Here is a 115,343-nt window from a genome sequence, read left to right on the forward strand (position 1 = left end):
ACACAACTTATTCACCAACGGATCAGCATTGAAGCCAAACGTCTTTTGCAAAGCACCGAGCGGTCCATCAAAGAAATTGCCTTTGAATTGGGTTTTGCAGATCAAGCGTATTTTTCAAACTTTTTTAAACAGCAAACGGGGGCAAGTCCAAGTGACTTTAGAGAAAACATTCATGTAGGGAAAACTCCAAGTCCCTTGAAAGCAACTTGAAAAAAAGATAAATCACACAAAGAATGGCAGAAATCTCCCAGCAATAATTGTATACCCGCTATGTAACTTTGTAAAAGACTGGTATGCTTATTATTCCGGTCACAAAATAACATAATAGGAAATCAAATGAAATCAACGGCCCTTTCCCGCAAGGAATTTATCAGGAACTCTGCTCTGGCTCTTGCGGGTGCAACATTTATCCCGGGAATGCTATTTGCAGAAAATCAACATCATGCGGTTCATCAAGGACTTTTGAGCGGCTACCAAGGTAAAAAAAGTTATACGTTGAAAAACGTGTTGTTGGAAACCGGATTTGAGTACGATGGTGATGGAAATGTAACCGCAACAAAGACCGGTCTTTTTTCCATTCAGATAGCAAACGGGAAAATCAAAAATATCAGTGCCAACAGCAACAGTGCTGATGCAATCGATGCAAAAGGGCTTTTGATGCTTCCCTCTTTCCGGGATATGCACATCCATTTAGACAAAACCTACTATGGCGACAAGTGGCAGGCCGTAAGACGTGGCCCCGGAGGTGTAAAGGGTATGATTGCTCTTGAGCAGAAAATTTTGCCCGAACTGCTCAAAAACTCGACCCATAAAGCAGAAAAACTCATTGAACTGTTACAATCCAAGGGAACGGCTTTTGCACGTAGTCATGTCAATATTGAACCGACATCCAAGCTAGACTCTTTACATCATCTGCAAATGGCACTTGAAAACAAGAAAAATGGATTTGGAGCTGAATTGGTTGCTTTTCCACAACACGGAGTCTTCTATACTGACTCAGTTCCCTATCTCAAGGAAGCGGCTAAAACCAATATAGATTTTATCGGTGGGGTCGATCCTTTTTCCATCGATGGTGCTATTGAAAAGACAATGGATTTTACGGTTCAACTGGCATTAGATAACAACAAAGGAATTGACATTCACTTACATGAATCGGGTGAATCCGGTTTGAAAACTGTAGAATATTTAATCAATAAAGTAAACGAGAACCCTGTTCTCAAAGGCAAGACCTACATTAGCCATTGTTTTGTGCTTGGTCGGCTGGAAAAAGCCAAACAACAAGAAATGGCCGAGAAAGTGGGTGCGGCACAAATCGGCATCGTTTCTACGATCCCATTTGGAGGCCTGATTATGCCTATTCCGACGCTCATGGAAAATAATGTTAAAGTCATGACGGGAAATGACAGTATTGTAGATCATTGGAATACTTTCGGAACAGGCAGCGTGCTACAAAAAGCCAATCTTGCAGCTCAGGTATACGGCCAGGCTACTGAATATGCGTTATCCCGTATGCTCAAACTTGCCACCGCAGGCCCTACTCCATTGGATGACAAAGGCAATATGCAATGGCCAAAAGTCGGAGACAGTGCAGATATTGCATTCCTTGACGCAAGTTGCTCAGCAGAGGCTATTTCTAGAATATCTCCGGTAAAATCGCTTATCTATCAAGGAAATCTTGTTTTCTAATAAGTGGACAAAACAATATCCAACTTTGGAATTTAGCTGACTTGCTAAAAACAACCCGGCAAAGCAAAAAACATCTCCTATGAAAAACAGAAAGGTTCGGGGTATAATTACCTTCGGACCTTTTGTTTATGATTTAAACAACTTCATGATCCGCGGTTCAATCCGATCGCTCAGGAGATAAGCCAGGGCGAGCATAAGAATGATAACACCTGAAAGGAGCAGGTATTTATTCAGATACAGATACAGGTGATTAAACATAATAAAGCCGATGTGTTGATGGATTAAATACAGCGGATAGGTTAACATGCCGATTTTAACGAATCCGGACGAATTGATCGCCTGCAGTTTTTTACAGGAAACCAGTAACATGAGCAGGTAAAACACAACGATGGTCGCACCAATAATATAAGCTGAAAAGTCACTGTGGAAGGTTCGTTCCAGCCAATGAATTCGACCTATCGCTCCGTCAATGGAAATGTACAAACACCAAGGTAAGGCCACAAAATGCTGAACTTTTGCTCCATGCAAAAAGATCTGACAAAATATAATTCCAGCAATAAAGTATGCACTCCAATCGAGTAAAAAGAACTCATGGATTGCGTCATAAATTTCCGAAGGCCCAACAAGAAAACGTAGGCTCGACAACAGCAGCCAAAAATAAACCAAGTAATCCAAGCTTATTTTTTTAAATCGATTCAGAATCAAGAACAAGGCTATGATCAGGTAAAACTTCAGCTCCACATAGAGCGACCAATAAGCACCATCGATATCTCCCTGCCCCAATAATTTTTGCACCATCGTCAGATTGGCCAAAAGTTGTGTAAATGTAACGTGGTAACGTGGTGCGCCCCAAAAATAAGAAACCACAAAAGTCAATAGCAAACATATCCAGTACATCGGATACAAACGCTTGAAGCGGGAGTAGCAGAACTTACGCAGTGAAAGATGTTTGATGGAAAATGCGATCACAAAACCACTGATAATAAAAAATAGATCAACGCCTAGATAACCGTACTTAACATATTCACTAATTCCATCAAAACGTAACAAGGACATATTTCCTGCAGCATAGCCCCGATACAAATAATGATATAATACGACGGCAGATGCTGCGATAAAGCGAAACAGATCGATTTGATAGATTCTTTTGGACTCAGACATTTGAGTGCAAATATACTCAATTATCTTCCCTGTTTTTCTAGATTTACTTCACCTTCATTAAGTTCACCTAGTTAACATTTTTTTTTATTTTTACACGCTTATTGAAAACAAAACTACCCATGCATCATTTAACCATATTATTATTTTTTTTTATATTGTTATTCACTCATCCTGCACATGGCCAAAATAGCGGATGGGACAGGTTAGACAAGCAGCTAGCAGAGGCAAGCAGCGATTCTACACGAATATTGGCGTATTATAAAACCGCCTCAGAAATTTACCGCAGTAATCCCCAAGAAGCACAGGAAATCGTTTCCAAAGGCTTGAGTCTCATCAGTGAAAAAAAATTCGAACCCTTACAAATTGATTTATTAAATCTACAAGGGGTCATTTATCTGAAGCTAAATAACTTCGATGAGAGTGTGAAGACTCACTTCAAGGTCCTCAAGAAACGAGAAGATCGGAACGACAAGAAAGGGATGATGCTCTCTTTTCTGAATATCGGAAATGTTTTCAATAAGAGTTACGATCCCGATCAGGCCTTAAAATATTACCAACGTGCACTAGATCTAGCAAAGGAATTGCGCGACACAAGGAATCGAGCAAACATATCGACTAATATTGGCAATATATATGCCCAAAACGCTTTGAATGGAGAGAACAAGAAGGATGTAGCGCATGCCATCGATTATTTGGTAAAAACCGTGGAATTCTGTAAAGCCAATGCCCCCGAAGTCGATCTTTACAATACGTACATTTTATTAAGCTATCTCTATCTCAAGGCAGATAAGCTCGAATGGAGCACGTATTATACGGATCTTGCAATCGATATCACCAGCAAGAAAAAAGATCCTGTTGGGGAAAGTTATGCCCGAATCAACCGGGCGAATATCTACGTCAAAGAAAAGCGGTTTGATCTGGCCGAACAAGAAGTCACCCTCATCAAGAGCATCATTGCCAAAAGTGGTTTCACCAATTTAACTGAAGACCTTCAGGGAGATTTCGATAAAATAGCGAAAGCGATCAAAGAGCAGGATGCACAGTTAATACTGAGCGATCAGGATAGTTCGGACCGCAAGTTTCATGAAGACGCTGAAGTTTTACGCGTACGGGTTCGGGAAGAACTTCGAGAGAAGTATGAAAGTGAAAAGAAGGAGCTTGAGAATAAAAATCTGTTATTAAAAAACGCGAATATAGAACGAGAAGCCCATTGGATAAAACTGATTTGGCTAGCCACCTTTTTTGTCCTTTTAATTATCGCCGTTATGGTGCTGTTACTGATCAAAAAGAATAGATTATTACGTGAAGAAAAACGGAAAGTCGATCTGCAGGCCGCCGAGATCAGGCATCAACATGAAGAGCTCATCCAGGCAGATCGATTTCGATCCAGTATATTTTCCGTTGTGTCACACGATCTTCGCAGTCCTTTGTCAACTTTCCAAGCGCTGCTTGCTGTATCCAAAATTGTCGAACTCCCAGCAGACGAAATTAAAAGTATGCTAATCAATATAGGCAATCAAGTTACAACAGCCTCCAAAATGCTCGACAGCCTTCTCGTATGGTCTTCACAACAAATGGCGAATGAAAAGCTTGAAATACAGGAAATTTCACCTTATGAAATTATTAGAGAATGTCAGGAATTATTTATCGATCGGATTAATCTAAAAAATTTATCGATAGACGTCCGTATTTCCCCTCAATTGACCATCCAGAGCGATGTTAAACGATTTGAATTTATTATTCGCAATATCTTTAATAACGCTATTAAGTTTTCCTTTAGTGGTAAGACTATTATTTTCGATCAGCGGGAAACCGAAAGGGAATTACTTATTTCAATTACAGATCAGGGAATTGGAATGGACGAGCGAAAAATTGCCGCGCTTAAAAATATGCAGAAACAGCAACACAGTCTAGAAGGCACTTTTGAAGAAAAGGGATCAGGTATCGGCTTAATGCTTTGCCATGAATTTGCAAACCGTATGGGTTATTCAATTACGGTTGAAAGTAGTGAAGGTTTTGGAAGTACATTTATCGTTCATATACCAAAATAGCATTCTGCCCAGAAAACAGAATGCTAATAAATGATTAAAAGCTTTTTACAATTCGCTTTAAATACTCTCCATACCCCGACTTACAGAGCGGTAGAGAAAGTTTTAGCAATTGCTGTCCATCAATGTAGCCCATTCTGTAAGCAACTTCTTCAATTGCGCCTATTTTCATTCCTTGTCGTTCCTCGATTACTTGCACAAATTGACCTGCCTGCATGAGCGACTGTATAGTCCCGGTATCCAACCATGCTGTGCCACGATCAAAAATACCGACCTTTAGCTTGCCCCTGCGAAGATACTCTTTATTGATATCGGTGATCTCGAGCTCACCGCGAGGAGAAGGTTTTATATTTTTAGCGATCTTAACCACCTCGTTGTCATAAAAATAAACACCAGGAACAGCATAATTCGACTTTGGAAATTGTGGCTTTTCTTCAATAGAAATAACGTTATTTCCATCATCAAACTCAACCACACCATATCGTTCCGGGTCCTGCACTGGATAGGCAAAGACTACCCCGCCATCAGGATCTGCCGATGACTGCAATAGTTTTGAAAGCCCCGAGCCATAAAAGATATTATCGCCTAAAATCAAGGCTACTTTATCGTCACCGATAAACTCTTCTCCAAGCAAAAATGCTTGCGCCAGTCCATCTGGACTCGGCTGCTCTTTATATTCGAAGCGACAGCCTAATTGCGAACCATCCCCCAATAACTTTTCAAAATTTGGCAAATCTTGCGGTGTCGATATAATCAAAATCTCCCGTATACCAGCCAGCATCAATGTCGACAAGGGGTAGTATATCATAGGTTTATCATATACAGGCATCAATTGCTTGCTTACGGCCAATGTAAGTGGGTGTAATCGAGTCCCTGAGCCCCCAGCTAATATAATTCCTTTCATTTTACTGTTATTTAACGAAAAAGACTTTACAACCATATTGATAAAGTCTCCTTATTTTTTCTAATTATCTTTAAATTCTTCAGCGAGCATATTACCCAAACTTATTTTCCAATCCGGCACTTCCGTGCCAAATACACTCTTAATCTTTGATTTATCAAGTAGCGAATACTTTGGCCTGCGTGCAGGGGTAGGGTAAGCACTCGTGGGAATCGGTTTTACCTGACAGTCGAACGAACGGAAATCACGTATCGCTACAGCAAAGTCATACCAAGAAATTTCACCTTCGTTGCTATAATGGTAAATCCCTGCATCCCATTCGGAAGAATCGATAATTTTCAATAATGCAACTGCCAGATCATGCGCATAGGTAGGACTCCCAATTTGATCGTTGATTACATTGACCTCATCGCGCTCAGTCATTAAACGGCACATGGTTTTTACAAAGTTTTTGCCGTAAGAGGAATATACCCAGGAAGTCCGTATAATGATTGCTTCAGGACACCATTTCTGAATCGCCTGTTCGCCGGCAAGCTTCGTTTGTCCGTATACATTAATAGGTGACGTTGCAGCCTTTTCTGTTAACGCCACAGCGGACGTACCATCGAAAACATAATCTGTTGAAATTGCAATAAGTTTCGTTTCATGAAGACGGCAGTATTGTGCAATTTCTTCACAGGCCAAATGGTTCACCAAATTCGCAGTCACTTGATCCTCCTCCGCTTTATCTACTGCTGTATATGCTCCTGCATGGATAATGAGATCGGGTTGATACATCGCCAAAATTTCCTGTATAATCTGAATTTGATCCAGTGGCAATTGCTTCCGATCTAAGAAATAACACTCTTTTTCTGTATTATCCTGTAAGAGATCCCTTAATTCTGACCCGAGTTGTCCTGAAGCTCCTGTTATAACAATCCGCATATCCTCCTAAATTAATTTCATTCGTAATTCGCCAAAAGACTGCGCCTCTTGATCTTTTTGTGAAAGAATCATCCGTTCGCCAGGAATCTGCCAGTCTATCCCCAGCTCCAGATCCAATGGATTTACGCCATCTTCTGATTCTTTATGATAGTTATTATCACATTTATAGAAAAAAATAGCATGCGCTGACAATACAGAAAAGCCATGTAAAAAGCCTCTTGGTACAAATAGCTGTTTTCTATTTTCAGCCGAAAGTTCTACCGCAACATATTGCCCAAAAGTGGCGGATCCGGGACGAACATCGACGGCAACATCCAGCACTATTCCTTCAACCACACGAACTAATTTTGCCTGTGCATGCTCTCCAACTTGCATATGCAAGCCACGCACCACACCAAACTGCGATTTTGACTGGTTATCTTGTAAAAAGTGGGGTTTATAGCCCAATATGGAAGCCAACTTTGTTTCATTAAATGATTCAAAAAAATAACCTCTTTCATCTTCAAATACGGTGGGCTCAAGTATAAAGCAGCCTTTTAGTTTTGTTTCCGTATACGTCATTCTTATGCCTCTTTGTATTGATTGTCGTAATATTTTTTATAATCTCCAGATGTCACATGGTCCAACCATTCCTGATTAGCCAAAAACCAGTCTATGGTCCGTGACAAACCTTCTTCAAAGGTTACTGAAGGCTTCCACCCCAATTCCTTATTGATCTTTGTTGCATCAATCGCATAACGCAAATCATGCCCTGGTCGGTCCTTAACAAAGGTAATCAACTCTTCCGAAGAGCCTTGGATACGCCCCAATTTCTCATCCATCTGTTTGCATAGCTCTTTGATCAGATCTATATTTTGCCATTCATTGAATCCACCCACGTTATAGGAATCGCCATTTTTCCCTTCATGAAAAACGAGATCGATGGCTTTTGCATGATCGATTACGTATAACCAATCGCGGGTATATTTTCCATTACCATAAACAGGTAGCGATTTATGATTTAAAATATTATGAATGCACAAAGGAATCAATTTCTCCGGAAAATGATTCGGCCCATAGTTGTTTGAACAGTTTGTCAACACAATAGGCAGGCCGTAGGTATCATGGTAAGCCCGTACAAAATGATCTGAACTTGCTTTGGATGCCGAATACGGTGAATGTGGATCATAGTTTGTTTCTTCCGTAAAAAATCCGGTATCACCGAGCGCTCCAAACACCTCATCCGTTGACACATGATGAAATCGCTTTCCTTCAAAATTATCCTTCCAAATTGTCTTGGCCGCATTCAATAAATTGACCGTTCCAATCACGTTAGTCATAACGAAAGCCATTGGATCGACAATTGAACGATCGACATGCGACTCCGCGGCCAAATGGATAATACCGTCTGGTCGGTATTCCTGAAAAATAGCTGATACAGCCTGCTGGTCCGTAATATCCGCCTTAACAAAGGTATAATTAGACAAATGCTCTATATCCTTTAAATTCTCCAGATTACCCGCATAGGTCAAAGCGTCCAGATTAACGATCTGATATTCGGGATACTTTAACACAAACTCACGGACAACGTGTGAGCCTATAAAGCCCGCCCCTCCGGTAATTAAAATTGTTTTATTCATATAATGATTCTCGAATGTTTAGACCATTGGTCTGCGAATGATGAGTTCACCAAATAGTTCGCTAAAAATAGGATGATTTTTGTTAATTGACAAGTTTTAACCCATGAGTAAATGGAATAAACAATAAAAGCCTTCCATACGAAGGCCTTTCATTTCTTTATATTGTTAATGATCTACAAACTTTTCTGATTATAATACATTCTTTACTAAAGAATAAACGGGCACCTCTACAGGTGTCTCATTCGCCAATTTGATCTCTTCCTTCTCTTCAGTTGAATCCAACACTTCGTATTCGGAATTTTGAGATTTAAACTCCGGAACAATCTGCTTCATTCCGGCAACAAGCTCCATAAAATCTGGCAAATGGGTATCCGCATCCAAAATCTGCTGGCAGATCGCATTGATACGTTCTGCTTTAAGCAGCAATTCATCGTGATTCACTTTTGCGATCATGATTTTAGGATGATGAGTCTTCACGGTATTCTCATTATTCGCCAACAATTCTTCATAAATTTTCTCTCCTGGACGTAATCCAACAATTTTTATATCGATATCTTCTGGGTAACGATAACCTTTCAGCTTGATCATCCGTTTTGCTAAATCAATTATTTTAACAGACTTACCCATATCGAACACAAAAATCTCGCCCCCTTTTCCCATCACACCAGCCTCCTGTACCAATTGACATGCTTCAGGGATCGTCATAAAGAAACGGGTGATTTCAGGATGGGTCAACGTCAGCGGCCCTCCCTCTGCCATTTGCTTTTCAAAAAGCGGAATGACAGAACCATTTGAACCCAGTACATTTCCAAAACGTGTAATGATAAAACTGGTATTGGATTTACCGCTGCAGCTGCTCACGTAAATCTCGGCCATACGTTTGGTCGCCCCCATCACATTGGTTGGGTTAACAGCCTTATCCGTAGACACCATAACCATTTTTTTAGTCCCATATTGCATACACAGATCGGCTACATTTTTACTTCCTAAAACATTCGTCTGAATTGACTCGTAGGGGTTTGCCTCCATTAAAGGCACGTGCTTATAGGCCGCTGCATGAAATACCAAATCGGGTTTATAGTGTGCAAATATATTCTGCATGAATGCATAATTACGCACATCACCGACTACACAATGCATATCTTCGGGCAATGTAGCCTTAATAGACTGCTGTATATCATACAATGCTGATTCAGCTTGATCCAGCAAGATTAATTTTTTATAATGACGTCTGGCGATCTGACGGGCTAGTTCCGAACCGATAGATCCAGCGGCACCGGTCACCAAGATGACTTTACCCTGCATCTCTTGTTCAATTTCTGGATGATCCAATTTAATTGGCTTGCGTCCCAATAAATCTTCAATCTTCAATGGCCTGATTTCACGTTTCGCTCCTGAATTAAGTAAGATTCGTGCCGGAGGCATGATCTTGAGTTCAAGACCAATATTTTGGAACCAGTCTGATACATACTCCAAACGCTCGGGGTCGTTATTTTCTACAGCAATGATGACCTGAGTAATTTGGCATTTCTCAACATAGTCCCTTGTGATTTCAGTAATATCTTTAATTTTTATTCCAGCCAATCGCTTTCCTATTCGCGATATTTTATCTTCCACAAAAGCAACTACTTGATACTTCGTTCTCGGATCCTCCTTCAATAAGGAGAATGATACTAACCCTGGTCTTGAAGCTCCAAATATCAGCACATTCTCACCTTTTCTTGCCGGTAAAAAAAGATACTCATAAATAGTACGGTAAACCACGCGCGCACCCACCATAATGACAAGAAGAATACAAGCCTGCATGGTCAACACGCCATAGGATAAACGAAGATAGTCTCCTGCCATCGTACCTTTATCAAAAATAGCTTTGATAATTAAGGTTAACAGCATTAAAATCACATAGGCAGAACCAACTGTCTTAAAGATTTTAATGGTATCCCGAATGCCCGTCTGCCGAACAATACCCCGAAAAGTATCATAACCTAAAAACATTATGAAATATATCGGCAATATGACGACAACTTTCTTCAGCATCAATTCAATATCAAATACACCCTTAAAGTTATTGACCACAAAATTAGAAAAGACGTAGCTTGCAAATACAAACCACATATCGATCATTAAAATGACCCATCGTGGATTGTCCTTTCTCAGGCGTCTTCTTAAATCTCCTAGAGAACCCATCATAAGCTTTTTCTCTTATTTAATTAAAATGTTACTGACCATGTATGCGACAAACGAACACGATCTGATATGGCTTTATTATAATATTTTATAAAGGAGACGCAAGATAGTCAAATTTTCATACCTAAAATACCTCATTGATAAAATATCATTAAAAAAGAACCCTATCTTTTCCATAAATTTATCAACGTGGATCAAGCAACTATTATACCGAAACTGTTACAAAAAAAAAATAATAGCATTTATTCTTCATAATTAACATTTCAGGCACATAAAATAACGATCGTCTTAACATAAGCAAACCAATCCCTTTATCGCCATATGTAGGCATACAGTAATTAACTCAATTATTGGCATATTGTTTGTAATTAATTAGAAATAGTCATGGAAAGGAATTAAATTTTTACTTCTCCGCTTAATATAAACTGAAACGCCGCTCCTTTACCGAACTATTTTTCACAACATAAATAATGTACATCATGGGATTTTTTAGCAACCTGTTTGGGAAAAAGACTTCATCCATTCGCTCTTTGGCGCAGTTGGAATTTCTAGAAGTAGATATGCATAATCATCTGTTACCAGGCATTGATGATGGGAGCGATTCTGTCCAACAATCCTTACATTATATCCAGCAACTTCAACGCCTAGGACTTAAAAAGTTTATCTGTACACCACATATTATGGCTGGCGTTCATCAAAACACCAAGTTCAGTATTGAGCATGCGAAAGATTCCCTTGTTGAGGGGCTTAAAAAGTCCGGCAATGATATCGATATATTCGGGGCTGCCGAACATATGATTGACGAAAACCTCCCTTTATTAATTCGTGAAAATGAATTGTGCGTCATGCCCGGTGGTTATGTGCTGATCGAGATGTCATACCTTTCGGAATCGAAAGCTTTATTCCACACGATTAGAGATATTCAAAAATTAGGGTATAAACCCATTCTTGCACATCCCGAGCGCTATAATTATTACCATAGTAATTTTAATATTTATAAGCAAATTAAAGATGCAGGTTGTCTGCTACAGTTAAATCTTCTTTCATTAAGCCGATATTATGGCGTCGATGTGAAAGCCATTGCTATGACCCTTTTGAAATCAGGCATGTATGATTTTGTGGGAACCGACCTACACCATCAGCGCCATCTGGACGCTTTAAAAAATATTGTCGAGAAATATCCCATCCGTGAGATGTTGAAAACTTCACCGATTTTAAATGAAACGCTTCTTGATCATATCACACAGCATAAAGCACAAGTTATTGCCGGATAAAGCAATAATATAACAGATTGGCATTAATACCTTATAAACATGTTTTAAAATATGCTATTGTCTTCGACAGTCCTTCTTCCAGCTGAACTGTAGGATTCCAGCTCAAGCTTTTCTTCGCAAGTTCAATGTCTGGTTTTCGTTGTTGCGGGTCGTCTTGTGGCAAGGGCAAAAACTTAATCTTTGATTTTGATCCAGTTTGGAGAATCACTTGCTCCGCCAATTGTAGTATCGTGAATTCATTTGGATTACCGATGTTTACCGGGCCGATAAAAGACTTTTCAGTAGCCATCATTCGAATCATTCCTTCCACCAGGTCATCTACATATTGAAAACTGCGGGTCTGATTTCCTTCACCATAAATGGTAATATCCTTATGCTGTAAAGCTTGCATAATAAAGTTGGATACCACCCTTCCATCTTGAGGATGCATACGTGGGCCATAAGTATTAAAAATGCGGACAATCTTTATAGCAATATGATGTTGACGATGATAATCCATAAATAGCGTTTCCGCACATCGCTTTCCCTCATCATAGCAGGATCGAATACCGATAGGATTTACATTTCCCCAATAGCTTTCTTGCTGCGGATGAACCTTCGGGTCACCATATACTTCGCTGGTAGAAGCTTGTAAAACGCGTGCGTTAACCCGCTTTGCAAGCCCAAGCATATTGATTGCTCCCATCACCGAAGTTTTAATGGTTTTAATTGGATTGTACTGATAGTGTACCGGACTTGCAGGACAAGCCAGATTATATATTTCGTCAACCTCAGCCAAAAAAGGCTCCGTCACGTCGTGCCGTACAAGCTCGAAATAGGGATTCTGTAGCAAATGAACAATATTCGATTTATCCCCGGTAAAAAAATTGTCCATACAAACCACTTCATTCCCATCCTTCAATAAACGTTCACAAAGATGGGAACCTATAAATCCAGCTCCACCCGAAACTAGAATTCTTTTTTTTAGGTTATACATAAAATATCAATTTATAATTTTGCGTTTTTACTGATGAGATGCTGTGTCCATTAGCGGAATACGAAAACCGAAACGGGAGCCAACATTTTCTTCCGACTCAAAAAAGAATGCTCCACCATTTTGATGGATAAAATGGTAAACTACCCATAGACCTAAACCTTTACCTTTCTCCCGCATAGGGGTTATCTTTCCCTCTTCCATTATCTGCTGTTGCAGTTGGTGTTGTGCATCCACACTCATTCCTACCCCCGTATCGATAAATTCAACAACAACATCATCTCCATCTCGGTTTAAGTTGAGCTTAATCAAGGAATCTTCATGGCTAAACTTCACCGCATTTATCAAAAGATTTCTTAAGATACTTTTCATGATATCCGCATCAAAAAAGATTTGTAATCCGGATTGTAATGCTAATTGAATTTCAATATTTTTTAATTTAGCTGTAGGCTGAAGTGTCTCCACCACACCTTTGATCATTTCATCGAGTTCAATTTCTTGTGGCATATAACTCAATACACCCAAGCTGTTTTTGGTCCATTTAAGTAGATTGTCCAAAACGCTGAAAAGTTGTTCCGCAATGTCATTGCCCGTATTGATCATATCTCCATAACCAGTATTACTTCCCTCAGGACTCATGGTCAAAATATTTAAGATCATTTTGAGTGAAGAAATCGGACTTCGTAGATCGTGAGCAAGAATAGCATACATTCTATCGCGGTTTAATATCGCTTCCTGAAGCTGTGCTGTCTGCATCGCAATTGTATGGCCCGATTCAATAAGCTTGATTTGATGTTTGATGCGCTGAAGTAATTCCTTTTTATTGAAAGGCTTCGGAATATAATCTACACCGCCACTATCAAATCCACGCACAACATCATCCGGAGATTTTAAGTTTGTAATAAATAAAACTGGAATATGCTTATACAGCTCCATGGATTTCAGCTCCTTTGTTAGATCAAATCCGTTCGTATTCCCCATCATGACATCCATTAAAATAAGATCTATCCTCTGCTGTTGCAAATTTTCAAATGCCCCTTTAGCACCGGAAGCGGAGAATACGTTGAAGTGCTCCCGTTCTAAAATCTCTTTTAGCACAAAAAGATTTAGCTCAGAATCCTCTAAGATCAGAATATTATACATTGAAAAATCGATTTCCATAGATCATTATTAGCTTGTTTAGACACTGTCTAGAAGGATGCTATCCTTTTATAAAATTCATGAATCAATAATACATTAATAATTGCACCCATAATTTGTGTAGCAAAAATGTTATATATATATCAATTTACTTTAAAATCAACCAATACAGGAAGATGATCACTATAGTCAACATCTCCCGTTCTATAATTTACAGCCTGAAATGTAGCTCCAGAAAAAAATACAAAATCAATGCGAAACAGCTTCATTAAATTACTGTAAGTATATCCATATCCATTACCTGCTTCGCGAAATGCATCCTTCAAATTTCCTTTAATTTTATGATAACTATAGGAATTAGGGCTATTATTAAAGTCCCCGCAAATAAGCGTAGGAAAAGAAGATTGATCAATTAAATTTCTTAAATAATCAGCCTGTCCACCTCTCAATCTAAAATTTTCAGACATTGTTTTAATTGCATTCCACCATTTAAAGGTCGTATTTTCAGCAGGCAGTAAATCCCTTTTTACCTGGTTCCAATTTGTTGTCTGCAAATGACAGGTTCCGATCCTGATCTTTTTGTCTTTGAGGGAAAGATCGGCAAAAAGTGCACAGTTGGGCCGCTCTTTAAACGAAACAACCTGTACCGAGTCCAGGGGAAATTTACTTAAGATAGCAAGTTGATTCTGCCCTGATTTACTCCCTGTTATTATGAAATATTGAAACTGGCCAAATGATTGCTTGAGTTCCGATACGGAACAGTCGGCCGGAACTTCCTGTAAACATAAGGTATTTACCCGCTGCGAATCAATATAGGAAGCAATCTGTTGCATCGAAGATAGATTATAAATCATTTTGAATTCACGAACGTTGTAAGATGCGAAACGTATGTCCGATGTTTCAGTTTGCGCTATCCCGTTTATCTGGATTACTTTTATGAAATAATGAAAGTTGGCCAATAGTGCTATTAACGGACAAATACTGTACCAACTACGTTTATATAATCCGATAATAAAAAAAAGAAAATTACCACATATAAGTGCAGGTAACAACACACCAATCCATTGGAAAATAACAGTGGTCTGAGGCGAAATAAGCAAAGCCAAAAACGACAAGGAGGCGAGTATAGCCATCAATAGAATGACAATCCCGACCAGTAACCTGGAAATGCTCACCGGCCTAAATTCAATATCTCTAGTCATGGTATGCTATTTTAATTTTGTTCGCTTAAAGGCAATCTTATGCTAAAAGTAGCGCCTTGTCCAAGCTCCGATTCGACACCCAACTGTCCATTCATCTGCTCAACAATACCTTTACAAATTGCCAGCCCCAATCCCGTCCCCTTATCCATTGAATTAATCTTATAAAATCTATTGAAGATCAACTCCTGATTTTCCTTGGCTATGCCAATACCATTATCTTTAACAAAGAATTCTACATAATCATTACTTAGCCTGTAACCAACGTGTATAGCACCCTCAGGTGGCGTAAATTTCAAACTGTTATTAATTAAATTGACGAGTACCTGAATCACTCTTCCACGATCAAGCCTTGCCACCAATTCCTTTTCAGGAATGTCAAAAATTATGGCTGGCTGTTCCTCATTTGACAAGAAACTCATTGAAAGCTCATTCAATATTCCTTTAAGGGACACGTCCGAATTCTTTAATCTTACTTTGCCTGCATCCATCTGCGACATTTCCAGTACATCCGTTATTAGCCGTAGCAACTGGCTGCTATTTGCATTGAGGAGCTCCCCATACTCCTTTCGCAGCTCAGGATCTGGCGTATCGGCAATAATACTTCCAAAGCCCATAATTGCGCTAAGCGGCGTCCGGATTTCATGATTCATATTGGAGATAAATGCAGATTTTAACCGCTCAGATTCCTCTGCAGCTTTTTTTGAACGCAACAGCTGCTCCTCGTAACGAAGCTGATCCGAGATATCCCGCTTAATGGTCCAGATGATATCTTCACCGTTCCCATTTTTAATCATCAGCGAACTGCATTCTGAGCCAATAATATCCAGTTCTGGATAAACCGTATCACAACGATATTGATAATAACCCGAAGAAGAAATGATTTTTTGCACAGATAAGCCCCAAGCTTCTTCTGTTGTGAACTCCCGCAGGCATTCAAAAACTTTTAAGTCAACAATGACCTCTTCTTCTTTCAGACCATTTTGCTGTCGGCATGCCTTATTCGCAAAAGCCATTGTCCCATTTTTATGACAAGCAAAAATACTGTATGGTGCATTATCAACAACAGCAAGCACCATTTCAAGTTCATTTCGATTTTTAATGAAATCGCTTACATTTTGAGAAAAGCCATCTATAATATGAATATTGTTTTCAAGGCGTTTGGCATATTTTGTCGCCCGTACATACGTAATGGGCGAATCAGGTTGTTTTATGCGGTACTCAAATGTACTATACTCAATAGCGTCGTTATGCAAAAAAGCTTCCATCTTCTTTCTATCATCTGGGTGAACATGTGGGAGCAGATCTTGCAAAGCTATTTTCTCAGGCTCTTCAAGATTTTTCCTCCGAAGGTTCGAATAGCCATTATGCGTAAATTCCTGCTGTTGCAGATCATAAGTCCAATGCCCGATCATAGCGACCTTTCCCACCTCAAGTTGGGCAGTCAGTGCAGATTTAAGACGGTACTTCATGTTACTACGCTGTGTGATATCCCGATATTGGCATATTAGATGTTCGTCATCAAATTTGTGAATTAAAAACTTGAAATAATACATCTGCTCTTCCGTAGGCAGGTCATAATTTAGATTGGAAGTCTCTCCTGTTTGGCGGCAAAAGTTAAACTCCTGTTCGATAAGAGCTGAAGTTGGCTGCGGTAAAATAGACAACAGATTTTTCCCAATTGGATTAATATCGGAATTTAAAACCGGATTATTTGTTTTCATTATCGCATCCACGCAGATATTATCCTTGTTTACCAGCAACAATGTATCACAAGTCATATTCAAGACTTTCTCCAAGAATTTTAAATCATGTAATATTTTTTTTCCCATAACATTCTTTAGATTATTTTCTTTGAGATTTCTCCCATCCGCCAATAAAGCTTCTGCTAAATAAATAATAAATTCCGCGCATTACATTGATATTCATAAACAGAAAGTAATATGGAATATAAAACAACTTTGTACTATTGGGATTATTTCGCATCAAATAGCCAAAAGCCGCACAAAGATAAAAGACACACTGAAACACAAAAATGACAGAAAACACATTGAAAGGTGATGAGCACCGATATCCAAGAATTGCCGCTAAGGGGAAGAGTGCAAAAAGCGCAAAAGGTGTAACAGACCAACGCAACACACGATGTGAAATATATTGGAAGCTCAACTTCCCAAATTTAAAGCCATTTAGTAATGGCAGTAATCTTCCTATAGACTGCCATCCCCCAGCAGCAATACGTCTTTTCCTTTTTCCTTCCTCTTCCATATTCAGCGAACCATATTCAACAGCATAAGCGTCCGCTGTGTATGCAATACGGTAACCTTTTAATGCAATGCGCATTGAAAGCATAAAATCATCCAATAAGGTATCTTCTTCCATCGCAGCAAATAATTCTGTCCTTACAGCAAAAAGTTCTCCAGCGGCTCCGACTGCTGAATAAAATTCGAAGTCTAATCTTTTCAAGAGGGATTCATATTTCCAATAGGCTCCCTCCCCTTTTGAAGAAACAGTATCGTCATTATCAAAAGCCACTCTTTTTTCACCCGAGACACAGCCGATTGTCGGATCTTGAAATTGGCGAGCAATAATCTTCAACGCCCCGGCATTAAGTAAACAATTTGCATCGCTAAAGACGACAATTGGAGTTTTCACATATTCCATACCGTGATTAATGGCAGCTGTCTTACCTTTCCTATGAGCTGAACCGACAATCTTAACCATCGGATACTTTGCTAACAGCTCAAGACTATCATCAGTACTTCCATCTATAACCCAAAGAATGTTTAATTTATCTTTAGGATAATCAAGCTCAAGGCAGTTCAGCATTTTATCTGGAATTATTTCTGACTCATTGTAGGCTGCAATAAATAGTGTCAATGGAGGAAGCTCATATTCTTCGCTATTTTGAGACCTCTCCTTTCTAGGGTATGGAAATAATCTTGCCAATATATAAATTAAGATAGCATACCCGATATAGGTATATAGCACCAACAAGAGGGCACTCCAAAAAACAATATGCAAACTCATCTGTACTAAATAGATAACCTATTTTCTTTTATCACTGTTAATCAAATTCGAATCTTCGTCCCTATAGCTATCCGACTTGGAAAAAACTAACATTAAATTCTTAAACGCTTTTTTACAACGAACTTTAAAACTGTTAAATAAAGATCCGTCTGCTGCAAGTGTTCCATAGCCCGTTATTGCTTTCGCTTTTCTATTATGGACAAAAACAATCCGACCAAATTTTTTTAGTCCCAAGGCTAAGGACCCGTCTTCTCCCCTTATGATATCAGTCCGGATTCCAACCTTTTGAGCTAACGCTGTATGATAAGCAAACACCAAACCCCGAACACTAAGTTCAGGTCTGTTTATCGATTGGATGAACAGAAAAATGTCGCGTACACGCTCATAAATCCATAGTGAAAATCGGCTATGAGTCTTATCTGGAATATAACCCCAGGAAGCGCTTGCTGCCACTACACCTTGTCGTTCTAATGCGCTTACCATTACATCCACATATCCGCTTGGATAAAGTGTGTCGGCATCGATATTAAGATGATACTTCCCTTTGGCATGATTCAATCCACATTGCCTCGCAAACCCACAGCCGCTTTGTTTCTCATTATAATATCGAATTCCTGCTTTCTTAAAAATTTCTTCGGTTTTATCAATTGAATTATTATTTATACCGATAATTTCAATAGGATACCGTGATTTAAGATCACTTAATGACCATAAGCAAGCCCATAAGTTCCTATCTTCATTATAAGCGATAACAGCTACAGTTACTAAAGGCTCATTCGCTTCAAATCTTTTGAGCTGTTCCACAATAGTATTGATTGTAGACTGAGATACTTGATCCGGCCGCACCTGATAAACAGATAAATACTTCCTATACCATTCGTTATTCATAGCTAATCATTCTACTGGTCGTATAGATTCGAAAAGTTGCTGCCACTGTTTTGCTATATTTTCCAAATCAAACTTTCTCACATCATTTCTAGCATTTTTCCCCATTTCTTTTCTCCGTGCTTCGTCTTCAATAAGTAGACAAATTCCGTCTGCTAACTGTTTAATATTACCATTTTCTACCAGTAATCCATTCTGCCCATCAACGATAATATCACGGGGACCACATGGACACATAAAAGACACGGGCGGAACGCCATAAGCCATTGTTTCTCCCAAAACCAGTGGGAATCCCTCATATCTTGATGATAAAACAAAGATTGAACTATCATCATATTTTTCAGCTATTGAAGCAGTTCCATTTTCCAAAAAGCAACTTCCCGACAACCCCAACTCTTTTACCATCGACAAATACATCGCCCTATCCCCCCCCCATAGATTTTTAATATCCATTCCGGGTGCTTTTTCGCCACCATTTCCCAAGCACTAATCAGTAAATCAAATCCCTTTTGATAAGTCATTCTTCCAACTGCAATTACTTGTTTATTATTGAGTAGAGCAGCTTTATCAGGATAGAAAGATAAGGGATTGGAAATAACCGAAATATTATCGAGTTCGCGCCAATAGCCCGCATCCTCATTCGTTAGCACGACAAAAGCCGATAGCTTTCGCAGATTCTTGATGAGTTGACCCTGCCACAATTTTGATATTCCTCTCTGCATAAAGCCAGGAAATCTTTTATCTGTAAACTGACGATAGACTAACCTATTAAAATGTAATTCGCCAACTTTCAAACTGCCGTCTTTTAAATCATTGATAAAATTGACGTCCCGTCTCAATAACGATACAGTAATATCGGGCTTTATAAGACATAATTGTTCTTCAAGTCTAGCTTTAAACAGTCGTTGCTTTTTCCAATAGCTTAAGGTTCGCTTCAATAAGGATAGAGAAAATATACCGTCAAAGTTGATATCGAGGTGATGCAATTTTATTTTCTCATCTAAAGGATAATAGGGCTCTGATCCTTTTCCGTCAGTGACAAAAATATGAATTTCATAATCAAATTTTTTGACGAAATAGTTTACCTTCGCTGTGAGCACCCTTTCCATGCCACTAGGGTAAAACAGACCTGGAATAATGTAAGCAAGCTTAAGTTTCCTTTTCATATTGTTTAATCACCTTTAGTATTTTTCCCAAAAGATTCAAATAGGTCTTTCCATTGCTCTGCGATATTTTCCATATGAAATCGAGCACTATTTAGCTGTGCTCTTTCTCCCATTTCCTTTCTCAACAGATCGTCTTTTATCAAGCTACATATTCTTTTGGCCATCTCCTTAACATTTCCATTTTCCACTAAAAATCCGTCTATGCCATCCCGAATTATTTCACTTGGTCCTGATGGGCAATCAAATGCAATACTAGGTAATCCACATGCCATGGCCTCAACCAATACCATACCAAAGCCCTCATACCGTGAAGATAGCACAAAAATAGAGCTATCACAATATTTCTCTTCAATCATCGTGGTACTGGGCTTTAATTTGCAACTCTCGGTTAAGTTAAGACGATCTATCTGATCTTGTAATTCAACGGGATTACCGTCGCCATAGATTTTTAAGACCCAATCGGGATAACTAGCATTCACTATAGACCAAGCCTCTATTAACAAGTCAAATCCTTTCTGAGGAACATATCTTCCAACCGCAATGACTTGCTTCGCTTGGCAATTAGATACGCCTTTAGGTCTAAAAACTAAAGGGTTAGGTATCACGTGCACGTTTGAAAGCTCTGGCCAAAAACTCTTTTCCTGAGCCGTGAGAAAAACGACAGCATCCATCAACTTTAATTTTTTGAGTCTGACACGGTCTTTTCTTTCCCGTAAAAAGCGGCTCATTCCTTTCGGAAAATTGGGATGATAAAAATCCTTCGTTACATGCAATTCTGCCACCTTAATACTACCATCCTTCAGCAGTGGTAAAAAATTGATTTCCCTTCTAATTGTAGAAATTACGATATCGGGCATCTCCTGTTCAAGGATTTTTAGAAATCGATTTTTAAACTTTCGGTAGAGAGAAGGGAAACGAAATAACTTAAGCAAGGACGACTGATCAAATGGATAGTCAATACAAACATTTAAATCGATATGTTTCACATTTTCCGAAAGCGGAAAAAAGCTGGGCTTATTTAGCTGCTCCGATGTCACCAAAATAACTTGCGCATCCGGCAGATGATTGGCAAAATAATTTGCCTTAAAAACGATAATCCGCTCCAATCCACCAGAAGTATACAATGAAGGTAAATAATACAGAATTTTCATCTTCTCAAAACAGCTTTTTTAAAATCTGACGTTGATAAAGATCTTCGCCATGTACCACAACCTGATCCCCGCCAATCACTTCATTGACATATTTAGACTTTATATTAACTTTATGTTTAGCTCCCATCATTAACCATTCGTATTCAATATCAATATGCCCGACATCTATAGCCTGATAACCCAATTTGCACAAATCATAAGCCAATACAGTCGCTGTGGGGCCCAAAGCGATTAAGATAAGACTATTTTTTGCTAATTTACACGCTTCCTGAAGGATCACATCATACTGATCAAATGCACCCTTGGACCGGCATAAGATTCGCCCAACACTTTCAACATTATCAAAAAGATCATTTCCTATGCCTAAGCGACTCTTTTCTCCCTCTATAAATACGATATCACGCTTGCTCCAAATTTGTTTTAACAGGTTAAACCAGTAGACAGATTTTTTCCGGTCGCTGAAATCAATATAGGGCCTTGTAATAAAAGTATTTCCATACCTCTTTCCTTTCTTAAGATATTTATCCCATAAATCGCCATATAAATAAAAATGTGCCCGCCAAAAACGACGCGCCCGTCTATTGTATCTATCCAGATCAACAAATGCATCCGAGATACACACGATGTGGTTTGTAAGATCACTTGTCAGTACCTCAGCCAATCTTTTAGAAAGCTCATCGTCATCATGCTGAAATCGTATTCCCTCTCCACCAATCAAGAGCATTTCACCATCGCCAAACCGACTAACTGATGACTTTTCGGAAATAATATGCTCAATAGTTTCTTCAATTGTCATAACCGTTGGCTTCACACGCTGTTCTCTTCCTGTTAGAAGTTCCAACATGTTATACCACTCTATAATCACATTATAGCGAAACTTATCTTTAAATTTATGTAGGAATGATAGCATTAGCTTAAATTTAAACGATCAATAACTTTTTTCATTTGATTGCGCCAAGATAATTCATAAACATCATTTCTAATGCTCAATGGCTCCCAATCTACGGTCAAACAATAAGATACAATCTGTTTGATATCAATAGGGGATTCATCTGGTTTGGCCTTCAATATATAAGGCTTATCTTCGAAATCAGAGTCGACTTCTGAATACATAAAAGGTATCCCTCTCGCAGCATACTCCCTTGTCTTTAATGTTCTGATAAATGTTATCCCACTACGATGTCTTGCAAGACTTCCGATAGCGAAATCAGCTTGGTCAAACATTAAATCGAGCTTCTTACCCCATAGCGCACCATGCAGGAAAACATACTCCTGTACTCCTGCCGCTTCGATAGCCGAAAATATTTCATTTTGTTCCCTTGCTCCACTCAGATTTCCAACAATGTTGAAGAAGACCTTGCACGCCGGATTTCCCTTATAATATATCCCTAAACCTTTTATAACCCGATCAAATCCATGCCAGAAATGGATTTCCGCTACCCCTAGCAAATGAATCTCATACTCATCATGAGTTTTTTTAACGCGCAAGGGAAGTTCATCCAAATCAATACCATTAGAAATTTTGATAGTTTTTGCACCGAAAATTTCTTCCTCTTCGGTAAATGTTACAATACCATCTAATACAGAAGCCATAGCTTTTCTAAAAAAACGATCGGGCAGCTGCATTATCTTGTCTATCAAACGAATATATTCTTGATCATAAGGATAGGTCGGAATTTCCATGACGACTTTCGCACCAGTTTGCCTAAATTTTCGCACGGCGTTAATCAAAAAAGGACTCGAGTTATGATAAGAACGTATGTATATCAGATCAAAACGTTCACTTGATACATAAGCAGTTAAGCCCCTAAAATCCCATCTCTTTCTTGATTTAGCCCAAGGTCCTTTCCCCAAATCAGCAATAATTTCGCCATCTACAATCCATGCACGATGCCCACTGTCCAATACTTCGTAGTAACATAGTTTGACCTCAGCCCCACATTCCCGGAGACCTTTAACCTGTCCAAATATCTTTTTACTAATACCATTATGGGCACTAAAGCCATGAAAGACTAGAAATAAAACTTTTAGTTCCATATGCTCAGTATCTCTAATTATTTCTCTTTAAATATAACGCTATATAAGATCTATATCCAGCAAACCAAACAAAAGCGATGAAAAAAATAGAAGATACAACGATCTTGACAAACAGTTTATACCAGACAATTTCAGTCCTCAAAAATATTCCACACATATACAGCAGAAACGTCAAAAATAAACCCGCCATAACTGGCTTTGCCAAAAGATAAAAAAAGCAAAGAAAGTTTCTGTAAAAGACCTTTGTATACATGATTGCATAAGTAAAGACAAATGTGATACAGTTTGATATGACAAGACATACAGCGACTGCGGAAATAGCCTCAAAATAAAAGATCCCCAGCAATATACCACATACATTCAACAAGGCCGAAAGTAATCCGGAGAGAAACATATATTTAGTATCTCCAGTGGTTTGAAAAATCGACCCTGATGAGGACAGAATGAGTTGAATCCCCACGGTCAAGCTCAAGATCTGAAATACGGGAACTGCAGTCCCCCACTGTGCTCCAAAAAATAGGTAAATCAGATCTTCGGCCGCAAAATAAAGAAAGCTTGCAAGTGGAAATCCAATTAAAGCCAATATTGCGATGAGTTGTTCCGTCGCAGCGATTAGCTGCATTTTATCCTCTTTTTTTAGACTCAATATGGGATGTATCACCGGTGTAATAACTTGTGTAATATTTTGCAGTGGTAGCGACATCAATTGATAGGCTTTATCATAATAACCCAAGATATTGATTCCTAGATATCTTCCGATAAGCAATGTGTCCGAATTTTTACTAAAATAATTTACGATGTTGAATAGAAATTGAAACGTAGAATAACGCAAAATTGGCCGAATTGTATTTAAAGATATCCTCAATTTAAAAGGCAATGGAAAATGCACATAGGAAACGATAAAAAGAAGTATACTATACAGAATGGGATTAATTAGGAGCGCATATATACCAGCACCATAAAACGCGGCACTTATTGACACCGCCCCCAAGACAATCTGAATAATAAAGCTTCTGATAGCGATAAATTTGAACATTCTTTCACGATAAAATAAGGCATTGGGTACTACCGAGCTTGCTGTAAAGAATAGGCCAATCGCCAATAGCCTGATTATATTTCGAAGCAAAGGTTGCCCATAATAGCCGGCTATCAACGGAGCAATCAAGACAAGAATTAATGCCAGTATAAATCCTAAATAGCAAGAAATAGAAAACAGATTACCGAGTTCATCTTTAGTCAAATTTTTATATTGGATCACGGCAGGAAAAAGACCGATATCTGCAATCAAATTCAAAAAAGCTATAATAACCATTGCAACAGCAATTACACCAAATTGCTCTGGCGACAAAAGCCGGGCAAGAACCGCAGTCACACCGAGAGAAATGACCAAGTTAGCATATTTTGCTATTGCGGTAAAAAAAAACGCCTGATATAACCTGTTGCTTGGCATTTTCCATTAGTTCCCTGTATATTTTTTAAACAATAATACGAATATTGTTTTTATCCTAATGTATTTGCGCCAGCTTCTTAAGGATAAGATAAGAATATGAATTCGATTTTTCCAGGGCATAGTGTAAGCCTTCCATACAGCAGCATCGATCATTTCCTTGAGATAAAAATCGACAACATCGCGTTGTCTTTTATTTCTTTTTGTGTATGCCAACAATTTAGTTCCCACCACAAAATAGCTATTTATATTTTTCATCGAATAAGGAACTGTCATAATAGATCCTGCCCGTAAACGACGTAAAAAAAACGAGGTGGGTATATAACTGGTTTTTCGAGCTTCCAAAAATAATATTGATGTAAACAGCTCATCCTCATGCACAATATAGTTTTCGAATAGAAGGCCTATTTTATTTAAAAATCCCCTGTTTATAAAGAGAAGGCACACTGACGAAAAAAATTCCCTATGCTTTAACAGGTTAGCAAACGTTTCAATCCCGGAAAAGATCATACTTTCGGTATGTGCTCTTTTATAATCGAACTTTTCCAATAAAACTGAATTTTGAGACCCGTCTTCGATTACCTCGGCATCAAAAAATACAAAATCCAGTCGCTTGCTTTTACAATATCCGTAACAGGTATGTAGGGTATCTTCCTTAATCAGGTCATCACTGTCCATAAAATAAATAAACTCTCCTTTTGCATGTGCGATCCCAGTATTTCTAGCTCCCGATAAGCCCTGATTCGCTTGAGAAAATACATGTACTCTAGCATCTACTTTGGCCCATCTTTCCAAACGTAAAAGGCTTCCATCAGTAGAACCATCATTAATCAATAACAATTCAAAATTTTCAAAATTCTGGCACAAGACACTCTCTACCGCGCGATCAACATATGCTTCCGTGTTGAAAACTGGCATCACTACAGTTATTTCAGGAGGATTTCTCATGGTTTTTGATCCATTTTTGTTGCTGATCGTCCCATTTTTTTACCACTTTAGCCGGATTTCCGACGACAACAGAAAAAGGTGGGATATCTTTGGTCACCACTGATCCAGCACCCACAACACAATGCTCCCCGATAGTAATTCCGGCTAATATTACTGCATTTGCCCCTATCCATACATTATTATTTATCCTTACGGGTGAGACTTCTATCCCCTGTTCTGCGATCGTTATATCAATATTTTCATACTTGTGATTGAGCCCCGAAATTAATACATGTTGTCCTATTTGTACATAATCGCCAATCCATACAGGTCCTATTACTGTATTACCGACACCAATCCTCGAATTACTGCCGATAATAAGATCTCCTACCGCGTTATTAATTAAGGAGTATGATTCCACCACAGTCCGAGCCCCAATTTGACATTTTCTAAATGGTACCAGATCTTTACGCACACTACAATAGATCACAGCCCCATGTCCTTTATGTACATATAAAAATTGAAATAATCTTAAATACCATCTCGGGCGCGTTCTTACAGGATGCATTAACATCCTATGCAGCCATTGCTTTATGCGGGGAGAACGCATTATTTTTTCCTTTAGCCCCATATCAACTCAAAAACATTATCACCATACTGTTTCTTGCTACTCATGCTCATCGGGTATATCACCATGTTTCGTATGTATAAAAGTCGACCGTCCTGAACGAAAATGGATTATACTGCTTACCATCGCAAAAAATATACGAGGCAAGGTAAATATTGCCAGAAACAATTGCTTCGTATACAATTTTTTTGGAATGGCCAAAGCTAAGCTCATCATATACAAAGTAATTAAAAAAAACCATTTTAGGGAAGAAATGTCGACGACAAAAAACGAAATCAGCAAAAAAAGAGGAATAATACCAAGCATAATGATTCGCGGCGGCATAGACCACTGGAAAATTTTATCGATTAAAGCCCAATTCCCTGAAACAAGCGCACTTCGCGTCTGTTTAATCGCAAGACAGAAGATATCGATTTGTGAAGCGATCCAACGCCGACGTTGTTTCGAAAAATCTTCACTATATTGAATTTTTTCGTCTAAAATTACAACATCTTCCAAATATATCGTGTTTATGCGATCTAATAAGAGGAAATATTCCAAAAACTTATCTTCTCCCATCGATTTGATTGCTGCGATCCTTTGCTTAAACCAGTTAAAATCGAATGCCATACCCGAGCCAATCAACGCAGCAGGCAAACCAAGACGAGCATGTCCTAAACGAAAAATTGAATTATTAATTTCTTCGCTTACACCATCCAAAATTGCAGTCGCCGTTGTATTATTTTTAGCCGTACGATGGGTTTGTATAGCTTTTGCCCCAGAAGCAAAAGCATTATTCAGTTTGCTGAGAAAGTCAGGAAAAACAATATTGTCCGCGTCCATAACAACCACTACATCAAACAATTGTGTATCTAACCTAGACATTGCTGCTGTTAATGCTGCAGCTTTCGACCGCTGGCCTTCACCTGGATGAATAAGTGAAATACCCATTGCCCGAAGCTGATCGTTAGTACGATCTTCCATGGCATCCGAAATAACTATGATTTCAAACTTATCGGCAGGATAATTCTGTGCTTTAAAACGTGTAACGCTTTCTCTAATGACATTATCCTCTTTGTAAGCGGGAAATAATATGGCAAATCGCAGTGATGTATTGCTATCTGGGAAAATAATCTTTCTTCTTATTCGGGATGCGAAGGCGAACAATGCTACATAGCATACCCACAACGTTAATACTGAGAAAAACAAAAAGTCAATGTACCAAATCATCGTTATAAGCATAACAGTATATATTTTTTTAGCGGCTTCCTATGATTATCCAGCGGCAGGCAGACCAAATCCCCTTTATCATCGCCACAGACTGCTTGAATTTTAATTTAAATAAAAGTAAACACAGATTCATTGGAAAAGCTATTAAAATCAAATAACTAAGCGCTAGTACTCTTAAGCTACCTTTTCTTTGTCTATAAGCGAAGATCACTCTATTTCGTGTAATATAAAACACTTTCAATGGACTGTCGATTCCAGTAGAAGCACTCTCGAGATGAACGATCTGAGCCAAAGGAAAATAAAACAATTGAAAATGTTTGGTAATGCTATTTGACCAATCCAATTCTTCATAATACAAAAAGTAACATGTAGGCATCCTGCCAATATGATTGATCACGGTTTTGGGAACAAACATGGCCGCACCATGAAAATAAGGAATTTGAACGATTTGATTGTATTGACCAAGATCCATTTCCTTATATCCAATTTGTTTATTCCTCATGGTTATTGCGGTCAATGGAGTACTTCCTGCAAACTGAATCAAATTAGGAGGTATATGATACAATATTTTGGGAGAAAGCCCTCCGACTTCTGGGTTCACTTCACAAAATGAAATCATGGATTGAATTTGCGAGTCAGCATCCTTAGGTAATAAAGTATCATTGTTGATAAAATACATATAGTCACCAGTAGCCATTTCTAATCCCCGATTATTTCCGCCAGCAAATCCTAGATTTTCCTGCAAATATTCGCCCTTTATAAATGGATATCTTTGTTTGATCACCTCAAATTCATTAATGATAGAAGCATTATCAATTACAATGACTTCAAAACAGAAACTTTTGATATGTTCAAAGATCGTTTGCAGCAGATTCATCGAATCACGGGCACCATTAAAATTAACGGTAATAAATGAAACTCTAGGCTGAGATATGTACTCCATTGTGTTCATTTTCTTGTAAATATGGGCACAACATCGCGATTGCCATTAATATATAAATAGTTTCCCCTGTTGGAAATTGATGTAAGACTTCATTTCCATAACCAGCCAACATCATACCTGCAATACCAGCTGCTGCAGCGCTACAAAATCCCCTAATCATGGGATCCTTTAATTTAAACCAAACAAGGTAAAAACAAATCGCCAAACAAGAAATCCAAATCAACAAATAGAGTACCAACCCAATTACGCCCGTCTCTACCCAGATAAAAACAAAAGAAGTATCTGTTGGAAGGTCGTTTAAAAGATCTCCTTCGTTAGCATTTTTTGCCGCGCCTAAACCTAACCCAATCGGAAAATTACGCATAAATTTTTTCATTTTGGTCTGATTTTCCTTTCGCAGGTTAAAGGATGCATCCTCTTTAAATTGAAACGCTGTCCGCATCCTTCGAATGTCGGCGTTACTATTTCCAATAGTTGTTAGCGATAGGAAGCAAAAGACACAAATAAATAGCGTTGATCCTAAAATCATGATTCGCCATTGTTTTAACAGCAGAATATAAAATGCATATCCAGCCATTGGAATTGCCATGGCAGAACGGGTGCCGGATATCAGCATACCGTACATCGCCAAAATAGTGACAGTAACGTACAAAATCCGCACACTTCTATTTTTCTCATAGAAAAACAAAATGGAAAAAACGACCATTCCAAGCCCCATATGGCAGCCAAAATTAGCAGCATCGGTAAAAAATGAAAAATAACGGACTCCACTATAGATGAGATGCGTATGAGCCCCAAGTGTATAAAGCCAAATTCTTTCATCTGCGTCGAACCCGATAAATTTTTGCCCAATTGCCTTTAAAGCCGCTAATAATACTAAAATCGCCCAAAAAATAAAAAAAGATCTGAGCTTGGATCTATCTTTAAAAATATAATAGATTAAAAATTGAAATAAACACAAATAAAGTGCCGTGCTCCGGATAGCAGCAATCCAGTTACCGAAGACACCATCCGGATTAAACACTTCAACCATACAGTAGGCCACCCAAGCTAAAGAGATAAAGAAGTACAATGGTATTTTCAGCTTAGCATTATAATTCCGATAAAGATGATTTAATGCAATTACAATAAAATTAAATAGGATCACAAGATCTACTAAAATACTCGGCGGCATGGGAATACGTACATAGCGTAATATACCCATGACGAAAAAACATACAGCAAATAAGAAAAGAAAACTAACAAAAGGATTCCGAATACAAATAATTAAAAAACAAAGAATAAAAGGTGCAAGTGCTATTCCAAGACTAGGCAAGAGACCTCCGGATACGGCCAAAAAGGTAATCAGCGCACATCCTAGGACAGCTAATAATTTTAAGCCAATTTTATCAAATAAAATTTCCTTCCTCATTTTTCTTTTTGGTATCGGCTAAGCCTTAGAAGCAGTTATTCCTAACTGTGAAAACCTATATTCCAACTTTCTAAAGAAACTATAAGGCGGCAACATCCCAGTGAATGTTTCTGTAGCAAATCGATCTGCATTCATAAGACATATTACTACGGGTACTCTTCCACTTCGCTGAACGATCTCCTTAAACAATTCTTCATCTTCTTCTTTCCATACAGACTCTGCATCCAATAAGAGTAGATTTACTGCTGCCTGCGACAGGTAAAATGGGGGGACAGGGACATTAAAAGCATTTGTATGACCTAAAAGCGTGAAATCATTTTCGTCAAGCTTAATTTGTTCCAAGAGTGTTGATTCTATCAAAAATTCACGGGACTTCGCATTAAAGTCTTTGCCCTCTTCGAGAATACCTACCTTGAGGCCAATCGTTGCCCATTCTTCCTTTATGTATTGCATAAGATTTCCGCTATCAATAGCCGAATCCAGTTTTAATACATTGATAAAATTGAGCGCATTGTCTCTTTGATAATATCCAAACAGCTGATTGGCCAAAGATTTTGATGCCATTCTTCTGATCTCCTGACTATAGCGCCCCATTTTCTGATGCGGAAAAGCACCAACGGCATTCCCTTTTGTAACACGATCTGTTCGCTGCTTATCCCGTAAAGTTCGATCTAGCAATTCCAAGACCAGAATGCAACCCAGTAAAAACGCCAGAGTTGCAAAATAAGATCCTATAACCAACATTTTACGTTTGGTTGGTTTGGAGTTAAGTGGAAAAGTTGCCGGATTGATTACTTTTAATGTGGCAGCACTCATCTCCAAGCTCTTTAGGCGGAGACGCGCAGCATTCAACCCTCCCAAAACGGAAAGATAGCTCTGTTCAGTAAAATTAATACCACGTTCCTGACGTTTGAGTAACGAACCTATTGGGGAGTAATGCGAGTACATTTTATCCAATTCACCTTTAAAATCATCCACTACTTTAATATCTGCTTGCGCCTGATCCAGTTTCAATAATTCGTCAACCCACAACGTCACATAATTTGCATTCGGATACCCATTTTTAGTATATTTCTGACTGGAATAATCCTGAATAAAGTTGCGGAAATCCCGCTCCTGATTTTTTAATTTCGATTTAAGATCTTGAAGTGTCGACGCTGAATTTTTGACTGTGTTTAATGAATCAGCCTGATAGGATTGAATCTGAGAAATTGAATAATTTAAATCCGATATTTCATTCATCTTAGCCAAAAATTGCGCATTGTTTTTGATACTCTTAGTATTTGCATCAATTCCCGACTCTAATTGCGTTATACTCGCTTGCGCTCTGTTACGTGCAGATAAGGCGTCCTGTTTACGGATTTCGTAATCCTTATCCAAAATTGTAACAGCCTCGGTCTGTTTATCGTAATGAATAAGGCGGTTTTGCACATTGAATTTGGTAAGAGAATCCTCTTTCATAAATAAGTCTTTTCCAATGCGGGCCAGTTCTGCTTCGAAATACTTTATTACATTATTGGTATTACTATATTGAAGAGTTTTATATTCGTCCCCAAAAACTTCACTCAGTATATTCAATGTTTGATAAGTGATGCCAGCATCATTATTTTCATAATAGACATGCAAAATATCGCTATTATCGATCTGTTTAATATCTATTTTGCTTAAAGCTCCATAACTAAAATAAGGATGATTCCAATTAAATAAGCCATAGACAAAATTCTTAGCATCCATCTTTTCGTACCTTTTTAAATTTTCTACCGTACGTTCTTCAGATGTTTTATCGATTAATTTTCTGACAGCAGGTGGTGTAATATCCAACAGTTGACGGAAATGAGCACTAGAAATATAAATATTATCCTTCTCCGTATCCCCATTGATCATCGTTCTGGCGAATAGTTTTAAAGACACCACCCGCATCGTTTCTTTTGACCCGATGGTATTGATCACGTTTAACAACGAATTTTTGAGAATATTCCAGTCTTGCTTACCATCTTGGCTAAGATCAGTACCATTAGCAGAGATTATGCCTGTATAAATAGTCATATCTGATTCGTATTGTCTATTCATATTTCTAGTGAAATAAATAACAATGCCCATGACCATCAATGGTAATACAATCAACCACCATTTAAATCTGTACAAAGATTTTATAATGTAAATTACTATACCCATTTTACTTACTGATAATTTTTGTTCTACTCAAAATTTCCAAATGCAAAAGTTCGGCTGTTATTGTACTTTCTGTCAATTTATAGGACTCAAATGCTTCAACTTCCATCTTTTTAGCAGCGTTTAAATCCGAAATCGCTGCATGTCCATTCGCAAAATCAGCTTCTACGGTTTTCAATTGTGCTTCCGTTAATGTTAAATTTTCTGTTTTCTTTTTCAAGATCGACATGGCATTAGTCAATTTAACATAAGAATCGATAATACGGACTTTCTGCTCGTCAAACCATTTCTCCATTTCCAATTCGGTAGAACGACGTTGCATTTTTTGTCGTTTGACACGATTAGATCGATCAAACACATCATCAAATGGTACTGAAACCGTTCCGCTTACAAATAGTGCATTTTGTTTCGCCCCAGAATATTGGTAAAATAACGGTGTGTTTTGATCTGTAAACATTGAATTAACTCCTATATTACCATATTGCCATGATCCACCGACTTTAAAATATTTTAGCCAGCTTCTCTTCTCGGATTTTAATAGATTATCCTGCTCCATCATCTTAGATTCAAACATCTCAACACTCGGACTCCTTTTGGCATTCTCAAAAAGTTCCTCCAGCGAAGGAAGCAAAAGTTTAGAATAATCCAGTCCGTTCACTCCCTGTAGAACACCTTGTCCATAGCTGAGTGAGCCAACAGTGATTAAAAATAAAAATAGGGGGATAATTTTCTTCATCTTTAGAAAACAACATTTTATAGGCATTAGCCAGTTATATTTTTTATATTATTTAATCGATTAAAATCAAAGATAGTCTAGACATCCGCTTTTTGAATAAACGCAGAAAATGTCTTATACAAAATCTTCAAATCCATCCACATCGAATAATGTTTAGCATAATCAATATCAAGTTGAATGCGTTCCTGATCGGACATGCTTCCATTATCTCCTCTCTTTTCTACTTGCCATAATCCTGTTATCCCCGCAGGAGCCATAAAACGTTCGACACTATCGTCTGTCGTTAACATCTCCGCCTCATACAAAGGCAATGGTCGATTTCCAACAATGGACATATCCCCTTTAAGTACATTAAACAACTGCGGAAGCTCATCCAGACTATATTTGCGGAGAATGCGTCCCACGTTGGTTACTCGTGGATCTTTCTCTAACTTAAAGAATGCTGCCTTCTTTTGTTTATTTCCAGTATCGGCACCTTTAACAACCACCTCGTCATCAATAAGCACCTCACGAAGTTCATCTAATGTGAAATACTGCGCTTCACCACTGTTATGTGTACTGAAAACAATTGGAATAACAGCCTGCGTTGTATCAGCATACTGATTGAGCGCCATATATTCCTTCAATCGTTTATCTGCATCCGGATACATAGATCTGAATTTATAAAAATCAAACATAAAATAACCCGAACCAATCCTTTTGGATTTATAAACCGCCGAACCTTTACTTTCCAATTTGATTGCACAATAGACGAATAAAAGGATCGGTGACAGGAATAAAATCAACATCGATGATACAACGATATCAAAAATCCTTTTACCAAAAGGAATACCAATTTTAGGAAAAGAAGGTGTAAGGATTTCAAATTTTTCAGTCTAGGATGTAGCTTCAAAATATAAATGTATATATTTTCTTACCGACTGAAAAACATCCGCATTTGCGCGAGGACTGATTGTGTTTGTAACCCCAGCATCAAAATAAGATTGTTTCTCAAAACGGGAAAAGTCATTTCCAACCAAGATAATTAAGGTATCTTTGCCATGCCTGACCAGTTTACTCAATTGCGCCAGATCTTTGGCAAGGTTTCTGCTTTTTTCGTAGAAGACCACAGAAAAGAATTGGCCTTTTTGCTCCTGAAAATACATATCCATGGCCTCGAAAGAATTAAAAAATTTCAGATCAATACCCAAGGTATCTTGGACTTGTTTATGAAAATAATCAAAAGTTTCGATATTATCACCAAAGTATATATAATCACTATATTGAGGCATTACTTTAATGCTTTTTTTATCCGCAATTTCAGCTCAAGCGGATTAAAAGGTTTCAAAATAAAATCTTCCGCTCCTGCTTCGAGCAAATTGATACGAGTATTTGAATTATCTTCACCAGACAAAAAGATAACAGGAATATCTTTCAGAAACTCGTTTTGCTTAATCATAAGCAGCAAGTCATAGCCATTCATTTCAGGCATAGTATAATCAGAAAGAATCAAATCGACGGCATTACCATCTTTCAACCAATTATATGCATCCATTGCGTTATTAAAGAAGCGAAAGTCATAATCAGCACTTAGGTACAACGTAATCAACTGACCTATTGCTGGCTTATCATCAATTATTACAATCTTTTTTTTCATGAGATTTTACGTTCTTTAACGGTAATTAACCAGACAAATTGTACGCTTTTAATAACAAATTATTGGATCAAAGCACCCCATGGCTGGGGTACTTTGGGATTCCAAAATCTTTATTCCTTTTATATAAATTATCTTCTATTTTATATACCAATTGGTATCCTGAGAACCTCCGCTCAATGCCCAACTTTGAAATTTAGGATAGACTCCGGTTATTTTTTTATATTCATTTGGATAAACAAAAGAAACAGGTATAGATAATCCCCACGGCTCGCCTTTTGATGATTTAAATGGATCGTTAGCCGAAAGCTGACCTTTTGCAGTTTGATTCTCTACTAACGCTTTATTCATTTTATCGGTTGCTTTATATCCAACCAAATGGATTTCAGTACGCGAACTAACCTTATATCCGTTTGTAATGATAAAAGAGTTCAAATCAGCAAATGTGAAATTATCCAAAGGAGTATTAAACTCTATTGTAATCTCCGATTCAACAGGCTGAAAACTACCATTTTGTGTAGAAATGAATTGTGTATCTGAAATCCCAAATGCCTTATGCGCATCATCACATAATGTTACTACAGCATACTTTTGATTGGATTCGACACCGTTGGAGCCCAATGGCAAATTTTGTCCAACCAAATTCATATTTGTATATTTTACAGATTTCACATTGGTCGCCAATATGCCATCCAACTGAATAGCTGCAGCAAGTCTATTTTTGGCACCGACAGATCTAATTTTATTTACTAATTTTAGTTTAGTAATTTTATTCGCAGAATTTTGAACTTTTGTGATAGCCACATCCACCACAAAGTCATTCATATCATAGTCCCCGATTGATGGCCAATTATCTTCAAAAGCATACGAGTAAGTACCCAATTTGACTTCTGTAACGGTTTGATCATTTGGATTACCGCCAGCTGCATTATTACCACCAGCATTACACGAAGTACCCGAAATTACAACTGTTGATTTATCATAAGGAACTAATTTGGCCGGACTATTGACCACATAATAAGTATTATATTGCTCATTGGCCGAATGATCTGAACAAGCAATTTCCAGGTTACCAGAATAGGTAATTGCCATATTTTGACCTTTTACATCCACTTTTTTTAAGCGGGCCAGTGCCTGACCAGAAGAAGGTCCTTGCATTGTACTTGCCTGACTATTAAATTTAGCTAATGTATTTACATCCAAAATTGCAGAAGCCGCCAAATTTATACTAGTACCACCGGCACTTAAGTTGTCGATGCTTAGCAATGATCCTGATGCAACTGAAATTTTAGCACCGTTTGTTGTCATCGTCTTGATATAGGTATGACATACAGCCTGTAATGTCGCATTTGTAAAATCGCCTTTATTTACATTCAATGTTCCCTCATTCCTAACCACAGTACCATCTGTGGTGCTAGTTAAAGTTTGGATTGTCGCCACACCATAGTTGTTAAAACTACCGTTAGTTATCACAGCTTCATTAACATCCAATGTCCCATAATTGATATAGAGCGAACTGTTTGTTGTTGTCATTTTAGACAAAGAGGCAGCCCCATAATTTTCAAACCTACCGTTGGTATTTTGGGTAACATGAGCTAACTGAATTGAACCAGACTGCGCCACTATTAATGTATTATTACCCCCCAAATTGAATTCATTGCCTGTATTTTTCCATACCCCCTGAACATATATTTTCACATTACTCGAACCATTATTGGCGTTAATGGTACCTGTAAATGTTACTCCAGATTTGATGACATATGATTTATTTGATTCAACATATATAGAACCATTACCATTTATTTCAACAGCATCGCTAGGAACGACTACGGTTGCAGCTTCTGCAGTAGACGCTGCTGCCTTCAAGCCTCCACTGGCAAGCAAGGCAGACGATGTAGAGCCACGCAAAACACTCGCTTTGCTAGCTGTTGAAACTTGTGCACCATCGACGCTGATTGTATTTTGTTGTCCAACTTCAACCATACTGATTGCAGCAACACCCAGCGGAGAGGTTTCTCTCAAATAGATGTATTTCGCTACGGTTGGAATCATTAGCTTGCCAACGAAATCTTGGCCAGACTTTGCCTGTCCTGCAGCCAAAAGGTTCGCTCCGGCACCAAGTGCTGGATCATTATCAAAAATCTCCACCCGATAGAAGTATTTACCGCTAAATTTATCATCAACGGCAATACGCACATCTACAGCTCTCGCCGAATTCCACATAAAATCAGTTGGAATACTACCCCCATCAGGAAACAAGGACAAAGAATCAGATCCTTTTTCGGTTTCGTTGTACAAATCTTTTACTTTTGAACAACTTGCCCCGAAGAGCGTAATCCCTGCAAGACCCACCAAGAAGAGATTTAAGCTTTTTCTGTTATACATAATTAAATAATAATAGATCAATACCAAACAGCCCCATCATAGATGTCACAGGACTTTAATACTTGGCTTTGTGAATAATATTAAGGCCGAACTGTTTAAAGCAAAGATATAACTAATTCCACTTACAATGGGATAAAATACACAACTACAGTATAAATCACAAATCTTGTAGCGCTTCAACTACAACGGAGCATAGCGAACTACAAATGAGAGTTAATAACTAACAAAAATATATTTAACTATAAGGGTTATTTCTGCCACCTCTTTCGGTACTCGGTCGGCGTCAAGGTGGTTTCTTTCAAGAAAAAAGTACTGAAATTATTGACATCTGCATAACCAAGTTCCCAAGCAATCTGTTTGATGCTCATCGACGATTCAACGATAAGTTTCTTACTAACACGCAGCAATTCTTTAATGATAAGTTCTTTTGGCGTTGCTCCCAAAATTTCTTTCGTTAAGTTGGTTAATTTTTTATTTCCGACATGGAGTTGTTCGGCATAAAAGGCGACCTGCTTTTCTTCTTTTACATGTTTTTTGATCAGTTCCTGAAAGAGTGTTATCAGTTTTGCATCAGCACCATGACACACTAATCCATTTGACGGCCTATCCTCAGCAGAAATTGCAGCAAGGAGCACAATCTGTTTAACGATATTATGCGCTAAATCGCGATAAATTGCCAGATTATAGTTCTGCTTAGAAAGCTTAAGTTGCATGCTTACAAATTCGTAATAGCTTGCGTATTCTTCAGGAACACGCAGCACACGGTAGGTATATTCGTTTTTATTGAATGACTTAAAGTTATGCAGAAAAGCGGTATCTATCTCCGTACGCGCAAAAAAACTTTCTGAAAAATAAATAATAAGAAACGATCGCTGTTCTTTTGGGTTAGCTTCAATTTTGATACCTCTTGGAATTAACACCAAACAGAATTCTTCGATTTCTGTAACCTGATTATTGATCTCCACGCTACAGCCACCCTTTGACACAAAAAGAACAACATAATTTTCTTTTGCTGTTGCATCCGCAATTTCGGAAGGCTCCTGCGCTACACCAATGACCCGATGAACTCCAAATTCCATATTTTTATCTAATGCATATAAAGCCCGACAAGCATTTCATATTACTGAAATACGGGCAATTTAGGAAATAAAAACCAAACACAAAAAATTCATTTCCGAAGAAACCATGCGTTTGCTATATGCTTTTTTAGAGCGCAACAGTAAAATCCGGACAATCTTTACAGAGGACGATCTTCAACTAATTTTGGGCACGATCAAATCTACCAATATTCTATAAGGGACACTAAATGAAATAGATTAAAATAGGTTGGCAAAACAAATATTAGAGAAATATCAATGCATAAACCTCAAAAAATCTTTTATTTTACAACAAAAAAATAATTTAGTTTAAACATCAGACATTTCCACAATCTTCATCCCGAGACTAATAAGCCTGTTTTTTAACACTTCTTAACACAATAACATAAAGCAATAAAAGTTTAGTTGCAACTGCAATTTTCCTAAAATGAAACAAAAGAAAATAATAAAATGAATTTAAATTTTAAAACAAAACAAACATCTTGTCTCTTTAAAATATAACACGACCATTTAAATATTGAAAATCAATAAATAAATAAGACTAAAAAAGAGAAATAGAAGGATACTTAATGACTATAAAGAAATAAAAACGAGAAAAACACATATCACAACAGGAAATATATTTCCAAATAAATCTTAAAATTTTGAATAATTAGACCCTAAAAATAAATTGTTCAAACATATTAATTATAAAACAATAATTACACAATAAAAATATTTTGAAAAAATGATAAACAAAATAAAAGATGACTTGTTAATGAGAAAGATGGCAGGAAGAACGCCAGCTTCAATCGGTTTAAATCCAGTTTTAAGAGCAACAAAAGAGAATAAACCGATACATCTTATAGAATAATAACAATGAAGAAAGTTGTTTTATCACGAAATCAATAATAGTCTAAAAAAAAGTTTACAATTTTTTTTTGCACAAGTTGATATTAAGTCGTAATATTACAATTCGATTCGGGAAAAGTATTACTAGCCGATAGCAAAATAAGTATTAACAATTAAATTAGGAATCAACAAACAGACAAAAAATTTAGGAGCACCTAAGTGATAACAGCAATATATTGCCTATACGCAAAGGCAAGCCGTTATACGCTTAAGTATTTCTATCAAATAAATGAGGGTTAAATTGTCCATTAAATTTAAACCCCATGCTGGTAACAGCATGGATTATCCAAATAATATTATCATGAATAAGAACGCAAAAAAAATGTACGTCGCTCCGTCCATCAAGGAGCACGTAGTAGAGCTGGAGCAAGGCATTGCTGCTGGCTCGGGAACAGCAGGATCTTCTAGTCCTTCAGTGACAGACGTTGAAAGTGCCGACGGTGGCCAAGGTTGGGACAATAGTAGCTTTTAACATTATGAAAAAGATCAACAATAATTTAGCAAATAAATTTGCTTTAGCTGCATTTTTAGCTTTAGGAACATTGGCTGTTACAACGAGCTGTAGCAAAAATAACAATCCCACCGAGGAAATTGCTCCAGATGGCAAAAATCAAGTAATTGTGCGCATTGCAGGACTCAACGAAAATACAGAGAACATTTCAACTAAAGCGAGCAATACAAACAGTACCAAGGCCAGTGAAAATTTACTTAAATTGGTAGAAGGAGACGAATTTGACGCTATCGTTGGGGTTACAAATAGCTCCTCTGCTTCATCCGGCTTGAAAGCTTCATCTGGATCACGCGCAGCAACTACTGCTTTAGCTGCAACAACAACGTATAGTCTCTATTTTTATAAGAAAAATCCTGACAACAGCTATTCTTTTGTCAAATCAGTGCCATTGACTGCTGGAGCAGTGGGTACTATTGATTTACAGAATGGTTCGTATAAATGGTTAGCAGTCTCGTACAACAATACTGATGTATTACCAATTGGTGCAACAGCAACTACGGTACCTACTACCACGACATTAGACTTAACTAAGGATGTGCTAATAGCATCTAGCACATCGGATTTAGTGATAAACAGTAATTCAGTTCCCTTAAACATCACTTTTAACCGCGTATTTTCAACTGTTACTGTCGAAGTAAATACTTTGGGTATGTTTGCACCGATGACCGCAAATCCAACAATAGCAGTAAGTTGCCCTAACGGTATTAAAACTAAAACAATCGATTTTAGCACCGGGAATCTATCGTTGTCAAACGTATCAAATCTTAACCTGACTCAAGCAGATTTCACCGATGTTTCTCCAGTAGGAACTGATGCGTATCAAAAAGTTGCGACCTTTAAAACTGCAGAACAATCTGAATTAACGGTCAATGCGCAAATATCTCAACTTAAAATCAAAGTTGACGACGGCTCTACCCGCAATTTTGGTGCATCCCTGTCAAATCAGAATATCAAAATTACGCCTTTAGGTGGTAAAAATCAACGCCTTTTAGTAGGCCTAGCAGAATCAGCACTTAATTACGGAACAGTAGGAGGCAGCACTGTACAATGGGGAAGATCAAATCTGTACTACCGAACAGGGGGAGCTCTGAATGCGACACCATATCGTTTCTACCATACTAACCCGAATCAACCTGACGCAAATGAAAGTTTCTTCTCATTCAAAGGTCATCTTCCACGCACTTTTGCAAGTACGGTTGCTGCAAATCAGAAAGATCCTTGTGCCCTGGTTTATCCTGCAGGTTTATGGAAAACCCCAACGTCCAACGAGGTTGGCGTACTAACTTCAAATAGCGGAGTTGTTGACGGATTATTGGGTGATATAATAGGGCTACTTCTTAAACCTGGAACACCTGGCGCAACAGCTGGTTCAAACTATATGGATTACACAGGAGGTACCGGTGTACAAGGCTCAGTTTATCCAACAGCGACAAATAGGTTACGCTTTTACAACAACGGAGTAGCCACTCCTATCAGTATTGTAAGTGGCTTAGTTTCACTCAATTTCGGAAGCGGGGGCGTAGGTCAAACTGCAGCGTTTTGGTCAAGCGACCAACTTCTAACCGGTGATCCGCTTCTTAGCCTACTACAAGCAGCAAGCGGAGCTGCATCTGTCGGCGCAACAAGTTATATCGGCGCAACCCGAACTAGCCTTGTCCTAGGAGATAAGGCAGTAGGAACAAAATCTGCAGGATTATTAAATATCAATGCTTTAGGCTTAGGTGTAATCGCATCAGATTTTATGAACGTACGTTGTACACGTAATGCCAGCTGGAACGGAAGTGCTCCGGGATATAATCCAATGCCAGCTTTGTAAAAAGAAGCTTAGAGACCGGCGCAAGTTAATGCTTATTTAATATATGCAAGTTTGACATTTGAAAACCGTAATAACCAGCTTTGGATTAGCATAATTTAGCACTCTGAAATATCACTTAAAGAGGTTCACTACGCGAGAACAAACTAAAAATAGTAATAATTGAAGCTTAGGCAACCAAACGAAGACGGCTAGAAATTCTAGCCGTCTTTTTTTATGAATGTTGTAGCCCATCAACTACCGCGTCAATTTTTACACGATAATCGTAAATTTTTACCGGAGAATTTCAATAATATTTTTTTACATTTGGGCCATCAAGTCATTTTTTTTGCGTTCGACTTGATAATATTAATGGATATAATGGGGCGAAGGCGTTCGCCCCATTTATTTTTATCCCCTTATAAACCTCATTAAAGCACCAATTTCCTGATTTGATCTGATCTCAAATTCCAACCTTAAATTATTATGCGCGAAGCGGACTGACCTACCCGATTTAGCTAATCTGCTTGATCAGCATGAATTTCATCAATGGCAAAAAGCGGTCTGCGATGCCGCGAACCTTCAAACCAATGTGGAAATTCTTGGGAAAAGGAAATTTTCACTTTTAAAAAACGTCCTTTTTGTCGTTTTAAGCCAAATGAAACTGGGTGACATATTGGACCTTCGGCAATAAGACCAGTATCAATCTTATATTTCCCGATGTTCACGTACGAAATATTATCTTCTGAGGATTCTACCGCTATTCCATCCGGAAGGAAAAGATAATGCGCCGGATCAAGTAGAAAATTAAGCTGAATTTGCGAAGCCATTCTTTCATTCGGAAAAGGAAAAGTAATCTCGACATCCTTACTATCAAATAATAGCCAATTGTAACTGTAATCTGTCGTTCCCGACAAGCCATCATTCAGTGTTGTTTTTCCATTGGCGGGAAAATCTTCCAAGAAAGAAGGTTTAAACTGAGGATTTATTCCTTGGAGCAATGAAGGTAAATAGGGTTTATTTAATAGTGTTAGCCATTGCTGCCGGTAGTGCTCAAGACTACCACCAGTTTCAGCCAATTCGATAGCTCCGCCTCGAAGTGCATGGTGCAAAAACTCATCAATGCGCTTCATCCAATTAGGATTGACCACCCACTGACCATCAGCTTTCCTGCTTAAAAAGCCGAATGGATGATCACCATAAGCCTTTGACTGCTCCAAAGCTGCATACTCGAGACCTAAAGCAATCAATTTCACGCGACTTAAAAATTTCTGATCTCCAGCTACAGCTTTTTGCGCGTTATTCACAAGTTCCTTAAAAAGTCTCATCTTTTCTAAACTTAGATATCCATGTCGCGAAAGGATGGGATTACCATATATATCAAGCGTCGAGCGGCTTGTTTTGCGAGCATCAATAAGTTGTTTTAGATACTTTTTAATATCCTTTGATGCGGCACCATAATAACCGTCCAAAAAATTCTCTTCCACCTCAGCTTGATCTAGCTCAGGATTCCATAGGATTTTGGCCTGCAAATAACTGGCATAGGCGGACATATCAGCCAGCGTATGGCCAGATCCATGTTCAAAGATACCTTTTACACCATTTTGATACATATAGGCGATATTGCTCTGGTAATGATCATACATCGGAAAAGGATTTATATAAGCTGTAAATTGCGTGGTATAATCCCACACAAAAATATGCGATGAGATCTTCGACCAGTCATTGAGCTGGCGTCGAAAAGGAGCAGCTGTTGGATTAACCGCCAGGCCCTGCTCCCGCGTTGCATCTATCGTACTTAGCAACACATATACATTGTCCAATGGCCGAGTTATTTTGGGAGCTTCTGCGGTGTAACCATAGGCTAAGGTCGTAAAATTCTGTTCTGGAAATTGAGCCGCAATACGATTCACAAATCGGATTAGCGTACCCTGAGGCCCTCCCTCCTCCTGATCAACCTTTGTACAACGATCACAGGTACAGTAACCTTTTCCATCCATTGGCGCTATAGACCAATAGACCGCATCAGGATTATCGGCAATGGCCCGTCGAAAATAATTGATTGCAATTTTCTGGACGTCAGGATTTGTCAGACAGAGCTGTGTTGCACTGCGCTTTCCGTTTGTTAAAGCGAAATATTCAGGATGCTGCTGAAAATAGTCTTCCGGTGGTATAATTTTAAAAAATGAATGCCCCCATAAGCCCCACAGATCCTCAAATCGATGCAAATGATGCCAATCCAGGTATTCAGCATCCGCAGAAGCAGGGTAGTAAGACTCTCTATAACGTAATGCTGGTTCAAAACGCAAATTGAAATCCTGAGGAAGCGTCAGACTCGAACGCCTGGGAACCCATGCAGGCCCTTGATCATATTTCCGAGCGCCAAATTGCTTCTCGATAAGTTCATATACTCCATACAGTAGTCCTTTTCCTGAACCTCCAGTTAGATATACTTGCCCGTCCCGAACACTAATTTCAAAACCTTCGTTTCCAAGCCCAACCTTCTTTCCAATCCGCTGTTGATAAAAATTATTCCCGATATATACTACGTGTCTTTTCGTCCCAGAAGGGCTCGACAATATCGCTAATGGTACGCCAGTAATACGTTTAATATACTCCTGTAATACCAGAGCCGCCTTTCGTTCCAAATTTGATGGACGCGAGGAAATAACGATTTCAGTTTCGGCTTTCTTATCCCGAACGATGTCCACTTGCTGTGCCATACAGCTGCTAATGAACAGTAATCCAACAAGAACGAACAGGTTCAGTTTATAATTTGCATTCATCATCATCCCGCATTAAACTATACCGCCAACTCCACTTCTTGCTTATCCATGATGGCACAATCCACAAAAGAAGCTATCGTATCAAGTACGATGCGCAAGCGGCCCATATTTTCATAATAAGGTAAACCAAAACGCAGTACATGTCCAACCTTCGCTTCTATTCTACAGTGCTTAATGCATTTAATATGGATGTCTTTCTTTCTCAAAAACTCATACAGCGGATAAGGATCATAATCTGACACCAGCAGACTTACGACCGGAGATACATCATCTCCCATAAAACAGTGCGTAATGCCTGCATGGCCAAAGATCCCATTAAGCTCTCTTTTCAGATAAGCTGCCAGATAGGTACTGCGATCCAGGATCTCTTTCGGCCCAATTTCTCGATAACGTTTTAGGCTTTGCCTCAACCTTTCATACAATAAGAAATCCTGCCCCCCCGGAATACTGAACCCATGGGTTTGCGGATCTTCAAAAAGATGCTGCTTATTCCAATACAAGGCCCCGATCCAATTTGCAAAATCTTCTTTGAACCAAGCTAAACCACCACCCAATGGTCCATGCAACCATTTATGTGTACTCCCGATCAGTACATCGGCATCCCCAAAAGGAAGTTGCTGAATCCCTAATGACTGTGCTACGTCAAGAATCAGAATTGCATTCGGAACAGCCTTTTTTATATTGCTCAGGCGCCACTCGTCTTGCATCAGTTTTCCTGTGGGATAATAGACATGGGATAAGAACACGATGTCTGGTCGCATTTCGCGCAAGCATCTGTTAAATTCCTCCGTGTCATTAAGGACAACATCAGGGAGATAAGTGAGCTTATATTCTGGCAAATGTTCAAAGGGGCCAATACCGCCCGGATGTTCATGCTCACTTGTCAGGACCTGAAAACACCTCTTCCCATCCTCCTGCAACCTCCGTAAAATCACCAATGCCAATAAATTCATGGCCTGAGATGTGCTGGAAGTCACATTACAGCGATAACCGATAGCTGGCCACACTTTAGCACATTCCTCCTGTATGGCAGTAAAAGCTTCCCTCCCTAAAGCATATAAAGAAAGTGGATTGCCGTTTACCTGATTTTTGATGGTTTCGAGCCGATCCTGTGGCAACGTAGCCAGGCAGCCCGGATTCAGATTCACCCGGGTCGAAGGAAATGTATTATTTCTGATCTGATCCCAATACGCTTCATTTTCTATTTTTCGGACGGCATCTACTCTTTTAGGATCAAGATTTATCCCATCAGAACATTCGTTCCAGGCGCTATGGGGTGAAAAATGATGCGATAGAAGTGTACTATATTGTTTCTGTAAAAGACTAATGGATTCTCTTATCACGGTATGGAAATCGGTATGATACAAATAACTTCCCTGCAAACTTGTCTCAATGCTGTATATAGGTTTCTTGGCAGCACTTTCCCCTCTAAGATCGGAGGTAAAAGAAATCTTGGGATCCAACCCCATACCTCTGGCAATGTCAGCAATATCCGCCGCTAATTCATTGATGGAATAGTGTGTTTCTGTCACATGGTTCACCACACGATGTTCACCCATCGGTGGTATATCTACAGCAAATCGGGCCAGCGAATTGACCGCATCGTTCAACGCCATGAGTCCAGTACGCTGATTTCCGCTACCATAAACTGTCATCGGAGAACCAGCAACTACCTGCGCTATAAAACGGTTGGCTACCGTTCCAAATATCGGATCGTAATCAAAACGGGTAAAAAGATCGGGCGAGGCATCCATTTCGGATGTTAGCAGACCAAAGACCGTTGCTTGCATCACTTCCGTGATGCGAAGCCCCCAGGTACGCGCCGCCATCGCTACGTAATTCGAGTCATTTATTTTGGAAACATGATAAATATCGTTTGCCGCCCTAGGGTAAGGTAAAGGTGTCGACGCCAACTGTCCTTGATAACCCGGCTTAAAATAGCCTTCTGCGATCGGCAATCCGCCCTTGGCATATTCACCAAAAGATCCAAGCTTAATAATATGGGCTTGCGGAACATACTCGCGTACTGCCCAGAGCAGACGCATATTTCCTTCTTCATTGTTACGGATGGTGTAAAGAGCCTGTTGTAATCCCAACATCGAATAACTCGCCGAACACTGCTGTGCGAGATGATAAATCGTATGCGGCCGTTCCCGGCGAATCAGTTCTGCCAATTCGTCCGAACAAACCTCAGCGTGCACAGCGCACATATTAGCTAAACCATATTTTTGGCCAAATACTTCGATACGACTTGAGAGATGCGGGATCTGTAACCAAGGGCCAAATCCGAGATTGGCAACCGTGCTTTTGCGCCAGCCATTATCCAGCAATATAATTTTTTGGTCTGGATGGTGCAGCGCTAACTTCATGGCTAGCGGCCAGCCCAAATACCCTTCGGCGCCTAAAATTAAAATTGTACCATTCATTGTTCAGTTATTGGCTAGAGTTAAAATTTCACCTGTAAAGCAAGCAGTAGATCGTATTGATTACGAAATGTTGCCATACCAATTTTTTGACTCGTGTACGTACCATTTATACCTATCGATGTACGATAATTTATTGTACGTCTGTATCCCGCGCCCACACTTCGACTCATAACACCACCCAATTCAGGCAATAGAATAAGCCTGCTTCTGTCGTCTGGTGAAGTTCCAAGTCCAAAATTTGCCTGCAATAAATCGGCTTCAGTAAGCTCATATTTTGCGCCTGCCTGAAAAGCAAAGTAGAAATCCTTTTCCTCCTTGATGGCAAAGATTCGTGCATTCAGCAGAAAAGGGTCAAAACTTTTGCTCGCACCAGCAACCACTGATACCGCTTTGATCGCGACAACTTCCAGAAAACGCGCCCCAATCTCTCCTTCGAAACCTTTTCCGAGCTGCCGATAAAGCGAATAGGCCATTCTATATTTGGGGAGCAACACATTATTGGATATACCTATCGAAGCATTCCAGTAAAGTAATTTATTCGCCGTATACGTCAGGTCGCCTTCTCCCATAATGCCCGTACCAGATTGCCTTCCTGTGAATAACAGCTGTGCACCATAGCTTATTTTTGGCGACAATCGACGGGTGTAATACAGTGTCGCAATACGGTATGCAGGTGGTGCTAGATTATCATCAACACCTGAAAAGGAGCTATTCAGCAAAGAAATTCCAAAAGCGTTCTGCATGGTTTTACTTCGCAAAAGAGCTGCATATTCCCTGTGCTTCCGTAGATCGAAGCGCTTGGAGAGCGTATCGGCAAAATGTGCCGCTTCAACAAACCGACCCAAACTGTCGAGTACGATTACTTTCTTTAGGAGAAAAGGTTCTGCATACTCAAAATGCTGTAATGCCGTATCCACACTCTGCAGGGCATATACAAAGTCTCCTTTTGCCATCAGAAGGTTTATTTTATTACTATAGGCTAGCGAATCTGTTCGATTGTCCTTGAGCACGCGATCAAAACAAAAGATTGCGCTATCGGCTAATCCTTTTTTTTGAAAAGCCAATCCCGCCGACATCCATGCATCCTGTACCATTGTACGGTACTTTTGATTGTACGGATATTCTGTCCGCAGCATAGTGGCGACCTGAGCAGCTGCCATATACTGCGTACTATTATGAAGGATTGAAGCTTTCTTCTGAAGAAATTCGCGGTCACCCGGATAACTTTGCAGGGCCTGCTGAACAACGAGCAAAGCTTCCGGATAGCGTCTTCTGAGGTCAAGAATATTAGAAAGGTAGTGTAGGGCTTCTTTATTATCGTTGTCTTCAATGAGTAATTGACGAAGATGCGTTTCCGCTTCTCCGTACTCTTCCACCAGTATACAGGCATTGGCTGCGGCCAGCTTTTGCTCCAAATAAAGCGATTTAATTTTCGGATTTCCCGGATAACTGGCGTAAAGTTTTTCGCTTAAGGCTACAGCCTGCTGTATTTTGCCCGATTGTGCCAGGAAACCCGCTTTTTTTAACTGTAAATCGATATCATTTGGATAATAACTGATCGCCTGCTCCAATTCTCGAAGGGCCGAGGATAAATTATTTTGCAGGATAAGAGCGGAAATACGCCCTTGCAGAGCTGGCAAATTGCTCGGATCTAAGTGAAGCGTACGATCGTAGTAAACGATGGCGCTGTCGGCTTGTTGCTGTTGCAAATAATAACTCCCACAGGCATTGATCATTTGCAATGCTTCTGATCGGAAAGCTTTATCACCATTGCTCCCATAGAGCTTAACAGCAATATCTGCCGCTGTCTGATAGCGATGTAGCTGATATTCGAAATCCATTTTTCTGCGCAGTAGTACACGATCGGCTGCATTTCGCTGTAAGGCACGGTCTACCCAATACAGTGCCTGTGTCGTCTCCCCCCGAGAAGCGGCTATGCCCACCACCTTTTCCAAGGCTTCCCGATCGCCTGGATTCTGATCCAAAATCGACTGATAAAGAGCATAAGTATCTGTGTTCTGATAATATCCGGCGGCTTCTTTCCGTAAACTATTGTTTAGGTCAAGGGCTTTTTTATCTTTCGGATAATAGCGTAAGATCAGGCGTAACACTTCTAGTGCCTCTGCATAACGATGTGATTCCTGTAGCAGACTGAGCTTTTGGAATAACGCTTTGTAAGATTTACTATCGCTGTTCAATATCGCATTTGCCTTGGCAATTCGGGCATCATAATCACCGCCTTGGGACACAATATTGTTCATTTTTTCGATGAGATCTGTATTTTTCGGCGCGAGTTCGAGCGCCTTTTCATAATATGAATTGGCGAGATTATCCATTTTATTTCCTTTATACCAATCCGCTTTTGCCTCATAATGACCGGCCATAGCAAATCTTACGCTCCCATCGGTCGGAAAACGCCGTATAAGAACCTGTGCCCAGGAATCTCCATCCTGATAGCGTTTGAGCATATCCAATATATTAAGCTTTTTGATCCCGAAATCTTTATTGGTAGCAAAACGCGCCAATCCCATTTCGACGTACCTCAAAGCTTCAGCAGGTCGATTTTTTGATAAATAAGAACCTATAATATAATAATAAACATCTTCATATTGGGGCGAAGCACGCAGGACCAGTTGTGCAGTACGGATCGACTGATCATATTGTTTCTGCGCCATATAGATTCGGGCGAGTTGCACCTGCGCATCGATATGGGCTGGATTGAGCTTTATGGTCTCCTCCAATGACTTTAAAGCTTTCTGCTGTTGAGCAGATTTAATGTCTACCAAAGCCTGCTGGTACAATTTTTCGGCACGCACGGAATTCCAGGTCTGCGCTTGCAGGACAGGTGTAGACAACAGGAAGAGAATAAAAATAGTATAACGGAAATTCATAATAGCTTAAGCTTGATTTTTGTCGGAAGATTTTTGGCTTGCAAAACCTTTACGCTGCATATTTCCCCACACCAGCTTTTGCCTGAACATGGACTGTATGTAGCCTTTAATACTAAAAAAAACAATGAGCGGATGATAAATAAACGGCTCAGCAAAGGCCGTTAGGCAAAGGCCTATCACCTCACTCGTTTTGCGGTAATGCCTTTCAATCAATTGATCCCACAGTACGGCAATGGAGCTTACCAAGACGGAAAACATATAAAGAAAAGCGAGTAATGTAAATGTATTTTCCCAATTGATGGCGCCTATTACAATAAGATAAATGTAAAACAGCAGCCCCAATACCTCGAAAATAGGCGCCAAAAACTCAAACAAGAAATTATAAGGAAAGACTATCAGCCCGAGCCTTTTAAACTTAAAATTAAATAAAACATGACGGTGGAGCAGCATGATCTGGATCAATCCCCTAGCCCAGCGTACACGTTGTCTACTGAATACCGGCAAGGTTTGTGGTCCTTCCGTCCAGCACAATGAAACAGGAATATACCGAATCGCATATTTGTGATTATTCTGGATCATGTAAACACTCATGCGCGTCACCATATCAATATCTTCGGCAAATGAGCGCGGATCATAGCCCCCTACTTTCACCGCAATATGTTTATCAAAAAGGCCAAGTCCTCCAGATACATTTGGAACACAATTAATTGAGCTCCAAGCCATTTTTGAAAGCAGGTATGCACGAATATACTCCAGCTCCTGAAAACGTGGGAGTACTTTATGTGGCGGTTTAAAGCGTGTTATTACGCCGTTATCCACTTCAGACGAATTGATCATCCGCAGGGGCGCCCCCACCGCTATGACCCGCCGTTGATTGTTCTCCACGTGGATGTATCCGGTATCGGGTATCACCTGAATGTCTTTTAGGCGGCTCCGGCTCTTTTCGTCTAAAATGGGACGCATTAATCTGGAAAGTGTGTCTTCATGCAGGATGCAATCTACATCGGTACAGAGAAAATAATCAAATTTTGAGGCATTGATACCGGCATTCGAAGCGTCTGCTTTGCCTTTTCCGTTCTCTTTATCAATGACTAGCAACTTTTCGTAGGCACGATTAGTAGATCGAAAAAAGCGTTTTACAGTCTTCGTTTTGATCTTTTCATTGTAAGGGAGATCTACTTCCTTAAGTTCGAAATGCTGCACCAATTTTTCCAATGTATCATCCGTACTACCGTCATTGACAATAATAACTTCGTATAATGGATAATTCAGATGCATTAATGCATACACATTATCAATGATGGTCAGGCCCTCGTTGTAAGCCGGAGCAATGACCGAGATGCCCGGTGAAAGTGGGCTCGAAATTACATTTTGGGTATAGTGCTCTCTATTTTTCCGTCTATATAACATAATTCCCTTATACGATAGCACCGCCATGATGACATAGATCACCATGGTCAGGCTACTGTAGGAAAATATAAAAAGTTGGAAAACGTCAATTATATCTTGGATCATATTGGATGCGTTATTGTTCGTGCAGATAATAGTTTAAAATGCGCTCTTTTCGTGAAGGCAGATGTAAAGGATTCCAGGCCAATTGTTTGTTGCGTACTAAACGGGCGAGTATCGCGGCAACATGATTTTCAATTTCAAAATCAAAGGCCGATTGAAATTGTTCCGTCAGAAATTCCATGGCTCTCGGCGTTCGAAACATGCCGAGCGAAAACAGGATTTCGCACTGGCAGTCTACCGGCTGGTTCGGATACATTTTAATCAGCGTTTCCTGTGTATGTACAGCCCTCAAATGCCCCAGCGCATTGATGGCATGCGAACGCAGGCTATGGTCGTTCACATTGAGCAATCCTTCAATACTGTCGATAGCCTCCAGACTCTGCTCGTGCGCGGCAAGCTTCATGCAGCAAATAACAACTGTTTTGTTGCGCGAATAACGGATCCAGTTGGCAAAATTGGATTTTACGGTATCGCGGGATTGTTCGAGAATCCGAAAAAAACCGATCAATTCCCAAATACTCAAGGGATCGCGCACTTCATCAAAAAAGCGGAAAGGCTCATTCTTGCTGAAACGCATGAAAGCGCTTCGTGCGGCAGAGCGCAGTTCAGATTCTTCACTGAGATTGAATCGGAGAATATCAATATCGGAGATCGCGTAGTCCATTAGCGTCAGCTCGTGCAATCCCTGAACATTGCGATACCATTTGCGCGATTTCATCTTTTGCAATGAATCCAGATTTAGCCCAAGAAGCACATAGATACGATGAAGAATCAGCGCATTTGTTCCGGCCACATGCCATCGGAGACGGATCAAAGTATCAATTAGGGTCTGGCGGTTTCTTTTGTCCATCAGCGCCAACTCATCCAGCACCGCCTGATCAATGGATACATGCGCACTTTCATTACCCATTTCCTGAATAAACTGCGGCAGTATACGATCTTCGATCAGTTGGTCAAGCTTATTTTGCCGACGCTGTGCTTTTGCCGTTCGGAAACGGAGTACCATGATCACAGCATAAGCGACAAAAGTTCCAATAAAGGATGTTGCCACAATCCCCTGAATCACCGCAATAAAAGTTTGATCTACCGTCATACCTTAATTTTCAGCAAGGGCAACACGCGTTTGTATATTCCCAATATCGATCCCGACCGGCAATTTGGACTGATCCTGAATGTAACGCATGGAATTGAGTAAATACCCTTTTACAGCGAGGGATTCAGGCTGGTCGACAATTTTAACACCGGCAATATCCCCAAACTCTTCGAGAATACAGTCGATGAGATCGCCGTAATGCGCCCCACCACCACATAGAAAGATTCGATTTGATTTAGCTAGATTTCTATCATTGACCACATCACCCAAAGCTGGTGACACAATTTCGGCATAATAGGTCTGTATCGCCTTTTTGCGCAGTCCCTGAAGGTCAATTTTTTTACGGTTAATATAGAGGTAGCCGTTTCGAAAAGCCTCATCGAGCTGCTGAATGCTCTGAAAAGAGAGGTCATACGTCTGCTGCAGCTGTTCGCGGAGGATATTGACAGCATAATGCATACCCGGAGCACTCCCCATCGCATTTTCTACTACGCCTTCATCGGTACTTAGCCCAGTTTCCAATGTACCAAACCCAAAACTAAAAACGAAGAAAGCCCCCCTTTCACAACTTTCTCCTCTGCGCAACGCCACCATACAACTCACCACCTCCGGCAAAACGTCAATATGCGCGACCTCAATTGGTAATATACCGGATCCGTCCTCACCATAAACAGCGGGATCCGACTGGATAATATGTTTACCACGAAGCGTTTGTTCGGCTGCTTCTCGATACAAGCGATAGGTGCTATTGGGCAAGCCGATGGTTACCATAAGCGGAGTGTCGGCGTTGACACCACTGCTTAAAATTGCTGCCTTAAACAACAATTGGCATTCCAATGATTCCGGAGATGCATTCAGCGGTCTTCTAGGGCTATTCCCTTCATTTAGTGCTAATTTACCACAGATATACCACTGCTGCCCCATTTGTATTTTCAAGCCGGTCAATAGTGAATTGGCGGTGTTTACCAAGGGGGAATTTGTCGCCTGCATTAGGCTTGAGAATGACTGTATTGTATACATAAAATTTTTCGTGTACTAATTATTTACCACCATCGTTTACCTGACATGACTGGCAACTTCTGTGTGGCCGCTAGTAAAACAGGTTGTTCAGGTACGATATCTATTGCCAAGATTTCTTCCCTTGCCACATATTCAGCGACAAAAAGCTCATTCATCGCATCTTCTTGCGCACGTACCACCGCCTGCATATCTATCTTTTCCTGTACCTCTTCTATCTCATGCATATCTACCAACTCCTCCACAGCTATTAGATCCTGTACAGAAACTATTCCCTGCGGTTGTTCGGAATGAGCTATTTTAGCATTTTGCAGGAAAGAATCTAACTGCATTTGATGCGGCTCGGCTTCGTTGTTCTGGCTCTCGGAGATATTTACGACCTTAGACGAAACTTCTGGAAGTATTTGTCCAGCACCGTCCTTATCACCTTCCATGATTAGCTTCAGTCTTTCCAATAGTTTTCCCACGACCAGCGGTTTTTTAAAACAATCTTCACGCACAATTTCCAGTCCCTCACGGATATGGAGATAACTCATGTTGGATGTGATAAGTGTCCTGGTGCGCGGCGATTCCTTCATCACCTTATTGATAATTTCATATCCATTTGCATATTGCATATGCATTTCGGTAATGACGATATCATACTGATAGTCCTTCGCTTCCAGAAGGGCAAAGGCTTCTTTTCCATTGGCCGCGGAATCCAGCTGAAATGCTTCATTGGAGAAAACATTTGAAATTATTTTTCGCATGAGCAGATCGCTGTCTGCATGCAATACCGAAAACACCCTACATTGCTTAGGTGGGAGATCATAATTTTGCATACTTTTAATTAAATAGATTAAGTTGCTTTAAAATGGCATCACAAATTTAAAAATACAAGCAAAGTGATTACCTACCCATAAGGGTGGTTTTTACAAAAAAATTTAGCTTAAAATAGGTGTTTGTCGGTAAGATATAATTTTCTTAAGATGCTCTTAAGAAGATCTCAAAAACAGATAGTGTACACACCGCATAGTTAATCCATCGATTGAAACGAGCAGCATATTTTCTTTAGGTATTGTTTTTCACGAAAAGAAGTTCTGTCAAATCGGTTTATTATATTTCAGCATAAGCTCCGAACGGCTGTTAACCTGTAATTTTCCATAGATATTCCTAATATGGAATTTCACGGTATCTACACTAATAAATGCAGTTTCAGCAACTTTTTTATAGGTATACCCCTGTTGCAAAAGGGAAACAATTTCGATCTCGCGAGGGGTAAGCTGTTCGCGATGCCGGTAATCGACTTTATGCTCGAGTGCTGGGTTAAAGTGAGATATGACCATACGAGCCACCTGCGGACTCATCACCGAACCTCCCTTCATGACTTCCACAAGCAACTGCTCCATCTCCGGTAACGGCGTACTTTTAAGCAGGTAGCCGGCGGCACCCGCACAAAGTGCCTGAAATATATGTTCTTTATCATCAAACACCGTAAACATAACGACTTGTATATGCGGAAATTTGCGCTTTATATACCAAGTTATTTCAATGCCATTTTTATTCGGTAGTCCGATATCGCAGAGCAGCAAATCTAAACATTCAGGACTCCAGTTCGCTTCCAGCAGCTCATCAAGTTCACGTGCAGCAACCACCAGATCAAACTGAGTGTTATCCTCGAAGTAAGATTTTAATGATTCGAGAACAGGCGTACGGTCTTCTATGATTGCAAGTCTAAATTTAGTGTTTGGCATAAAAAATAAAGATAAGTGTATTTTATTTTAAGTAGTATAATTTTGATTTTTTATTTCCATCCAGCATAAACCACAGGCTAAACAAAAGAAAGCAAAAACTTACCCAGACCAGCTTATCCAGACTTTTAAGAATATAGGCCTCCTGACTGCTGTTAAGGATAATGGCTAACACGATACTACATTGCAGCAGAAGATAAATGCTGTAAACGCTGTTAAAAATCAACACTTCTCTTTTTGTGGCTTTCGCATCTACATCTGCATTATAATATAACCGCCATTGTCCAATAATATAAGCAATAGCGAGTCCAAATCGCAGCATATAATGTAGTTGTTGATCCACAAAACCATAATGGTGCTTAAATCCTAGGGGGATGTCTTCCACCAGCATCCTAAGCAGTTTTTTCTGTTCTTCTAGCGGGGCTATTGCATACGGAATGACATCAATCAATCCAAAGCAAAAGGGCAATAAATGTAGTAGCCAATATTTAGGCAGTGTCGCATTGGGATTAAATTTGAGCCAAACATAAAAATAAAAGCAGGGGCCCACCAGATAATAAAAGGGTATTCCTTTGTTATAAATACGCGGATAATATTGAATTTCCCCCGTATAGATCATGCAATAGATCATGACATGCCAAATTAAGGCCATCACCCCCACACTGATCAGTAGCTGTCCTATATCTCTGTATTTAAAAAAACGATAAAAGCGGAATAAAAGACCTGATATGCAAAAAGCTCCCCCCAATATAGCGAAGCTCAAACTTATCCAAAATTGGGGGTTATGCTGCATCATATCAATTAAAAAAGTCAAGAAAAAGTTTATTCACGTTGAGTTTCGCAACTAATTGAATACGATAATGTGTTGTGGACTTTTCGGCTTCGAATTTAGCCCCTATCGCCTCTGCCCGACGTTTCATGTTTGCCGTACCCTGACCATGTCTCAGATACTTCGTTGGCGAGATGGTTCCTTCCTTCAATTGTATGGTATTACACAACCTTAAAATCAGCTGATGACGGTCTATTTTTAAAAATATATCAACTTTCGCATTAGGGCTGTGCTTGCAGATATTATGCAAGGCTTCTTTAAAGATGAGATATACATTCTGACGTACATATTGAGGCAGCTGGTCAGCACTTTGCAGATTTATATCAAATTTGACATCGACATCCTGCATCGGCAGGATCTGCGAAACCAAAAACCTCATCCGGTCTTCTAAGCTTCCCTGACTATTATTGCGCGAGTCTATTGCCCAGATGACATCATCCATCGTTTGTACCGCCTCCCGGCTATAGGCTGCAATTTTTTCTAGCGACTGATGCCGTCCTGCGGACTGCTGACCTATAGCCATAAGATCAGTCTGCATCGCAATTCCTGTGAGCAGGCCGCCAACCTCGTCATGCAGATCGCGCGCGAGTTCCAGCCGGAGCTTTTTATCCCGCTTGAGCTGCGAAGATCGCATAATAGCAATGACATAAAGAACAACGCCCAGCCCTAGGGTTACCAGCACATAAAAAAGCTGTGTCTCATAAAATTTCGGCTTTTTATAAAACAGCCACCGCTTGGTTTTCACACTTAGACCATTGTCGCTTATCGTCTTCAATTCAAGTTCGTACTCGCCTGTTTTCAGATCGGAGAGGTTAATTTCTCCCGATGCCGGCACTTCCTGAAAGGATTTAATGAGAGGCCGGAGGCGAAAGTAGATTTTGTAATTTTGCTTATAAGCATCTATTTTTGCTATCCTAAGATTTGCAAATTCAATTTTTTTGTCGAAAATCAGCGTGTCCTGACCATCCTTTGGTGTAAAAGAAGTTACGATATTCCCGGAGCTGGTACCCATAGAAATTGTTGACAATACCGGCGGAGGCACTGTTTCCTGCTTCAGATTATACAAAAACTGCTGCGGCTGGATGGCAATACAGCCGAGTACACCACCAATAAACAATTTCCCTTGGAGCTTATCATCGAGTATAGAAGCCTGATTAAATTCTTCAAATGGCAGCCCATGCATCGCATAAGCATTATAAAAATTTTTACCGTCCCAGACCGACAGGCCCCGGAATGTCCCCAAAAACAACAGATCATCTACCCACGCCATATTAAAAACCACATTATGCGCTAACCCACCATTCGTATTATAGGTGTCAACATGTCCTGTACTGGCGTCGATGGCTATCAGCCCCTTTCCTTTTGTTGCCAGGAAAACCTTATTATGCCGAAATGAATGGCTATACACCTGGAGTTTCTCACTTTGTTGCGGATAAATTTTCCGTAGCTGGCCCGCCAAGTATTCAAAATATCCATTTTCGGTAGTGAATGAGATGACCTGTTGTCGTACTTGAATGGAATTGACTCGTTCACCCATCCCAACAAGCTTTCCCATCTTATCCCTTAATGGACTTACTGATCCCGTATCGCGATTGTAGATCCATAGCCCACATGAGGTCCCTATTAGATAGGTATTTTCCCGGTAGTGACAGAGACTGTACACCATGGTGGACAAATCTTCTAGAGTTCCCTTTGCCTTTTTATAAGATAAGGATCTAAATTTTCCATTGACCAGTAAACCAAGAAAGTTACCCTCCAACCCGACAAGCGCAGTATCTTTGTCGATTGGCAGAAAAGCATAATAATTATTGAGTGGGGCCGATTCTTTTATGGCAAGGTTATTTGACGTAAAATGTTTTAACGGGGCATAGCCGCCCACGTAGTACTTATCCTGCTGTTTTACGATTGCCCTAGCCGTACCCGTATTCCAGTAATTCAGCTCAAAGGTTCTTCTGGCAAGGCTATACAAGCCATTCTCTGTTGCACAGAGACCTTCGTGCCCATTAAAATCGAGCTGGTTGAGCCTTGATTTGAACAGACTGCTGCGGATATCGTGTTTATCCTGACGTAAGAGCTTCATTTCGAGGTTATTTCTAAATTCAAAATAGCGGCCATCACCGAAAAGGAAAATGATCTTTTCCGTTTCAGCAAAGGACCAATGGGCCCAATCGCGCATATCACCACTATTGAGGCCCTTCAGATGTAATTGGTGAAATTCCCTTCCGTCAAAGGTCATATAGCCTAATCCATAATTTCGCAGCAGCAGACCATTTTCCAATAAAAATAGATCATCCAGCTCCCGATAAACCCTTTTTGGCATCTGAACCTGCTGCGTTTTTCCCGATTTTAAATCTACAAAAAAGAGTAAGCTGTTGTAAGCAAACCAAAGCCTGCTTTCATCCGCAATAAGACTTTTACCTATCGGCCGTCGCAATTCCGATAAAGCGGGCTGAAACTCCATCAGCTTTTTCTTCCGAAAACCGCTGATCTGCCAGAGAATACCCGATCGAGTTGCCACAAAAAGGTTTTTCCCTTGATTAGATAGCGCAATGACATCCTCGCCCACGAGCCCTTTAGAAAACGTATCTTTTTCAATAAATTGCCATAGCTGTGTATCAAAGATGAACAGCCCATTTCTTGTCTCCAACCATAGCCGTCCCAAATCATCGGTGGTCAGTTTATTCACTTCCGTGAAACCTAAAGGTTCTGTATAAAGTTCATTAAATGCTTTTATTGCAACGCCATCATACCGGTAAAGAAGGCTTCCAGCAATAAACCAGATAAACCCTTGTTTATCGCGGGCCGCAGATTCTATATTACGGTGAAAGGGATCTATTCCCGAAAGAATCTCGATTTCAAAATAGCCAGAAGCCATTACCCTGTTAAAAACAGGCATAGCAAAGCAAGTGCTTAATAGCAATAGAATTTTTAGCGCTTTTTCAAACACAATCGACTAAGTTCAATAATATGGACAGATCAAATATAGCTATTTGAAAATAATTATATATTAATAATCGATATAAAATTTTCCTCCAACGAGATTTTAAAACCTGGAGAAATAACTGCTTTAAGTTAAATACCGGTCGCAGCAGGCGACATTTAGCGATCAGAAAACCAGTTCCGCTAAAGCTGATAAATAATGCGCAAAAAGGAACTTAGCCTATTTTCCGCCCCGCCTATCGGTAGGCCAATTGCCACACCAGCGGCTAATTTTTTGCTGAGGCCGAGTTTGATCTGGGGATGCAAAACAGTATGTATGCCTTCGGACGAAATTTCCTGGTTGATCTCAACACCGACAAAATGATCGGTATTCGGCACAGTATAATGAAACGACGTATTGACCTGCCAATTCAAAGCCGTTTTGGATGTGGCGTATTGATAAGCAATCTCCGGCCCGGTGTAAATTAACGAATGCCAATGACGGTGCCAGTTTTTGGCGGCTATAAAAAAAGGATTAAAGGCGGTACCACCGTTGACAAAGTTAAAGATCTGTGTATACCCGACAGCCAAGGTTGCCGCATACTTTTTTGAGACATAGAATGAATATTGCGAGGACAAACGTAGCCTTTTCAATTGATTTGTTGAAGGTACATTGGCATTACGGCTTTTAGCATAAGTAAAATCCGTTTCCACCTCGAGTCCTAAGCGATCAATTGGTGCAAATTCATACTCCATGAGATATCCAAAGTCATCCTTTAGACTTGTTCGTTTGATATCCGCTCCCAGATTAATTTCTTTTTCCCCTTTCCTCGCGCCAAGGTCGCGTACGAGGTCATTATAGAGAGGCTCAGCATGGTGCACCTTGTCCGGTAAGTTTCTATTCTCCTGAGCGAGAATAACACAGGAATAGAACAGACCGCATGACATGAAAAGAAATCGCCAGAGTATCGTTGTTTGCTTATTATATTTCATAACACAAACCTGTAGCTGAAATATGGAAAGAAATGGGAATTTGTACACGATAATACACATTTCTTACACGTCATTATTCATTTTATTAGACTAGCTTTGACGATCAGTTTCTAAAAACAAGCCACATTAGACCCTCGTGTACCTATTGGAACTTATGGATTAAATAGTGTTGTAATATGCTCACATGGTAAAATTGCAGACAAGAAAAGATTAAGTATGGGAAAAATATCAGATCAGCAATTAGCAGAATTAATTTCAAGAAGGACACTGGAAATCATTGATTTAACAGGATTGACAATCGAAAGCCTAGCCAGTTTTGTAGGTGTATCCACATCCACTATTCGGAGCGCTTACCGTAAAACCGGTTCATTATCTGTGGATAGCCTTTCAAAAATCTGTCGGCCATTTGACATTCGACTAGCCGATTTCTTCGATTCGTCCTTATCTTTAAAGATCGACGAAGAACATCTAACCCATTTAAAGGACTTTAAGAAGAGCTACTTCGCGGATCAAGAATTAAAGAGTCCGGTTTCTTCATTTGATGAAAGTAGCAGCCAGAGCGAGTACCATCGCCAGCAGCGCGAACTCATCGCCAATATTATCCACCGATCCGACTATTTCGACAGCCCGAAGACACTCGAAGCGATGGTGACCGATTTTAAGAAGGATTACCAAGCGGCTTTCACATCGGAAAGATTATATGCCTTGCTGTTAAAATACTTAGGCAGTGGAATACTAGACAAAAAATCTTTGCCAAGGACGGCCCGTCGTATGCCGGCCAGTAAGCGTCCTTATTTATACTTTAAAAAAGAATCTAAAAAAGCATAACCGAAGTTTCCAAGATTAAACCTGACGGTAGGAAAGCGGATTATTACCTGTCTGTCTTTTAAAAAAATTGCGAAAATTAGATTCATCCGAGAAGCCCATTTCATAGGAAATCTGGGATATCGAAAGGTCAGTATGCTGAATATAGCGCAAAGCCTGCTGGGCCACAACAGTGGATATCACACATTTAGCCGATTTTCCGGCGACGGCACAACACAACTCGGTCAACTTCCTTGGAGAAAGGTGCAGACGGTCGGCATAATACTGCACACTGGTATGTTCGCGGTAGTGCTTATGCAATAAGACCGAGAATCTGTTAAACAACTGAACGGCAGCGACGTGTGCAGATGCACGGGTTGTTTCTAGCGATAGCATTGTTTGATACCCTTCGAGTAACAAGGATTCAAAGCAGTGGTGGGCAACCATCATATCGATGGTACGGTACTCAGCGCAGCATGTCAAACGCTCTACAAATAGCTTCTTGAACACCAGCTCCGTTCTATAGTCGCGCATAGCAAGAAAGGGCTGACTTCCAAAAAACAATTCTGAATTGAGTATTTCGGTATCGAGTTTAGATCTTTGATAAAAATCTGCTGTAAACCAGCATAAATATCCTTCAGCAACTATAGGTTGGTCGATCTCGACTTCATAATGTGGCCCAATAAATATGAGTTCGCTAGTCTCAAAATCATATAACGTTTGGCCAATTTTTATGCTGACAGGAGAGCCGGTTCGAATGATTGAAAAAACCGATGTATCGTGCAGCCTTTTACCTAGCTGGCTACCATACTCAGCCAGTTTTAGTGCACCAAATTGCATCCTTTCTTTTCCTATAGCTGATTTACAAAATTCCATTTCCTAAATAAATTCTTTTCAAAATCAATGATATCCAGATTTTCACAGAGCCTAGTGTAATGATAGATGGAGATCAGCATTTTTCGTGGAGACTGTTTTGAGAAAACGAGCTTAACACCACTATCAAGAAACCTCTTTTTTTCATCTGCACTTTCGCTGGCCGAATAACCAAATAATCGAATCATGGGATAGCGTCGTCTTATTACGCGGGCAGTCTCCATGCCGTCCATCTCCGGCATATGCAAATCCAGAATGCACACATCTGGCTGCTCCATATTTGTCTCAAGCAGATGCACAAGTTCCTTTCCACTGTGACAGGAATACAGCATCTCATAGTTCCCCATTTCCCTGGCCAAATGCTCAATTACTTTCAGGTGCAATACGTTATCATCTGCAAATGCAAGTTTTAATTTCTTGTCCATTAAGGTAACTGTTAAATTATAAATTTGAAACCTTGGATTTTTCAGTTTGGCTGTATTTGGATTTATTGCAGGAGTACATGTTGATGAAGTTATCAAAGCAACTCTCCAATACAATTAAAAGCATTTCAATTTTCGGCGCGACATATCTCTGTTTACTGTTCATATTTCGGTCTATTATATTTTTTCAACAAGCTTGTACTAGCTATTTTAATTGTAAATTATTAGTCTAATTCAGACTAGAAAAAAAACATTACATTCTGATTACAAATAAGTTAAGTAGAAAAGTTTTTGATTTCCAACTTGTCTTTTGTACAATTAAAAACATTTACTAACCGAATGATTATTTTAAAGGCATATCTTGTAAGTAATTAAAAAAAAATAGTTATATTTGAATAGGTAGGATTGTAGTCTGAATTAGACTAATCTGTATAATCTAGTATCTTTATGCTCAGACAATAGCAAAAAGTTTACCTCATGATTTTTAATTTTACCTTATTGAATCCTACTTCAATATCATTCATCTACCTTGCATTTGTTGACGATCAACAACAGCAGCTCCTTATTAAAACTCCTTTAAAAATTGCTCCGGTTCAATGGGACGTGGAGAAACAGCGTCCCTATAACATTTATCTGAAAAATTTTAAAAAGCTAAACACAAAGCTCGATGCACTGAAGATTGCAATATCGACTTATCTTTCTGACTTAAAGTCGAGTAAAAAGGAGTTTTCACTCCGTACAGTCAACCGCTTAGTCAAAAAATGCTGCTCAGAGGCGACGCCTTCACTTCCAGCAGGTGGACTGCTACAGAGTGTAGACAATTTTATCAAAAGCCGAATTCACCTTATTACTTCCACCACACACAAACGCTACCTCGTCTTCTTCCGTTTATTAAAACGCTTTGAGGGGTATCAGCAAAAACATCTGATGCTAGATCAGGTGAATAGCCTTTTTGTACAGCAATTTATTGCCTATGGTGAAGCCGAGAACTACAGTATAAGCACGATACATCGCACCATACATTTTGTGCGTACAGTACTTAATTTTTTAGAAAAAAGAGGAGTGCGAACTTTTGTTTATGAGTTAGAACTGCCCAAGGTCAGAAAAATAAATCGTGCTATAAGCCTCAATGAAGATGAAATTAGCACAATAAAAAATATAGACGTGCCGGTCCATCTAAAAGCCGCCAAGGATTGGCTGGTGATCAGTTGTTACACGGGTCAGCGTGTGTCTGATTTTATGAATTTTAATCTGGATATGATGGAGATTCTTGATGGCAAACCCTGTCTATCCTTTACCCAACAGAAAACACAGAAAAGCATTTTACTGCCACTTCATCCTACGGCATTAATTATTATGTCGAATAACGGGCATCGCTTCCCAGTTAAAATGACTGCTCAAAAATATAACGAACAAATCAAGGAAGTGGCACGCCTTGCAGGCATTACCACCCTGGTAAAAGTCAGGAAGCGGAACGGATTCCGTTCCTCAGACCAGCTTATTCCAAAATGTGAAGCGATTACCAGCCATATCGGCCGTAGGAGTTTTGCCACAAATTTTTATGGTAAAATTCCTACAGCATTATTGATGGATGCGACCGGACATAGTACAGAACAGATGTTTCAGCGGTATATCAGCAATGTGGATACCGAACGTACCCGATCACTAGGGACTTACCTGGAAAACATGTATCAAAATCGGAGCAGACCTCAACAGCAGCCACTGAGCAGCTAGTTTTACAACTTGTTTTTCAAAGATGGTTCAAGAGCATCTTTGTGAAGCATCAAGGCTGTGCTTTTATAGCGTACATATTCTTTCGTGAGGTAGACAAAGCCCTGGAAGGCATTTCCCCTGCCCCAAGAATTCTTGGCTATATAGTATTCTTTTCCGTTTTGATCTTTTACTATGCCTATAATATGTAACGCATGATCATCTGTTGTTTGCCATGCATCGAATGCACTTTGCCGCTCCATAGCATCAACTCTACGTTCAGGTTGTGGCCTGATAAATTGCGTCTTTTTTTCTTCCTCAGTCATTTCTGATGTTGATTTTTGGGGAACATACGCGATGCCATGAGGCCAGGAAAAACCGGGTTCCGAAATGTCAACTGTACACGCTACCGTAAAGCCATTTTTTAAAGCCTGATCGATAACAAGGGTAAGTTCTTCCATAGGAAGGTTAAAAAACTGACTGAACGACCAATTGTCGGGAATCAAAAAAACAAATGATTTGTAATAGGGAGCAGTGGTAACAGAAGCGATGTGAATATATTGATCCGGATCGATGCCTATCACCTGATCAGCAAAACTACGTGCTGTATACGATTTGCCCTTATAGACAAAATTCACGGGAACTTTGCCCAGATAGTCATCCATGAGCAGCTCCACATCTCGCTCCCAGCTCCTTTTCAGCTCCCTGCTTTTTACCATACTGGATAGTCTACTGTTGAGTGCAGCGCGCAGGCCCTTGAAGTTGTTCGAGCTTTTACCCGCTTTAATTCCCGTGTAGGCAGCTCTAGGCATTGCCCCATGCATACGCAGTATCTGCATAACATCATGAAGCTGTCCACCCTCATTTAATTTTAGGCCACCGTGCAGGCGCAGGTAGTTTCTCGCTCGTTCAAGATAAGCCTTCCTGACGGTATAGAGTGGCGAAATCGCTACAGGATCTCTACCCATTCGGATCATTTCTGATTCAAGAAAGGAATTCCCAGTATAAGACCAACAGGTATTGGAGGCTCCCTGGTTCTTCACTGTCGTACTTTTCAATCGGATCAACTCCGTAAAAACAAACTCCGACTTGAGCAACTTTATATGTTTCGGATAATAAAATCTATAAAGTATGGCTACGGCTGCCAACATAGCAACTATGATTGCTAAAATGATCCAATTCTTTTTTTTCATGATAATCTACCCCCGCAAATAACTGCCGTAAATCTGGGCAACAGTTTCTTAATAGTCCAATAAAACAATAGCCCCAACAGTATAACAATGGCTGGGCAGAGAAAATACAAAAACAGTAGTACTGCATCCGTTTGCGGTCTAATCTGGTTAAATAAGAATTTGATAATAAAAACCAACGGCAAACGGTGGTAAGCAAATATAAAAAAACTGGCGCTGGCTAAAAAGTAATTGGGCCGCCAGCGTCCCTTCTCAATAAAGGAAGCTGTCACTGCAACCACGGCTATCAAGCCTACCAACACATTGGCACAATAGATATAACTCCACCAGCCTTTGCCTAAACTATAAAATGCTCCTACGAGCAGCAGGATATAACATGGAGTTGGCCAGGGCAAGAAAGACTTCATGATGAGCACAAAATTCTTTTTATACAAACTAAAGTAAGCCCCTGCCGAAAAGAAAAAGAAAGAAACCGTACTCCATCCAGGCAGATAAAAATAAGGATTACATAACCAGATCCCCCCTATTATGAACACTGCGAATAGGTGTAACTTTTTAATTAAAATATAAACGATGGGCGACAGGACCACAAGCACCATGAGATCACGGATAAACCAAAAAGGTGAATTGATGGGTAAGTTTTTTGTTGCCTGGACATGGATATGCGAAGTATCCCAAAAAGACCAAAGCCAATCTGATATACTGTACTGTACAATTGGCTTATTAGCACCAGACAAAAGTCCCCCGACGAAAGTCTGTGCCAGAAAGAAAAAAAGCAGTACTGCGAAGTTCCAAAAAATATAAGGAATAAACAGACTGTGCAGCCTGCTGTTTAATTTTTTGAAATAGACCTCAAACGTGAAGGACTCCGTTCGATAAAAAAAAAGAAAGCCTGATATAAAAAAGAAAAGCGGCACACAGACTTCGAAGACGAGCTTTGAAAATAAGAAGAATACGTGTGCAAAAACAGGAAAATGGAGTATATTAACCTGTTTTGAACCTTGAATGATGATATTCGAAAAATCGGTATGAATAAATACCACTCCAACGATTAATGGGAAGCGGAGAAAATCGATGGTTTTCGACAAGAGTGTTGCCGAAGTTAACGAAGAAGAATGGTCTCTTTCCATGGATTGGATTCGGTTTATCTTGCTTAGTGTTGTTAAATTAAGCATTTTAAACAAAATTCCTTCCTTTTTTAATTAAAAATAAAGCCAATCGGAATTTAACTTCCCTATTTCCCTTCTGGAATTCGATTATCACTTTCTTCCTCTTTACCCTCAGCAATCATCTCATTGACATCCGCCATATCACCGGCTTCCAAATGTTCAATATCTTCCGCCTGCTCATCGGAGTAGCGATCGATAAAGAATGTACAGCCCATCGGAAAATGATCGGATCCAACAGAAGGATAGATAAACAACTTGTCGATAAATACGGTCGGACTATGAAACAGCAGATCCAAAGGAACTCTGAAAAACCAATAATTGGCATGAAAGGTGGAAAGAATACCCCGACCAATACGTGCATCAATCAATTTGCTGGTTTTTTTAAACAAGAGCGAAGATTTGGCCCAGGCTACATTGTTAAAATCCCCAGTAACGACCACTGGCATTTTATAATCGCGTACCCGTTTAGCCACACTGAGCAGATCGCCATCCCTTTCTTTGGAAGTTTCCTCTTCGGTCGGACTCGGCGGCGGCGGGTGAACGGCGAAAAAGACAAAACGATGTCCATCGGCAGTTTCCAGTTCAGCTTCAATACTGGGAATATCATCGGCTACAAAATAATGCACCTCACATTTGTTGAGCTTCAGATTGGTATAAAAATGCATGCCGTAGGTATTGTTGAGCGTTACCTTCTCAAAATTGGGATAATCACTTTCCAGCACACGTAAGGCTTCTTCCCATGCCGCATCGCTTTCCATGGTCAAAAAAATATCTGGCTTTTCTTTATTAATCAGGTCAATAAAGCGATCATAAGCCGTATTGAATTGCAGTACATTACAGGAGATCACTCTGATACTGTCCGATGCATCCTTGCCCTTTTCATATTTTTCGCGACGCCAAAATTTGGTGTAACGTATCAATATATAGGCATGGTATACAATCAGCGCCAACTGTACTACCTGCAAGCACCATATCCAGGAATCATCCCCCACGAGATAAAAACCCATCGCCAATGTGGGCACCTGAAATACCAGCAGCTGCAACTTCACAAATTCAGCTACCCGAAAAATCCAATGCTGGCTTTGGGCAAAGGGCAATACACTCAGTAAAATTAATAACCCTGAGAAAACAGTATAGAAAATCAGCATATCGTTCGCGCAAACATTTTAAACAAACTTAAACAAATTACGTATATTTTCAAGAAACCATCATTTACCAAGCGCTCCTCAGCTATTACATACCCTTTTGCTCGCCCTCCATATAATCCACCCGTGTTCTGGCCAATGCATTCGGGAAGTTCGTGTGGATGTATGTAATCATTTGTTCCCGAATATAACAGCGTAGGTCAAAAGCCTGACCCGAATTGCGGCAGCTCATCAGGCAGCGGATCTCCATGGTGCGCTCTTTAAAATCAGTCACCTGAAGCACGTTTACTTGACCATCCCAAAGCGGATGTCCGGTGAGTAATGCCGTCAGTTTCTCACGCAGTAGCTGGACTGGTACGGTAAAATCTGTATAGATAAATACAGTACCCAATATTTCAGAAGTCGTACGTGTCCAATTTTGGAAGGGTTTTTCAATAAAATACGTGATGGGCAATACCAAACGGCGTTTGTCCCAGATATTGACCACGACATAAGTTAGATTAATTTCCTCCACACGCCCCCATTCCCCTTCAACAACCAATACGTCATCCATACGAATGGGTTGTGTAAAAGCAATCTGAAAGCCAGCGAGGAGATTTCCCAAGGACTTCTGTGCAGCAAAACCAATGATAATACCGCCAACCCCCACCCCCGTGAGCAAACCGGCACCGATCTTTTGCATACTATCAAAGCTTAAAAGGATAATTGCCAAAGAAATCACAATGATCAGCGTGACCACCACTTTTCGGATAAAGACGATTTGCGTCCTAATCTTTCGTTCGCGCAGGTTATTCTCCTTATTGATATCAAAACGATGGTAGAGATAATCTTCAAAAACCTTAATCCCCTGTATCAGCACAACTGCAAAGAAACTGACCAATAAAAGTTCATTGATTTTGCTCACCACGCGGAGGGTCCTTTCGTTAAATTGTGTAAAGGGCAGTAGACTATTGAAAACAATTAATGGGATAAACACACTCAGCACACGATTAAAACGGCGGATAAAGGAACGGAAAAGGGAGTAGGATTCCTGTTGGATGGCCTGACGCCGTAGTAGAGGAATAAATATGAGTTTAATCAGGATACCGATCAAAAATGAAAATAGGATTAATGCAATATTCCAGAGCCCGGCGGGCCACTTCTGTGAAAGTTGAATTAATGTTTCGTTCATCATAGTGTTATTTCTTTTTGTTTACGACTTATATCTCATTAAAGTATAACTGCCATGAAGGTCTAACGTTTGTTTTATTTTGAAAAAATCGGTTGAAAGGATAGCGCTAAGAATAATTTTACGCATATTGCTAAACCTAGACGAGCATTTACCGATCCAAAAATGGGATTTAAAACAAAATTTTACACCTCCCACACGATTAAAACCACACAAACTTACCCCTATTCAATAAAGAAGAAGTAAAAAAAATTAAACAAAACACCTATTTACCACAAATAAGCATACAATTGAACAAAAAAAAACAGAACATTAATTAAAAAAAGGAAAAATAATAGACTTATTGAATTAAAATATCAACAAAAACAACCTTTAATTCAAAAAATAAGATAAAAAACAGATTAAAATTGCAAACAAAACAAAAAAAACATATATTTACAACACCTTAATAGGTTTATAATTGGTTATTTAAAGGTTTTCTTTCTCCCCGAATGAAAACCTTTTTTTTATTTTATATTTAAACATCAAAAAAGGTGCTTTTTAAATATCCTTTACAATAAAATCCAATCAATCTCTAGCAGATTACCAGAAATATCCCCAAGACCCTCAATTCCCAACTTAAATTCTCAGTATCTAAATATTTTGGTAGTGATGAATAGCCTTTTGGTATGTTTTTTGAGTCTAAAGAGCCAATTACAAACAGATAGTAGCTTTACATGGCGTGCTTCACTTAAACATACTATAAAAAAGATATTGACCGTTTATAATAAAGTTCAAAGCGTGGGAATTTCAAGCTTTCCAAGAAAAATTAAACCAAAACATAGAGATAACAATGAGCAAGAAAAAAGACAATTCTAGATGGCTGAATGTGGCCATATCCTGGGGAGCGAGTATCGTCATCATCGGGGTACTATTTAAGATTCTACATATCGGCGGCACCACAGCCAATTATATGATCGGAATCGGTTTAGGTGTAGAAGCCTTCCTTTTCTTTTTAATGGGTTTCAATCCGCCCGCACCGGAACCAGACTGGACCCGGGTTTATCCTGAATTGGACGACAATTTTAATGGTGAGCTACCACAAAGAGGAAAAGCTGTTGTTGCCCAACCCGCAAGTCCATCGGCCACAGCCGCTTTGGATAAGATGTTTGCCGATGCCAATATTGAGCCCGCAAGCATTGAAAATCTCGGTCGTGGCCTGCGTGATTTTAGTGAAAAAGTATCCGCCATTAATAAGCTTTCAGATGTTTCACTTGCGACAGAAGAATTCACCAATAAGCTCCGAACAGCAACTTCAAAATTTGACAACCTAAGCAACGCATTTGAAAAAGCGTCTGAAAACTTAGTCGCCATGTCAAATACTTCCGGTGATACATCCAACTACCACGAGCAGGTAAAAAGTCTAACAACCAACCTAAGTCAATTAAATGCAATGTACGAGCGTGAATTACGCGATTCGGCCTCACATTTACAATCGATGAACAAGTTTTATGAGAACCTAAGCTTTACCATGCAGAACTTCAACGAATCGCTGGATGATTCCAAAGCATTTAAAGATGAAGTGGGCAAGCTAGCGAAAAACCTCAATGCCTTAAATGCCATTTATGGCAACATGTTGAGCGCGATGAATCAACCGCGTGTGTAATTAATTCTTGTATCACTTAAATCAAAAAAAATGGCATTAGGAAGAGAAACTCCAAGACAAAGGATGATTGGCATCCTCTATCTGGTCTTGCTCGCCTTATTGGCGCTCAATGTACCGGATTCCATCTTGGATGCATTCAAAAATATCAACAACAGTCTCGAAACATCCAAATCGAATGTCAGCACAGCCGTTCAACAACTGTTCACAGCGTTCGAAAACACCAAACTAAAAGAAGAACCCGCACGTGCCAAACCGATCTACGACAAGGCAAAAAAAGCGCAGGCTATTATTGGAGAACTCAATCAATATATAGGTTCTTTAAAAGAAGAGTTCGTTAAACAAGGTGGTGGATACGATGAAGAAAAAGGCGATCTGGCCCAACGTGAAAACGAGGATATCTCCCCCAACCTCATGATCAATGAGAAAAAAGGAACTATTTTAAAAGATAAAATCAATACAACACGTACTAAACTGTTGGCCCTACTTACACCTGAAGAACAAAAAATGGTTTCGTTCTCTCTGGAGGCGAAAGATCCCGAGAAATCTGTAAACGGTAAAAAATCCTGGGAAGAAATTAATTTCGGCAGTGGCACACCTTTGACCGCAGCGATGACTATTTTAACCAAAATTCAGACAGATGCACAAAATGCAGAATCTGACGTGGTGAAGCTCATCTTAGGCAAAATGGATCAGGCCGTGGTGAACCTCGATAAATTTGCAGCGGTTGCTGTAGCTCCCACATCTTATTTGGTGCAAGGACAGCCCTATAAAGCCGAAGTATTTCTGACGGCATCTGATTCCAAATCTGAACCGGCCATTTCTGTTAATGGATCATCACTGCAGGTGGTGGATGGAAAAGGTGTTTATTCGGTCAACACCAGTCGGGAAGGTATCTATACCTGGACCGGTGTGATCAAAGTAAAACAAACCGACGGATCTTATAAAGAATATCGTACCCCTGTACAGACCTACCAAGTAGCTCGTCCTTCGGCAGTGGTATCACCAGACAAAATGAATGTACTGTATATCGGTGTCAACAATCCTATTTCAGTATCAGCTCCGGGTACATCTACCGATAAAATCCGTGTCAGCATGAGTGGCGGTAGTATTTCAAGTGCTGGTGGCGGTAAATATAATGTGAAGGTAAGTTCACCGGGTACAGCACATATTTCAGTATCCGCAGAGGTAGCACCTGGAAAAACACAGACCCTGAGTTCGACAGAATTCCGTGTGAAACGGATTCCGGATCCTATTGCCAAGTTTGCCGGTAAAACAGGTGGTTCAATGGCTACGGTAGCACTTAAAGCGCAGAATGCTCTTTTTGCAAAACTGGATAACTTTGACTTTGATGCAACCTTCAGGGTCACCAAATTTACCATGATTATTGCTAAACCACGCGCGGATGCCATTGTGTTATCGACTTCTGGAGGCCAGCTGAGTTCGGCCATGTCTTCAGCCCTTAATGGTATTGTACCAGGCACACGCGTTATCTTCGACAATATTGTTGCCGTGGGCCCAGATGGGACTTCCAGACAGCTCAATGCAGTTGCTTTAACAGCAAATTAATATAACTGACCTACATCTGCTACATAAAAAGCCCTGCTCCCAGAAAGAGCAGGGCTTTTTTCAGCTACGACACACCTTAAAAACCTACTTCCTCCGCCGCCACCAGGTCCAATAACCTAAACCAGCTAGCATAACGACCCCTATAGCAAAGATCTCAGTTGATACGACTTTATTTTCCCGCTCCACACGCGAATCCGAAGCGCTTGCCTCCTTTCTATTGGCCTGCTGAAGCTGCAAATTCTCTTCCTTTCGCTTTATGTTCGACTGATCTGCGAAAAGTCTTCCGCCCTTGGCCCATATTCCATTATCCGGGTGAAACCACAATGGACTATCCGTACTAAAATACCAATAAGAAGATAAACTATCCTGCTGTTTCTGATGATAGGCCTGATCCCAATGTTCATATTGACTATAACGCTGCGTAGAATTTTCTTCCAGCTGCTGCTTTCCACGGAAAACGCTACAACTGACGACTACAGCAGTACTGATGATGAAGAGGAAAAACAGGAGGTTTCCAACAACCGAAATTAGATATTTATTCATGACAGTGCCCTCCTCAATCGATCCAATTTGCAATGGCATAAATGGTTTTAAGGGGCGCCGCCGCGATTCTACCCGGTCATGGCTATTGCCTTCTACCGAAATCAACATGGATCCCTGTATAACTTTAACTAGGCCAACATGATGGATCCGTTTTAATTGGCTGCTATAGATCGCAAACAAATCGGCTTGCCGCACAATTCCTTCCAATAGCTGTGCTTTGCTATAGCGACGCGCTTTGGGAAAGAGCGCGGGGCTCCATGCACTGCGCGGTATGGAAAGACCAGCCTGACCATAACACCAGCTGGCAAATGCGGCACACCATTCATAGCCATCACCTAGCCCGACATAAGCAAGGTACTTCGAAATCTCGGGGCCCTTATTTTCACCCCCTGTCTCCCTTACGCCAATTTCATTTGCTGCGATTTCATCAATCTGCCGTCTCAGCAGATCAGTATTACGCACACGAGCATAATCATTGTTACAACTTCCGTCTAAAACAGCATTTCCAGTAGCAGGAGAAATGCAAAGAGCAATAGAAAGAAGACCGAGAAATAAAGAATGGATTGTTGCCATGAGTTTAATTGATTAAAGTGATAATAAATATCCTGTCTATAATATTTGAAGGGTCTCCAGAGGTATTCCAGCAACCAGGTGCAGCAACAGATAAAGACCATTCCGGCCATTAGCCCAAAATACAACAGGGACAGTACCCCCAGATCGAGCGCAGCTGATGCCGGGTCGAAAAACTGCAAGATACTTCCAACAAATAGGAAAATAATGACCAATAATATGCTGACAATACCGAGCAAGTACTTGGGCTCGATTGGCAGTTTTTGTGTTAGACCATACCATGGTCCTTTTATTTCTACACTGTTCATAGTGATATAATTTAATGATAGAAAATTGTTATACGTTTCCCGCATATTGACTGCGCGAATAGCGGTTTCGATTCCGGTCGCGCACCAAGATAAAGACATCAAGTCGGACATTTTGCATGTAATCAGGCAGTTCGAGTCTTAAGCCTGAACTCGAGCGCGTAACCAAACCCTCATTGCGGATAGCAACCCCGGCAATCGGATCATAAGCCACCAACAGCAGCTCGTCATCGTGGTTCATGGCCGTAATCTCACCACCGTCAAAGTCCAGCCACAATCCATTATCATCCAGCGCCATGTTCTCTACACTTATCCCCTGTACGGAACCATCGGAAAGCAGAATGAGAGCAGGATCAATATATTGCTTCGGGTATTTACCTTTGACCGCATATTTGACCGCATGCGCCATCGCCAGATTGCGTGCAGAAAGATGTTTTGCTTTTTCCCGGCGTACATACTGTGCAAATCCCTCTTTAATAATCGAAGCCAGTGGCAAGAGATATTGGCTGGCCAGATAAAACTTTTGCTGCGTCAGCAGCATACCTATTGTTTTACTTTTTTTTCTTTTTTTCATCTGAAATTGTATTAATGAATAATATCCTTTTCTCGATATCAAAATGTACCAAGGGCAGGCCTGCCCTTGGTGATTTTCTACATCTTAGGCAAGCATTATTTCACCGAGATAACTGCTTCTGCTGATTTTGGTCTTTGTCCGGTCGGACATAAAATACCAGATATGTACAGCATCACCCAACAGATGCTCAGGTACTCCAAATGTGACCACCCCATCTTGCCTTTTCGGCAAAGTTGGCGAAGTCATGAATTCATCCTTTGCCGGATGGTAACAGATCACATAAAAGAGATCGTCTCCCTGTGTTTCGTAGACATCGTTATTGCCCGTCGACCAAGCCACGGTGATCTCATCCGCATTAAAACCAGCTTCTACCGTTCCGCCACCACCGTAGAGCCCGTCCGCAATTCTGATCTTGCTATAGTCCAAGCTCAGATCAGGATAGACACCCTGAATAGCCAGATCCTGATTGAGCTGAAAAGCATAGTTGAGCGGGGTAAGACGATCTGCTTTTTTCTGGCCAAAACCGATTTTTAGAAAATTATTGATCGGCAGCAGAAAACGCATCAACGTCTTAAATCGCGTCTGTACGATCAGTTGTGCTTCCGTATACGGCTTATTGCTTTTTTTAGCGAGCCCTCTGATATAGTTGATACTCTTCCAGCTGGCACCGATCACCGAGCCGGCCTTACCACTGAAGCCACCATTTGCTCCATTTACAATTGTTCCCATTTTTAAAAATTTTAAGGATTAAAAAATAAATCGCCAAGATTTTTTATACCGGTATTTTCGCTTGACAGAACAAACATAAAACATTCATTAACAGAAAAATACAACACAAAAAAGATTGTCCGACGCTTGTCCGCTGATGACCTATCAATTGTCCGAAGGCCGCCAATCGATAAGTAGAAAACCCTACAATGATCTGCTACCGGATTGCTTATGGCCTCCAGTGGGGATTGACTTATCAAATACCGATGAATCCCCTAGTTGAGACCTAGTTTGCTAGGTAAACACAAGGTCTCAACTAGGAGTTAACTAGGAATATTGGTGAGCGAAGGGCATGACAGGTACGAAGAAAGCCTACGGCAGAAGGAAACAAGAGCAGAAGCGAATCCCGGCAGGATGGCCAAGAACTTCGCCGCAGTTTAAAAATCAACCATTCAGGTAACGTTTGAGCCGCAACACATCGTCAAGTTTAAAGTACTTCTTCCCCCCTTTATCGCGCTGATGTACCCGAATGAGGCCTAAGTTTTGATACCGCAACAACGTGCGGTCCGATACGCCTACCGTGTCTTTGACAAATGCTGTGTCACGCAGTTCCACATTGGTATCGGCAGTCTGGATGCTATCCAGCACTGCTGTTTTCAATTTTTGTATTTCTATAAAAAGTATATGCAAAGCCTGCAAAAGATGCCCATCTGTCTTTGGGCTTGTGTTGTTGTACGAATTTTTTCTCATATTTTTAATTGTCTATAATGGCAAATGGGATTATCCGCCAAGCGTATTGGAATTAATAAAGTTAAAGAAGTCCGGATACAGTTTTTTATCACCGACGGGAAGTGTATTTTTTGTTCCTTCAGTCATCAGTACACCACCGACTCCATAGCTGTAAAAAAAATTGATATTAAGAACAATGCTCTGATGGCATTGCATAAACCACTTCACCGGCAATCGCCCCAGTACTTCCCGCATAGTACTGCCGCAGGTCAGGATTTTATTGCCGATCATGTGAAATTTAACCTGGCCATTGGCACTTTCGACATACACGAGTTCTTTCATCCGGACCTCGGTACGCTGATAACGCACCGGCCCTTTGATCATAAAATAATAGGTATAATTTTCCAGTGAATCGTGATCCGATACTGGGATCAATCTACCGAGCGCTTCATCCACGCGGCGCAGTGCCGCATAGAAACGACTCTTAGACACCTCTTTGAGCAACACATCAACGACACCGAGATCATATCCCGGATCTTCGTATTGGCGGTGTGCCGTATACAGTATCGTTTTTAGATTTGAGCTTGGCAATGTCCTCAAAAAATCAAAAGCGTTGATTCTTCCGAGCTCCACATCGAGAATCATAAAATCCACTTTGTTGGCACGTAGAAAAATCCGGGCTTCCTGCGGATCACTAAACGTTTTGGCAATCTGTACGTAGCCAATTTCTTCGACCATACCAAGCAGATGATCTATATGCGGTTTCTGGTCATCGATGATGATTCCAATCCATATTCTATTCATATTTTTCCGCCATTTTTATGTTCCTTTTTATATTCCTTTTTATCTATAGCGCTGCACATATAGCGTAAGTTCATAATGATCAGCATCTTGATGTTCTTCCATCGAAAAATCCGCTCCAAAGAGATATTCCATGCGTGTTCGTATATTCCGAAGTCCTACATCATGACTTGGCATGATTTGAGGACCGCTTCGTTTTTTATTTTGAACCGTAATCCGATAACCGGCATGGCCGACAAGAATATCGATTTTCGCCGGGTGGTCTTTATCCCACAAGTCCGCATGCTTAAATAAGTTACCAGCCAATGTCTGCAAAAGTGTAGGCGCAGTACTAAATCGCATCAGGTTACCCGAGTAGGAAAGCTTTATGTAAAAAGGATTCGGTTCGACTTTCTCCTGTATGGACAGGTACTGCTCCAGTGCTGCCACTTCATCCGCTAACAAAATATGGGTTGCACCATCCACCTGATGGGCTTCCATATAAAATTTCATTAAGCGATAAATTTCCGCTAGCTGCATGCCCAATCTACGATCATAGGGATCCACCTTATTTTTTAAATAACTAAATATATTCGCCATCATGTGCGGATGTACCTGTGCAGATAAGGTTGTGTACTGAAAAGATTTCATGCTAGATTCTGCATCGAGACGTGCTTTCACTGCTTCAAGTTTCTCATTAGATTCGCGAAGCTTACTCTTATAGTAGTAATAACCCACCGCCATGTCCGTATAATTACTGTGCATCACGAAAAAGGTCTGGATATACTTTGCCCAACTAAAAGCGTGTTTAGTGATGACATACCTATTGTTTATAATCTCCATTCCAAATCTTCCATACAGCTCGTAGTATACCAGAAATCCGGAGAGTAAATAAAATCCGCCCATCAACAATACGGTTCCAAGTATATGTCCCTTATCGAAAACATACATCAAGATCAGATACACCGTGTAGAAGATGAATGCACAATAAAATACCGTGACCAGAGACGCCTTTAAGCTCAACCTTGAATTTCCAAGTGCGTTTACGACAAAAAAATAAAAACTATAGACTAACCAAAAACAGAAGTGCATCATCCACTTTCCTTTAAAGAACCCGTTCATATATTATTGGTTTATAATTGATAATCTAAAGATAATTATATAAATATGTTTAAACAAGTATTTAGATCAATTTTTCAAAAAATAGTTCAGGGTAAGAGATAGCTCAGGTAAGTAAACTTATCAAACAGCAGCTGTTTCTCTTTGTTCCTAAAAGAAATTATACGATTAGTTGCCGACCAATTTGCTTCATTCGAGCTTGGCAACATGGTCTTGTGCAGGTAGAACCAGGCCTCCCAGGCCTCCGGATATTCTAATAAAGCTTCCTCAAAATCCTCATAAATGATGCGGCTAAAATAGTCCGTAAACTGCATGGCGCTCGGAAACCAGTTTTCAAACCAATGACTCAATTCACAAATAACAATGGGCTCATTTTCTGCCGCTACTTTGGCAATTAAAACTGTTATATTTTTTTGAAGTAAAAAAGCCATATGTAGAATCCCATGCTTTATCTTAATGCTGCCATTTAGAAAAGGGATTTCGCTTAATTTTTGCGTCCGGAAATCTTTTGCAGCACTCACGCCACCGTCCAGGTAACAGAATATGTGATAGCCAAGATCCATCTGCTGCCGTAACTTAAAGAAAAGATAAGGATCCTCGGCTTCCAGCAATATAACCTGTTTTTGCCAGCGGTCACCGAGCAGAGCGGCGTAATGCTGTGACTGCTGCAACATGACCTCTTTAGCCACAGGAATACAAAGTTTATAGCCGCGCTGAACCAAAAAGGCAGGAACAGCCCGATAGTAGCCAAAATGAAAACTTAGAATAAATTGAGCGCGCTCCGGAGAAATCCAATAGGTTTTGCTCTCGAACTGAAATTTAGTGGCGTCCGTTTCTGCCTGCCGCCTTGAGAAATTGATCGCCGCACGGTGTAGATTTTGCTGGATATCGAGCTGATGGATACCCAAAAGATGTTGCACATTGGCCGAGAAAAAAACAAAGTCCCGCCAGTCCTTTTGGGTATATCCGTTCATGGCGGCTTTCCAATTAAATTGCATATAAAAATACGTTAGGGTTAACATTGGGAATATGCCATGCCTAAGGATAAGGCACAGCATACTCAATTATCTTGATATTCTTAAGGGAAAACGATATTGCATTTCCCTCCATCTTCCTCTTCATCAATACCTAACATCAGGTCGGTGATGCTCAGAGGTTGCGGATTGTATAGACCAAATTGGGCCAATAGTGTTGTTATTTCCACGTTGTTTCTCGTAAAAAATAAAACCATAGGCTGTTCTCGCAACAGCTTTACGGCTTCAGGCACTGAAGACTGTGGATCGATCGGGAGTAAAAATTCAACTAATAATTGGAGAGTTAAAGGGCATCGCCCTCATCTACCATTTGGTTCCTAAACTTTCCATTTTGCAGATGATTGAGGGAGCAAATGAGGTTTTACCAGAAGCAAAAGGCTTTATAGGGGGAGTTTCTTCAATGATTTTAAATCATCGTAGTTTTGTTAGCGCAACATATATTATTGACAGTAAGCCAGATAAACCAAAAAAACTTTATTATGTCAATTAAGCATAACCCCAAGGCGGGATTCAAACTATTATTTGATTTTTGGGGAAAATATCACGCAATAGATCATTTCCACTATCAGTGGGTAAAGGACAACCTCAAAGTCAAGATTGTCAAACGAGGCGAACAGCTCAGCTCAGCTGACCGTCATTCGGAGATGACTTTTTTTGTCGCGAAAGGTCTCTTGGCGCGGGTCGAAGAAAATACTGAAACCGGCAAGCGCAGGATTATGAGCCTGGCTATTCCAAACATGGCTTTAATGACGACTAATCACCTCTATACACATCATCTACACAGCGGGCGTATAGTAGCACTCCGTTCGGGAATTATTATTGCGATCCCGCATTCGGTACTTCGGCAGTTTCAGGAACAGGAAAAATCCATCGATACATTGATTGACATATTGGGCAATAAAAAGAAAAGGCAGCTGGTATTGCTTAGACAGGCCACCTTGGGCTATTCTCCTTTTGAGCGCTACCTCAACTTTGCACGGTTGCTGCCCGAAATTAAAGCTGCGACCACTCAAATTGAGCAGGCAGATCTGCTCGGCATCTCCCGCCACACGGTGCAGCAGGCTCAGTATTTTCTGCTCACGGGCAAATATGCTCAAAAATAGCTCCTATGGTACAGGCCTATATCAGATTTATTTTGCATGCAACTTTGTATTAGAGGCAGCGAACGTGCTGGCTTTAATAAACATTTTATAAACTAAACTTTAAGCTTATGCTTACAAAAAGAAACAGCTGGCTACGTGCCGGCACATTAGCAGTATTAGGATTGGGCCTCGCTTATGGAGCCCAAAGTTTCACCGAAAAGGAAGAAGTGAAAATTGAGAAAAAAGTATCAAGATCACTTGAAGATCCGACTTGGTACAATAATGAACTGGTCAATTCAGATCCAACCAATCCAGCGAATTATGCGTTGACACCTAAATATGAGTGTGGTGATGATAACCAGGAGATCTGTTCAATCAAAGCACCAGACAACGGTTCGGGTCAGCCCGATTTGTCGCATCAAGTATCACCCGGCGTGACAGTTGAGGATCAGATTGAAGATGCAGTATCCAGTTCTAACACCAACACTACCGTACAAGCATTTCGCTCCAACCAGTAAACAAAAAAGCAGGCTTCCCCCATCGGAAGCCTGCTTCCGTTTCTTACCTCGGATTTTGTTCAATATCACTTTGACTAATCACTTCGGCTGGAATGGGATATAGATAACGGGCATCGTTAGCCGGTAGCTCGTATCGTTTTGTCTCCCCATTAGTTGTGACCTCCCGTACTAAATTTACGGCATGGTTGGAGTCGAGATTCAATCGCTTCAAATCTGACCACCTTACACCCCGAAATAACATTTCCTTACGGCGCTCATTTAGGATCAAGCGCAATAAATCTTCCGGATTAGATAATTTCAATGCGACAAATGAGCCCTTTCGGATCCGATGTTCCAACAGTTTATTGATATCGACCAAGGCCGCCTCCGTAGCTCCTAAACGGGCATTGCATTCTGCACGGATCAGAAAAAGCTCATCATTGGCAAAACCCGCAAAATAAGTAGCCGAACGTCCAGAGTAATAACCTTTGAAAGCATATTCCGTTGCATTCACCGATTTAAAATAAATGACCTTGCGGAGATCATTAGCATCAAATAGGTTATATACTTCCATAGGTATTCTGGCCCGGCTACTGTTCAGTGCAGCACTCCCCGAAATAGTCGATCCATAGTAGATCATTTCTAAATTTTTTGGCGTAATGGGATAATTGAGCTTAGCATCAATGGTATTAAAATCCATCAAATCTGCATTTATTCTCAGGCATTCATTGGCATAATACCGTGCTTGCTCATAGTCTGCAATACTCAGATATATTCTTGCCAATGCCGCATACGCTGCTCGTTTGCCAGGTCGATTAATCTCAGCGGCCTGATCCCTCAAATACGGGATTGCCCCCTTGATATCATCAATAATCTGTTTGTACGTTTGATGTACCGTAGCACGTGTAACAGGAATATTAAAATCAGAAGTCAACCGTATCGGCAGCCCAAAACGGCTATCCGCAGCCTCATCATAAAGCGGGCAATACAACTGAGCCGCATAGAAGTGTGCCAGCCCTCGGACGAATAGAGCTTCGCCCTCAATATCTTTGTTTTTGATCGGCTTCAGACGCTCAACACCTTCCAGCACAATATTGGCGATCATAATAGTATTATAACATGCTCTCCAATAGGCGACATCCGTTGTGATCATTTCTTTATCCCATCGATAAGCCTCCTGAAAACTGGCCAGCATATTATTGTAGGTATCATTGTTCAGATAATAGTCATCTGTCCCCAATTCGATCAGTCCCGGATAATATAGATTGATCTGAGACTCAAAGTCTAAGAGCGCCCTTAGATCCTCTTCCTTGTTGGGAGCTGCTGCAGACAACTGCGGCTTTTCGTCCAAAAATTTAGTGCAAGACTGGCAGCAAAGGCTCCATAGGAAGATGCCTATCCACATCATATTTTTCATAATTTCTTCCTTTCTATTAAAAATGAATTGATAACCCCAAGCTGTAATTTCGCGCAGGAGGCATATTGTTAAAATCGGGGTCTATGCCCCATTTGTTGGCTTTCCATAGCAGCGCTACATTGTTGGCCGCAGCATAAATCTGTACGGGAAACTTCTTCAGGAGCTGCCATTGATATTGTAAACGAATATCCTGCAAGCGTATAATATCCCCCTTACCAATATTGGCTTCCGAGTAAGCATAGAAATCATCGCGGTTTGAATTGGCCGGATAAGTCATCGATGGAACGGTTGTTTGCGATTCATCTCCCGGATTCTGCCACCGTTTGGAATAATCTCCATGCGTGCGCCAACCATTGAAAAGATCCAGATAACGGATGGTCTCCTTTTGGAAGAAGTGGCCAAACTTGTAGGCGATATTAACGCTCAAGAGCCAGGATTTCCAGCTAAAAGTTTGGTTGAGCGATCCATAATATGGCGGGATTCCCGAACCGTGGTACACCAGATTTTGGATAGAGTCTGCCAGGATTTTGGTATAATCCTTAGAAATAGCGCCTTGCAGCGATCCCTGCGGATCGCCATTTTCAGGATCAAGCCCCATAAAGCGGTAAGAGAATACAGGATAAAGCGCCTTACCTTCGACTGGAGAAACATTTCGCCCAGAATAAGCTGTAAAGGTCAAAGCACGCCAGGTACCGCCGTAATACTTGTCCACTTTATCCTTATTGATTGTAAATAGCACCTTTGCGTTCCATTTAAAGTTACCATCCAATATTTTTGCATTGAGATCAATATCAATACCCCTCCCCGAAGCAATAGCCACATTCCTTCGCACAGTACTAAAACCATAAGTCGGGTCGATGGGATCCGAAGCAAAAAGGTCCGTCGACTTTTTAAAATAAGCATCCGCGGAAAGCATAATCCGATTATTGAACAAGGCAGCGTCCAACGCTACATTGAACATCCGGACATCTTCCCAACGGAGCGATGGATTGGGCAGCAACGAGACGATAGCACGCGGAAAAGTGCTAACATCTGTATTGAGTCCCGACATATAACTGATAATAGGCAAACTGGTTGTCATACCACCCGAATTGCCACTATGCCCCAATGTAGACCGCAGCTTCAAGCTGTTAACCATTTTATTCTTCGGGAAGAACGCTTCGTCCGACAGCTTCCAGGCCAGTCCAGCCGACCACAAAGGATTCCATTTGTTGTTGGCATTTACGCCGAAAAGGTTAGAGGCATCTTTTCGGCCGCTCACCGAAAAGATATAACGCCCCCTGTAGGTATAGGAAGCATTCCCAAATAGCGATACATATCGACGCATTCGTTTATCAAACCCGTTTGTATAGGGAATACGGCTCAATCCACTCAGACCATCATAGATCGGATAAGCGTTTATCGGATCTATCAGTTGGCTATTGTACAGATTTTCATCAAAACCATAGGTTGTAAACAGACTGCTTTCTTCCGTCCGTGCCGACACTTCAGCGCCGCCAAAGAAATTCAGTTCATGTAGGTCACTCCATTTGTGTGCAAGATTTAGCTGTACTCTTCCTTTATGGCTGGTGAAATCATTGTTACCATTTGTCAGTATCCCTCCCAACGGCACAATCCGTTTTACCGTCCCATTATCGATCTGCGTAAAACGGTTGATCAGATCCCGCGTGAAGAAAGACTCCTGTCCGCGTAAGTTTCGATTCGCACCCAATTGACCTTCAAAGCCGTATTGGCCAGTAATCTCCAGACTATTCCACAGTTTGACCGACAGCTTAAGCCCTGCATTCCAATAATTGGTATTATTATTGGCTCTGGATGTACCAAATTCGTCCAAAGGTCGATAAAACCAGTCCAACAGCCCTTCATTGCGCGTAGCTACGGACTCCATATACCTAAAATTATATTGTGATGGAATCGCCAGCGGATTTCCGGCATCGTCCATCAACTGTGCGTAAGGGTATAGATTTGTCCTCCCCCCGCCGACAGCTATTGGATAATCAATGAGGTCCGGATTATAGCTGTTTTTCATATTTGAATAAAGCAAGTTACTCTCCAGCCTAAAGCGTTTCCCAAAATTCAGCTGATAGGTTCCATTGATCACCAGCCGCTGATTACTACTTTCCCTTTTGCTGAGTGTATTTCTATCGTAGCCGATCCCTACTCGGTATCCACTCTGCTCAGCACGGCCAGACAGCGCAATATTATTTTGGCTTAAGACACCATTACGATAGATGTACCGGAGCAGGTCTTTTCGATAATCCTGCGTCTTATATAGTTCGATACGCGCATCCATCTCCTCTTGCGTGACCACTCCTTTGGAAAGATCATACAGGCCGTCTACAACTGGAGAAACTATACCCCTATTCGAATTAGTACCGTTCAATATGGTATTATAAAACCCCTTATCAAAAAGCTTTTTTTCGACATCGATAAACTCTGCCGAAGACATTTTAGGTAAATACATCAGGTCAGGTTTTGCGGCAATTGTCAGATTAGACGAAAAGTCCACCGCCGTTCCTTTCTTTTTATTATGATTTTTGAGTTTAATCACGATAACGCCATTCCCGGCTCTTGCCCCCCAGACTGAGGTGGCAGCCGCATCCTTAAGCAGCGTAACCGTCTCCACATCATTCGGATTAATCGCGTTTATATCACCCTCAAAAGGCAGATCATTGACAACAATTAGTGGTCCCATGAGCGCACTGGAAAGTGTATTGATACCACGAATATTGATCTGATTGGTACCATCGCGCCGATCCATCTGCAGAGCTGAAAAATTCCCTTCCAAGCGGTCAAGAATATTGCCCGATGAAAGTCTCTGCGTTATGATCTTATCATCTACCTGTGCAAAAGCCCCGGTAGCACGGTCTTTGGGAATGCGCTGATAGCCAGTCTCGACCATCACCTCCTCAAGTTGATTGGTTTTCTTGGTAAGAACGATCCAAAGGTTCCTATTTTTGGATTCAGTGAGCGCCAGTACACGCGTTTCATACCCCATGTAGCTGACAGATAGCCGTTCACTAAGATCAGTCGCCGATGCTTGAAACTTTCCTTCGCGATCTGTCCTCGTTTGCGTTTTCGTTTTTAACAGCGTAATGCTTGCGCCAGCAATTGGGTGGGCCGACTCATCTACTACTGTTCCAGTATAGTTGTGCTGCGCTTTTAATTCCATCTGCATGAAGCATAATGTAATGAACAGCGCGTAAGTTAACCATCTATTCATAATTACCTTGCCCCCTCAACAAGTCGATTACATCATCAATCTGTTCTTTATTTACGAATGTATGTCCTGTAATTGCCAGCACGGTACCGCGTGGCGAGATCCATACATATCTCGGGATTGATGCATGAGGGAACAAGCGTATCAAGTATTCATCATCATAAACAGTGGGTAGCGAGCTCCCTCCTATCCGAGATAAGGTTTCGTTGTAGGTCTTTTTAATTTTTTGGAGATCATCCCGGCGATGTCTGGTATTGACAAGTATCATAGCTAACGTATCAGCATACCGTTGACTCAGCTTCTCCCCTTTCGGCATCTGGGTTAGACACATTCCGCACCATGAGGCCCAGAAGTCCAAGATGATCAGCTTTCCTTTCAAATGTTTTAGATCTGTAGTGGTAGCCTTGCCATTCGTGTAAATTTTATAATTTCGGGTATAAAAATCTTCAGGAACCCGATCGCCTACATTGATTGCTGCAATTGCAGGAAGCCCATTAGCCCCGCTGTCCTTGCGGGGCGTCTGAGCAGATAAACTAAACATAGAAACCAAAAACAGCAGTATCGCTCGTGCTCGTTTGCTCTTAAAAGCCTTGTATAAATTGTATAGTGTTGAATTCATCATCTTAAGGTTTTGGTTGGTTAATGGATTGAAAAAAATCGTAAATTTTTCTTGTTAGCCGGATCTCCTCCATATTGGCTTCCAATGTTGAAAGTTTTATTTGACCTGTATCAATCTGATTGGTATGCGTCAGGAAATACGCTATAAAAGCACGCAGAATATCGGCCAAAAACAGCGTTTGCTGTAGAGCCTCTAATTTGCATTCGGTAGCTTCGCCGAGGGTTTTGCATTTGAGGTCCAATGCATAGAGGTACTCGCGTATCGTGACTAGCGGATAATTATCCCAAAAGCTTTCGATACATTTCAATGGATCGTAACTGTCTTCATGAATCTCGTAGAATGGCCTGTCAAGATGCAGTAAATCTTCATAAATGGCTTTCATGTGTTTAGTTTTTGGCTTTGACCATAGCACATAGCACTCCCTATCCGACCGAAATCAGCTTTTTTGGGGGCCTGAGCTTATTTAGGTCAGGTAAACAATAAATTAATTGGGAAGCTAGATCGCATTTGAGTAGTTATCACAAAGGTTATCATATTGGCGTGATGCAATCCATAGCAGTGTAGGGTCAAATCATGTTTGACTTAGCTAGCCGAGCTACTCGGGAGCAGTAATAAGATTTTTTGTTGTCTGTTTTTTGTGACTCATATCAGCTTTAAGTATAAAAGCTTTAGAGAAGATCTTATTTGCAGGCTCCCTCCGTGCGCCCAACACCCCCTAGGAGAGGTAGGAACCAAAATTCCCAAGCACGCAACACGGAGAGAGCCTACATCTGTATTTCAAATATACAAAATGCAGGCGTCTTCTCACTGTCACTTCGCGTGCTTAAAGATTTCCTAGGTCTGTTGAGCGAAGCTTTTTCAGTTCAAAAACAAAGTATAGGTGATATTATCATATCACTTCTCAAATATAGCTAAAACTAAAATAAAAACCAATTATTTGTGGAGTTTTTTTTAGCTATCACCTGTAAATTAATATATGAATGAAAGCTCATATATTTTAATTGGAAATAAGCTAAAATGGACTAGAGAATCGCTCCTATTAACCGCAAAAGAAGTAAGCCAATTATCATCAATTCCAGTAACAACTCTGCGTAGGGTTGAAAATGGCGATAAAAAATCCATCGAAAAATGGATTAATGAACTATGTTACTTATATCAGATAAATAGGACTAAAATTTATAGCTCACAATATAATATTCCAAATTGGAAAATTTTAAGAAGAAATGTGCTTGCAGTACATAGGGGCAACATTTTATATCTAAAATATATTAATAAAAGGCCATTTCCTAGAAAAGCCATTGAGTTCCGAATGATGCAGACGTCTTTTATTAACAGTTATAAAAACACTAGTGAGATAAGAGCCTTTTTACAAAAAACATACAACTGGACATTCAGCTATGAAGCAATTGTAATGGCATTAGACAGCCTTGCAGAAGAACATTTGATTGAAATAGAAAATGTAAAGGTAAATCCAAGGTCCTACAGAAAAACAAGAAAAAAGAGTAACAATATCCTGTCAGAATTATCACTACTCACCATAAAATTAGAGGAATTAACTGATTCAGAACTAAACCACTCAGTAACCCCAGCTTATGACAGAATGGCCGCAATGTTGCTAATCCTCAATAATGAAGTCATTTCAAGAGGAAATCTATACGAAAAAATAAATTACACAAATGCGTATAAAAATCATCAAAGATCTCTCAAAGTTTTAGAAAATCTAAAACTTGTTGAACAAACAGAAGAAAAGCCCAACAGTAGCAAACAAAAATACCGAATCACGAGCAAGGGAAGAGAATTATTAAATTCCAACGGCATTTAAAGTGAGTAATATTTATCCTTATTTAAATAGTCAAAATCAAATTAGCGATAGTTCTAAAATCATCGCAAAGAGATTTAATAGACTTTTTTCGGGAGAACTTAATGGGCTCTATGCAGATGAAATATATGGTCTCTCTAAAGCTTTAAAATGTAAGCCGAGTCAACTCTTCGAATACTTTTACGGCGAAGGAGAGCGTCCAATAATTGGGTTAAGCTAATGCAGCTCCCAAAAACGGCAAAAACCAAGTTGAAACTTTTTTTAATTTTTCCAATTCCAAAAAATTATTCCTATGTTAGATCAGCCGGTTGAAATATACCAACATCTAGCGAAGCGCCTTAATAAATAAGGCGCTTCATTATTAATAATAAGATTTTTTCATAACATAGTTAGTATTTAAAATTGTTCCTCTTTTATTGATTATAAAAGAGGATTTTTTGTTGAGTCAACCTTCTATAATCAAAAAGCCACTCCCTTTCGGAAATGGCTCAAAATAAATATCTATAAACTTTAAAAGTATTTGATTACAGTTTTTCGATTTCTTCGATAGAAAGCCCGGTTCCTTTAGCAATATCAGCAATAGGTAAACCCATTTTCTTAAACTCCAATGCAATGGCAATAGCTTCCTCGCGCTTACCTTCAATCTTACCTTCAATCTTACCTTTCTGAATTCCTTTTTTTTCAGCTTTATCTAATAAATATTCTTGAGTGCCCATAGTATCGCTCCTTCCTATTTTTGTTTTAATTTCTTCTTCAAACTTAGATAAATTGCCTACAAAAAGCAATTTATCGATCTCTCCTCTGCCATTAAGGACTAATCTATTGAGGAAATATACTCAAAACTTCCTCATTATCAAAACTTACGTAATAAGTTAAAAAATCATATAACCCTTGTCGCGTATCCTTATCCATCTCCCTTTTCATCATCTCATCATAGAGATCATGCTTGATCACTTTCAATCCATCATCGCTTACTTTCTTGTTAACAATGGCCAAAAGAGCAGTAAGAACAATCACAGAAAATGGGTTCTTATTTGATCGCAATACCGACTCTTCCTGATCCATGATCTTGTAACTGTTAAAATCATAGCGCAATGACGTACCCATAAATTGCTGGCTATAGACCATAGGATGATAGCCTTTATTTTCATCTGCCAGGATCGCAATCGCTGTAATTGGAACCTTGTAACGATCCCATATTCTATAAAAATAGCGAAACATGCGCTCGGCCAAATCACCCCTGCCTTTATTGCTCTGGATCTCTACATGGCAGAGTACAAACTGTTCACGGCCATCATTTAAAAATACCTTCACAAGCTTGTCTACATAACGCACTCCCCTGCCGGTGTTTTCCGGAGGAAACAAAGTCTCAAACTCTTTATCGAGATAATCAAAGGGTCTGCTCAAATCAAAAACAGCATCTGCATCCGGAAAGATAAATCTTAGAAAATGCGAAAATGTTTGCTCCAAAATAGATTTCCACAAGGGATCATCTACACGCCTTCTTCTTGGACTCATAATTATTTATCAACTGGTTAACAACACAAAGATAGGAAACCGTCAAACAAAATACTAATTAAATTAGCATTTTGTTTGACGGTTTAATCCTAATACTGATGAAACCTGGAGCTTTTAGCAATAGCTTATATGCTCTAGTAAAGGTTTCTAAAATTCTTTCCAGCCATCTCCCCTTACGGGAAAGGTTAGCATCCAATGATTACGTTAGAAGGGGGCATATAGAAACAAACCCAAATTTGAATATAAATTCGAATCTTTGATCTAGATATAAATAAAGGATATTAAAGATGAACTACAACATATCATTCTCGGATATGGACCAATTGGCAGTTCAAGCAAACTCAAACAAGTCCAGCATTTCCTTAAAGAAAATGCGACGCCAAGCCAAGGAATTGAAAGACAAGAGTATTCCAAAAGTGAAGAAGAAAAATACTTAATTGATTTCGCAACGCAACATTCTCTGTTCTAATTAGGTAAAATAGATTAGCAAGCGTCCCTTAGCCAACTTTTTTGGCACAGTAAGCGACCAATAATTGGACTAAGCTAGGATAGCCGCAAAAACGGGGGGGGGAAAACAAACAGCAAAAAGTTATTCTTAACTTTTCAATTTCAGCAAACTGTTCCTATATCATTTTAGCTGGCCGAAATACACATTAGGAAAAGAATAGAAGTGTTACTACGCTCCAATTAATCATCTGACAATAAGCATCTTACACTAAAAAACACTGATGTACCGACACAGATGTCGGAGACATCCCCCAACCAAATGATACAATAACTTATTTTCCAATATTTTAACAGTATTTTTATATTCTAATATTGATTTCACATGATATCCGACTTAACAACATCTCTGATTCAAAGAAGAAAATTTCTGGCGGATTATCTGGAGTAGAAAATATAGGCTATATTGCTAGCGTAATAGAAAAGGTGAAAGACGATCTATATTACCCAGAATTTGAGAACAAACTTACCCACTTGGTGTTTTCAATCAATAAATTACATGCCTTCCATGATGGAAATAAAAGAACTTCTATAGGAGTTGGGGCTAGTTTTTTAGAACTAAATGGCTTCGACCATATAGTAACGAAATTTATAAGGGAAATGGAAAATATAGCGGTTTGCGTTGCAGACAACATAATCTACCGTGATTTTTTGGAAGAAATAATTCAATCAATTTTATTTGAAGACGATTATAATGAATCCCTGAAACTTAAAATTTTAGGTGCTTTACAAACAATTACTAATCAAGAAGATAATGAGTCTTCATTAGAAGGGAATGAATTTTAAAAACCCCAATATAAATCAGAGCATTGAAAAAGCCACTCCCTTTCGTAAATGGCTGAAAATAAATATCTATAAACTTTAAAAGTATTTGATTACAGTTTTTCGATTTCTTCGATAGAAAGCCCGGTGCCTTTAGCAATATCAGCAATAGGTAAACCCATTTTCTTAAACTCTAGTGCAATGGCAATAGCTTCTTCACGCTTACCTTTTTCAATGCCAGTCTTAAGACCTTTTTCTCGTTCCTGTTTTTTTATTGTTTCAATTACTCCCATTTCAATTGTGCCTCCTGTCACTTGATAAATGTATTGGTCAAATTTACTATTTATTTCTTTATCTCGTATAAATAGAAAACTCTTTAAAAAAACTAAAAAGCTCATTATACGATCTTTACTGTATCGATTCGTCTGAATCAGTGTACGTGCAATTATACTCCGCTGCTCCGCCAGCTCTTCTTCAGGAACTTTATCTTCCTGTAAGGATTTCTGACAAGCTAATACAATATACGCAAAAATATTGTCCATAACAAGAAGCTCATCCTCGCTATGATCAAAGATCTGATAATTAAGATAACGGAATTCCAACGATGTTCGGAATAATGTATAACTGTAGATAGCGGGCCGCCGCTGGCTACGATCGCCCGTAAAAACAGCTATCGTCTCTACTGGAACTCGATATCGGTCCAATAGACGATAATGGTACTGAAATATCCGATGTGAAAATCCCAGATCATTGCCTCCCTCTATTTCCGTATGCATCAAGATCCATTTCTCCGTACCATCTCGCAAAAACACCTTCACCAATAGATCCGCCATACGCTTGCCTTTTTTACGCTCACGGTCGGGGATGATCTCCAACAACTCTTTGTCCATAAACGTCAATCCCCGATCGAAATCAAAGATCGCCTCTGCTTCGGGATACATAAACCGCAGAAAGTCGGGAAAGTTATCTTCAAAGATAGCCTTCAGAAGTTCATCGCTCTTCTTTGAAGGCATAGACCCGTGCTGTACGCCCATAATTTGAGTCTTAATTATTTATTAATTGGTTAACAGTACAAAGATAGGAAACAACAAAATAAAATACTAATATAATTAGTATTTTTGTTTAAAAAGTAAAGTTATTACTTCACACCGAATTAGTTGATCCTTTGCATCTGTTGATACGTAAAAAGCTGTGGGTAATTTTTTGGAAGTTCAGTTGTCAGGTTATGCATTTGGAAATTATCACTTCTAATTCGACCATCAGGATCCATCAGTACATATCTCGGAATTCCGTTAAATTTAAATAATTCACGCAATGCTCTATATTCATCGGCAGAAACCCGATAGGATTCAAACATGCTATTTTTAACGATATAATCTTTATAAAACTCCATATCTGGAGTTCCATCGACGTCCGTCACAAAAACAAACGCCAAATTAGGATTATCTTTGAGTTTTAAGCGTTTTCCTTGCGACGATTCAATACCGGAGCGGCATGGGCCGCACCACTGTGCCCAAAAGTCCACAACAACGACTTTACCACGGTATTTATCTGTCATGCTCTTAAAAATAGTTGCAGCAGTTGTATGGGGTAGCAAATAGCCGTTTTTGGATTTCTTCACACGTTCCGCCAGTTGAAGCGCTTCATACCTTAAATCTCTATTTTTTAACACGGCCAATAATTGTTCTGTAGTTTTTGTTATCCCAACTGTATCAGCTGCACCATTTAATGCAGACCGCAAGGTACGTAGTTTCGCAACTTCCGAGACCAACGTAGTGGCTATCGTTGGGTTAGATTTTTGATTTGCCGAATCCAATACCAAATATAAATTCCCTTTACGTTGACTATTTAAGGCATCATAATAGACATCACGACTAAATAGTGTAGAATACTCAAATCGGTTAATAAAGGTTGAAAACTCATCCTGTACCAAAATAGCCGGATCATTTAAGTTTAAGCGAGCTATAAAATTAAAATAATCACTGGGTAGTGGCTCTTTTAGGAAGGCATTTGTAGGATTGTTACTTAGGTAATTCTTTCGATACATTTGCAGATCCATCAATTGCACTGCATACATGAGCGCAACTTGCGTATGGACTATATTTTTTATTTTTGGTGAAAAATCTGATTTCTTTAACCGTCCCTTTACTTCATTTTGCACCGAATCCCAAGCTGTCAAGAGTTGCTTTTTTATTGATGAAATTGGTTGCTCTTTCAAACGCCTTTCCATGCCCTGATAAAAGGCACGGGTGTTATTTCCCCAATCAAAGCCTACAAGCAGCTGATTCTCGGCAGCAAGAGGGCCTTCAAAACCCATTAACGCTAAATTTTGATCTGCTGTAACGCGAAATCGCAACGCTAGCGTCTGTCCCGGTTCGATATAAAATTTAAATTGGTCATTTTTAAAGTTAAGGTAACTAGTTTTCGGATTAGTAGCCAAGAAGCTCGCCTCAAAACGACCATCAGGATAAACCTGTACGGTAGTCGGATAATCTTCACGAGTCAGCTCATTACTGCTATAAATAATACCACTTGTAAATTCTAATGCAGGACTATAACCTTCGATAAATCCAACTAAACGTACCGTATCAAATTGGAAAAATTTGTCTTTATACGATACTAGATTTTTTTTCACTTTAGCATCCGCCAGCTTTTGCTTTATCCAGTCATTTGGATCAACTTTAAGCGGTTTTTCAGCAGATGATTGCGCTATAGCAAATGACAACAAGAAGAAAGTAAATAAAGAAAGTAATGATAACTTCATAACTAGGCTATTGGTTTCCATAAAGTTAATCATTTCATTTAGACAACAACGAATAAAATGGTTATAATTTAAATTTCCCTTCCCATAGGAATAAACCAATTTTTGAATAGATACAATAGATTGATTATTCATCCAATTAGATAAATTTCCGATAGGAAGACTTATGAGCAGCAGCCGCATATAATATACTAACTGCTAGAGAAATAAAATTTGAACCATGCAATAACTTTCAGTTATTATAACTATCTTTAAAATTATACAAAACTTAAAAATCACACCGCTTGCTTACTCTAATCGCAAAAAATATGCAATTTAAAACACCTCTCCGCCCTCTGCTTTTTGTCTGCGCCATCGGCCTGTTGTTTAGTTCTTGTCAAAAGGACGGCCCTTCTGAGCAGAAGGATCTTATCGATATTGAAACGAGAGATGCTGCATGGACGAAATTGAGTATCCCGGGACAGCTTAGAGGCACATCGGCTATTTATGGCAATATTGACGACACCTTGGTTGTGGCCACCATGTACAAGATTTATATGACTACAGATAAAGGAGCTTCGTGGCAAATGGTCAACGATGCTGGATTTGGCATACCTAGCTTCAGTATGTATCAGGGAGAACTGATGGCTTTAAGTAATTTCCAAGACCATTCGACAAGTCCGACTTTATTCTCGTTGGACCAGGGTAAAAATTGGAGCAGAAAGGGCAAATATGGGTATGAAGTCTATGATAAAATACAGGTCAATCGAAAAGAAACAAAGATCAGTGAAAACGAATCTTACAAAATCATCCCGCAGCCGAAAGAAATCATCGACAAAGAATATGGACGTCCGTTAATGCAGCCCGACAAATTAGTAAGGGTTACTGATAAAGGTGAACAGCTACTTGATTTTCCTTTCCGCCGACAACTGAACTATATTTACCACGATAAGAAAAACCGACTTTATATTGGCGCGGAAGGAACACGTTTTGAGTGGACTGTCAAAGGGAATGAGCGTACTTATCCGAAATCCACAGATACAGCGATCATTTACATCAGCAAACTCCCTATCAACGGACGATAACGAAACAACACTTAATTATTCGGAAAGAACAAGCGAATGATCGTCCCCTTACCCAGCTTACTGGAGAGATTAACGTTACCGTCCAGACGTTCCATCAACTCCTTAACTAAAGAGAGTCCTATCCCTGAGCCCTGTGCTGCAAGCGCATTTTTTGCGCGCTCATGGGCTTTAAATACAACATCCAGGTCTTCATCTGGAATGCCGATCCCATTATCTTCCAAATAGTAAACAATGCCTTTGCTTGTCTTTTCACTATAGATCGCCAGATAATCCTGCTCGGTATCTTTGGCATATTTCACAGCATTGGAAATGAGATTAAAAAAAATCTGATAAGCAACCCCACAGTCTGCATCCAGCTTGTAGAGATTTCCCAATCTAAACTCCAACTGTGATGCTGGATAAATAAGCTTTACCTCATCTATCCATTCTGCAATCTTTTTATCCATTTCTAAACATTCCCTAACCGGATTGACAGCTCTTATTTTATTTAGCTGAAGGGTTTGGTTGATAATAGACTGAATATTTTCTATGGCAGCTTGCATATTGTCGAACCATTTTTGCTGAACATCTTTAGGCAGACTTATATTTTTACGCAGCATATCATTTCCCATCTTTAGAATAGATAATGGGTTTTTTAAGTCATGTGAAAGGGTATTGGATAATAGATCCAGCTTTCTATTAAAAGATATTTGCTCTTTTTGGCTTTCAGCTTTATCATAGGCAAGTTTTCTTTCCGTCACATCCCATGAGGAATGTAAAATAGCATAAGTATTTCCTTTTTCGTCCAATAATGCTTTGTATTCGAAATCAAAGTACCGTTTGATAATATTTCTCCCGGATACGATATCTGCCGGAGTATCCTTGGCACGATAGGTAATCCCTGTCTTCCACACATTTTTCAAAATAGATGAAAACCCTTCTTTTTCAAAGCTGGGAAAACAGGCACACAAAGTATGTCCTAAAATTGAGCTGCTTGCATGCCATGTATCCAGCATCGCCTGGTTGGCAAAGGCAATATTGAGGTCCGCACTATCATAGATAGCCGTGGCTAAAGGAGACCGCTCCAGAACAGACAACAAAAAGTGCTCATCAAAAGGCATACAGAAAGAAATTTAGCAATCGTGAATGTATAGATATAGGGAACTCTAAAAAAATAAAGCAACAGAAATGATGCCATTCTTTATATCCCTTTTTCGTATCTTAACCTCTAAGAAAGTTTAAGATGAATAAAGTAGGAAAAAAAATTAGGTTACTTCGGCACCAAAAAGGTTGGAGCCAACAGGATGTAGCAAAAAAATTAGGGATTTCCATTCCCGCATTTTCAAAAATAGAAACCGGCATTACCGATCTTAACCTCTCCAGATTAATCCAGATCGCCAAGTTATTTAATTTTACAGCGGTGCAGCTTTTATCTTTTTCTGAAACAGATGACGTAAATGATTATGTTGACGGAATAACTTCAATTCAGCAAAAGCTGAAAGAACGGGAAGAGGAAATAATCCAGCTTCAGAAAAAAGCTATCGATCTCTATAGTCAGCTGTATAAGGATTGAAACTTCCAGTGGATTCTCTACACAGGCATTCATATCATATATCATTTTAATCTTAAAACGCTAACTGTATATAGATATCCGTATGAAAGCTGTTGCTCTTAATATTACGTTGAAATTTGTAAATTTGATCGCTGATTAGCTGTTTAAACAGCATACCATCTGGCCTTTTGAAAATTCTACAATGGACGCTACTGCAGAAAATAAGCTATTGATTTCGCTCTCCAATGGAAACGAACAGTGTTTTTTTGCTTTATATGACCGGTATAGTCAAGCCTTATTTTCCACTATTTTTCGAATGGTTAAAGATAAGCAGGTCAGTGAAGAGATCGTGCAAGATGTATTTCTGAAAGTTTGGCAAAAAAGAGCCAGCATCGATCCAAACCGAAGCTTTAAATCGTGGATTTTTACCATAGCTAAAAATGATGTTATTTCTTGGTATAGAAAATTAGCCAAAGAAACCGCGATGCAGGAAAACTTATACCAACATTTCGAGCAGCTCTACATCATGGAAAAAGAGGGTGATATACATGAGAAACAGGCCGCGTTATTAGAAAGAGCACTCGATACCTTAAGTGAGCGTAGAAAAGAAATTTTTATTTTATGTAAACTTGAACAGAAAAGTTACGAAGAAGTTGCGCAAAAACTGAACATTTCTGTTTCGACAGTGAGTAATGCCATGGTCAAATCCAATCAACATATCCGCCAATTTGTACAAGACCATTATGATGAAATTTTAGCGATTCTTGTAGCATTCTATTTTTTTTAAAAAAATCAAGATTACGATAGTGTTTTTGCTAATAAGTTGCGTATTAACTTATAGATATGGCAAAAAAAATAGATAATATTTACAAGAGCTATTTAGAGGGACGTATTAATCGGGTGGATCTCGATTGGTTGCTGCATTATTTTGAATATGCCAGCGACGAAGAATTGGAACGTCTAACTTCGATTGCTTCGAATGTCTTTGAGGAGGAGCAAACCGAACAATCCTTTGCTCCGCATATTGCCATTGTAAAGCAACGTTTGAAAGAGAGTCTAAACAAACCCAAGAACCAGCCGATCCGATTAAGACAAAGACTGCAATGGTGGGCAGCAGCTTCGATCTTGTTGGTAGCGGGATTGGCGACTTGGTTTTATTTGGGACAAGGCCCAAAAACTACCGATGTCACTGCGCCTTCAGCACCCACATTGTATGTTAAAGATAAGTCCGGAAAAGAAATTGCCATATTGCCCAAGACTGATTCTGTATGGCAGATAGGGGACATTGCATTTTCCCGTATCGACAGTCAAACCGTAAAAGTAATGGCGCTTGGCAAAAATCCAAGCTTGCAAACGATCTATACCCCCAATTCGGACTTTAGGCTTGTTCTGGAAGATGGTACTAAGATCACAATGAATGCCGCCTCCACCCTTAAATTTCAGGTTCCTTTTGATGCCGTCAAAAGAGACGTATCCTTAGACGGTGAAGGATATTTTGAGGTCACTCATGATGCCCGGAGGCCATTTACAGTAACTGCTGGTGCTGCAAAAGTCGAAGTGCTCGGAACCGTATTTAACGTACGCAATTATGCAAGCGATGGCCATGTTACCACTTCCCTCCTGTCTGGACGGATCGCTTTAAGTAAATCGGGCACAGCTGAAAGGATGATACTTCGTCCAGGGGAAACAGCTGTAACCGATCAAAAAGGAATACATATCCAACATCTAACGCCAAAACAAGCTGTCGCATGGACGGCCGGCTACTTTGATTACCGGGATCAGTCACTTCGCGTAATTCTGTCTGATCTGTCAAGATGGTACGGTGTTGATGTTGATACCATCGCGCTACCGACAGATCGGTCGATTTATATGAAGGTCCGGAAAAATATCTCCCTACAGGAAATGTTACGGCTCTTAAATGAAGCGAGCGCCTTAGATTTTCAATTGAACAATAAAAAGATCGTTTTAAAAACAACCATCAAAAAATAAAAACAACTAAATAGTACATTTACCTTCATCTACCATGTCACACCTAACCAAAAAGCGACCGGTATTTTTGCGGAAATACCTGAGTTTGGCCGCTGGAATTGCCCTGATGAGCATGATCGACCCCTATGAATTACATGCACAGCAGGTCGAATTGAACTTTAAAAATGCCAATGTCAAAGAGGTCATTACGAGCCTATCGGATCACTATGGCTATGAATTTGTGTTCGACGGCAACCTATTAAAAACCGCCCGTCCCATCAGTGTCAACCTCAAACTATCAAGCATTGAAGATGCCTTATCCATTTTGTTTAAGGATCAACCTTTCAGCTACCGCCTTGAGAATAAACGGATTATTCTCTATCGTAAAACTGTATCGACCAATAGTCAGCTTGTACGCGGAAAAGTAATCGACAGTCTGGGCAATACCATTGCCGGTGTGTCGATCCATAACCTGCAGGACAATAGCCAGGCGATGAGTTCGGGCGATGGTGATTTTGAGCTGAACGTGACAAGCCCGGAGATCCAATTGTCGTTTAGACATGTCTCTTTTAATGAAAAAGTCATGCGTTTCAGTCCCGAGCAAGTAACAAGACCGGTCCGCGTGATGTTGAGCACAAAGGAGTCAATGCTCAACGAAATTATGATCACGGGTTATCAACGAATCAGTAAAGAACGTAGTCCCGGAGCTTATTCCATGATCAATAATGACCAGTTAAACAAACAGATTAATGTCGATTTGGCTTCCGCCCTGGAAGGCCAAGTAGCTGGGTTGACCTATATCAAAAACCCCGCGCGCGTTGCTGCAGACAATCCCGTACTTCGCGGAATCGGTACCTATTCCAGTGACGTGACCACCAATCCGCTCATCGTCATTGACGACTTACCCACCGAGCTCACCTTAAACGATATCAACCCCTATGACGTAGAGTCTGTGACCGTGCTGAAAGACGCAACAGCTGCATCGATTTACGGAGCCAGGGCAGCCAATGGAGTTATTGTCGTAACCACAAAAAAAGGAAAAGGGCAAGGCGTCTCCGTCAACTTTAATGTCGATCAATTCATTACGCAGAAACCGGATATCGCCAAAATGCATTATGCCAGTACGTCCGATCTGATCGACTACGAAATTGATGTTTACAACAAAGAGCGTTCGCGCTATGCGAATACCGAATCTTTGTTCAATTACTATGGAAAGTTGGGTAGTGGAAGCTTAAAATACTATTCACCGCTGTACGATCTATTTCGTAAAGAGTCCATCGGGACAATTAATCAGCAAGAACGGGACGCAACAATAAATACCTGGCGGAACAACGATTACATCAAGGAGTTTACCGACAATGTCTGGCAAAATGAAACACGCCAAAGGTATAATGCAAGTATTTCCCAGAATTCGTCCAAAAGCAACACCTTTGTATCCTTCAACTACGACAAAGGAAAAGGACAGGTTGTCCACGAAAAAAACGACAAATTTAACCTGTATCTAAAATCGGCCTTTAATATAACCAAATGGTTGAATGCAACAGTGGGATTGAACGGCACATATTCCGTAAATAAAGAAACGGATGGCATTTACAATGATCTTTTCTTACAGCCTCGTTATACACGCATTAAAGATGAAAATGGCAACCTAGTCTATGCGCCTTACGTTGATCTTTCAAGTTCTATCGGGCCCGGATCGGCCATAAACGGTGAGACAGCAGAACAGATCGCTGCAAACGGAAATTTAAAAAGTACATCCTTTAATGTCCTTGAAGCCTTAGGCGAAGGTATCGAGAGTAACAAGAGTTTAAATCTTCGCGCATTTACATCGTTGCGGGCCACTATTTACAAAGGCCTCTCTTTTCAAACGCAGTTTTCCTATGAATTGGGACAAGCATCCCGTGAAAGTTTCTACGACGAAGATAGCTACATGATGCGTGTTGCCTCAAACGCGATGGTGAGCTATAATGCTGCCACAGGAGTATACACGAAAAACCTACCAGCAGGAGGCCGCTACTATCAATTCGAATCCAAACGGTACAACTATACCTTCCGGAATCAATTTAATTATGATAATACCTTTGGCCAATATGGCCAACATCAGCTAACCGCCCTAGCCGGCTTCGAGATGCGCCAGTCGCATGTACCGCGCCCTATCCAACAATTACTTGTGGGCTACAATCCCGTCACATTGACCTCCACCACCATCGACTGGGCCACATTGAGTAAATCTGGTATCACCAGCTATATCTACGGGGGGAATGTCCGCCTGGGCGACCTGAATGGCGTCGCACAAAAGGAAACCTTACACCGCTTCACCTCGCTTTACGCCAATGCCGGATATACTTATAGCAACAAATACAACCTCACGGGAAGCATACGGGTGGATCAGGCCGATCTCTTTGGGGTAGATCCGAAGTTTAAGTACCGTCCGTTATGGTCTGTCGGAGCAGGCTGGAATGTCAGCAACGAAGAATTTATGAAAAATAAAGACTGGTTGAATTCCCTCAAACTACGGGCAACATACGGTATTACCGGTAATGTGGACCAAGAAAGCTCAAGCTATGGTACGGCTACCTGGAAATCCGATAAACTTTTCCCCTACCTGCAATATCTGGAACAAAAATCATTACCAAACCCCATGCTGCGCTGGGAAAAAACAACAACGACAAACCTCGGTGTAGATTTTTCGATTTTCGACAACCGCCTGTCAGCTAGTATTGATGCCTATAATCGCTACAGCTCCGATTTGTTGATCGGTGCTGTTCTCGACCCAACTGTAGGTGCCAATTCGCGTGTTATCAACAATGGTGCATTACGCAACAAAGGGATTGAGTTTAACATCAATACTGTGTGGCTTAAAAGGAAAGATTTAACAGCAAGCACCCAACTGGTATTTTCCTTTAATAAAAACAGGGTCGAGAAAGTCAACGGCTTAACCGCTACCGCACAGTCCTATGTTGGCTCACCAACGAATTACTTTTTCCAAGGAAGAAGCTACAACGCTGTCCTGGCTTACCGCTATGGCGGCATGGTGAACGGCTACCCTTACTTTTTGGATCAAAACGGCGAATCCAATGTTATTTTTGATGAAAACGGTACCCCTACAAAAATTAATGCGATCAATTCGCCCGACGCGTTGGTCGACATGGGCACGCTATTCCCAAAATACACAGGGTCTATCAATCAGCGCTTACGCTATAAAGCATTCGATCTTTCGGCCATGTTTGTCTTCTCCGGCGGACATAAATTACGTAAAGATGCCATCGATCTGGCAAGTGATGAACTCACAAACGCTGGCTTGGTGAACCGATGGGCAGAAGGAGCCAATAACGATTACCCCCGTTTACTGGTCGATTATCCAGACAACCTACGTTCTTCCGCAGGAACCTTATCCACTTTATGGCGCTATAGTGATCAGCAGATTCTGTCGGCTGATTATATCAAGCTTCGGAACATAGCCGTTGGTTATCAGTTGCCCAAACAATTGGCCCATAAAGCAGGGATGCAAAACGTCAGATTAACGGCGCAGGTCAATAATTTATGGACATGGAGCGCAGCCGGCAATGATATCGATCCAGAATCCTACTCGCTCAATAGCGGAACGCGCTATCTGCCCCTGGCCAAATCATTCCTGATGGGACTTTCACTCACTTTTTAACCCGAATCTACGATGACTATAAAAACCTTAATGGCAGCATGTGCGACTCTAGTGGTCTTTACTGCCTGCGATAAATACCTTGATATAACACCCAAAGGCTCACAATTGGTGCGTACAGCTCAAGATTATTACGATTTGGTCGCCTATCCGAATAGAGGTTATCCGATCAATAACTTTCAGTATCTGGTCGATGATCAATACCTCAAAGAATCCAATGTCATTGGTTTGACGCCCAATATCAATACCATCAACTTTCTATTTCAGGAACAGGAAGACCGGGTAAGCCAACTCACCGCATCAAGCTTTTATAACCAGTGCTACAAATACATTGCACAGTGGAACATGATTATTTCTTTGGCCGACCAAAGTACAGGTGATGGCCAATTAAAGACTCTCGCCAAAGCCGAGGCCAAGATGTTTCGGGCCTTTGATTATTTCCACCTGATCAATGTCTACGCCAAAGCCTATGATGCCAGCACAGCAGCCCAGGACGGCGGTGTCTGCATTATGGATAAATATGATCTGGAGGCCAAACCAACAAAATCAACCGTGCAGCAGGTATACGATTTTATCCAAAAAGATATAGACGATGCTATACCTCATCTGCAGGAGAAACCCACCAACCCCTATCACCCCTCGCTGGCCTTTGCTTATGCATTGAAAGCGAAGGTGCATCTTTTCAAACGAGAAATTCAGGAAGCACAAGCCGCTGCCGAAAAAGCCATGCAGCTGAATGGCCAGCTCATCGACCTGGTGCAGTATGAGAAGTTAGGCGGGCCAAGCAAAACCCCTATCCTCGCCGAAAACAACCCCGAGGTATTAAGCTATATGTATGTGAACGGCTACACGGAAATGAACTTTGGCTACAGTTATATCTTAAGTCCAGAATTGACGAGCATGTTTGATCAGGAAGATAAGCGCTTTAGTTTATTTTATACCAAATCCAATGCTAGTTTTCTGGATATTGGCGCCGGAGCAAGTTATTACAATGTAAAGTATACCTCCTTTTTCTTCCCTACTGTGGGGCTGAAAACACCGGAGATCTACTTGATGTTGGCCGAATGTTATGCACGTCAGGATCAATATGCCAAAGCCATAGATATGTTAAATACCTTACGCAAGAATCGGATCGAAGGAAGTAAAGCCTTATTGGCTGTCCCTGCTACACGAAAGGAAACCATGGATCTGGTCATTAACGAACGCCGGCGGGAGCTACCTATCGGATTCCATCGTTTCTTTGATCTGAAACGTTTGAATCTTGAAAAAGAATATGCGAAAACACTTGTCCGCGTATTCCCGATTGTCAATAAGACTGTCGAACAAAAGACCTACACACTGGCGCCAAACTCCAGAATGTACATTATTCCATTTCCATTGGATGTCATGAAGTTAAACCCAAACTTGCGGTTAAATACAGACGAAGCTGTACCGTTTTAATAGATGCTATAACAAACACATGAAAAACAAAATTATCTTTAGTACCCTCGCCTTGCTTTTGTCTGGAGCAATAGTTCAAGCGCAGCAGATCCCGAATAAGACAGCGGCTAAAACAGATACGCTAAAATCAAAAAATGATCTCCATGAAGCTTATAATAAGATTGTAAATAAGCAAAAAATTGCTCGCTCAGGCGTTTTCAACGTCATCGAGTCGGAGAGGAAGTGGTATCTGGACATACCCGACAGTTTATTAAACCGTTATTTTTTGACCGTAACCCGCTTGGTATCGGCTCCACAGGGGTTTCCGATGTATGGTGGCGAGAAGCTAAATGAGCAGACACTTTACTTTGAGAAAGGAATGGGCGACCGCATACAGCTTCGAGCAGCAATTTATAAGCAGGATGCACCGGAAAACGATGCCATTCGGACTGCATTGGTACAGTCTCAAGAAGATCCAATTATTGCTATTATGGATATCAAAGGACTTAACGCAGGTAAAAACAGCTATTTAGTGGAGGTAACTGATCTTTTTCGAAAAGACAATGCTGCAGTTTCCTTTGATAGCAAGCTAAAAAGCGAAAATAAGCTATCCGCTCTGGCCGACGATCGATCTTTCATTACCGACATGAAGGTATTTCCGATCAACCTGGAAGTAAAAACGACAAAAACATATTCCTCAACATCAGGTACTCCTGCAGCTATGTTGACAGGATCCTTAACTTTTACAACCAACACCTCCATGGTGCTGTTGCCAAAAGAGCCGATGAAAAAACGGATATACGATGACCGGGTAGGCTACTTTGCCAACAAGTATATCCTCTTTACCGATAAAGATCAACGGTCCAAAGCCTTAAATTTTATACAGCGCTATCGTCTTGAACCCCAAGCGAAGGATGTAAAACGTTATTTAAAAGGAGAGCTTGTAGAACCTCAAAAGCAAATTGTCTATTATATTGATCCAGCAACGCCAAAAAAATGGCGTCCGTATCTGATTGCCGGAATCAATGACTGGAACAAGGCATTTGAACAGGCTGGATTTAAAAACGCCATTGTCGGCAAGGAATGGCCTGAGCAGGATTCGACGATGAGCCTGGAGGATGCACGGTTCTCTGTGATCCGTTATTTTGCCTCCGAAAAGGCCAATGCCTACGGACCGCGAATTTCAGACCCCAGAAGTGGCGAGATTATCGAAGCCCATGTGGGCTGGTATCATAATGTGATGAAACTCGTGCAGCAATGGTTTATGGTGCAGGTTGGGCCCTTAAATAAGGCTGCACAAAAAATGCAGTTGGATGACGAGGTGATGGGCCAATTAATTCGTTTTGTCTCGTCGCACGAGGTGGGGCACAGTTTAGGTCTCCGTCACAACATGGGAGCAAGCAGCCAAACGCCCGTAGAGAAATTGCGCGACAAAAAGTGGGTCGAAAAAAATGGTCATACGGTATCGATCATGGACTATGCTCGTTTCAATTATGTCGCGCAACCGGAGGATAAGGTGGGGCTCGCGGGTATATATCCGCGTATTGGAAGTTATGATAAATGGGCCATTCAATGGGGTTATCAGTATCTTCCACAATTTTCAAGTGGAGAAGATGAACGAGTTTACCTGTCGAAACAAGTGACGGACAGCCTGACGGCGAACCCCAAGTTGTGGTTTGGCGGTGAAGGAAACGAAGAGGATCCACGCAGTCAGAAGGAAGATCTCGGTGATGACTCGATGTTGGCCAGTAGCTATGGTATCAAAAATCTGAAAAGAGTCGTTTCCAATTTGATAGCATGGACTGCCGAAACTGGAGATGATTACAGTAATCTAAAAGATATGCATAAAGCGGTGCGCGCACAGTTCGACCGTTATCTCTACCACGTATTGAAAAACATCGGTAGTCAGGAGATTACAAAAAAAGTGCGTGGTCAAGAAGGTCCTGTATATGCCGCAATTCCACGAGAAAAGGTAAAAGCTGCCATGCAGTATGTGAGCGACAACGTATTAACCCCACCCCTGTGGCTGTATCCCAAAGATATTCAGGATTTGATCGGAAAAGATGCAAACAAGGAAATAAGTGATCAACAAGAGCAGATGCTTAATATGTTGATGAGCCCAGGAATGCTCTATAATATCTATATGAAATCCCTGACCAATCAGAGACCTTACGGACTTGATGAATATCTGAACGATATCGGGGGAACGATATGGACTTTGCCGGGAGGAGACGTTCGAATAAATGCTTTTAAACGTGCACAACAACGTTTTTTTCTAGAAAAAGTAAATCAGATCATCAACCCCAAAATAGCATCAGGATCCGATATCATATCACAGGCGCAACGTAGCGATGTACAGCTGTATGTCAGAAATTACCTGGGCGCATTAGTAGCAGCAATCAATCAACTTTCCACACAACAGACAGATCCATTAAGTAAACAACATCTTGCGCTCATGCTGTCAGAAATTAAACGCATTCAAAATCAAATAAATAAAGACTAAAAGATGAAAAATAACTTCAAAGCACTTTACATCAGCTGTTTAATCGGCCTGATGATGATCTCCTGTCAATCAAGTCACGGACAGGATGCTGCACAGGAACAACGCGACCGGTTATTTAATGCCTACATGGAAGTAAAAAAAGATATCATGGAGGAAAATTTTGCTGCCAGTAAAGCACACTCCGTTCAATTCGAAAAGGAAGTACAGAATTTTCGGCTAAAAGGCTTGCAGATCGATGACATGATGCGTCTGAAAAAGGTAAGCCAGGCAATGAAGACCGATGCTATAGGCTTGAAATCTGCAACGGACATGAAGGTTATGAAGCAGTCCTTTTCTGCCGTCACAAAATCCTTATTCACCATTATGGAGACCATGAAATGTACAGATGAAACGGTGTATTTACAGTACTGCCCAATGGAAAAAGGCTATTGGTTAAGTTACGACAAGGCGATTGAAAATCCTTACGCAGCATCGATGCGGCACTGTGGCCAATTGGTCAAGGGAATGGCTACAGCGGATTACCCGGAGCCCGTGGCCTGCCATTAAAGCGTGACGCGATTTAGAAATTCGAAAAAAGAATTCGGGATTACTAAAATTGCCCTGTGGCCATTTTCGTAAGGAGAGCGATCATTAACGGTCAGATCGTTTTATAAAAAAAACCAGCCTACTGAGTTATAGTGGGCTGGCTTTTACTTAAGATTTTTATCGGCTTTATGGCCTTGCACCTCGCGCGAGCTGCCCAAGGGAAAATAAAATTTACCGATCCAACGACGTAAATACCGAACTCTGAGAATGGAACTTCGGTACGATGTCATTCACCAGCTGCACTTAATTTCATTTTATCAGCGTTAGGATCTGCAATTTGCGCAAATGCACATAATTGTTCAATTATTGCCTGCTGTAATGCTAAATCTAGCGTATTAACTTTCGCAATCATAATGTTATCATGATAGACCTTTTCCGTGTTCTCCCCATTCGCCAGAAGTTCTTCGAAAATCTTTTCTCCCGGGCGGAGGCCAACAATCTTAATGTCAATATCTTCGCGATAATTGCAACCCTTTAAGCGGATCATCTGCTTTGAAAGATCCATAATCTTAACGGGCTCCCCCATATCAAAGACAAATATTTCACCTCCTTTCCCCATTACGCAGCCTCCTGTACCAATTGACAAACCTCAGGAATAGTCATAAAATAACGGGTGATATTCGGATCGGTAATCGTTAAAGGTCCGCCTTTGAGTATCTGTTTTTCAAATAATGGAATTACAGAACCATTTGACCCCAGTAAATTGCCAAAACGTGTGACAATGAAATTGGTTTTGGAGTTTATATTCACCGTCGATATAGCACTTTTCGCTACACGTTTGGTAGCCCCCATGACATTGGTCGGATTGACTGTCTTATCGGTGGAGACCATGACAAATTTGGATACGCCATACTGATCCTCCAATTGCGCTACATTATAGGAACCCCACATGTTTGTTAAGATGGATTCGTACGGATTCGCTTCCATCAACGGCACATGTTTATAAGCGGCTGCATGAAAGACGTATGTCGGTCTATAGAACTGAAACAGCGTATCAATAAATAGGCATCCCAGACACTGCCTTCCATAAAAACACAACGTCCAAAATTTGCTATTGAGCTCAATTCCTGTTGAATATCATACAAAGAAGATTCTGCTTGATCGACTACAATAGGCTGTTTTAAATCCGTATGTGCAAGCTGACGAACCAGTTCCCCACCAATGGAGTCGGCTCCCCCTGTTACCAATACGACCTGCCCTTTCATTTCGGCCGCAATTGCAGGATTGTCCAGATCTATTGCTTTACGTCCCAGCAAATCCTTTATACGTAAACTACGGATCTGTCTTGTTGCCACCTCACCAGCCATTAAGCGCGCCATATCTGGGATAATTTTGACGATTAATGGAATAGGTTCGGCCAACTTAAAGACCTTGCTTAATCGCTCGGGAGACCTATTATCGATTGCTACTATTAGCTCTGCGGCATTTCCGTGCCTATCGACAAATTCTTTATTCAACTTATTAACATCATGGATTCTAAAGCCTTGAATTCGACTACCAATACGATGCGGATTATCGTCCATGATCGCTAAAATCCGATATTTATCGCGTGAGGTCGTATGGATAAAGTGGAAGGTCGTATTGCCCATATTTCCTGCACCAAACAAAATGAACGGAATAAGGTTGTTTTATTACCCCACATAATTTCATGATACATGGCCCTATAAAGGACAAGGCTGTAGGTCATTCCAAAACCCACGATTAATGTATGAAAAAGAAGCTGTGTATCAGAGAATGGAAAAGCGGCATGCGAGAACGAAGGTTGTGTCCATTCTAATATTTTACATATAATGACCGACAAAAAGGTTCCAATAATTTAAGATCTCTTTGATTAAGAATGTTTGGTAGCTCCATATAATTAGCTAAATTGCTTTTATACAAATAAAATTATATTGCATATCAGAGGATATTTAGCTAAGTTTGATCAAATTGTATCTTAAAAACTAAATGGACAAACAAATAAAGGATATTTTTTTTCAATTATTACGTATCGGTCTTTGGGGAGAAGGGAAGCTTTCCCTCACCAAACCCTTGTCCGATGACGATTGGAATAGTATCTTAAAATATGCGAGCAACCACACGGTAGAAGGGATTATCTATGACAGTTTTTCATTTTTAACGGAAGGTCAATTACCACCAGCTTCTTTACGTTTAAAATGGGCTGTACGTGTGGACAAGATTGAACGTCATAATGCGAAGATGAATGCAGTAATTGCCGAACAGTTTTCGTTGTTTACCCAAAATGGTATCCGCCCAATTTTACAAAAAGGACAGGGTGTCGCATCCTATTACCGCATTCCTACTCATCGCATCAGTGGTGATATTGATTGGTGTTTTGAAGAAGATGATTATAGTAAAGCAAGAAATTACCTCAAAGAAAGTCATCCTGATTTTGAAGATACAGCAGGCTTCAGCCTTCATTACTATTGGAAAAATATTCACATTGAGCATCACAAGAAAACATTTGATTTTAGAAGTCCATTAAAAAGCAGTTATTTAAAGAAACTTTTATCTCTATATAAAGATCAACAGCGAATAGTGACGATAAACAACGTACTAGTTCGTGTGCTGGCTCCAGAGCTTCAAGTACTTCAAGTCAATATACATATATTAAAACATTTAATTACTTATGGGATTAGCTTACGTCAGTTTTGCGATTCGGCGAGATTATATTATAGTATACTCCCCTGTATTGATGGTCACGCATTGTATACGATTTATAAAAAAACCGGGATGCTCAAGTGGACTCACTTGCTTCATAAATTGCTTGTCGAATATATTGGGCTTCCACAAACTGCCATTCCGTTTCCTTATCCCAAAGACACCCGTGTCGATTGGATGCTAGATGAGGTATGGTATTCCGGAAATTTCGGATTCAATGATGAAAGATTTGATCAGGGAAAAAAATCAAGATTTTTCTATCGACCAGATTCCGGTAAACGTCTTTGGAGGAATTTTAAAAGGTATCTTAAATATGCTCCACAGGAAGCTATAGCATTTCCCTTCGTTCAAGCATATTCCAAGTTTTTAGGGAAAGATAGTGATTAAAAATGCGTCTCCGATTTCAAACTAGAAATAGAGACGCTGCAATTTTGTATTAAAAGTCTAAATAAATACTTTCATTGACCACTTCTTTCTCTGGCCACAATCTTTGCGGATAATCACCTATTTCAATTAATTGATGAATACTTTGTTGAACCTGATCCTTATCTTCCTTATACGTCACACCAAACCATTTTGCGTCGGTTGGAAGCACAGAAAATTTCGCGACACCTTGCTTCACCATATAATCTGGCAAATCAGGAATAAAGAATTCCGCTTTGGGGTTCTCATGATTTTGCTCCACAAAGTCAGGAAATAATGCACGCGCAATTACAAATATTTTGGGCGTAAATCCCCAAAAATTCATCGACACCCGTGTATTGTAGGGTAACACGGTTTCTTTCTCTTCCTGCGCGTAGACGATATCGCTATCTTTTCGATAGATGTTAGTTCTTTCCGTAACGCTCTGTAAATGATTCGTAGCATTTACTTCACATACACCACGCGAGACATAGCCAAAGTCAGAAAGGGTATTTCCAACCTCAAATCCAACTAATGCCATTTCCGTATCATTGGCTTGATGCTGTAAAAAAGTAGCCATTTTTTGAAAGGCATCATAGCCGTAAAAGTCATCTGCATTGATCACACAGAAGGGTCTATCCACCTCTTGCTCGGCACTCATTACGGCATGTCCTGTTCCCCAAGGCTTTTGACGTTCTACGATGCGATCCACACCAAATTTTTTTAAGTCAAAATCCTGATAGGCGTAGGCAACTTCAACGGAGTTTGGGAGCTTATCCCCTACATTCGTTTTCATCACCTCCAAGAATTCCTCCCGAATTACAAAAACGACTTTTCCAAAGCCAGCCTTTATCGCATCATAAATTGAATAATCGATTATTTTTTCACCAAAGGGGCCAAAGCATTCTATCTGTTTTGCCGACCCATAGCGGCTGGCCATTCCGGCAGCCAAAATGACTAAAATTGGCTTCTTGGAATACATTTCATTTCTTAACATGACGATTTGATCTTATCTGTTTGTTGTTTTAAATTTTTCTTTGTGTACTACACGATAAACGTTATAATAAACGATTATTCTATTCGTTTGTATTTGAAAATTTATAGGATAAATAGAAGCATAAAATAACAAAACATATGCCACTATATGTTCTTTCCCGTTAACAAACTAGGAAGAATTGATTAAAAAGAACCCTATAGGACCCTAAAATAGTGATGCCTCATCTTTTGTAAAGAGAGGCATCCCCAAAGAACCTTTTTATTTTTACAGTTTCTCTTCTGTTGTTTTTCCTTCAGCCTTATTTCCTTCAAGCTCCTCCGCCTTTACGCCTTTCGGATTGCTCCATAGTTTCTTTTTATAGGCATCCAGCTTCTCCTCCACTTTTTTCCCGTCCAGCTGCTGGCCTCCATTTTCGGTATCTTTCAGATTTTGCAACATACCTGGCGATGATTCCCTCACGATTGTACTTGCAAATTTGTTCTGTAAAAAGAAATCGTCCATGGTCATATCATATAGACCCTTATCCGGATCAGAAATATCGACCTGTATCAAACTATAACGCAATTGTGGAAAATATAACCAAAATGCCGGCGTTGCACCGACAGATTCAGCAAGCTCAGCTGATGTGGTTATATTCATTAGGGGTGCCACACCAATAATGCGTGTCTCCAATCGGCTACGTTGCTTATCGAAGAAAATATCCTCTTTTACCCTAAATTTAGTCACACGCGCCGGATCAAACTCATTCAACGCCATTTTGGAATCGATTTGATTACCCTCCCCATCGAAAATTGGAACCAGCACGCTGTCTGCAAATCGAGCCATCCCCTCTTGTGCACTTAATCTCCCTTTGAACGAATCATCATCCGGACTATAGAGTGATAATTTCCCATTTTCAATGCCTTTCATAATCACTTCAATCAATGAGTTGCCGGGTACAGCCAATAGATTATTCTTTTCATCCTTAAGGTCAATATCGCGCCATACACGCTTGTAAAACCGGATATTCTTTTTATTCACCTCTGGATAAGCAAACGGCACCGCATCCTCCATACTATTAGCCTGGTAAAAGCCATCCACTAAAGGAATCGTATCCTGGATTACCTCTCCTGCAGGGATAGGCGTTGAGGTACCCGTTTGCAACATCCGTTGCTGCGCAGGTACAGTATCTATTGTGGTTTCTTGTTGAGCGAACAATGACCCAATTCCAAAAGCCATCGCCGCTATCAATACTATTTCTTTTTTCATCGTTATCGATTTTTATATATAGAACAGCGAATTAATATTTACGGGTTTTACTTTGTACGGTTGGCATTTCAAATGCCGACATTACACAACGGAAACCAATGTAAGAATGCGGTTCATAATCTACCGAGTAGTTTCGGGTTTCACTATTTAACTGTTCACCGTTATCTTTCCAAGATCCACCGCGCACCACTTTACGTTTCAAAGCATCGCCATCCTTTTCATCAGCATCGTACAGTAACGCCGGATTTAAGTCATTCACAAAAACAACTGCAGAGGGGCTATACGCATCGAGTGTCCATTCAGACACGTTACCAGCCATATTATACACACCAAACGCATTCGGCATATACGATTTCACCGGAAGCGTAAACGTAGCACCGTCACGCGAATACGTTCCCTCACCCTGTTTAAAATTGACCGCCAATTTCTTTTTACCTTCTGTTCCATCAATCGTCATGCGCGATCCTGCCACTGTATCCTGAGGATCCAATTTACCCGATGCCGCATATTGCCATTGCGCTTCCGTCGGCAAGCTCAAGCTGAGCTGATACCCATTGAGATAGGAGTTTTTCAATACCGTAGCCGCCATCTCATTTGCACGCCAATCGGTAAACGCACGCGCCTGTCTCCAAGTAACCCCCACTACCGGATAATAATCAAAAGAAGGGTGGCTGAAATAATTGGCATCTAGCGATGCAAGTTGCGCATTTGGAAAATCTTTTGTCCAAATATCTTCAACCGGCATTACGCCCACCGTATCGGTCACATATTTCTTTTTTACATTCCCTTTCGATTGAAGATAAGAGAAACGATATTTGATCATGTCTGGATTGAGTGCTCTTCTATTGCCCTGCATTTCAAGCATAGGAGCAATACGCTCTTGGATAGCAGGATCATTGCTTCTCCAAATTGGGGATATCTTTTTCACTTTCGCCCAGTTGATCCGCTTTTGTCCAACCTGTTCGCCCGCAACGTCCAAAAAATATTGGTCGTCATTTAAATAATCCGTTACAGCAACAGAATCAGCCACCCAGTTGACAAATTCACGGTATTGTTTATTCGTTACTTCCGCTTCATCAATAAAAAATGCGCTCACGCTTACATTTTTCCCCACGTTTCCGCTGTCCAATGATCCTTTGAACAAAATGGTTCCTGAGGGAATATACACCATTCCAGGAGGGGGAGGTAATTTTCCGCCTTTAAAAGCATTTACTTTTGGCGCTTTGTACATCGTCGTATTCGATTTACACGCAGTAAAACCAATTAATATAGCTAAAGAAAAAAGCCCTAGCAGGCGATTGCCATTATAACTTTTTAGTATGTTCATTATTGTTCTATTTTGATTTAAACTGGCCTAATTACGATTGAATAATGCATATTTCACCCCGACAGAAACAAATCCGTATTGATCGTTATTCTTATTGATAACACCATCCAAGTTATCATTAAAGGTCAATGTATGTTGATAGTTGACATTAATTGCCCATTGTGGTCCGTAGAGTGTCCGTCCGAAAGGGATATCAACACCAACATTTAATGGAACGACAAAATGAATTTCACCGCGATCTTTTGCTATTTCACCTCCTGAAGATTCTAGATAATTGGCATAGAGGGTTGAAATATTTCTTTGAATTCGGTTTTTAACCAATCCCGTCCCAGCGCCCACATACACGTTTGAAAGGATACGAGACAATGTATTTGCCTGCAAGGTGTAATAACTGTAATTCTTCGCTCCTTCCAAAAATTGGCCTACCCGGATTTTACCGTTGACATTTCCTGCGAAATACCGATTCTTAAACTCGCTCTCATAACCATTTCCGGCTAGTGTTCCCTTTTCACCATGTAATCCAACAGAGATAAAAGGTGTGATGAGATAATCCAACTCCCCATAAAAAGCAAATTTAGACTCTACATTTCCTATGTCTGTCAGATTGATGGTCCCTCCAGCACCTGCTCCGATGCTTATTGGTCTAGAGAACTGCGCTGATGCAGTTAAACCTGTTAAAAATGAAATTCCAATAAGGCTAAAAATCAGAAGTTTTTTCATTTGGTCTAGTGTATTAAATATTAATAAGAACGGCTTAAGACTTACAATAGTATTTCATTAAAAAATCCCAAGCCGTTTTCTACGACTTGGGATTGAACAACAATAAGGCCAAAATTAGTTAATATAGACTTTTATTTTATATTTATACGATCTTTTAGACCTTGCCAAACTTTTGCAAGACCAGTTTTCTTGGTCCCTTTGTCGCCATAACCATAGCCATAACCGTAACCATAGCCATACCCACGAGCGAAGTCCACGTCATTAACGACAGAGGCAAGATTTTTCAATTTTCCATCAATATACAATTCGCGCGGCACTTGAAGTAAGCGCTTGTCTAAATAATTTACACGAGACACATACAGTGTAAGGTCTGCGTTATGTGCAATCAACAAGGTATCTGTTACTAAACTTACTGGAGCGGTATCCACCAACACATAATCATAATGTTCACGGGCGTATTTAATGACGTCGTCAAAATGACCATTCATCAATAACTCTGCTGGATTTGGCGCAATATATCCTGAATAAACCACGTCAAAATCATAGTTACCAGGTTTCTTAATAATGATATTATCCACATCCATATCAGGATTTATCAAGAACTGTGTAATTCCGACGTTAGTGTGTTGTAAGTGCGATAGACCCAAATAATCCAGTACTTTGGGACTTCTAATATCTGCGCCAATTAACAATACCTTTTTTCCTGACATTGATAAAATCTGCGCAAGATTAGTTGTTACAAACGATTTTCCCTCTCCAGAGATCGTAGACGTTACAAAAACCACTTTGGAAGTATCTTTGTTATCAGCGCCAAACATAAAATTCATGTTGGTCCGCAGAATACGGAAGGCTTCAGCCAGTGATGAACGATCATTCAAATGTACAATAGTGTCTTCAGCAGTTGGAATCTCACCAAGCACGGGTATTTTTACAATATCTTCAACATCCTTACGGGAGTGAATTTTATTGTCCAATAGAAATTTAACATAAAGAATTACAAAGGGTACTACAAATCCTAAAATTAATGCACCAATTAGAACAATGTTTTTTCTTGGCGATACAGGAGCACCATTCGAATAAGCAGCGTCTATAATTTTTAAGTTGTCTGGTGTTGCAGCAGCTCTAACTTCACTTTCTTCTCTTTTTTGTAATAAAAGCAAATACAATGACTCAACTATTTGTTGTTGTCTTGATATCTTCTTAAATCCTTGCTCTTGAGTAGGAATAGAACTTATCTTATTCTTGATTTCATTTGATTTTGCAACAATACTATTCAATGCCAACTGCGTTACTTTCTGATAATTTTTCAACGACTTCCTGATATTCCTATCACTTTCAGAAATACTTTCATTTATTGCTTCAACAACAGGGTTTTCAGACGAAGCTGATTTTAGCAAATCATCGCGTTCGAGAACCAATTTATTATACTCGGTAATAGCAGAAACAATTGAAGCGTCTTGTAGTCCAACATTGGAAGGAAGAAGTTTACCTACCTCTTGCTTCGTTAAATAATCATTCATGTGATCGACAAGTTTCAATTGGGTACGATATTCTAAGACTCTCCTATCATTTTCCGAAGCATTATTTAAAAACACACCGGCCTCTGTCGTCATATCAACCATTGAATTATTTGCTTTAAATTCTGCAGCTTCTTGATCCGCGCCAGAGAGATCTTTAGAGATTAACATCAATCGCTTATTAATAAAATCAGATGTCGCACGTGTCGTTCGCAGTTTATCATTTGTCAAATCAGCATTGTACACATCAATTAAGCTATTTAAGATAATTTCTGATTTCTTTCCTAAACTCGATATCATCGAGAAATTTACAATGTAAGATTGAAGTTCTTTTCCAGGAGATATATTGATTGATCCAATAGTAGCGTCAACAGCTCTGCTTTTAGGTAAAATCACTATTTCATACTCAAGATTTGAATTGAAAATTTTACCACTACTCTTTAATAAAAAACTGTTTTTACCAAAATTTATTACCTTATTAAAACTAGAAATTATTTTATCTCCCGTAGATGGATTAGTAATTTCTATCGTTTGTTTATTTCTAAATTTTGCTAAAAGACGTAAATTAATACTATCCTGATTTCCCTGAGGATTAATTGTAAATGGCATATCCTCCTCTAGAACTTCAGAAGAACGAATCTGCCCTTTTACAAAATATAAAATATTTAAATGATTTAAATCAACCACTTTTCTAACCAGTCTTCGAGATGACAGTATAGCAATTTGATCGGTAACATAAGAGCCTCTGCTACCACCAAATCCAATACCACTAGTTAATTCAGCTATCCCGGCTAGCTCACCTGCAGAAGCACTTCGTTCATCTTTTAACAAAATTTTTGCTGTAGTATTATATGTCTTTTGTGCATATCTTAAATAAGAAACAGCGCATATTATCGATAATATTACCGTTAAAACAAACCATTTCCAATAAAAAGCATACTGTTCAAATAATTGTCTAAAGTTGAAATCTTCTTCTAAATTATCTTTGATTTGATTAGGTTGTTGTTCCATAATTTAATTAACGTGTTAAAACTGAAATTACTGTGATTAACAAGCTTGCCACTGAGATAAAGATATTAGAATTAGCTCCTAATTTAGAGCTATTAATCTGAGCTTTGTTGGGTTCAACGTAAATTACGTCGTTTTGTGCTAAATAGTAATATTTTGAATTTAATGCCTCTTCTTTAGTGAGATCTAAACGATGGGTAGATTTCTTCCCATCAATTTCTCTAATTATCATCACATTATGCCTCATACCCCTAATTGTTAAGTCTCCAGCCATTCCTAGAGCTTCTAAAACAGTAACTCGTTCAGATGGCATAACAAACGATCCTGGTCTAGCAACTTCGCCAAGTACAGAAACCCTAAAATTATTAAAATTCATATTGACTCCAGGCTCCTTAATATATTGGCTCAATTCTGAACGTAACTTCTCTATTGCTTCGATACGAGTTAGTCCAGCGATTTTAATTTTCCCCAACATAGGCAGGGTAATATAACCTTGATTGTCTACTGTATATACAGGTCGCATAGCCATATCTGCCGCTTGACTGATTGTCCCACTTGTCATAGTGCTGACGGGATTAAATGGAGCTGTGACTTTAGGATCAGCAGCAGTGACAACAATAGTTAAAATGTCATTTGGTTGAATCTTCGGGACAAATTGCTCATACAGAGTATTAATTTTTGTAGAATCAGGTTGCAAATAAACCATATTCTTACGTGACTCGCAAGAACTCATTAATAATAGAAATATTGAAAATATTCCTAAAAATAGACTATACCTTAAATATAACTTCATGTGGTATTTTGTAAATTTAAACTGTTTAACGACAAAAGTATAATTATTTTATTCATACTACTCTCAAAAAGTTAATAGAAATTCCTTAAAATTCTTATAAAATTTGCTTTCATATATATGATTAAAACAGGACAAAGAGTAGAATTTGATGTTTAAAAGTTATTGAAAAAGACTGTTTATTCTTCCAATATCTGACGTATTTTTAAACCTATAAATTCTTTCTCTACTTCTGTTAAATTAGAACCTGAGGGCAAACATAGACCAACTTGGAATAATTCTTCAGCAATATTATTACCGTAATAAGGAGAATTGACAAACACTGGTTGCAAATGC

At 40.0% G+C, this 115,343-nt stretch carries 97 protein-coding genes and 2 pseudogenes (2 of these 99 running past the window's edge); 26 read left to right on the forward strand and 73 right to left on the reverse strand.

Features of this window, described 5'->3' with window-relative positions:
• Both OK025_RS06450 and OK025_RS06455 read left to right on the forward strand, forming a co-directional pair.
• Nucleotides 1-210: the 3' end of a helix-turn-helix domain-containing protein gene (locus OK025_RS06450; protein WP_205400086.1), read on the forward strand. 687 nt of this gene lie to the left of the window's left edge; the window shows 210 of its 897 coding nt (coding positions 688-897); its start codon lies off the left edge, out of view; its stop codon occupies nucleotides 208-210.
• Nucleotides 211-336: 126 nt separating this feature from the next.
• Nucleotides 337-1,686 (forward strand): amidohydrolase, encoded by a 1,350-nt coding sequence (locus tag OK025_RS06455; protein WP_317668771.1) that lies wholly within the window; start codon nucleotides 337-339, stop codon nucleotides 1,684-1,686.
• A gap of 126 nt (nucleotides 1,687-1,812) precedes the next feature.
• Here the strand turns inward: OK025_RS06455 and OK025_RS06460 are convergent, their stop codons facing one another.
• Entirely contained in the window at nucleotides 1,813-2,847 is a 1,035-nt protein-coding gene (locus OK025_RS06460) for an acyltransferase (protein ID WP_317668772.1), read from the reverse strand.
• A 119-nt stretch (nucleotides 2,848-2,966) separates the two neighbouring features.
• On the opposite strand from OK025_RS06460, the gene OK025_RS06465 reads away from it, so the two are divergent.
• Nucleotides 2,967-4,898: a tetratricopeptide repeat-containing sensor histidine kinase gene (locus OK025_RS06465; RefSeq protein ID WP_317668773.1), complete on the forward strand. Its 1,932-nt coding sequence runs from the start codon at nucleotides 2,967-2,969 to the stop codon at nucleotides 4,896-4,898.
• A gap of 34 nt (nucleotides 4,899-4,932) precedes the next feature.
• Here the strand turns inward: OK025_RS06465 and rfbA are convergent, their stop codons facing one another.
• From rfbA to OK025_RS06490, 5 genes are all read right to left on the reverse strand, one after another.
• On the reverse strand, nucleotides 4,933-5,799 hold the full coding sequence (gene rfbA, locus OK025_RS06470) for a glucose-1-phosphate thymidylyltransferase RfbA (RefSeq protein ID WP_317668774.1): 867 nt from the start codon (nucleotides 5,797-5,799) through the stop codon (nucleotides 4,933-4,935).
• Nucleotides 5,800-5,859: 60 nt separating this feature from the next.
• Nucleotides 5,860-6,720 (reverse strand): dTDP-4-dehydrorhamnose reductase, encoded by an 861-nt coding sequence (rfbD, locus tag OK025_RS06475; RefSeq protein ID WP_317668775.1) that lies wholly within the window; start codon nucleotides 6,718-6,720, stop codon nucleotides 5,860-5,862.
• 6 nt (nucleotides 6,721-6,726) lie between these two features.
• On the reverse strand, nucleotides 6,727-7,281 hold the full coding sequence (gene rfbC / locus OK025_RS06480; RefSeq protein WP_317668776.1) for a dTDP-4-dehydrorhamnose 3,5-epimerase: 555 nt from the start codon (nucleotides 7,279-7,281) through the stop codon (nucleotides 6,727-6,729).
• Between the two features lie 2 nt (nucleotides 7,282-7,283).
• On the reverse strand, nucleotides 7,284-8,339 hold the full coding sequence (gene rfbB / locus OK025_RS06485; RefSeq protein ID WP_317668777.1) for a dTDP-glucose 4,6-dehydratase: 1,056 nt from the start codon (nucleotides 8,337-8,339) through the stop codon (nucleotides 7,284-7,286).
• A 189-nt stretch (nucleotides 8,340-8,528) separates the two neighbouring features.
• Entirely contained in the window at nucleotides 8,529-10,529 is a 2,001-nt protein-coding gene (locus tag OK025_RS06490; RefSeq protein ID WP_317668778.1) for a nucleoside-diphosphate sugar epimerase/dehydratase, read from the reverse strand.
• A gap of 476 nt (nucleotides 10,530-11,005) precedes the next feature.
• On the opposite strand from OK025_RS06490, the gene OK025_RS06495 reads away from it, so the two are divergent.
• The gene (locus OK025_RS06495) at nucleotides 11,006-11,800 is read left to right on the forward strand and encodes a tyrosine-protein phosphatase (RefSeq protein WP_317668779.1); all 795 of its coding nucleotides are present in this window, start codon (nucleotides 11,006-11,008) and stop codon (nucleotides 11,798-11,800) included.
• 31 nt (nucleotides 11,801-11,831) lie between these two features.
• On the opposite strand, the gene OK025_RS06500 is transcribed toward OK025_RS06495, so the two are convergent.
• From OK025_RS06500 to OK025_RS06615, 23 genes and pseudogenes are all read right to left on the reverse strand, one after another.
• Complete coding sequence (locus OK025_RS06500; RefSeq protein ID WP_317668780.1) at nucleotides 11,832-12,776, reverse strand: UDP-glucuronic acid decarboxylase family protein; 945 nt, start codon at nucleotides 12,774-12,776, stop codon at nucleotides 11,832-11,834.
• 27 nt (nucleotides 12,777-12,803) lie between these two features.
• Nucleotides 12,804-13,934: a hybrid sensor histidine kinase/response regulator gene (locus OK025_RS06505; RefSeq protein WP_317668781.1), complete on the reverse strand. Its 1,131-nt coding sequence runs from the start codon at nucleotides 13,932-13,934 to the stop codon at nucleotides 12,804-12,806.
• A gap of 122 nt (nucleotides 13,935-14,056) precedes the next feature.
• Complete coding sequence (locus OK025_RS06510; protein ID WP_317668782.1) at nucleotides 14,057-15,115, reverse strand: endonuclease/exonuclease/phosphatase family protein; 1,059 nt, start codon at nucleotides 15,113-15,115, stop codon at nucleotides 14,057-14,059.
• 11 nt (nucleotides 15,116-15,126) lie between these two features.
• Nucleotides 15,127-16,944: a PAS domain-containing sensor histidine kinase gene (locus OK025_RS06515; RefSeq protein WP_317668783.1), complete on the reverse strand. Its 1,818-nt coding sequence runs from the start codon at nucleotides 16,942-16,944 to the stop codon at nucleotides 15,127-15,129.
• 13 nt (nucleotides 16,945-16,957) lie between these two features.
• Complete coding sequence (locus tag OK025_RS06520) at nucleotides 16,958-18,139, reverse strand: glycosyltransferase family 2 protein (RefSeq protein ID WP_317668784.1); 1,182 nt, start codon at nucleotides 18,137-18,139, stop codon at nucleotides 16,958-16,960.
• A gap of 18 nt (nucleotides 18,140-18,157) precedes the next feature.
• Nucleotides 18,158-19,027 carry a glycosyltransferase family 2 protein gene (locus OK025_RS06525; RefSeq protein WP_317668785.1) on the reverse strand — a complete coding sequence of 290 codons (870 nt, stop codon included), beginning with the start codon at nucleotides 19,025-19,027 and terminating at the stop codon, nucleotides 18,158-18,160.
• A 6-nt stretch (nucleotides 19,028-19,033) separates the two neighbouring features.
• A pseudogene (locus tag OK025_RS06535) lies at nucleotides 19,034-20,190 on the reverse strand (glycosyltransferase family 4 protein).
• Nucleotides 20,191-20,195: 5 nt separating this feature from the next.
• The gene (locus tag OK025_RS06540) at nucleotides 20,196-21,341 is read right to left on the reverse strand and encodes a glycosyltransferase family 4 protein (RefSeq protein WP_317668788.1); all 1,146 of its coding nucleotides are present in this window, start codon (nucleotides 21,339-21,341) and stop codon (nucleotides 20,196-20,198) included.
• Between the two features lie 4 nt (nucleotides 21,342-21,345).
• Nucleotides 21,346-22,251: an SP_1767 family glycosyltransferase gene (locus OK025_RS06545; RefSeq protein WP_317668789.1), complete on the reverse strand. Its 906-nt coding sequence runs from the start codon at nucleotides 22,249-22,251 to the stop codon at nucleotides 21,346-21,348.
• Complete coding sequence (locus OK025_RS06550; RefSeq protein WP_317668790.1) at nucleotides 22,251-23,378, reverse strand: hypothetical protein; 1,128 nt, start codon at nucleotides 23,376-23,378, stop codon at nucleotides 22,251-22,253. Before OK025_RS06550 ends, OK025_RS06545 begins: the two co-directional genes overlap by 1 nt.
• 13 nt (nucleotides 23,379-23,391) lie before the next feature.
• Complete coding sequence (locus OK025_RS06555) at nucleotides 23,392-24,828, reverse strand: lipopolysaccharide biosynthesis protein (protein ID WP_317668791.1); 1,437 nt, start codon at nucleotides 24,826-24,828, stop codon at nucleotides 23,392-23,394.
• A 6-nt stretch (nucleotides 24,829-24,834) separates the two neighbouring features.
• Nucleotides 24,835-25,773 (reverse strand): glycosyltransferase family 2 protein, encoded by a 939-nt coding sequence (locus OK025_RS06560; RefSeq protein ID WP_317668792.1) that lies wholly within the window; start codon nucleotides 25,771-25,773, stop codon nucleotides 24,835-24,837.
• Entirely contained in the window at nucleotides 25,757-26,242 is a 486-nt protein-coding gene (locus tag OK025_RS06565) for an acyltransferase (RefSeq protein ID WP_317668793.1), read from the reverse strand. Before OK025_RS06565 ends, OK025_RS06560 begins: the two co-directional genes overlap by 17 nt.
• 177 nt (nucleotides 26,243-26,419) lie before the next feature.
• Nucleotides 26,420-27,589, reverse strand: coding sequence for a glycosyltransferase family 2 protein (locus OK025_RS06570; RefSeq protein ID WP_317668794.1), 1,170 nt, complete (start codon nucleotides 27,587-27,589; stop codon nucleotides 26,420-26,422).
• 28 nt (nucleotides 27,590-27,617) lie between these two features.
• Complete coding sequence (locus tag OK025_RS06575) at nucleotides 27,618-28,532, reverse strand: glycosyltransferase family 2 protein (RefSeq protein ID WP_317668795.1); 915 nt, start codon at nucleotides 28,530-28,532, stop codon at nucleotides 27,618-27,620.
• Nucleotides 28,510-29,943, reverse strand: coding sequence for an O-antigen ligase family protein (locus tag OK025_RS06580; RefSeq protein ID WP_317668796.1), 1,434 nt, complete (start codon nucleotides 29,941-29,943; stop codon nucleotides 28,510-28,512). Before OK025_RS06580 ends, OK025_RS06575 begins: the two co-directional genes overlap by 23 nt.
• 18 nt (nucleotides 29,944-29,961) lie before the next feature.
• A complete protein-coding gene (locus tag OK025_RS06585) occupies nucleotides 29,962-32,013 on the reverse strand; it encodes a hypothetical protein (protein ID WP_317668797.1) in 2,052 nt (683 codons plus the stop codon).
• A gap of 106 nt (nucleotides 32,014-32,119) precedes the next feature.
• Nucleotides 32,120-32,851, reverse strand: a complete 732-nt coding sequence (locus tag OK025_RS06590) for a TolC family protein (protein WP_317668798.1) — start codon at nucleotides 32,849-32,851, stop codon at nucleotides 32,120-32,122.
• A 77-nt stretch (nucleotides 32,852-32,928) separates the two neighbouring features.
• Nucleotides 32,929-33,711, reverse strand: a complete 783-nt coding sequence (locus OK025_RS06595; protein ID WP_317669761.1) for a sugar transferase — start codon at nucleotides 33,709-33,711, stop codon at nucleotides 32,929-32,931.
• Between the two features lie 15 nt (nucleotides 33,712-33,726).
• Nucleotides 33,727-34,122 (reverse strand): hypothetical protein, encoded by a 396-nt coding sequence (locus OK025_RS06600; RefSeq protein WP_317668799.1) that lies wholly within the window; start codon nucleotides 34,120-34,122, stop codon nucleotides 33,727-33,729.
• Nucleotides 34,122-34,487: a PleD family two-component system response regulator gene (locus tag OK025_RS06605; protein ID WP_205400120.1), complete on the reverse strand. Its 366-nt coding sequence runs from the start codon at nucleotides 34,485-34,487 to the stop codon at nucleotides 34,122-34,124. The genes OK025_RS06600 and OK025_RS06605 overlap by 1 nt, the downstream gene beginning before the upstream one ends.
• A gap of 135 nt (nucleotides 34,488-34,622) precedes the next feature.
• A complete protein-coding gene (locus OK025_RS06610) occupies nucleotides 34,623-36,869 on the reverse strand; it encodes an LruC domain-containing protein (protein ID WP_317668800.1) in 2,247 nt (748 codons plus the stop codon).
• Nucleotides 36,870-37,117: 248 nt separating this feature from the next.
• Nucleotides 37,118-37,948 (reverse strand): helix-turn-helix domain-containing protein, encoded by an 831-nt coding sequence (locus OK025_RS06615; RefSeq protein WP_317668801.1) that lies wholly within the window; start codon nucleotides 37,946-37,948, stop codon nucleotides 37,118-37,120.
• Nucleotides 37,949-39,158: 1,210 nt separating this feature from the next.
• Between OK025_RS06615 and OK025_RS06620 the strand changes: the two genes are divergently transcribed.
• Entirely contained in the window at nucleotides 39,159-39,329 is a 171-nt protein-coding gene (locus tag OK025_RS06620) for a hypothetical protein (RefSeq protein ID WP_293887240.1), read from the forward strand.
• A 4-nt stretch (nucleotides 39,330-39,333) separates the two neighbouring features.
• On the forward strand, nucleotides 39,334-41,184 hold the full coding sequence (locus tag OK025_RS06625) for a hypothetical protein (RefSeq protein WP_317668802.1): 1,851 nt from the start codon (nucleotides 39,334-39,336) through the stop codon (nucleotides 41,182-41,184).
• Nucleotides 41,185-41,678: 494 nt separating this feature from the next.
• Here OK025_RS06625 and OK025_RS06630 read toward each other — a convergent pair whose 3' ends face one another.
• The 11 genes from OK025_RS06630 to OK025_RS06680 all read right to left on the reverse strand — a co-directional run bounded on the left by OK025_RS06630 (nucleotide 41,679) and on the right by OK025_RS06680 (nucleotide 59,356).
• Nucleotides 41,679-43,883 carry a DUF4838 domain-containing protein gene (locus OK025_RS06630; RefSeq protein ID WP_317668803.1) on the reverse strand — a complete coding sequence of 735 codons (2,205 nt, stop codon included), beginning with the start codon at nucleotides 43,881-43,883 and terminating at the stop codon, nucleotides 41,679-41,681.
• An 80-nt stretch (nucleotides 43,884-43,963) separates the two neighbouring features.
• The gene (locus OK025_RS06635; protein ID WP_317668804.1) at nucleotides 43,964-46,372 is read right to left on the reverse strand and encodes an aminotransferase class V-fold PLP-dependent enzyme; all 2,409 of its coding nucleotides are present in this window, start codon (nucleotides 46,370-46,372) and stop codon (nucleotides 43,964-43,966) included.
• A 20-nt stretch (nucleotides 46,373-46,392) separates the two neighbouring features.
• Nucleotides 46,393-49,263, reverse strand: a complete 2,871-nt coding sequence (locus OK025_RS06640) for a tetratricopeptide repeat protein (protein ID WP_317668805.1) — start codon at nucleotides 49,261-49,263, stop codon at nucleotides 46,393-46,395.
• A gap of 6 nt (nucleotides 49,264-49,269) precedes the next feature.
• Nucleotides 49,270-50,778: a glycosyltransferase family 2 protein gene (locus OK025_RS06645; RefSeq protein WP_075990655.1), complete on the reverse strand. Its 1,509-nt coding sequence runs from the start codon at nucleotides 50,776-50,778 to the stop codon at nucleotides 49,270-49,272.
• Between the two features lie 10 nt (nucleotides 50,779-50,788).
• The gene (locus tag OK025_RS06650; protein WP_248932889.1) at nucleotides 50,789-51,868 is read right to left on the reverse strand and encodes a HEAT repeat domain-containing protein; all 1,080 of its coding nucleotides are present in this window, start codon (nucleotides 51,866-51,868) and stop codon (nucleotides 50,789-50,791) included.
• Between the two features lie 3 nt (nucleotides 51,869-51,871).
• Nucleotides 51,872-52,888, reverse strand: a complete 1,017-nt coding sequence (locus OK025_RS06655; RefSeq protein ID WP_317668806.1) for a ParM/StbA family protein — start codon at nucleotides 52,886-52,888, stop codon at nucleotides 51,872-51,874.
• A gap of 23 nt (nucleotides 52,889-52,911) precedes the next feature.
• On the reverse strand, nucleotides 52,912-53,706 hold the full coding sequence (locus OK025_RS06660) for a response regulator (RefSeq protein ID WP_317668807.1): 795 nt from the start codon (nucleotides 53,704-53,706) through the stop codon (nucleotides 52,912-52,914).
• A 261-nt stretch (nucleotides 53,707-53,967) separates the two neighbouring features.
• Nucleotides 53,968-54,618, reverse strand: a complete 651-nt coding sequence (locus OK025_RS06665; RefSeq protein WP_317668808.1) for a response regulator transcription factor — start codon at nucleotides 54,616-54,618, stop codon at nucleotides 53,968-53,970.
• A gap of 22 nt (nucleotides 54,619-54,640) precedes the next feature.
• Nucleotides 54,641-55,411, reverse strand: a complete 771-nt coding sequence (locus OK025_RS06670) for a hypothetical protein (protein ID WP_317668809.1) — start codon at nucleotides 55,409-55,411, stop codon at nucleotides 54,641-54,643.
• A 1-nt stretch (nucleotide 55,412) separates the two neighbouring features.
• Nucleotides 55,413-58,340, reverse strand: coding sequence for a histidine kinase (locus OK025_RS06675; protein WP_317668810.1), 2,928 nt, complete (start codon nucleotides 58,338-58,340; stop codon nucleotides 55,413-55,415).
• Between the two features lie 227 nt (nucleotides 58,341-58,567).
• Complete coding sequence (locus OK025_RS06680) at nucleotides 58,568-59,356, reverse strand: HAEPLYID family protein (protein WP_317668811.1); 789 nt, start codon at nucleotides 59,354-59,356, stop codon at nucleotides 58,568-58,570.
• A gap of 216 nt (nucleotides 59,357-59,572) precedes the next feature.
• Between OK025_RS06680 and OK025_RS06685 the strand changes: the two genes are divergently transcribed.
• Nucleotides 59,573-60,184, forward strand: a complete 612-nt coding sequence (locus OK025_RS06685; protein WP_317668812.1) for a hypothetical protein — start codon at nucleotides 59,573-59,575, stop codon at nucleotides 60,182-60,184.
• A gap of 15 nt (nucleotides 60,185-60,199) precedes the next feature.
• Here the strand turns inward: OK025_RS06685 and OK025_RS06690 are convergent, their stop codons facing one another.
• Both OK025_RS06690 and OK025_RS06695 read right to left on the reverse strand, forming a co-directional pair.
• A complete protein-coding gene (locus OK025_RS06690; RefSeq protein ID WP_317668813.1) occupies nucleotides 60,200-61,036 on the reverse strand; it encodes a helix-turn-helix domain-containing protein in 837 nt (278 codons plus the stop codon).
• Complete coding sequence (locus OK025_RS06695) at nucleotides 61,012-61,458, reverse strand: response regulator (protein WP_317668814.1); 447 nt, start codon at nucleotides 61,456-61,458, stop codon at nucleotides 61,012-61,014. The genes OK025_RS06690 and OK025_RS06695 overlap by 25 nt, the downstream gene beginning before the upstream one ends.
• A 474-nt stretch (nucleotides 61,459-61,932) precedes the next feature.
• Between OK025_RS06695 and OK025_RS06700 the strand changes: the two genes are divergently transcribed.
• Nucleotides 61,933-63,189, forward strand: a complete 1,257-nt coding sequence (locus OK025_RS06700) for a tyrosine-type recombinase/integrase (RefSeq protein ID WP_317668815.1) — start codon at nucleotides 61,933-61,935, stop codon at nucleotides 63,187-63,189.
• Between the two features lie 2 nt (nucleotides 63,190-63,191).
• Here the strand turns inward: OK025_RS06700 and OK025_RS06705 are convergent, their stop codons facing one another.
• The 4 genes from OK025_RS06705 to OK025_RS06720 form a co-directional block, all read right to left on the reverse strand.
• Nucleotides 63,192-64,358 carry a C1 family peptidase gene (locus OK025_RS06705; RefSeq protein ID WP_317668816.1) on the reverse strand — a complete coding sequence of 389 codons (1,167 nt, stop codon included), beginning with the start codon at nucleotides 64,356-64,358 and terminating at the stop codon, nucleotides 63,192-63,194.
• Nucleotides 64,355-65,485, reverse strand: a complete 1,131-nt coding sequence (locus tag OK025_RS06710) for an acyltransferase family protein (RefSeq protein ID WP_317668817.1) — start codon at nucleotides 65,483-65,485, stop codon at nucleotides 64,355-64,357. The genes OK025_RS06705 and OK025_RS06710 overlap by 4 nt, the downstream gene beginning before the upstream one ends.
• A 104-nt stretch (nucleotides 65,486-65,589) precedes the next feature.
• Nucleotides 65,590-66,672, reverse strand: a complete 1,083-nt coding sequence (locus OK025_RS06715; RefSeq protein WP_317668818.1) for an endonuclease/exonuclease/phosphatase family protein — start codon at nucleotides 66,670-66,672, stop codon at nucleotides 65,590-65,592.
• An 85-nt stretch (nucleotides 66,673-66,757) separates the two neighbouring features.
• Nucleotides 66,758-67,843 carry a mechanosensitive ion channel family protein gene (locus OK025_RS06720; protein ID WP_317668819.1) on the reverse strand — a complete coding sequence of 362 codons (1,086 nt, stop codon included), beginning with the start codon at nucleotides 67,841-67,843 and terminating at the stop codon, nucleotides 66,758-66,760.
• An 826-nt stretch (nucleotides 67,844-68,669) separates the two neighbouring features.
• Between OK025_RS06720 and gldL the strand changes: the two genes are divergently transcribed.
• Both gldL and gldM read left to right on the forward strand, forming a co-directional pair.
• Nucleotides 68,670-69,482 carry a gliding motility protein GldL gene (gene gldL / locus OK025_RS06725; protein ID WP_317668820.1) on the forward strand — a complete coding sequence of 271 codons (813 nt, stop codon included), beginning with the start codon at nucleotides 68,670-68,672 and terminating at the stop codon, nucleotides 69,480-69,482.
• A 30-nt stretch (nucleotides 69,483-69,512) separates the two neighbouring features.
• A complete protein-coding gene (gene gldM, locus OK025_RS06730; RefSeq protein WP_317668821.1) occupies nucleotides 69,513-71,048 on the forward strand; it encodes a gliding motility protein GldM in 1,536 nt (511 codons plus the stop codon).
• Nucleotides 71,049-71,132: 84 nt separating this feature from the next.
• On the opposite strand, the gene OK025_RS06735 is transcribed toward gldM, so the two are convergent.
• The 9 genes from OK025_RS06735 to OK025_RS06775 all read right to left on the reverse strand — a co-directional run bounded on the left by OK025_RS06735 (nucleotide 71,133) and on the right by OK025_RS06775 (nucleotide 77,580).
• Nucleotides 71,133-72,164 carry a hypothetical protein gene (locus OK025_RS06735; protein ID WP_317668822.1) on the reverse strand — a complete coding sequence of 344 codons (1,032 nt, stop codon included), beginning with the start codon at nucleotides 72,162-72,164 and terminating at the stop codon, nucleotides 71,133-71,135.
• On the reverse strand, nucleotides 72,083-72,469 hold the full coding sequence (locus tag OK025_RS06740) for a hypothetical protein (RefSeq protein ID WP_317668823.1): 387 nt from the start codon (nucleotides 72,467-72,469) through the stop codon (nucleotides 72,083-72,085). Before OK025_RS06740 ends, OK025_RS06735 begins: the two co-directional genes overlap by 82 nt.
• Before the next feature lie 28 nt (nucleotides 72,470-72,497).
• Nucleotides 72,498-73,040 carry a DUF6266 family protein gene (locus OK025_RS06745; RefSeq protein WP_317668824.1) on the reverse strand — a complete coding sequence of 181 codons (543 nt, stop codon included), beginning with the start codon at nucleotides 73,038-73,040 and terminating at the stop codon, nucleotides 72,498-72,500.
• Nucleotides 73,041-73,124: 84 nt separating this feature from the next.
• Nucleotides 73,125-73,769, reverse strand: coding sequence for a DUF6266 family protein (locus OK025_RS06750; RefSeq protein WP_317668825.1), 645 nt, complete (start codon nucleotides 73,767-73,769; stop codon nucleotides 73,125-73,127).
• A gap of 423 nt (nucleotides 73,770-74,192) precedes the next feature.
• Nucleotides 74,193-74,498, reverse strand: coding sequence for a MerR family transcriptional regulator (locus tag OK025_RS06755; RefSeq protein ID WP_317668826.1), 306 nt, complete (start codon nucleotides 74,496-74,498; stop codon nucleotides 74,193-74,195).
• Between the two features lie 30 nt (nucleotides 74,499-74,528).
• Nucleotides 74,529-75,281, reverse strand: a complete 753-nt coding sequence (locus OK025_RS06760; protein ID WP_317668827.1) for a LytTR family DNA-binding domain-containing protein — start codon at nucleotides 75,279-75,281, stop codon at nucleotides 74,529-74,531.
• A 39-nt stretch (nucleotides 75,282-75,320) separates the two neighbouring features.
• Complete coding sequence (locus tag OK025_RS06765; protein WP_317668828.1) at nucleotides 75,321-76,379, reverse strand: histidine kinase; 1,059 nt, start codon at nucleotides 76,377-76,379, stop codon at nucleotides 75,321-75,323.
• Nucleotides 76,380-76,465: 86 nt separating this feature from the next.
• Entirely contained in the window at nucleotides 76,466-77,374 is a 909-nt protein-coding gene (locus tag OK025_RS06770; RefSeq protein WP_317668829.1) for a hypothetical protein, read from the reverse strand.
• An 80-nt stretch (nucleotides 77,375-77,454) separates the two neighbouring features.
• Complete coding sequence (locus tag OK025_RS06775) at nucleotides 77,455-77,580, reverse strand: hypothetical protein (protein ID WP_262897523.1); 126 nt, start codon at nucleotides 77,578-77,580, stop codon at nucleotides 77,455-77,457.
• Between the two features lie 167 nt (nucleotides 77,581-77,747).
• Here OK025_RS06775 and OK025_RS06780 point away from each other — a divergent pair, with 167 nt between their 5' ends.
• The 3 genes from OK025_RS06780 (at nucleotide 77,748) to OK025_RS06790 (ending at nucleotide 79,010) form a co-directional block, all read left to right on the forward strand.
• Entirely contained in the window at nucleotides 77,748-77,900 is a 153-nt protein-coding gene (locus tag OK025_RS06780) for a hypothetical protein (protein WP_317668830.1), read from the forward strand.
• Entirely contained in the window at nucleotides 77,890-78,513 is a 624-nt protein-coding gene (locus OK025_RS06785; protein WP_317668831.1) for a hypothetical protein, read from the forward strand. Before OK025_RS06780 ends, OK025_RS06785 begins: the two co-directional genes overlap by 11 nt.
• A 107-nt stretch (nucleotides 78,514-78,620) precedes the next feature.
• Complete coding sequence (locus OK025_RS06790; RefSeq protein ID WP_317668832.1) at nucleotides 78,621-79,010, forward strand: hypothetical protein; 390 nt, start codon at nucleotides 78,621-78,623, stop codon at nucleotides 79,008-79,010.
• Nucleotides 79,011-79,053: 43 nt separating this feature from the next.
• Here the strand turns inward: OK025_RS06790 and OK025_RS06795 are convergent, their stop codons facing one another.
• Genes OK025_RS06795 through OK025_RS06810 form a run of 4 tightly spaced genes read right to left on the reverse strand, consistent with a single transcriptional unit; the run spans nucleotide 79,054 to nucleotide 84,627 of the window.
• On the reverse strand, nucleotides 79,054-80,406 hold the full coding sequence (locus OK025_RS06795; RefSeq protein ID WP_317668833.1) for a RagB/SusD family nutrient uptake outer membrane protein: 1,353 nt from the start codon (nucleotides 80,404-80,406) through the stop codon (nucleotides 79,054-79,056).
• A 16-nt stretch (nucleotides 80,407-80,422) separates the two neighbouring features.
• Complete coding sequence (locus tag OK025_RS06800) at nucleotides 80,423-83,578, reverse strand: SusC/RagA family TonB-linked outer membrane protein (protein ID WP_317668834.1); 3,156 nt, start codon at nucleotides 83,576-83,578, stop codon at nucleotides 80,423-80,425.
• A 43-nt stretch (nucleotides 83,579-83,621) separates the two neighbouring features.
• A complete protein-coding gene (locus OK025_RS06805) occupies nucleotides 83,622-84,248 on the reverse strand; it encodes a TlpA disulfide reductase family protein (RefSeq protein ID WP_317668835.1) in 627 nt (208 codons plus the stop codon).
• Nucleotide 84,249: 1 nt separating this feature from the next.
• Nucleotides 84,250-84,627, reverse strand: coding sequence for a hypothetical protein (locus OK025_RS06810; protein WP_317668836.1), 378 nt, complete (start codon nucleotides 84,625-84,627; stop codon nucleotides 84,250-84,252).
• A 594-nt stretch (nucleotides 84,628-85,221) separates the two neighbouring features.
• On the opposite strand from OK025_RS06810, the gene OK025_RS06815 reads away from it, so the two are divergent.
• Entirely contained in the window at nucleotides 85,222-86,067 is an 846-nt protein-coding gene (locus OK025_RS06815; RefSeq protein WP_317668837.1) for a hypothetical protein, read from the forward strand.
• A gap of 1 nt (nucleotide 86,068) precedes the next feature.
• Nucleotides 86,069-86,284, forward strand: a complete 216-nt coding sequence (locus tag OK025_RS26755; protein WP_411567690.1) for a helix-turn-helix domain-containing protein — start codon at nucleotides 86,069-86,071, stop codon at nucleotides 86,282-86,284.
• A 304-nt stretch (nucleotides 86,285-86,588) separates the two neighbouring features.
• Here OK025_RS26755 and OK025_RS06820 read toward each other — a convergent pair whose 3' ends face one another.
• A complete protein-coding gene (locus OK025_RS06820) occupies nucleotides 86,589-86,849 on the reverse strand; it encodes a hypothetical protein (RefSeq protein ID WP_248932871.1) in 261 nt (86 codons plus the stop codon).
• A gap of 34 nt (nucleotides 86,850-86,883) precedes the next feature.
• On the reverse strand, nucleotides 86,884-87,582 hold the full coding sequence (locus OK025_RS06825; protein ID WP_317668838.1) for a hypothetical protein: 699 nt from the start codon (nucleotides 87,580-87,582) through the stop codon (nucleotides 86,884-86,886).
• A gap of 287 nt (nucleotides 87,583-87,869) precedes the next feature.
• On the opposite strand from OK025_RS06825, the gene OK025_RS06830 reads away from it, so the two are divergent.
• Together OK025_RS06830 and OK025_RS06835 are read left to right on the forward strand one after the other, a co-directional pair.
• Nucleotides 87,870-88,019, forward strand: a complete 150-nt coding sequence (locus OK025_RS06830) for a hypothetical protein (protein WP_317668839.1) — start codon at nucleotides 87,870-87,872, stop codon at nucleotides 88,017-88,019.
• Nucleotides 88,020-88,401: 382 nt separating this feature from the next.
• Nucleotides 88,402-88,872: a Fic family protein gene (locus tag OK025_RS06835; protein ID WP_317668840.1), complete on the forward strand. Its 471-nt coding sequence runs from the start codon at nucleotides 88,402-88,404 to the stop codon at nucleotides 88,870-88,872.
• An 89-nt stretch (nucleotides 88,873-88,961) separates the two neighbouring features.
• Here the strand turns inward: OK025_RS06835 and OK025_RS06840 are convergent, their stop codons facing one another.
• A complete protein-coding gene (locus OK025_RS06840) occupies nucleotides 88,962-89,882 on the reverse strand; it encodes a hypothetical protein (RefSeq protein WP_317668841.1) in 921 nt (306 codons plus the stop codon).
• 119 nt (nucleotides 89,883-90,001) lie between these two features.
• Complete coding sequence (locus OK025_RS06845) at nucleotides 90,002-91,612, reverse strand: TlpA disulfide reductase family protein (protein WP_317668842.1); 1,611 nt, start codon at nucleotides 91,610-91,612, stop codon at nucleotides 90,002-90,004.
• A gap of 305 nt (nucleotides 91,613-91,917) precedes the next feature.
• Here OK025_RS06845 and OK025_RS06850 point away from each other — a divergent pair, with 305 nt between their 5' ends.
• The gene (locus OK025_RS06850) at nucleotides 91,918-92,673 is read left to right on the forward strand and encodes a hypothetical protein (RefSeq protein WP_317668843.1); all 756 of its coding nucleotides are present in this window, start codon (nucleotides 91,918-91,920) and stop codon (nucleotides 92,671-92,673) included.
• 11 nt (nucleotides 92,674-92,684) lie between these two features.
• Here the strand turns inward: OK025_RS06850 and OK025_RS06855 are convergent, their stop codons facing one another.
• Nucleotides 92,685-93,773, reverse strand: coding sequence for an ATP-binding protein (locus OK025_RS06855; protein WP_317668844.1), 1,089 nt, complete (start codon nucleotides 93,771-93,773; stop codon nucleotides 92,685-92,687).
• 122 nt (nucleotides 93,774-93,895) lie between these two features.
• Here OK025_RS06855 and OK025_RS06860 point away from each other — a divergent pair, with 122 nt between their 5' ends.
• The 7 genes from OK025_RS06860 (at nucleotide 93,896) to OK025_RS06890 (ending at nucleotide 104,298) form a co-directional block, all read left to right on the forward strand.
• Complete coding sequence (locus OK025_RS06860; RefSeq protein WP_317668845.1) at nucleotides 93,896-94,225, forward strand: helix-turn-helix transcriptional regulator; 330 nt, start codon at nucleotides 93,896-93,898, stop codon at nucleotides 94,223-94,225.
• A gap of 181 nt (nucleotides 94,226-94,406) precedes the next feature.
• Nucleotides 94,407-94,991 (forward strand): RNA polymerase sigma-70 factor, encoded by a 585-nt coding sequence (locus OK025_RS06865; RefSeq protein ID WP_317668846.1) that lies wholly within the window; start codon nucleotides 94,407-94,409, stop codon nucleotides 94,989-94,991.
• A gap of 56 nt (nucleotides 94,992-95,047) precedes the next feature.
• Entirely contained in the window at nucleotides 95,048-96,193 is a 1,146-nt protein-coding gene (locus tag OK025_RS06870; protein ID WP_317668847.1) for a FecR family protein, read from the forward strand.
• Between the two features lie 34 nt (nucleotides 96,194-96,227).
• The gene (locus OK025_RS06875; protein ID WP_317668848.1) at nucleotides 96,228-99,833 is read left to right on the forward strand and encodes a SusC/RagA family TonB-linked outer membrane protein; all 3,606 of its coding nucleotides are present in this window, start codon (nucleotides 96,228-96,230) and stop codon (nucleotides 99,831-99,833) included.
• Nucleotides 99,834-99,845: 12 nt separating this feature from the next.
• Entirely contained in the window at nucleotides 99,846-101,270 is a 1,425-nt protein-coding gene (locus tag OK025_RS06880) for a RagB/SusD family nutrient uptake outer membrane protein (RefSeq protein WP_317668849.1), read from the forward strand.
• A 19-nt stretch (nucleotides 101,271-101,289) separates the two neighbouring features.
• Entirely contained in the window at nucleotides 101,290-103,752 is a 2,463-nt protein-coding gene (locus OK025_RS06885; protein WP_317668850.1) for a zinc-dependent metalloprotease, read from the forward strand.
• 3 nt (nucleotides 103,753-103,755) lie between these two features.
• Nucleotides 103,756-104,298 (forward strand): DUF3347 domain-containing protein, encoded by a 543-nt coding sequence (locus OK025_RS06890; protein WP_317668851.1) that lies wholly within the window; start codon nucleotides 103,756-103,758, stop codon nucleotides 104,296-104,298.
• A gap of 265 nt (nucleotides 104,299-104,563) precedes the next feature.
• On the opposite strand, the gene OK025_RS06895 is transcribed toward OK025_RS06890, so the two are convergent.
• Nucleotides 104,564-104,896, reverse strand: coding sequence for a polysaccharide biosynthesis protein (locus OK025_RS06895; protein ID WP_317668852.1), 333 nt, complete (start codon nucleotides 104,894-104,896; stop codon nucleotides 104,564-104,566).
• Nucleotides 104,896-105,926: pseudogene (locus OK025_RS26760) on the reverse strand (polysaccharide biosynthesis protein). Before OK025_RS26760 ends, OK025_RS06895 begins: the two are co-directional and overlap by 1 nt.
• 358 nt (nucleotides 105,927-106,284) lie before the next feature.
• Here OK025_RS26760 and OK025_RS06910 point away from each other — a divergent pair.
• Nucleotides 106,285-107,385 carry a nucleotidyltransferase family protein gene (locus OK025_RS06910; RefSeq protein WP_317668855.1) on the forward strand — a complete coding sequence of 367 codons (1,101 nt, stop codon included), beginning with the start codon at nucleotides 106,285-106,287 and terminating at the stop codon, nucleotides 107,383-107,385.
• A 49-nt stretch (nucleotides 107,386-107,434) separates the two neighbouring features.
• Here the strand turns inward: OK025_RS06910 and OK025_RS06915 are convergent, their stop codons facing one another.
• The 7 genes from OK025_RS06915 to OK025_RS06945 form a co-directional block, all read right to left on the reverse strand.
• Entirely contained in the window at nucleotides 107,435-108,397 is a 963-nt protein-coding gene (locus OK025_RS06915) for an NDP-sugar synthase (RefSeq protein WP_317668856.1), read from the reverse strand.
• Between the two features lie 264 nt (nucleotides 108,398-108,661).
• Nucleotides 108,662-109,645: a gliding motility protein GldN gene (gene gldN / locus OK025_RS06920; protein ID WP_317668857.1), complete on the reverse strand. Its 984-nt coding sequence runs from the start codon at nucleotides 109,643-109,645 to the stop codon at nucleotides 108,662-108,664.
• Nucleotides 109,646-109,676: 31 nt separating this feature from the next.
• Nucleotides 109,677-110,972, reverse strand: coding sequence for an SUMF1/EgtB/PvdO family nonheme iron enzyme (locus OK025_RS06925; RefSeq protein WP_317668858.1), 1,296 nt, complete (start codon nucleotides 110,970-110,972; stop codon nucleotides 109,677-109,679).
• 27 nt (nucleotides 110,973-110,999) lie between these two features.
• Complete coding sequence (locus OK025_RS06930; protein ID WP_317668859.1) at nucleotides 111,000-111,692, reverse strand: hypothetical protein; 693 nt, start codon at nucleotides 111,690-111,692, stop codon at nucleotides 111,000-111,002.
• A 131-nt stretch (nucleotides 111,693-111,823) separates the two neighbouring features.
• Complete coding sequence (locus OK025_RS06935; protein WP_317668860.1) at nucleotides 111,824-114,220, reverse strand: polysaccharide biosynthesis tyrosine autokinase; 2,397 nt, start codon at nucleotides 114,218-114,220, stop codon at nucleotides 111,824-111,826.
• Between the two features lie 7 nt (nucleotides 114,221-114,227).
• A complete protein-coding gene (locus OK025_RS06940) occupies nucleotides 114,228-115,010 on the reverse strand; it encodes a polysaccharide biosynthesis/export family protein (RefSeq protein WP_317668861.1) in 783 nt (260 codons plus the stop codon).
• A 176-nt stretch (nucleotides 115,011-115,186) separates the two neighbouring features.
• Nucleotides 115,187-115,343, reverse strand: the 3' end of a protein-coding gene (locus tag OK025_RS06945; protein ID WP_317668862.1) for a DegT/DnrJ/EryC1/StrS family aminotransferase. Its footprint extends 980 nt past the window's final position; the window shows 157 of its 1,137 coding nt (coding positions 981-1,137); the start codon falls outside the window, past its right edge; its stop codon occupies nucleotides 115,187-115,189.

The organism is Sphingobacterium sp. UGAL515B_05 (assembly GCF_033097525.1).
Classification (GTDB): domain Bacteria; phylum Bacteroidota; class Bacteroidia; order Sphingobacteriales; family Sphingobacteriaceae; genus Sphingobacterium.

Bases quoted from the DNA above. Each gene is read 5' to 3' on its own strand.
- OK025_RS06745 (WP_317668824.1), bottom strand. From the start codon at position 73,040: ATGAAAAAAAGAAAAAAAAGTAAAACAATAGGTATGCTGCTGACGCAG.
- gldN (WP_317668857.1), bottom strand. From the start codon at position 109,645: ATGAAAAAAGAAATAGTATTGATAGCGGCGATGGCTTTTGGAATTGGG.
- OK025_RS06700 (WP_317668815.1), top strand. From the start codon at position 61,933: ATGATTTTTAATTTTACCTTATTGAATCCTACTTCAATATCATTCATC.
- OK025_RS06760 (WP_317668827.1), bottom strand. From the start codon at position 75,281: ATGAATAGAATATGGATTGGAATCATCATCGATGACCAGAAACCGCAT.
- OK025_RS06500 (WP_317668780.1), bottom strand. From the start codon at position 12,776: ATGTATAACCTAAAAAAAAGAATTCTAGTTTCGGGTGGAGCTGGATTT.
- OK025_RS06555 (WP_317668791.1), bottom strand. From the start codon at position 24,828: ATGCCAAGCAACAGGTTATATCAGGCGTTTTTTTTTACCGCAATAGCA.
- OK025_RS06750 (WP_317668825.1), bottom strand. From the start codon at position 73,769: ATGGGAACAATTGTAAATGGAGCAAATGGTGGCTTCAGTGGTAAGGCC.
- OK025_RS06710 (WP_317668817.1), bottom strand. From the start codon at position 65,485: ATGGAAAGAGACCATTCTTCTTCGTTAACTTCGGCAACACTCTTGTCG.
- OK025_RS06615 (WP_317668801.1), bottom strand. From the start codon at position 37,948: ATGGAATTTGGAGTTCATCGGGTCATTGGTGTAGCGCAGGAGCCTTCC.
- OK025_RS06795 (WP_317668833.1), bottom strand. From the start codon at position 80,406: ATGAAAAATATGATGTGGATAGGCATCTTCCTATGGAGCCTTTGCTGC.
- OK025_RS06455 (WP_317668771.1), top strand. From the start codon at position 337: ATGAAATCAACGGCCCTTTCCCGCAAGGAATTTATCAGGAACTCTGCT.
- rfbD (WP_317668775.1), bottom strand. From the start codon at position 6,720: ATGCGGATTGTTATAACAGGAGCTTCAGGACAACTCGGGTCAGAATTA.
- OK025_RS06510 (WP_317668782.1), bottom strand. From the start codon at position 15,115: ATGACTAGAGATATTGAATTTAGGCCGGTGAGCATTTCCAGGTTACTG.
- OK025_RS06570 (WP_317668794.1), bottom strand. From the start codon at position 27,589: ATGATTTGGTACATTGACTTTTTGTTTTTCTCAGTATTAACGTTGTGG.
- OK025_RS06645 (WP_075990655.1), bottom strand. From the start codon at position 50,778: ATGATCCAAGATATAATTGACGTTTTCCAACTTTTTATATTTTCCTAC.
- rfbC (WP_317668776.1), bottom strand. From the start codon at position 7,281: ATGACGTATACGGAAACAAAACTAAAAGGCTGCTTTATACTTGAGCCC.
- OK025_RS06910 (WP_317668855.1), top strand. From the start codon at position 106,285: ATGGACAAACAAATAAAGGATATTTTTTTTCAATTATTACGTATCGGT.
- OK025_RS06855 (WP_317668844.1), bottom strand. From the start codon at position 93,773: ATGCCTTTTGATGAGCACTTTTTGTTGTCTGTTCTGGAGCGGTCTCCT.
- OK025_RS06885 (WP_317668850.1), top strand. From the start codon at position 101,290: ATGAAAAACAAAATTATCTTTAGTACCCTCGCCTTGCTTTTGTCTGGA.
- OK025_RS06865 (WP_317668846.1), top strand. From the start codon at position 94,407: ATGGACGCTACTGCAGAAAATAAGCTATTGATTTCGCTCTCCAATGGA.
- OK025_RS06505 (WP_317668781.1), bottom strand. From the start codon at position 13,934: ATGGAAATCGATTTTTCAATGTATAATATTCTGATCTTAGAGGATTCT.
- OK025_RS06815 (WP_317668837.1), top strand. From the start codon at position 85,222: ATGAATGAAAGCTCATATATTTTAATTGGAAATAAGCTAAAATGGACT.
- OK025_RS06590 (WP_317668798.1), bottom strand. From the start codon at position 32,851: ATGAAGAAAATTATCCCCCTATTTTTATTTTTAATCACTGTTGGCTCA.
- OK025_RS06560 (WP_317668792.1), bottom strand. From the start codon at position 25,773: ATGAGAAATCCTCCTGAAATAACTGTAGTGATGCCAGTTTTCAACACG.
- OK025_RS06575 (WP_317668795.1), bottom strand. From the start codon at position 28,532: ATGGAGTACATATCTCAGCCTAGAGTTTCATTTATTACCGTTAATTTT.
- gldL (WP_317668820.1), top strand. From the start codon at position 68,670: ATGAGCAAGAAAAAAGACAATTCTAGATGGCTGAATGTGGCCATATCC.
- rfbB (WP_317668777.1), bottom strand. From the start codon at position 8,339: ATGAATAAAACAATTTTAATTACCGGAGGGGCGGGCTTTATAGGCTCA.
- OK025_RS06755 (WP_317668826.1), bottom strand. From the start codon at position 74,498: ATGAGAAAAAATTCGTACAACAACACAAGCCCAAAGACAGATGGGCAT.
- OK025_RS06765 (WP_317668828.1), bottom strand. From the start codon at position 76,379: ATGAACGGGTTCTTTAAAGGAAAGTGGATGATGCACTTCTGTTTTTGG.
- OK025_RS06495 (WP_317668779.1), top strand. From the start codon at position 11,006: ATGGGATTTTTTAGCAACCTGTTTGGGAAAAAGACTTCATCCATTCGC.
- OK025_RS06825 (WP_317668838.1), bottom strand. From the start codon at position 87,582: ATGAGTCCAAGAAGAAGGCGTGTAGATGATCCCTTGTGGAAATCTATT.
- OK025_RS06895 (WP_317668852.1), bottom strand. From the start codon at position 104,896: ATGGGGAAAGGAGGTGAAATATTTGTCTTTGATATGGGGGAGCCCGTT.
- OK025_RS06770 (WP_317668829.1), bottom strand. From the start codon at position 77,374: ATGCAATTTAATTGGAAAGCCGCCATGAACGGATATACCCAAAAGGAC.
- OK025_RS06935 (WP_317668860.1), bottom strand. From the start codon at position 114,220: ATGGAACAACAACCTAATCAAATCAAAGATAATTTAGAAGAAGATTTC.
- OK025_RS06685 (WP_317668812.1), top strand. From the start codon at position 59,573: ATGGGAAAAATATCAGATCAGCAATTAGCAGAATTAATTTCAAGAAGG.
- OK025_RS06660 (WP_317668807.1), bottom strand. From the start codon at position 53,706: ATGCAAAATTATGATCTCCCACCTAAGCAATGTAGGGTGTTTTCGGTA.
- OK025_RS06845 (WP_317668842.1), bottom strand. From the start codon at position 91,612: ATGAAGTTATCATTACTTTCTTTATTTACTTTCTTCTTGTTGTCATTT.
- OK025_RS06600 (WP_317668799.1), bottom strand. From the start codon at position 34,122: ATGCCTCAATATAGTGATTATATATACTTTGGTGATAATATCGAAACT.
- OK025_RS06695 (WP_317668814.1), bottom strand. From the start codon at position 61,458: ATGGACAAGAAATTAAAACTTGCATTTGCAGATGATAACGTATTGCAC.
- rfbA (WP_317668774.1), bottom strand. From the start codon at position 5,799: ATGAAAGGAATTATATTAGCTGGGGGCTCAGGGACTCGATTACACCCA.
- OK025_RS06630 (WP_317668803.1), bottom strand. From the start codon at position 43,883: ATGGCACAGCAAGTGGACATCGTTCGGGATAAGAAAGCCGAAACTGAA.
- OK025_RS06860 (WP_317668845.1), top strand. From the start codon at position 93,896: ATGAATAAAGTAGGAAAAAAAATTAGGTTACTTCGGCACCAAAAAGGT.
- OK025_RS06665 (WP_317668808.1), bottom strand. From the start codon at position 54,618: ATGCCAAACACTAAATTTAGACTTGCAATCATAGAAGACCGTACGCCT.
- OK025_RS06580 (WP_317668796.1), bottom strand. From the start codon at position 29,943: ATGAGGAAGGAAATTTTATTTGATAAAATTGGCTTAAAATTATTAGCT.
- OK025_RS06460 (WP_317668772.1), bottom strand. From the start codon at position 2,847: ATGTCTGAGTCCAAAAGAATCTATCAAATCGATCTGTTTCGCTTTATC.
- OK025_RS06720 (WP_317668819.1), bottom strand. From the start codon at position 67,843: ATGATGAACGAAACATTAATTCAACTTTCACAGAAGTGGCCCGCCGGG.
- OK025_RS06705 (WP_317668816.1), bottom strand. From the start codon at position 64,358: ATGAAAAAAAAGAATTGGATCATTTTAGCAATCATAGTTGCTATGTTG.
- OK025_RS06785 (WP_317668831.1), top strand. From the start codon at position 77,890: ATGTCAATTAAGCATAACCCCAAGGCGGGATTCAAACTATTATTTGAT.
- OK025_RS06490 (WP_317668778.1), bottom strand. From the start codon at position 10,529: ATGATGGGTTCTCTAGGAGATTTAAGAAGACGCCTGAGAAAGGACAAT.
- OK025_RS06545 (WP_317668789.1), bottom strand. From the start codon at position 22,251: ATGCTATCATTCCTACATAAATTTAAAGATAAGTTTCGCTATAATGTG.
- OK025_RS06840 (WP_317668841.1), bottom strand. From the start codon at position 89,882: ATGGGCGTACAGCACGGGTCTATGCCTTCAAAGAAGAGCGATGAACTT.
- OK025_RS06870 (WP_317668847.1), top strand. From the start codon at position 95,048: ATGGCAAAAAAAATAGATAATATTTACAAGAGCTATTTAGAGGGACGT.
- OK025_RS06465 (WP_317668773.1), top strand. From the start codon at position 2,967: ATGCATCATTTAACCATATTATTATTTTTTTTTATATTGTTATTCACT.
- OK025_RS06810 (WP_317668836.1), bottom strand. From the start codon at position 84,627: ATGAAAGCCATTTATGAAGATTTACTGCATCTTGACAGGCCATTCTAC.
- OK025_RS06520 (WP_317668784.1), bottom strand. From the start codon at position 18,139: ATGAGTTTGCATATTGTTTTTTGGAGTGCCCTCTTGTTGGTGCTATAT.
- OK025_RS06715 (WP_317668818.1), bottom strand. From the start codon at position 66,672: ATGCTGATTTTCTATACTGTTTTCTCAGGGTTATTAATTTTACTGAGT.
- OK025_RS06525 (WP_317668785.1), bottom strand. From the start codon at position 19,027: ATGAATAACGAATGGTATAGGAAGTATTTATCTGTTTATCAGGTGCGG.
- OK025_RS06640 (WP_317668805.1), bottom strand. From the start codon at position 49,263: ATGAATTTCCGTTATACTATTTTTATTCTCTTCCTGTTGTCTACACCT.
- OK025_RS06915 (WP_317668856.1), bottom strand. From the start codon at position 108,397: ATGTTAAGAAATGAAATGTATTCCAAGAAGCCAATTTTAGTCATTTTG.
- OK025_RS06800 (WP_317668834.1), bottom strand. From the start codon at position 83,578: ATGGAATTAAAAGCGCAGCACAACTATACTGGAACAGTAGTAGATGAG.
- OK025_RS06515 (WP_317668783.1), bottom strand. From the start codon at position 16,944: ATGGGAAAAAAAATATTACATGATTTAAAATTCTTGGAGAAAGTCTTG.
- OK025_RS06625 (WP_317668802.1), top strand. From the start codon at position 39,334: ATGAAAAAGATCAACAATAATTTAGCAAATAAATTTGCTTTAGCTGCA.
- OK025_RS06680 (WP_317668811.1), bottom strand. From the start codon at position 59,356: ATGAAATATAATAAGCAAACAACGATACTCTGGCGATTTCTTTTCATG.
- OK025_RS06740 (WP_317668823.1), bottom strand. From the start codon at position 72,469: ATGAACAGTGTAGAAATAAAAGGACCATGGTATGGTCTAACACAAAAA.
- OK025_RS06790 (WP_317668832.1), top strand. From the start codon at position 78,621: ATGCTTACAAAAAGAAACAGCTGGCTACGTGCCGGCACATTAGCAGTA.
- OK025_RS06670 (WP_317668809.1), bottom strand. From the start codon at position 55,411: ATGATGCAGCATAACCCCCAATTTTGGATAAGTTTGAGCTTCGCTATA.
- OK025_RS06635 (WP_317668804.1), bottom strand. From the start codon at position 46,372: ATGAATGGTACAATTTTAATTTTAGGCGCCGAAGGGTATTTGGGCTGG.
- OK025_RS06605 (WP_205400120.1), bottom strand. From the start codon at position 34,487: ATGAAAAAAAAGATTGTAATAATTGATGATAAGCCAGCAATAGGTCAG.
- OK025_RS06550 (WP_317668790.1), bottom strand. From the start codon at position 23,378: ATGGAACTAAAAGTTTTATTTCTAGTCTTTCATGGCTTTAGTGCCCAT.
- OK025_RS06585 (WP_317668797.1), bottom strand. From the start codon at position 32,013: ATGAATAGACAATACGAATCAGATATGACTATTTATACAGGCATAATC.
- OK025_RS06675 (WP_317668810.1), bottom strand. From the start codon at position 58,340: ATGCCTGTTTTTAACAGGGTAATGGCTTCTGGCTATTTTGAAATCGAG.
- OK025_RS06690 (WP_317668813.1), bottom strand. From the start codon at position 61,036: ATGGAATTTTGTAAATCAGCTATAGGAAAAGAAAGGATGCAATTTGGT.
- OK025_RS06735 (WP_317668822.1), bottom strand. From the start codon at position 72,164: ATGGCAACAATCCATTCTTTATTTCTCGGTCTTCTTTCTATTGCTCTT.
- OK025_RS06805 (WP_317668835.1), bottom strand. From the start codon at position 84,248: ATGATGAATTCAACACTATACAATTTATACAAGGCTTTTAAGAGCAAA.
- OK025_RS06890 (WP_317668851.1), top strand. From the start codon at position 103,756: ATGAAAAATAACTTCAAAGCACTTTACATCAGCTGTTTAATCGGCCTG.
- OK025_RS06540 (WP_317668788.1), bottom strand. From the start codon at position 21,341: ATGAAAATTCTGTATTATTTACCTTCATTGTATACTTCTGGTGGATTG.
- OK025_RS06655 (WP_317668806.1), bottom strand. From the start codon at position 52,888: ATGTATACAATACAGTCATTCTCAAGCCTAATGCAGGCGACAAATTCC.
- OK025_RS06830 (WP_317668839.1), top strand. From the start codon at position 87,870: ATGAACTACAACATATCATTCTCGGATATGGACCAATTGGCAGTTCAA.
- OK025_RS06880 (WP_317668849.1), top strand. From the start codon at position 99,846: ATGACTATAAAAACCTTAATGGCAGCATGTGCGACTCTAGTGGTCTTT.
- OK025_RS06875 (WP_317668848.1), top strand. From the start codon at position 96,228: ATGTCACACCTAACCAAAAAGCGACCGGTATTTTTGCGGAAATACCTG.
- OK025_RS06930 (WP_317668859.1), bottom strand. From the start codon at position 111,692: ATGAAAAAACTTCTGATTTTTAGCCTTATTGGAATTTCATTTTTAACA.
- gldM (WP_317668821.1), top strand. From the start codon at position 69,513: ATGGCATTAGGAAGAGAAACTCCAAGACAAAGGATGATTGGCATCCTC.
- OK025_RS06610 (WP_317668800.1), bottom strand. From the start codon at position 36,869: ATGTATAACAGAAAAAGCTTAAATCTCTTCTTGGTGGGTCTTGCAGGG.
- OK025_RS06925 (WP_317668858.1), bottom strand. From the start codon at position 110,972: ATGAACATACTAAAAAGTTATAATGGCAATCGCCTGCTAGGGCTTTTT.
- OK025_RS06620 (WP_293887240.1), top strand. From the start codon at position 39,159: ATGAATAAGAACGCAAAAAAAATGTACGTCGCTCCGTCCATCAAGGAG.
- OK025_RS06650 (WP_248932889.1), bottom strand. From the start codon at position 51,868: ATGACGGTAGATCAAACTTTTATTGCGGTGATTCAGGGGATTGTGGCA.
- OK025_RS06850 (WP_317668843.1), top strand. From the start codon at position 91,918: ATGCAATTTAAAACACCTCTCCGCCCTCTGCTTTTTGTCTGCGCCATC.
- OK025_RS06940 (WP_317668861.1), bottom strand. From the start codon at position 115,010: ATGAAGTTATATTTAAGGTATAGTCTATTTTTAGGAATATTTTCAATA.
- OK025_RS06780 (WP_317668830.1), top strand. From the start codon at position 77,748: ATGATTGAGGGAGCAAATGAGGTTTTACCAGAAGCAAAAGGCTTTATA.